This is a genomic window from Paraburkholderia sp. ZP32-5 (assembly GCF_021390495.1).
In the GTDB taxonomy this organism is placed as follows: domain Bacteria; phylum Pseudomonadota; class Gammaproteobacteria; order Burkholderiales; family Burkholderiaceae; genus Paraburkholderia.
Genome location: NZ_JAJEJP010000001.1, coordinates 1,095,761 through 1,211,103, shown reverse-complemented (window position 1 = coordinate 1,211,103; position 115,343 = coordinate 1,095,761). Strand labels below are relative to the sequence as shown.

General features: G+C 59.9%; 94 protein-coding genes and 1 pseudogene (2 of these 95 running past the window's edge). 54 read left to right on the top strand and 41 right to left on the bottom strand.

Annotated features, from left to right (window positions below; genetic code table 11):
* Together L0U82_RS05110 and L0U82_RS05105 are read right to left on the bottom strand one after the other, a co-directional pair.
* Window positions 1-153, bottom strand: partial view of an ABC transporter ATP-binding protein gene (locus L0U82_RS05110; RefSeq protein WP_233828933.1) — the beginning only. Its footprint begins 1,194 nt before the window's first position; the window shows 153 of its 1,347 coding nt (coding positions 1-153); it begins with the start codon at window positions 151-153; its stop codon lies off the left edge, out of view.
* Window positions 154-172: 19 nt separating this feature from the next.
* Window positions 173-1,924 carry an ABC transporter permease gene (locus L0U82_RS05105; protein WP_233828932.1) on the bottom strand — a complete coding sequence of 584 codons (1,752 nt, stop codon included), beginning with the start codon at window positions 1,922-1,924 and terminating at the stop codon, window positions 173-175.
* Between the two features lie 848 nt (window positions 1,925-2,772).
* Here L0U82_RS05105 and L0U82_RS05100 point away from each other — a divergent pair.
* A complete protein-coding gene (locus L0U82_RS05100) occupies window positions 2,773-4,467 on the top strand; it encodes a sensor domain-containing diguanylate cyclase (RefSeq protein ID WP_233828931.1) in 1,695 nt (564 codons plus the stop codon).
* Window positions 4,468-4,689: 222 nt separating this feature from the next.
* On the top strand, window positions 4,690-4,956 hold the full coding sequence (locus tag L0U82_RS05095; protein ID WP_233828930.1) for a hypothetical protein: 267 nt from the start codon (window positions 4,690-4,692) through the stop codon (window positions 4,954-4,956).
* Window positions 4,957-5,033: 77 nt separating this feature from the next.
* Here the strand turns inward: L0U82_RS05095 and L0U82_RS05090 are convergent, their stop codons facing one another.
* Entirely contained in the window at window positions 5,034-6,350 is a 1,317-nt protein-coding gene (locus L0U82_RS05090; protein ID WP_233828928.1) for an ATP-binding protein, read from the bottom strand.
* Window positions 6,334-7,059, bottom strand: coding sequence for a response regulator (locus L0U82_RS05085; RefSeq protein ID WP_233828926.1), 726 nt, complete (start codon window positions 7,057-7,059; stop codon window positions 6,334-6,336). Before L0U82_RS05085 ends, L0U82_RS05090 begins: the two co-directional genes overlap by 17 nt.
* A gap of 220 nt (window positions 7,060-7,279) precedes the next feature.
* On the opposite strand from L0U82_RS05085, the gene L0U82_RS05080 reads away from it, so the two are divergent.
* Window positions 7,280-7,813: a periplasmic heavy metal sensor gene (locus L0U82_RS05080; RefSeq protein WP_233828924.1), complete on the top strand. Its 534-nt coding sequence runs from the start codon at window positions 7,280-7,282 to the stop codon at window positions 7,811-7,813.
* Between the two features lie 139 nt (window positions 7,814-7,952).
* Here L0U82_RS05080 and L0U82_RS05075 read toward each other — a convergent pair whose 3' ends face one another.
* Entirely contained in the window at window positions 7,953-8,663 is a 711-nt protein-coding gene (locus tag L0U82_RS05075; RefSeq protein ID WP_233828922.1) for a pirin family protein, read from the bottom strand.
* A gap of 817 nt (window positions 8,664-9,480) precedes the next feature.
* Between L0U82_RS05075 and L0U82_RS05070 the strand changes: the two genes are divergently transcribed.
* From L0U82_RS05070 to L0U82_RS05055, 4 genes are all read left to right on the top strand, one after another.
* Entirely contained in the window at window positions 9,481-10,170 is a 690-nt protein-coding gene (locus tag L0U82_RS05070) for an ABC transporter permease (RefSeq protein ID WP_233828920.1), read from the top strand.
* Window positions 10,167-10,880: an ABC transporter permease gene (locus L0U82_RS05065; protein WP_233828918.1), complete on the top strand. Its 714-nt coding sequence runs from the start codon at window positions 10,167-10,169 to the stop codon at window positions 10,878-10,880. The genes L0U82_RS05070 and L0U82_RS05065 overlap by 4 nt, the downstream gene beginning before the upstream one ends.
* 44 nt (window positions 10,881-10,924) lie before the next feature.
* On the top strand, window positions 10,925-11,704 hold the full coding sequence (locus L0U82_RS05060) for an ABC transporter ATP-binding protein (RefSeq protein WP_233828916.1): 780 nt from the start codon (window positions 10,925-10,927) through the stop codon (window positions 11,702-11,704).
* Window positions 11,705-12,319: 615 nt separating this feature from the next.
* Window positions 12,320-13,477, top strand: coding sequence for a porin (locus L0U82_RS05055; protein ID WP_233828914.1), 1,158 nt, complete (start codon window positions 12,320-12,322; stop codon window positions 13,475-13,477).
* A 210-nt stretch (window positions 13,478-13,687) separates the two neighbouring features.
* Here L0U82_RS05055 and glnK read toward each other — a convergent pair whose 3' ends face one another.
* Together glnK and L0U82_RS05045 are read right to left on the bottom strand one after the other, a co-directional pair.
* The gene (gene glnK, locus L0U82_RS05050) at window positions 13,688-14,026 is read right to left on the bottom strand and encodes a P-II family nitrogen regulator (protein WP_006048444.1); all 339 of its coding nucleotides are present in this window, start codon (window positions 14,024-14,026) and stop codon (window positions 13,688-13,690) included.
* 181 nt (window positions 14,027-14,207) lie between these two features.
* The gene (locus L0U82_RS05045; RefSeq protein WP_233828911.1) at window positions 14,208-15,920 is read right to left on the bottom strand and encodes an NAD+ synthase; all 1,713 of its coding nucleotides are present in this window, start codon (window positions 15,918-15,920) and stop codon (window positions 14,208-14,210) included.
* Between the two features lie 138 nt (window positions 15,921-16,058).
* Between L0U82_RS05045 and L0U82_RS05040 the strand changes: the two genes are divergently transcribed.
* Both L0U82_RS05040 and L0U82_RS05035 read left to right on the top strand, forming a co-directional pair.
* Window positions 16,059-17,228 carry a GNAT family N-acetyltransferase gene (locus L0U82_RS05040; protein ID WP_233828909.1) on the top strand — a complete coding sequence of 390 codons (1,170 nt, stop codon included), beginning with the start codon at window positions 16,059-16,061 and terminating at the stop codon, window positions 17,226-17,228.
* Between the two features lie 23 nt (window positions 17,229-17,251).
* Window positions 17,252-17,578 carry a GIY-YIG nuclease family protein gene (locus tag L0U82_RS05035; RefSeq protein WP_233828907.1) on the top strand — a complete coding sequence of 109 codons (327 nt, stop codon included), beginning with the start codon at window positions 17,252-17,254 and terminating at the stop codon, window positions 17,576-17,578.
* 12 nt (window positions 17,579-17,590) lie between these two features.
* On the opposite strand, the gene L0U82_RS05030 is transcribed toward L0U82_RS05035, so the two are convergent.
* Window positions 17,591-19,699, bottom strand: a complete 2,109-nt coding sequence (locus tag L0U82_RS05030) for an FUSC family protein (RefSeq protein WP_233828906.1) — start codon at window positions 19,697-19,699, stop codon at window positions 17,591-17,593.
* A gap of 276 nt (window positions 19,700-19,975) precedes the next feature.
* Between L0U82_RS05030 and L0U82_RS05025 the strand changes: the two genes are divergently transcribed.
* The gene (locus L0U82_RS05025; RefSeq protein ID WP_233828905.1) at window positions 19,976-21,775 is read left to right on the top strand and encodes a methyl-accepting chemotaxis protein; all 1,800 of its coding nucleotides are present in this window, start codon (window positions 19,976-19,978) and stop codon (window positions 21,773-21,775) included.
* A 95-nt stretch (window positions 21,776-21,870) separates the two neighbouring features.
* Here L0U82_RS05025 and dapB read toward each other — a convergent pair whose 3' ends face one another.
* Window positions 21,871-22,665, bottom strand: a complete 795-nt coding sequence (gene dapB / locus L0U82_RS05020) for a 4-hydroxy-tetrahydrodipicolinate reductase (protein ID WP_233828904.1) — start codon at window positions 22,663-22,665, stop codon at window positions 21,871-21,873.
* 30 nt (window positions 22,666-22,695) lie between these two features.
* Window positions 22,696-23,889: a fumarylacetoacetate hydrolase family protein gene (locus tag L0U82_RS05015; RefSeq protein WP_233828903.1), complete on the bottom strand. Its 1,194-nt coding sequence runs from the start codon at window positions 23,887-23,889 to the stop codon at window positions 22,696-22,698.
* Between the two features lie 131 nt (window positions 23,890-24,020).
* Here L0U82_RS05015 and L0U82_RS05010 point away from each other — a divergent pair, with 131 nt between their 5' ends.
* Window positions 24,021-24,776: an IclR family transcriptional regulator gene (locus tag L0U82_RS05010; protein WP_233828902.1), complete on the top strand. Its 756-nt coding sequence runs from the start codon at window positions 24,021-24,023 to the stop codon at window positions 24,774-24,776.
* 86 nt (window positions 24,777-24,862) lie between these two features.
* Here L0U82_RS05010 and L0U82_RS05005 read toward each other — a convergent pair whose 3' ends face one another.
* Window positions 24,863-25,963, bottom strand: a complete 1,101-nt coding sequence (locus tag L0U82_RS05005; protein ID WP_233828901.1) for a LacI family DNA-binding transcriptional regulator — start codon at window positions 25,961-25,963, stop codon at window positions 24,863-24,865.
* Window positions 25,964-26,361: 398 nt separating this feature from the next.
* On the opposite strand from L0U82_RS05005, the gene L0U82_RS05000 reads away from it, so the two are divergent.
* The 3 genes from L0U82_RS05000 (at window position 26,362) to L0U82_RS04990 (ending at window position 30,174) form a co-directional block, all read left to right on the top strand.
* A complete protein-coding gene (locus tag L0U82_RS05000) occupies window positions 26,362-27,588 on the top strand; it encodes a CaiB/BaiF CoA transferase family protein (RefSeq protein ID WP_233828900.1) in 1,227 nt (408 codons plus the stop codon).
* A gap of 127 nt (window positions 27,589-27,715) precedes the next feature.
* Entirely contained in the window at window positions 27,716-29,107 is a 1,392-nt protein-coding gene (locus L0U82_RS04995) for an MFS transporter (protein ID WP_233828899.1), read from the top strand.
* A 77-nt stretch (window positions 29,108-29,184) separates the two neighbouring features.
* Window positions 29,185-30,174, top strand: coding sequence for a D-2-hydroxyacid dehydrogenase family protein (locus tag L0U82_RS04990; RefSeq protein ID WP_233828897.1), 990 nt, complete (start codon window positions 29,185-29,187; stop codon window positions 30,172-30,174).
* 129 nt (window positions 30,175-30,303) lie between these two features.
* Here the strand turns inward: L0U82_RS04990 and L0U82_RS04985 are convergent, their stop codons facing one another.
* The 3 genes from L0U82_RS04985 to L0U82_RS04975 are packed head-to-tail and all read right to left on the bottom strand — an operon-like array spanning window position 30,304 to window position 35,271.
* The gene (locus L0U82_RS04985; RefSeq protein WP_233828895.1) at window positions 30,304-31,455 is read right to left on the bottom strand and encodes a CaiB/BaiF CoA transferase family protein; all 1,152 of its coding nucleotides are present in this window, start codon (window positions 31,453-31,455) and stop codon (window positions 30,304-30,306) included.
* A gap of 31 nt (window positions 31,456-31,486) precedes the next feature.
* Window positions 31,487-33,235 carry a hydantoinase B/oxoprolinase family protein gene (locus L0U82_RS04980; RefSeq protein ID WP_442793597.1) on the bottom strand — a complete coding sequence of 583 codons (1,749 nt, stop codon included), beginning with the start codon at window positions 33,233-33,235 and terminating at the stop codon, window positions 31,487-31,489.
* Window positions 33,232-35,271 (bottom strand): hydantoinase/oxoprolinase family protein, encoded by a 2,040-nt coding sequence (locus L0U82_RS04975; protein WP_233828891.1) that lies wholly within the window; start codon window positions 35,269-35,271, stop codon window positions 33,232-33,234. Before L0U82_RS04975 ends, L0U82_RS04980 begins: the two co-directional genes overlap by 4 nt.
* A gap of 311 nt (window positions 35,272-35,582) precedes the next feature.
* Here L0U82_RS04975 and L0U82_RS04970 point away from each other — a divergent pair, with 311 nt between their 5' ends.
* Window positions 35,583-36,518, top strand: coding sequence for a LysR family transcriptional regulator (locus L0U82_RS04970; RefSeq protein WP_233828889.1), 936 nt, complete (start codon window positions 35,583-35,585; stop codon window positions 36,516-36,518).
* A 73-nt stretch (window positions 36,519-36,591) separates the two neighbouring features.
* Here the strand turns inward: L0U82_RS04970 and L0U82_RS04965 are convergent, their stop codons facing one another.
* The 5 genes from L0U82_RS04965 to ppa all read right to left on the bottom strand — a co-directional run bounded on the left by L0U82_RS04965 (window position 36,592) and on the right by ppa (window position 42,046).
* Complete coding sequence (locus L0U82_RS04965; RefSeq protein ID WP_233828887.1) at window positions 36,592-37,491, bottom strand: MBL fold metallo-hydrolase; 900 nt, start codon at window positions 37,489-37,491, stop codon at window positions 36,592-36,594.
* 46 nt (window positions 37,492-37,537) lie between these two features.
* A complete protein-coding gene (locus L0U82_RS04960; RefSeq protein WP_233828886.1) occupies window positions 37,538-38,485 on the bottom strand; it encodes a hydroxymethylglutaryl-CoA lyase in 948 nt (315 codons plus the stop codon).
* A gap of 43 nt (window positions 38,486-38,528) precedes the next feature.
* Complete coding sequence (locus L0U82_RS04955) at window positions 38,529-39,896, bottom strand: MFS transporter (protein WP_233828885.1); 1,368 nt, start codon at window positions 39,894-39,896, stop codon at window positions 38,529-38,531.
* Between the two features lie 74 nt (window positions 39,897-39,970).
* Complete coding sequence (locus L0U82_RS04950) at window positions 39,971-40,786, bottom strand: enoyl-CoA hydratase/isomerase family protein (RefSeq protein ID WP_267929308.1); 816 nt, start codon at window positions 40,784-40,786, stop codon at window positions 39,971-39,973.
* A gap of 732 nt (window positions 40,787-41,518) precedes the next feature.
* Window positions 41,519-42,046, bottom strand: a complete 528-nt coding sequence (ppa, locus tag L0U82_RS04945) for an inorganic diphosphatase (protein ID WP_233828884.1) — start codon at window positions 42,044-42,046, stop codon at window positions 41,519-41,521.
* 329 nt (window positions 42,047-42,375) lie between these two features.
* Between ppa and L0U82_RS04940 the strand changes: the two genes are divergently transcribed.
* From L0U82_RS04940 to L0U82_RS04925, 4 genes are all read left to right on the top strand, one after another.
* Window positions 42,376-43,815: an aldehyde dehydrogenase family protein gene (locus tag L0U82_RS04940; RefSeq protein WP_233828883.1), complete on the top strand. Its 1,440-nt coding sequence runs from the start codon at window positions 42,376-42,378 to the stop codon at window positions 43,813-43,815.
* An 83-nt stretch (window positions 43,816-43,898) separates the two neighbouring features.
* Entirely contained in the window at window positions 43,899-44,657 is a 759-nt protein-coding gene (locus L0U82_RS04935) for an SDR family oxidoreductase (protein ID WP_233828882.1), read from the top strand.
* Between the two features lie 165 nt (window positions 44,658-44,822).
* Window positions 44,823-46,142, top strand: a complete 1,320-nt coding sequence (locus L0U82_RS04930; protein ID WP_233828881.1) for an MFS transporter — start codon at window positions 44,823-44,825, stop codon at window positions 46,140-46,142.
* Window positions 46,143-46,428: 286 nt separating this feature from the next.
* Entirely contained in the window at window positions 46,429-47,589 is a 1,161-nt protein-coding gene (locus tag L0U82_RS04925) for an IS30 family transposase (protein WP_233828879.1), read from the top strand.
* 358 nt (window positions 47,590-47,947) lie between these two features.
* Here the strand turns inward: L0U82_RS04925 and L0U82_RS04920 are convergent, their stop codons facing one another.
* Window positions 47,948-49,717 (bottom strand): phospholipase D-like domain-containing protein, encoded by a 1,770-nt coding sequence (locus L0U82_RS04920; RefSeq protein WP_233828878.1) that lies wholly within the window; start codon window positions 49,715-49,717, stop codon window positions 47,948-47,950.
* The gene (locus tag L0U82_RS04915; RefSeq protein ID WP_233828877.1) at window positions 49,714-52,752 is read right to left on the bottom strand and encodes a DEAD/DEAH box helicase; all 3,039 of its coding nucleotides are present in this window, start codon (window positions 52,750-52,752) and stop codon (window positions 49,714-49,716) included. The genes L0U82_RS04920 and L0U82_RS04915 overlap by 4 nt, the downstream gene beginning before the upstream one ends.
* A gap of 878 nt (window positions 52,753-53,630) precedes the next feature.
* Here L0U82_RS04915 and L0U82_RS39965 point away from each other — a divergent pair.
* A complete protein-coding gene (locus L0U82_RS39965; RefSeq protein ID WP_442793596.1) occupies window positions 53,631-54,185 on the top strand; it encodes an SLATT domain-containing protein in 555 nt (184 codons plus the stop codon).
* 392 nt (window positions 54,186-54,577) lie between these two features.
* On the opposite strand, the gene L0U82_RS04910 is transcribed toward L0U82_RS39965, so the two are convergent.
* Genes L0U82_RS04910 through L0U82_RS04900 form a run of 3 tightly spaced genes read right to left on the bottom strand, consistent with a single transcriptional unit; the run spans window position 54,578 to window position 56,740 of the window.
* Window positions 54,578-55,249, bottom strand: a complete 672-nt coding sequence (locus L0U82_RS04910; RefSeq protein ID WP_233828876.1) for a hypothetical protein — start codon at window positions 55,247-55,249, stop codon at window positions 54,578-54,580.
* Between the two features lie 11 nt (window positions 55,250-55,260).
* Window positions 55,261-56,157: a glycine zipper family protein gene (locus tag L0U82_RS04905; protein WP_233828875.1), complete on the bottom strand. Its 897-nt coding sequence runs from the start codon at window positions 56,155-56,157 to the stop codon at window positions 55,261-55,263.
* A gap of 25 nt (window positions 56,158-56,182) precedes the next feature.
* Window positions 56,183-56,740 carry a PAAR domain-containing protein gene (locus L0U82_RS04900; RefSeq protein ID WP_233828874.1) on the bottom strand — a complete coding sequence of 186 codons (558 nt, stop codon included), beginning with the start codon at window positions 56,738-56,740 and terminating at the stop codon, window positions 56,183-56,185.
* A gap of 557 nt (window positions 56,741-57,297) precedes the next feature.
* Here L0U82_RS04900 and L0U82_RS04895 point away from each other — a divergent pair.
* Complete coding sequence (locus tag L0U82_RS04895; protein ID WP_233828873.1) at window positions 57,298-57,714, top strand: hypothetical protein; 417 nt, start codon at window positions 57,298-57,300, stop codon at window positions 57,712-57,714.
* Between the two features lie 147 nt (window positions 57,715-57,861).
* Here L0U82_RS04895 and L0U82_RS04890 read toward each other — a convergent pair whose 3' ends face one another.
* The 4 genes from L0U82_RS04890 to oxlT all read right to left on the bottom strand — a co-directional run bounded on the left by L0U82_RS04890 (window position 57,862) and on the right by oxlT (window position 62,811).
* Complete coding sequence (locus tag L0U82_RS04890) at window positions 57,862-58,293, bottom strand: PAS domain S-box protein (RefSeq protein WP_233828871.1); 432 nt, start codon at window positions 58,291-58,293, stop codon at window positions 57,862-57,864.
* A 103-nt stretch (window positions 58,294-58,396) separates the two neighbouring features.
* The gene (gene frc / locus L0U82_RS04885) at window positions 58,397-59,647 is read right to left on the bottom strand and encodes a formyl-CoA transferase (RefSeq protein WP_233828869.1); all 1,251 of its coding nucleotides are present in this window, start codon (window positions 59,645-59,647) and stop codon (window positions 58,397-58,399) included.
* A gap of 25 nt (window positions 59,648-59,672) precedes the next feature.
* Complete coding sequence (oxc, locus tag L0U82_RS04880; RefSeq protein ID WP_233828866.1) at window positions 59,673-61,415, bottom strand: oxalyl-CoA decarboxylase; 1,743 nt, start codon at window positions 61,413-61,415, stop codon at window positions 59,673-59,675.
* 64 nt (window positions 61,416-61,479) lie between these two features.
* A complete protein-coding gene (oxlT, locus tag L0U82_RS04875) occupies window positions 61,480-62,811 on the bottom strand; it encodes an oxalate/formate MFS antiporter (RefSeq protein ID WP_233828864.1) in 1,332 nt (443 codons plus the stop codon).
* A gap of 518 nt (window positions 62,812-63,329) precedes the next feature.
* On the opposite strand from oxlT, the gene L0U82_RS04870 reads away from it, so the two are divergent.
* The 3 genes and pseudogenes from L0U82_RS04870 to L0U82_RS04860 all read left to right on the top strand — a co-directional run bounded on the left by L0U82_RS04870 (window position 63,330) and on the right by L0U82_RS04860 (window position 66,218).
* Window positions 63,330-63,719: a hypothetical protein gene (locus tag L0U82_RS04870; RefSeq protein WP_233828863.1), complete on the top strand. Its 390-nt coding sequence runs from the start codon at window positions 63,330-63,332 to the stop codon at window positions 63,717-63,719.
* Window positions 63,720-64,067: 348 nt separating this feature from the next.
* A pseudogene (locus L0U82_RS04865) lies at window positions 64,068-65,168 on the top strand (glycosyltransferase); the annotation flags it as partial.
* Between the two features lie 108 nt (window positions 65,169-65,276).
* Window positions 65,277-66,218, top strand: a complete 942-nt coding sequence (locus tag L0U82_RS04860) for an ATP-grasp fold amidoligase family protein (RefSeq protein ID WP_233833127.1) — start codon at window positions 65,277-65,279, stop codon at window positions 66,216-66,218.
* A 21-nt stretch (window positions 66,219-66,239) separates the two neighbouring features.
* On the opposite strand, the gene L0U82_RS04855 is transcribed toward L0U82_RS04860, so the two are convergent.
* From L0U82_RS04855 to L0U82_RS04845, 3 genes are all read right to left on the bottom strand, one after another.
* Entirely contained in the window at window positions 66,240-67,343 is a 1,104-nt protein-coding gene (locus tag L0U82_RS04855) for a GNAT family N-acetyltransferase (protein ID WP_233828862.1), read from the bottom strand.
* An 18-nt stretch (window positions 67,344-67,361) separates the two neighbouring features.
* The gene (locus tag L0U82_RS04850) at window positions 67,362-68,360 is read right to left on the bottom strand and encodes a glycosyltransferase family A protein (RefSeq protein ID WP_233828861.1); all 999 of its coding nucleotides are present in this window, start codon (window positions 68,358-68,360) and stop codon (window positions 67,362-67,364) included.
* A gap of 915 nt (window positions 68,361-69,275) precedes the next feature.
* Window positions 69,276-69,863 (bottom strand): hypothetical protein, encoded by a 588-nt coding sequence (locus tag L0U82_RS04845; RefSeq protein ID WP_233828860.1) that lies wholly within the window; start codon window positions 69,861-69,863, stop codon window positions 69,276-69,278.
* A 387-nt stretch (window positions 69,864-70,250) separates the two neighbouring features.
* On the opposite strand from L0U82_RS04845, the gene L0U82_RS04840 reads away from it, so the two are divergent.
* From L0U82_RS04840 to L0U82_RS04800, 9 genes are all read left to right on the top strand, one after another.
* Complete coding sequence (locus L0U82_RS04840; protein ID WP_233828859.1) at window positions 70,251-70,862, top strand: hypothetical protein; 612 nt, start codon at window positions 70,251-70,253, stop codon at window positions 70,860-70,862.
* 2 nt (window positions 70,863-70,864) lie between these two features.
* A complete protein-coding gene (locus L0U82_RS04835; RefSeq protein ID WP_233828858.1) occupies window positions 70,865-71,662 on the top strand; it encodes a hypothetical protein in 798 nt (265 codons plus the stop codon).
* 547 nt (window positions 71,663-72,209) lie between these two features.
* Window positions 72,210-72,566, top strand: coding sequence for a DUF7079 family protein (locus L0U82_RS04830; RefSeq protein ID WP_233828856.1), 357 nt, complete (start codon window positions 72,210-72,212; stop codon window positions 72,564-72,566).
* A 444-nt stretch (window positions 72,567-73,010) separates the two neighbouring features.
* The gene (locus tag L0U82_RS04825; protein WP_233828854.1) at window positions 73,011-73,790 is read left to right on the top strand and encodes a YkgJ family cysteine cluster protein; all 780 of its coding nucleotides are present in this window, start codon (window positions 73,011-73,013) and stop codon (window positions 73,788-73,790) included.
* 270 nt (window positions 73,791-74,060) lie between these two features.
* On the top strand, window positions 74,061-76,514 hold the full coding sequence (locus L0U82_RS04820) for an alkaline phosphatase family protein (protein ID WP_233828852.1): 2,454 nt from the start codon (window positions 74,061-74,063) through the stop codon (window positions 76,512-76,514).
* A 131-nt stretch (window positions 76,515-76,645) separates the two neighbouring features.
* Window positions 76,646-77,971, top strand: coding sequence for a cytochrome-c peroxidase (locus L0U82_RS04815; protein ID WP_233828851.1), 1,326 nt, complete (start codon window positions 76,646-76,648; stop codon window positions 77,969-77,971).
* A 603-nt stretch (window positions 77,972-78,574) separates the two neighbouring features.
* A complete protein-coding gene (locus tag L0U82_RS04810; RefSeq protein ID WP_233828850.1) occupies window positions 78,575-79,732 on the top strand; it encodes a porin in 1,158 nt (385 codons plus the stop codon).
* A 255-nt stretch (window positions 79,733-79,987) separates the two neighbouring features.
* A complete protein-coding gene (locus L0U82_RS04805; RefSeq protein WP_233828849.1) occupies window positions 79,988-80,455 on the top strand; it encodes an MEKHLA domain-containing protein in 468 nt (155 codons plus the stop codon).
* A 121-nt stretch (window positions 80,456-80,576) separates the two neighbouring features.
* Window positions 80,577-82,193: an MFS transporter gene (locus L0U82_RS04800; RefSeq protein ID WP_233828848.1), complete on the top strand. Its 1,617-nt coding sequence runs from the start codon at window positions 80,577-80,579 to the stop codon at window positions 82,191-82,193.
* Window positions 82,194-82,224: 31 nt separating this feature from the next.
* Here the strand turns inward: L0U82_RS04800 and L0U82_RS04795 are convergent, their stop codons facing one another.
* Entirely contained in the window at window positions 82,225-82,641 is a 417-nt protein-coding gene (locus tag L0U82_RS04795) for a hypothetical protein (protein ID WP_233828847.1), read from the bottom strand.
* Window positions 82,642-82,767: 126 nt separating this feature from the next.
* Window positions 82,768-83,247 carry a YidH family protein gene (locus tag L0U82_RS04790; RefSeq protein ID WP_233833125.1) on the bottom strand — a complete coding sequence of 160 codons (480 nt, stop codon included), beginning with the start codon at window positions 83,245-83,247 and terminating at the stop codon, window positions 82,768-82,770.
* Window positions 83,248-83,838: 591 nt separating this feature from the next.
* Here L0U82_RS04790 and L0U82_RS04785 point away from each other — a divergent pair.
* The 5 genes from L0U82_RS04785 to L0U82_RS04765 all read left to right on the top strand — a co-directional run bounded on the left by L0U82_RS04785 (window position 83,839) and on the right by L0U82_RS04765 (window position 90,019).
* On the top strand, window positions 83,839-85,176 hold the full coding sequence (locus L0U82_RS04785) for an anaerobic sulfatase maturase (RefSeq protein ID WP_233833123.1): 1,338 nt from the start codon (window positions 83,839-83,841) through the stop codon (window positions 85,174-85,176).
* A gap of 169 nt (window positions 85,177-85,345) precedes the next feature.
* Window positions 85,346-86,836: an arylsulfatase gene (locus L0U82_RS04780; RefSeq protein ID WP_233828846.1), complete on the top strand. Its 1,491-nt coding sequence runs from the start codon at window positions 85,346-85,348 to the stop codon at window positions 86,834-86,836.
* A 125-nt stretch (window positions 86,837-86,961) separates the two neighbouring features.
* A complete protein-coding gene (locus L0U82_RS04775) occupies window positions 86,962-87,753 on the top strand; it encodes a hypothetical protein (RefSeq protein WP_233828844.1) in 792 nt (263 codons plus the stop codon).
* Window positions 87,754-87,821: 68 nt separating this feature from the next.
* The gene (locus L0U82_RS04770) at window positions 87,822-89,048 is read left to right on the top strand and encodes a DUF3300 domain-containing protein (protein WP_233833121.1); all 1,227 of its coding nucleotides are present in this window, start codon (window positions 87,822-87,824) and stop codon (window positions 89,046-89,048) included.
* Between the two features lie 29 nt (window positions 89,049-89,077).
* Entirely contained in the window at window positions 89,078-90,019 is a 942-nt protein-coding gene (locus tag L0U82_RS04765) for a DUF2950 domain-containing protein (RefSeq protein WP_233828843.1), read from the top strand.
* Between the two features lie 37 nt (window positions 90,020-90,056).
* On the opposite strand, the gene L0U82_RS04760 is transcribed toward L0U82_RS04765, so the two are convergent.
* Together L0U82_RS04760 and gstA are read right to left on the bottom strand one after the other, a co-directional pair.
* A complete protein-coding gene (locus tag L0U82_RS04760; RefSeq protein ID WP_233828842.1) occupies window positions 90,057-92,783 on the bottom strand; it encodes an MGH1-like glycoside hydrolase domain-containing protein in 2,727 nt (908 codons plus the stop codon).
* Window positions 92,784-93,097: 314 nt separating this feature from the next.
* The gene (gstA, locus tag L0U82_RS04755) at window positions 93,098-93,721 is read right to left on the bottom strand and encodes a glutathione transferase GstA (RefSeq protein ID WP_233828841.1); all 624 of its coding nucleotides are present in this window, start codon (window positions 93,719-93,721) and stop codon (window positions 93,098-93,100) included.
* Between the two features lie 155 nt (window positions 93,722-93,876).
* Here gstA and L0U82_RS04750 point away from each other — a divergent pair, with 155 nt between their 5' ends.
* From L0U82_RS04750 to L0U82_RS04725, 6 genes are all read left to right on the top strand, one after another.
* A complete protein-coding gene (locus tag L0U82_RS04750; protein ID WP_233828840.1) occupies window positions 93,877-94,230 on the top strand; it encodes a winged helix-turn-helix transcriptional regulator in 354 nt (117 codons plus the stop codon).
* A 104-nt stretch (window positions 94,231-94,334) separates the two neighbouring features.
* Window positions 94,335-94,658 (top strand): nuclear transport factor 2 family protein, encoded by a 324-nt coding sequence (locus L0U82_RS04745; RefSeq protein ID WP_233828839.1) that lies wholly within the window; start codon window positions 94,335-94,337, stop codon window positions 94,656-94,658.
* Between the two features lie 320 nt (window positions 94,659-94,978).
* Window positions 94,979-95,446 carry a FecR family protein gene (locus tag L0U82_RS04740; RefSeq protein WP_233833120.1) on the top strand — a complete coding sequence of 156 codons (468 nt, stop codon included), beginning with the start codon at window positions 94,979-94,981 and terminating at the stop codon, window positions 95,444-95,446.
* A gap of 95 nt (window positions 95,447-95,541) precedes the next feature.
* A complete protein-coding gene (locus tag L0U82_RS04735; RefSeq protein ID WP_233828838.1) occupies window positions 95,542-96,060 on the top strand; it encodes an OmpA family protein in 519 nt (172 codons plus the stop codon).
* A gap of 135 nt (window positions 96,061-96,195) precedes the next feature.
* Window positions 96,196-97,629, top strand: coding sequence for a CHASE2 domain-containing protein (locus L0U82_RS04730; RefSeq protein WP_233828837.1), 1,434 nt, complete (start codon window positions 96,196-96,198; stop codon window positions 97,627-97,629).
* Window positions 97,630-97,853: 224 nt separating this feature from the next.
* Window positions 97,854-98,525 (top strand): SagB/ThcOx family dehydrogenase, encoded by a 672-nt coding sequence (locus L0U82_RS04725; RefSeq protein ID WP_233828836.1) that lies wholly within the window; start codon window positions 97,854-97,856, stop codon window positions 98,523-98,525.
* A gap of 24 nt (window positions 98,526-98,549) precedes the next feature.
* On the opposite strand, the gene L0U82_RS04720 is transcribed toward L0U82_RS04725, so the two are convergent.
* The gene (locus L0U82_RS04720; RefSeq protein WP_233828834.1) at window positions 98,550-98,918 is read right to left on the bottom strand and encodes an NUDIX hydrolase; all 369 of its coding nucleotides are present in this window, start codon (window positions 98,916-98,918) and stop codon (window positions 98,550-98,552) included.
* A 344-nt stretch (window positions 98,919-99,262) separates the two neighbouring features.
* Here L0U82_RS04720 and L0U82_RS04715 point away from each other — a divergent pair, with 344 nt between their 5' ends.
* From L0U82_RS04715 to L0U82_RS04700, 4 genes are all read left to right on the top strand, one after another.
* Window positions 99,263-100,174: a CHAD domain-containing protein gene (locus L0U82_RS04715; protein WP_233833118.1), complete on the top strand. Its 912-nt coding sequence runs from the start codon at window positions 99,263-99,265 to the stop codon at window positions 100,172-100,174.
* Between the two features lie 204 nt (window positions 100,175-100,378).
* The gene (locus tag L0U82_RS04710; RefSeq protein ID WP_233828832.1) at window positions 100,379-100,690 is read left to right on the top strand and encodes an ArsR/SmtB family transcription factor; all 312 of its coding nucleotides are present in this window, start codon (window positions 100,379-100,381) and stop codon (window positions 100,688-100,690) included.
* Window positions 100,690-101,094, top strand: coding sequence for an SRPBCC family protein (locus L0U82_RS04705; RefSeq protein ID WP_233828831.1), 405 nt, complete (start codon window positions 100,690-100,692; stop codon window positions 101,092-101,094). The genes L0U82_RS04710 and L0U82_RS04705 overlap by 1 nt, the downstream gene beginning before the upstream one ends.
* 194 nt (window positions 101,095-101,288) lie before the next feature.
* Window positions 101,289-101,777, top strand: coding sequence for a cache domain-containing protein (locus L0U82_RS04700; RefSeq protein ID WP_233828830.1), 489 nt, complete (start codon window positions 101,289-101,291; stop codon window positions 101,775-101,777).
* 86 nt (window positions 101,778-101,863) lie between these two features.
* On the opposite strand, the gene L0U82_RS04695 is transcribed toward L0U82_RS04700, so the two are convergent.
* The gene (locus L0U82_RS04695; RefSeq protein ID WP_233828829.1) at window positions 101,864-102,682 is read right to left on the bottom strand and encodes a helix-turn-helix transcriptional regulator; all 819 of its coding nucleotides are present in this window, start codon (window positions 102,680-102,682) and stop codon (window positions 101,864-101,866) included.
* A 102-nt stretch (window positions 102,683-102,784) separates the two neighbouring features.
* Here L0U82_RS04695 and L0U82_RS04690 point away from each other — a divergent pair, with 102 nt between their 5' ends.
* Window positions 102,785-103,672, top strand: coding sequence for an SDR family oxidoreductase (locus L0U82_RS04690; RefSeq protein ID WP_233828828.1), 888 nt, complete (start codon window positions 102,785-102,787; stop codon window positions 103,670-103,672).
* Window positions 103,673-103,771: 99 nt separating this feature from the next.
* Here the strand turns inward: L0U82_RS04690 and lhpH are convergent, their stop codons facing one another.
* A complete protein-coding gene (gene lhpH / locus L0U82_RS04685; RefSeq protein WP_233828827.1) occupies window positions 103,772-104,779 on the bottom strand; it encodes a trans-3-hydroxy-L-proline dehydratase in 1,008 nt (335 codons plus the stop codon).
* 33 nt (window positions 104,780-104,812) lie between these two features.
* Entirely contained in the window at window positions 104,813-105,934 is a 1,122-nt protein-coding gene (locus tag L0U82_RS04680; protein ID WP_233828826.1) for a branched-chain amino acid ABC transporter substrate-binding protein, read from the bottom strand.
* 335 nt (window positions 105,935-106,269) lie between these two features.
* Between L0U82_RS04680 and L0U82_RS04675 the strand changes: the two genes are divergently transcribed.
* The 4 genes from L0U82_RS04675 (at window position 106,270) to L0U82_RS04660 (ending at window position 110,104) form a co-directional block, all read left to right on the top strand.
* Complete coding sequence (locus tag L0U82_RS04675; protein WP_233828825.1) at window positions 106,270-107,283, top strand: Gfo/Idh/MocA family protein; 1,014 nt, start codon at window positions 106,270-106,272, stop codon at window positions 107,281-107,283.
* A gap of 367 nt (window positions 107,284-107,650) precedes the next feature.
* A complete protein-coding gene (locus L0U82_RS04670; RefSeq protein WP_233828823.1) occupies window positions 107,651-108,484 on the top strand; it encodes a class II glutamine amidotransferase in 834 nt (277 codons plus the stop codon).
* Window positions 108,485-108,660: 176 nt separating this feature from the next.
* Entirely contained in the window at window positions 108,661-109,218 is a 558-nt protein-coding gene (locus L0U82_RS04665; protein ID WP_233828821.1) for a carboxymuconolactone decarboxylase family protein, read from the top strand.
* 37 nt (window positions 109,219-109,255) lie between these two features.
* On the top strand, window positions 109,256-110,104 hold the full coding sequence (locus L0U82_RS04660; protein ID WP_233828820.1) for a helix-turn-helix domain-containing protein: 849 nt from the start codon (window positions 109,256-109,258) through the stop codon (window positions 110,102-110,104).
* A 44-nt stretch (window positions 110,105-110,148) separates the two neighbouring features.
* Here L0U82_RS04660 and L0U82_RS04655 read toward each other — a convergent pair whose 3' ends face one another.
* Window positions 110,149-112,134 carry a sigma-54-dependent Fis family transcriptional regulator gene (locus tag L0U82_RS04655; RefSeq protein ID WP_233828819.1) on the bottom strand — a complete coding sequence of 662 codons (1,986 nt, stop codon included), beginning with the start codon at window positions 112,132-112,134 and terminating at the stop codon, window positions 110,149-110,151.
* A gap of 315 nt (window positions 112,135-112,449) precedes the next feature.
* Here L0U82_RS04655 and L0U82_RS04650 point away from each other — a divergent pair, with 315 nt between their 5' ends.
* On the top strand, window positions 112,450-113,976 hold the full coding sequence (locus tag L0U82_RS04650; protein ID WP_233828818.1) for an aldehyde dehydrogenase family protein: 1,527 nt from the start codon (window positions 112,450-112,452) through the stop codon (window positions 113,974-113,976).
* 245 nt (window positions 113,977-114,221) lie between these two features.
* On the opposite strand, the gene L0U82_RS04645 is transcribed toward L0U82_RS04650, so the two are convergent.
* Window positions 114,222-115,343: the 3' portion of an SdiA-regulated domain-containing protein gene (locus L0U82_RS04645; RefSeq protein ID WP_233828817.1), read on the bottom strand. It continues 1,143 nt past the right edge of the window; 1,122 of the gene's 2,265 nt are visible here — the last part of the coding sequence; the start codon falls outside the window, past its right edge — the gene reads right to left on this strand; its stop codon occupies window positions 114,222-114,224.

The window sequence follows — 115,343 nt, the reverse complement described above, 5'->3', positions numbered from 1 at the left end:
CAGATTCGCGTCGTCGAGCACGAGCAGTTCGCCCTGGGTCTTGTTGAAGCCGCGGCATACGTCCTTCACGCGCAGGATTTCCTCGCCGAGGCGCGGGGGCTTCGGCGGTGTCTGGATCGGCGCGGCAGTCATAGCAGCTTTCGGATTTTGCATCGCGTTATGCCTTCATTTCTCAATCTAGACGGAGCTTGCCTTCGGCGTAGGCGTACATCGGACGCCACAGCAGACGGTTGAACAGGGTCACGAACAGCGACATCACGGCGATGCCGACGATGATCTTCGGATAGTCGCCCGCCGCGGTGGTCTGCGCGATATAGGCGCCGAGGCCATGCGCGGCCACCTTGGTGTCGCCCCACTGGACGAACTCGGCAACGATGCTCGCGTTCCACGCGCCGCCCGACGCGGTGATCGCGCCGGTCACGTAATACGGGAAGATGCCTGGCAGCATCGCCTGACGCCACCATTGCCAGCCGCGGATATGGAAGTTCTTGGCCGCCTCGCGGTAATCGTTCGGGTACGAACTCGCGCCGGCGATCACGTTGAACAGGATATACCACTGGGTGCCGAGCACGATCAGCGGCGACAGCCAGATGTCCGGGTTCAGGTGGAAGCGCACGATCGCGATCACGAACACCGGGAACAGCAGGTTGGCCGGGAACGCGGCGAGGAACTGCGCAAGCGGCTGGACCTTCTCGGCGAGCGCCGGACGCAGCCCGATCAGCACGCCGATCGGCACCCAGATCAGCGACGCGATCGCGATCAGCACGACCACGCGCAGCAGCGTGATCAGACCGAGCACGAACACGTGACCAACCTCTTCGAGCGTGACGCCGGTGCGCACGTACAGGAACACGCGATACACGACGAATACCGTCGCGATCAGCACGAGCGCCGCCCACACGATGTCGCCGACCTTCGAGCTTTTCTCGCGCTGCGGAATATGGAAGCGCGGCGTCTGGAACGCCGGCAGCTGCATGCGCACCCGCGCGGCGCGCGCGAACATCCAGCCGAGCGGCACCAGCAGACGGTGAATCAGCCGGGTACGGCGGATCAGGTCGAGCAGCCACGAATTGGGCGCATCGCCGGAGCTCGTGAACTCCATGCGGAACTTGTCGGCCCACGCGACGAGCGGGCGGAACAGGAACTGGTCGTACGCGAGAATCACGACCGTCATCGCGAGGATCACCCAGCCGATCGCGTGCATGTTCTTCACGGCGATCGCCTGCGCGAGATACGCGCCGATGCCCGGCAGCGTGATCGTGCGGTTGCCGACCGTGATCGCTTCGGAGGCGACCACGAAAAACCAGCCGCCCGACATCGACATCATCATGTTCCAGATCAGACCCGGCATCGAGAACGGCACTTCGAGTTTCCAGAAGCGCTGCCACGAGGTCAGATGGAAGCCTCGCGACACTTCGTCGAGATCGCGCGGCACCGTGCGCAGCGACTGATAGAAGCTGAACGTCATGTTCCACGCCTGGCTCGTGAAGATCGCGAAGATCGCGGCGAGCTCGGCGCCGAGCACGCGGCCCGGGAACATCGTCAGAAAGAACGTGACCGTAAACGAAATGTAGCCGAGCACCGGCACCGACTGCAGGATGTCGAGAATCGGCACCAGCACGAGGCCGGCGCGGCGACTCTTGGCCGCGAGCGTGCCGTACACCAGCGTAAAGACCAGCGAGGCGACCATCGCCGCGAGCATGCGCAGCGTGGTGCGCATTGCGTACTCGGGCAGGTTCGACGGATCGAGCGAGATCGTCTGGGTCTGCAGCGTCGACATCGGCGCGAGCGTTTCGTGAAAGCCGATCGCCGCCATCGCGATGATGCAGATAATCAGCGGAAACGCGACGAAGTCCCAGCGGTTGGGCAGTACACGCCACGCCGATGCATTGGCGGTGCGCTTCAGGTTGAAACTGAAATCCATCAGATGCCCTCCCTGTTGAAGCAGCGCTCGAAGGAGGCCGTGGCTGACGCACGACGGTCTATGGACAGGTCCGGAAAGCGGAAATCAGGCATGGCAAAACGCGCGTGCGTGGTAAATCGTTAGCGTTGGAGACACGTGAGCCGGCGACGAACATGCTCATGGACGAACCGCCCACGACCACCACCATCACACCGGACTCCTGTCGCCGCGGACGCCGCCCGAAGGCCGGCGGGCTTTCCTCGTTTTGGACGGCACGACACTACACCATCCCGTGTTTCAGGCACAACCTCAAGCCACAAATAGCGACCTCGCCGCAAGCCCGTCCAGCAAGGCTCTCGTAAGGCCAGACAGCCGCCGCGGCAGCCATAATTCGCGCCACCGCGCCGCACTGTACCCTGCTGCCGCGAACTCCGGCAGGGGCCACGCGCGCCATGTATCCACTCGCGTGGCGCGCAAGCCACACACGCCGGGCGCCTCGCATCCGCTACCCTCGCGAACCGGCCGGAAAACCCGTACAGCTATCAAGAAGCCAGCACGCCTGCCGTTAATAACCTGATCGGCGCAACGTATGCAGCCCGCATTCCAGCAATAACGGTGGCGTCGTGCGTTGCGACGGTTAAAATCAGGAAACGACGTACCTGTTTATAAGCCGTCCGTTCCGGACTCCCGCGCAATTGCGGCATCGGCGTCGGCGGGAGCCCGGATGTGATGCGCGGCCGATATCAGGGGCGACTGGGAGGCCAATTTGGTGGCCGATACAATCGCCAATCCGGGGCGGCCATCGCAGCGTCAGTACGCTGCCACGAAAGAGCAAGTTGCATGTCACAGCCAGACGGATCAGAGGGTCGATGAACAGGACGACAACCTTGCGCCAGGTAGCCGGGCCGGTCAGCTTCGTGCTGATCGTACTGGCTTGCTGGTTCGTGGCAGGCATGGTCGCGGACCGGATGGTACAGCAAGAGCTGGATGCGGCGCTGCGCACGCAGCGGCAGATGTCCACATCGATCGTCGACAACATGGCGGAAGTGATCGCCAGCGACCTCGCGATGTCCCGCGCCATCCCCGCGACCATGGCCGAAATGGACGTGGTCCAGCGCGCCCTGGTGCAATCGCAGAATTATGCCGCGAACGGCGAGGCGGCGGAACCCGCGCTGCGCGCCGCGTTGCTCCACAATCCGCAGATGGCGGCGGTCAGCAAGTTCCTGCACGACGCGCAAGGCTTCTCCGGGCTCGACCAGATCTGGATCGTCAACGCGAACGGCATCTGCGTGGCGTCGAGCGCCACGGTCGGGAGTCCGGATGGCTCGCAGCAATCGTTCGTCGGCGTCGACATGCGCGCGCGCGGCTATCTGACCAACGCGCTGCTCGGCGCGTTTTCCGAAGCCTATGGCGTGGGCCGCGCGAGCGGCGAGCCGGGCATCTTCATCGCCGCGCCGGTTTACTCGGACGGGCTGCTGGTCGGCGCGGTGGTCGCGAAGGTCGGCATCGCGCGGCTGCGCCACTGGGTCGCGCACGCGGGCACCTTCGTGTCCGACGAAAACGGCGTCATCATCATGGCGCACAACAGCGCGCTCGAAGGCCATGCGCTGCCGAGCTCGCGCGTCACGCAGATGAGCCCCGCCGAGCGCCGCATCATCTACCGCCGCGACACCTTCCCCGACATGCTGATCCGCGAGGACACCCAGGTGCGCGAGCAGGCGCCGTGGGTGCCGATGGCGGTCGCCGGACAGCTGTTCGGCTCGATCGAACAGCCGATGCCGGCGCTCTATCAGAACCGCAGCGGCCTGAATTCGGGACTCTCCGCGCATCTGGTCGACCCGCTCGCCGCATGGCCCGAGCTGCTGCGCAATCACAAGCGCGACCACCTGCTGGTCTTTTTGACGCTGGCCGGCACCGTCGCGCTGGCGTGGGTCATTACGGTTTCGTACGTACGCGAGCGGCGCCATCATCGCGCGACACGCGACCTCGCCGAGCAGCTGCAGTCGGCTAATACGCTGTTGTCGGCGGAGGCGCGGCACGATGCGTTGACCGGCGCGCTGTCGCGGCGCTACTTCCTCGATCTGCTGCGCCGTGAGATCGACCGCGCGCGTGCAAGCAACGAGCCGCTGTGCATGGCGATCGCCGACCTCGACCACTTCAAGCAGATCAACGATCGCTTCGGCCATGCCGCCGGCGATCGCGCGCTCGAACATTTCGTCGATACCTGCCGCGCCGAACTGCGCGGCTCGGACGCGATCGGCCGGCTCGGCGGCGAGGAGTTCGGCCTGCTGCTGCCCGCCACCGATCTCGCGGGCGGGCGCGAAGTGGTCGAGCGTTTGCGTCTGCGCCTGAAAGACGTGCCATCGCCGAAGCTGCCGGCCTCGGTAAGTCTGAGCGTGAGCATCGGCATCACGGAACTGTCGCCCGACGAACTGCCGGAGCGCATCATGAGCCGCGCCGATACCGCGCTTTACGCGGCCAAGACCGGTGGCCGCGACCGCACCGAAGCGCTGCCGCCCGACGATACCGCGCCGCCCGCGCGCACGGCGGTGAACGCCTGGTGAGGCGAATGCGCGCACCGCAAGCGGATGCGCGGCAATCGTTGTTTCCCCCTGCTTTTCCCCAGCAACGCGCGTGACCGCCCACGCGCGCTGCCCGTCTGCGGCCTTGATGCACCTCAAACGACGGACCCCGCGCCTGCTCGCGACGCCAGGCTTCCCGCAATTAAGCAGGTATGATCAAACCTGACATCGGGATTATCGCTAGCGCTTTAACGGGAGATTCGCATGAAGGGAAATCTGGTGATCGTCTGTCGCGATCAGGACGCTGACGCATTCGACCATCTGCTCGCCGAATACGGTGCGTTTCAGACGCGGTTGTCGTCTACCGCGTGGTATCTGAAGCTGGAGGTCGCGCCGGAGGTGATTCAGGAGGAAATACTCGCGCGTCTCGGTAAATACACGACGCACTACATCTTCGAAGCGGATACGGTGACGTGGAACACCGTCGATAGCGAAACGGCCAATGCGTTGAATACGCTTTTTTCGGACTAAGCCGCCTGACCCTTCGCCGCGATGCCGGCGCTCGACGCCCGCATCGCGATTCTTTTTACGTGCTCGTCAGCACACTCTTACCACGCGTTTTCCGAAGCTGCCGCGACCTTGGGCAGTACCTCGAACGGAAAGCTCATCAACACCCTCAAGCCGCTGCCGCCATGGTTGCCGATTTCCCAATCGCCACCGGAGCGCCGCACCAGCCGCTCGACGATCGCAAGACCAAGCCCGCTATGACCATTGCCGCCACGCGCCGGGTCGAGCCGCACGAACGGCCGGCTCGCGTTGATCAGGTCCTGTGCGGCGATGCCGCTGCCGTTGTCGCGAACGGATAGCGTGAAGCCCTGCGCGGTGCGCGCAGTCGCGACGATCACCGGCGGCGCGCCATACGCGTGTGCGTTGTCGAGCAGGTTCGACAGAATCCGGTCGAGCGTGGCGGCGGGCAGCACGAACGCCGGCCCCGCGGTGAGCTCGGTCTGCACGGTCGACGCGTTCCCGGCCACCGCCCGGTAGCTGCGCACCACCCGCTCGCACTGCGCGTCCACTTCGACGGGCTCGCTGCGATCCGCGCTGTCGTGCGCGAACACGAGAAACTGCTCGACGATATGCGTCATCGAATCGACGTCGCGCACGACACCGTCGCGCGTCTTCACGTCGTCCATCATTTCGGCGCGCAGCCGCAGCCGCGCAAGCGGCGTTTTCAGGTCATGCGCGACACCCGCCAGCATCACCGCGCGATCGTTTTCGGTACGCGAAACTTCCTGCACCATCTGATTGAAACCGTGCGTGAGCTGACGCCATTCGCGCGGACCACGCTCAGGCACCGGCGGCACCGGCAGGCCACGACCGAAGCGCGTCACCGCCTGCGCGAGCGTGCGCAGTGGCTGTTGTAGCGCCCACGCGGCAAACAGCGCCGCCATCACCGCGAACGAGAAAATAACGACGAGCCACAGTACCGTGCGATCGAGCGAGCGCGGCACGCGCAGCGGCTGCACGGGGACCACGATCCAGTTGTGATCGGTTGCCGCGCGCACCCACAGCGTGGGCGGACCGCCCGGCGGCCCGACGCGCACCTGTGTGTCGGTGGGCATGCGATCGCGCACGTCCTCGACGAAGCGCTCGAGCGGCACCGGCACTTCCGCGTTTTCCGCCGGCACCTCCGGGCTCGCCGGGTCGACGAGCTTCACGCGCGACGGCAATGGTTGATCCGGTGTACGGGCAACGTGCTGACGCACCGCCTCGACGAGGAAGGTGGCTTCCTCGACCGCGTAGCGCGCCTGCAATTGCGTGCGCTCGACCCGGATCAGCGCGAACCACGCGAAATGCGAAAGAAGCAGCACCCCGACGACTAGCAGTGCGAGCCGTCCGAACAGTGTGTCAATGGGCCGACGCATGCTGCTCGCCGTCCGGCACGAACACATAACCGCGACCACGCACGGTCTGGATGAAGCGCGGCGTGGACGGATCGCTTTCGAGAATGCGGCGCAGACGCCACACCTGCACGTCGATGCCGCGGTCGGTGCCGTCGTACTCGGGACCGTGCAGCAGTTCCAGCAGACGCTCGCGCGTCAGCGTGCGCATCGGATGATTGACGAAGATCTTCAGAAGCGCGAACTCGCTGCCCGACAGCGTGAGCGGCTTGTCTTCGAGATGCAGCGTGCGCGACTGGAAATCGAGCGTGAAGCGGCCGAAGCTGAACGGCTCGCGCTGTTCGGGCGCGGCCGCCGACGGCAACGTGCGGCGGCGACGCAGCACGGCCTGGACGCGCGCGAGCAATTCGCGCGGATTGAATGGCTTGCCGAGGTAGTCGTCCGCGCCGAGTTCGAGCCCGACGATGCGGTCGACGTCGTCCGCGCGCGCGGTCAGCATGATGACGGGGATGTCGTCGCCCGATGCGCGCAGCTTGCGCAGCGCGGTGAGGCCGTCTACGCCCGGCATCATCAGGTCCAGCACGATCAGGTCCGGGCGTTCGCGCTCGAGCCGGCGCTCGAGTGAGCCCGCGTCGTGCAGCACTGAAACTTCGATGCCCTGACGGGCGAGATAGTCGCGCAGAAGATCGCGCAATTCGACGTCGTCGTCGACAACCAGAATTTGAGTAGCCATGGCTTTAAGTTTAACGCGCGGCTGAAAGGGATTTCGTTTTCCAAACCGCGTCAACAGTTACTGGGTGTTACGGTGAAAGGCGCGCGTAATGGGTGGTAATAGCGGTGCCGAAGCGCGTAACACAGCATTTCGCGCGCTTCTCTACGCTGTGCCTTACCGAGTGCAGGCAGTCCACATTGACCGGTTGCATCGTCGGCTATTCCATTACAAGGAGCCTCATATGTCCATCAAAAAGATGTCGCGCGTTCTCGCCGTTGCTGCCACTGCTCTCGCCATCGGCACCGGCGCCGCTTATGCCGCTCAACCCGCCGAGCATGCGCACGGCGGCCCCGGCGGCTGGCACGGCCACTTCATGAAGCAGCTAACCCAACTCCACGACCAGCTGAAGCTGAACGCGGACCAGGAAAAGCTGTGGCAAGGCGCGCTCGATACGATGAAGCAGAACCATGAAGCGATGCGCGCGAACCACAAGCAGGCTCACGATCAGTTCAAGGCCGCACAGCAGCAGCCTATCCTGGATCTGAACGCGATGGCCGCGACGCATCAGCAGATCGAGCAGAAGGACGCGCAATTGCGTCAGCAAACCACCGACGCGTGGCTCAAGTTCTATAACGGCCTGAACGACCAGCAGAAGACCACCGTCAGCACCGCGCTGAAGAAGCGCTTCGAGCGGATGGAACAGCGTCACGAGAAGATGCGCGAGCGCTGGGAGCATCACAAGGGCGCGGCATCGGCGCCGGCCGCCAAGCAGTAAGCGGCGCGATGCGCATGCAAGGCGAGCCTGCGCGGGCGCCTTGCCGATAAATAGCAACGCCACGGAAGAGGTTTTCCGTGGCGTTGCTATTTTGTATTGGCCACTGGGGTGTGGCCATTTCAGTGCCGCCTGTGCCCGATCAGCCGTTCAGTTGACCAAGATCGAACAGCAGCACTTCGGCGTCTTCGCCCTTTTCGAGCGTCACCGTGTCGATGTCGCTCAGCTTCGCGGCGTCGCCCGCCTTCAGCGCCGTGCCGTTCACCGTCACCGCGCCGCGCGCCACGTGCAGATAAGCAAGGCGCCCCGCCGGCAGTTCGAACATTGCGTTTTCCGCGCCATCGAACAGACCCGCGTAGATCGATGTGTCCGCGTGAATCGTCACCGAGCCGTCGCGGCCATCAGGAGATGCGATCACGCGCAGACGGCCGCGCTTGCTGTCGGCGTCGAAACGCTTCTCCTCGTAGCCAGGCTGGTCGCCCGCGCGCCGCGGAATCACCCAGATCTGCAGCAGATGCACGAGTTCGTCGGGCGATGCGTTGAACTCGCTGTGCTGCACGCCGGTGCCCGCGCTCATGCGCTGCACGTCGCCGGGGCGAATCGTCGAGCCGTTGCCCATGCTGTCGCGATGCGCGAGCGCGCCCTCGAGCACATACGTGACGATCTCCATATCGCGATGGCCGTGCGCGCCGAAGCCCTGGCCGCCCTCGATACGGTCTTCGTTGATGACGCGCAGCGGGCCGAAATGCACGTGTTGCGGATCGCGATAATCGGCAAACGAGAAGCTGTGATACGAGTCGAGCCAGCCGTGGTTGGCGTGGCCGCGTTCTTCGGAACGGCGAATCTCGATCATGGAAAGTCTCCCGGTAAGTAAACAGAACGATGCGGGGAATGTAGGGGCAACGCGGGCTCATAACAATCGGGCGCGAATGCACCGGACCGTTCCATCGATGTGGGCAATCGCGGAAGGCGAACACAAACCACCGGGCACTACCCGAAAGACCACCCCAAAACCACCCCGCGCCACCGAAACTTCCTCAGCGTCGCGCACGCACAACGCCGGCCGCGGCGACTCGCCGCGCGCCGCCGCGTTGGGCTGGCGCCCTGCGGCGCTTCGGGTAAAATACCGCGCTTTTCGAGCCGCACGAGCGTTCGACGAACCGCAAACCAGGCACCGGCGGGCCCGGCCGGGCGCCGCGCGAACGGTTCGCAACGGGCCTTCGGCTGCCGGCGAAACACGGCTGAAGCGGGTCCGCTGCGCGCGCGGCGCCGGCCGAGCCGTCGCACGAAACCAGGCGACATTCCCGCGGCGCGGTATTTTTGAGCGCCTAGAATAGCGACCGGCCTCTATCCTGGACGTTGACCGAATCTCGGGACTCGCCCGCATGGGCTTGACCGGCGCTTCGTACTAGAGTCGGCAAATGTCCACGGATGCCGGCGGCAGTGGCAGTAGCAGACGCAGTTGCAATACCGGGCAGTAGATTCAAAACCATTCGAGACGAAAGTCCCAAACGCGCGCTGCGGGAACGGCAACGTTCCGGTAGCGATGATTTGCACAGCGGCATGCTGTGCGCCGCGCACCACGGCGAGCCGAACGCTCGGCCCCCACGCGGCGCAACGCGGGCCGCGTCTTTCGCGGTGCGTCACGAGCGCATCGTCAAGGACTTCCTATGTTCCTTCAAGGCTACGGCCCGTTGCTTCTCAGCGGCACCTGGCAAACCGTCAAGCTGGCGGTGTTGTCACTGGCGCTCGCTTTCCTGCTGGGCCTACTCGGCGCGGCGGCGAAACTGTCGAAAAACCGCTTCTCCTACGGCCTCGGCACCGTGTACACGACCCTTGTGCGCGGCGTGCCCGACCTCGTACTGATGCTGCTGCTGTTCTATAGCATCCAGATCTGGCTGAACAACCTCACCGACGCGCTCGGCTGGGAACAGATCGACATCGATCCGTTCGTGGCCGGTGTCGCGGTGCTCGGCTTCATCTACGGCGCGTACTTCACCGAGACGTTCCGCGGCGCGTTTCTGGCGGTGCCGCGCGGCCAGCTCGAAGCCGGAGCCGCCTACGGCATGACGGGCTGGCAGGTGTTCTCGCGCGTGATGTTCCCGCAGATGATGCGTTTCGCGCTGCCGGGCATCGGCAACAACTGGCAAGTGATGGTCAAGGCAACCGCGCTCGTGTCGATCATCGGTCTCGCCGATGTCGTCAAGGCGTCGCAGGATGCCGGCAAGGGCACGCTGCGGTTCTTCTTCTTCACGCTGCTCGCCGGCGCGATCTATCTGGTGATCACCACCGTGTCGAATTTCGTGCTGATGTACCTCGAAAAGCGTTACTCGACCGGCGTGCGAAAGGCGGATCTATGATTGAGATCATTCAGCAATACTGGCGCAACTATCTGTTCAGCGACGGCTATCGCTTCACCGGCGTCGCGATCACGATGTGGCTGCTGGTGGTGTCGATCGGGCTGGGCTTTTGTTTGTCGGTGCCGCTCGCGGTCGCGCGCGTGTCGAAGAAGAAGTGGCTGTCGCGCCTCGTTTGGCTCTATACGTATATCTTCCGCGGCACGCCGCTGTATGTTCAGCTGCTGCTCTGCTACACCGGTCTCTATAGTCTCGAGATCATCCGCAACAACGAGCTGACCAACGCGTTCTTCCGCGACGGCATGCATTGCACGCTGCTCGCGTTCACGCTGAACACCTGCGCATACACGACCGAAATCTTCGCCGGCGCGATCAAGGCGACGCCATACGGCGAAATCGAAGCCGCGCGCGCGTATGGCATGTCGTCGTTCACGCTGTACCGGCGCGTGATTCTGCCGTCGGCGCTGCGCCGCGCACTGCCCTACTACAGCAACGAAGTGATCCTGATGCTGCACGCGACCACCGTGGCATTCACGGCGACCGTGCCGGACATCCTGAAGATCGCCCGCGACGTGAACTCCGCGACGTATCAATCGTTCAACGCGTTCGGCATCGCCGCGTTGCTGTATCTGTGCATTTCTTTTGCGCTCGTGTGGCTGTTCCGCCGCGCCGAGCGTCGCTGGCTCGCTTACCTGCGGCCCCAAGGCAAGTAACCCGGGCAGCGCGCCACGAAGCGCGCACGGCTCAAAGGATCCTGATGAACTCCAACAAGCAGAAGCTCTTCGTCGATGAGCTTCATAAAAAGTACGGCGACAACGAAGTCCTCAAGGGCGTGTCGCTAAAGGCCAATGCCGGCGACGTGATCAGCGTGATCGGTTCGTCCGGCTCCGGCAAGAGCACGATGCTCCGCTGCATCAACTTTCTCGAACAGCCGAACGCGGGCCGCATTTTCGTCGACGGCGAGGAAGTGCGTACGCAAGCCGCCAAAGACGGCGCATTGCGCGTGTCGGATCCGAAGCAGTTGCAGCGTGTGCGCACGAAGCTCGCGATGGTGTTCCAGCACTTCAATTTGTGGTCGCACATGAACGTGCTCGAGAACATCATCGAGGCGCCGGTTAATGTACTCGGCCTGAAGCGCAAGGAAGCAGAAGACCGCGCGCGCGAATATCTGGAGAAGGTGGGCCTCGCGCCGCGACTGGAAAAGCAGTATCCGTCGCATCTGTCGGGCGGCCAGCAACAGCGTGTCGCGATTGCGCGCGCGCTCGCGATGCATCCCGACGTGATGCTGTTCGACGAGCCGACCTCCGCGCTCGATCCCGAACTCGTCGGCGAAGTACTGAAGGTGATGCAGAAGCTCGCGGAAGAAGGCCGCACGATGATCGTCGTGACCCACGAAATGGGATTCGCACGCAACGTGTCGAACCACGTGATGTTCCTGCACCAGGGCCGCGTCGAAGAAGAAGGTCACCCGAACGAAGTATTCAGTAACACGAAGAGCGAGCGTCTGAAGCAGTTTCTGTCGGGCAGTCTCAAATAATAGGATCACGAATGACATTGCTTTGCGGCCCGCTATGCTGATCGCATCCAAAATGTAGTCGATGTAGTTTGACGAGGCGCCTCCGGGCGCCTTTTTTATTCGCCGCGCGCGATCTTTTCGCGTCCGTTTCGGCCGAAAAACTCCCTCTAAACGGCCTTCCAGGGGCTATTTTCGCCCTACTCCGCCTCCGCGAAAGCGTCAATAGTGGCAATCCTTGATACGCCCCGTATCAGCCCATGATTCCCTTGTCAGACAAGGTTTTGCGCGTGTTTCCGAGGTGTTGTAAAGGGCCTTGCCTCACATTCGTATTGCAATTTGGCGACACCACTTGTGGCAGGTATTAATTTCTTCTCCCCCTTAGGGGTATTTTTGATAAATTAGTAACCAAAGTAGCAAAACAAAGTTGATTAAAAGTAGTTTCACTTCAAAGCACAGAGGAGACACCGGTCGGCGAGGGATCGGCATGACGCGCGGAGAGTTCGATCCGCGCGTGACGGCAGGAGACCCTATCCACCCGCCAATCTCCCCTGGTACCGCTTCCTGTTCGGTGCACTTCGCGTCCGAACACCACTCGCAGTACTAGGTTTCATTTTTTGACAGGGTATGGAGGAGAAGATGAAGAAAGCATTGCTCGCCGCTGCGCTGATGTCGGCCGGCGTTGTTGCACACGCTCAAAGCAGCGTGACGCTGTACGGCCGCCTGGATGCCGGCCTCGAGTACATGTCGGGTGTTCCGACCGGTTCCGGCGCCAATGGCCAGGCCACCGGCAAAGACAATCGCTTCAAGGCCGAAAGCGGCGACTGGGGTACCAGCCTGTGGGGCTTGAAGGGTGTCGAGGACATCGGCGGCGGCAATAAGGTCCTGTTCCAGTTGGAAGGCTCGTTCAATACGATGACGGGCGCGGGTCCTGGCGGCGGCGGTCTCTTCAATCGCTGGGCAACGGTCGGTATGTCGAACGCGCAGTACGGTACGTTCACGATGGGCCGCATGCTCTTCATCTCGAACGGCGTGTGGGACTTCGACCCGTTCGGTCAGTCGAACTGGTCGTCGGCATCGCTGGTGCGTGGCCGCAACTGGCCGCAGTCGAGCAACAACTTCGCTTACCAGTCGCCGAAGATCGCCGGCTTTGACTTCTACGGTCAGTACGCGCTGTCGAACGCAACGAGCTGGAACGGTAACGGCACGACGCCGCAAGGCCGCGAAGCTGGCGCACAGGTCACCTACACGACCTCGCTGTTCCAGATCCGCGGTATGTACGATGAAATCCGCAACTCGACGAACGGCCAGCTGTGGGGCGGTCCGGTTGCCAACAACGGCATCAATACGAATAACACCGGTAACGGCGTGTTCGCGGCATCGCGCGAATATTCGGCGATGTTCAACGTCTTCCTCGGCCAGTTCAAGATCCAGGGTGCTTACCAGGCTGTTCGCTCCGCGGGTGCAACGGGCGTGTTGCCGGGTCAGCCGACGACTCTCGATCACGAATGGGGCGGTGTGACGTGGCAGGCAACGCCGGCTGCAGCGCTGATCGCGGCGGTCTATCACGTGAATGCGAACAATGGCGGCGGCAACGCGACGATCTACACGATCGGCGGTTCGTACAACCTGTCGAAGCGCACGCTGCTGGACATCCAGGCAGCAACGGTGCAGAACAGCCGCGCGGCTAACTTCGGTCTGAATGCAAACAACGCGGGCTTCGCTACCGCGACGGACAACCCGCTGCAAGGCCGCGCACAAAGCGGCGTGTACGCAGGTATCCAACACTCGTTCTAAGCGAACGGGACTCCCCGAAGGATCATCCTTCCTTCGGGGCGAAGTACAGGTTTCTTCAACAGAAGAGAATCTTTTTCACGCTGCTGCGAGAGGCGCGTATCGGTGCAATACCCGCAAGGGTATTGCACCTTTTTTTATGGGCGCGCGATTTTGTTATGTGCCTGAGATGTGCCGCGCGCACCGCAACGGTGCGTCGGCCAACTGGCTGAATTACACCGCAGCTTCGTTCTCTTCGCCGGTACGGATACGGATCACGCGTTCGACGTCCGCGACGAAGATCTTGCCGTCGCCGATCTTGCCGGTACGCGCGGCGCCGATGATCGCGTCGATCACCTGATCGCACTGGTTGTCCGCGACGACCACTTCGATCTTCACCTTCGGCAGAAAATCGACCACGTACTCTGCACCACGATAGAGCTCGGTATGCCCTTTCTGGCGGCCAAAGCCTTTGACTTCGGTAACGGTCAGGCCGGTGAGGCCGACTTCCGCGAGCGCCTCGCGCACTTCGTCGAGTTTGAACGGTTTGATGACTGCGGTGATGCGCTTCATGGCGGACCTCGTCTCGTGACTGGATAGGTGAAAGGAAAATGGATGATTTTTATTCTACGCCGCGCCGGATGCATTGCGGCATCCGGGCGGGTGCGTATCGGCACGACGCGAACGGTGCCGCGCAAAAGTACTTGCGCATTGGTGCACTGCTGAGCAAACCGCAGCAGCGCGCGGCGCCGCTTCACTCCACCGGCTCGGTATAGCGCGAGGTGATCGGATAGCGCCAGTCGCGGCCGAACGCGCGATGCGTGACGCGAATGCCGATCGGCGCCTGACGACGTTTGTACTCGTTGATCTTGATCAGACGCGTGACGCGCTTCACGTCATCGACCGCATAGCCCGCGGCGATGATCTCGGCGAGCGAGCGATCTTCCTCCATATACATGCGCATGATCGCGTCGAGCACATCGTATTCGGGCAGGCTGTCCTGGTCGGTCTGGTTCTCGCGCAATTCGGCGGACGGCGCGCGCGTCAGAATCCGCTCGGGGATCACGTCGCGCGTCGCGAACGTGGTGGCCGCGTTGCGATAGTGGCAGAGCCGGTACACGAGTGTCTTCGCGATGTCCTTGATCACCGCGAAGCCGCCGGCCATGTCGCCATACAACGTGCAGTAGCCGACTGCCATTTCGCTCTTGTTGCCGGTGGTCAGCACGATCGAGCCGAACTTGTTCGACAACGCCATCAGCAGCGTGCCGCGAATACGCGCCTGGATGTTCTCCTCGGTCGCGTCTTCCGCGCGGCCCGCGAACTCTTCGGCGAGTGAGCCGCGGAACGCGTCGAACATTGGCGCAATCGCGATCTCGTCATAGCGCACGCCGACGCGGCGCGCCATCTCGGCGGCGTCCGTCGTGGAGATATCGGCGGTATAGCGCGACGGCATCATCACCGCGCGCACCTTGTCGGCGCCGAGCGCATCGCAGGCCACGGCCAGCACGAGCGCCGAATCCACACCACCCGACAAGCCGATCAACGCGCCCGGAAAACCGTTCTTGCCGATGTAGTCGCGCACGCCCATCACCAGTGCCGCGTACACCTGAGCCTCGATCGATTGCTCCGGTGCAATCGCAGCCGGCACCGGCTTGCCGCCATCGAATTCGACGATCGCGGTGGCTTCCTCGAACTGCGCGAGCTTCGCGACCAGTTCGCCCTGCGCGTCGAGCACGAACGAACCGCCGTCGAACACGAGTTCGTCCTGGCCGCCGACCATGTTCACATAGACCATCGGCAAGCCGGTTTCGCGAATCCGCGCGCGCAGAATGTCGAAGCGCACCGCTTCCTTGTTCAGGTGATACGGCGAGCCGTTCGGAATCAGCAGCACCTGCGCGCCCGCCGCCTTCGCCATCTGCGCGGCCGACGCATGCCATGCGTCCTCGCAGATCACCACGCCATACTTGACGCCATCGAGTTCGAACACGAACGGCTGCGGGTCCGACGCGAAGTAGCGCTTCTCGTCGAACACCTCGGTATTGGGCAGATCCTGCTTGCGATAGGTGCCTTTCACTTCGCCGTCGACGATCAGCGACGCCGCATTGAACGTATCGACCGGCGGGACGCCGCGCTCGATCGGCGCGTTTGCATTACCATGGCCGTTCGCCGCGCTGTGGGCGACGTTATCCGACCCATCACGCAGCGGATGACCGACGATCACATGCAACCCGGCGAACGGCTTCAACTGCGCGGCGAGATCGGCCAATGCGGCAGCGCTTGCGGTATAGAACGCCGGACGCAGCAGCAGGTCTTCGGGCGGATAACCCGACAGCGCGAGTTCCGGCGCGATCAGCAGCTTCGCACCATCGTTGTGCGCGGCACGCGCGGCGGCGACGATTTTCGCGACGTTGCCGGCGAAGTCGCCGACGGTGACATTGATTTGAGCAAGAGCGATTCGAGTCTTCATGGCAGGATCGACAGGCAAGCCTTGGCGGCTCGCGGGTACCGCGGCTGGATGGCTCGACGGAATTGGACAACCGGATAAACGAACGACGCGACTCATGATCTTCGAAGCCGCGTCGCTCATTGCAAACAGTCACACAGATTGAACCAGCAACGTATCGATTATCGCACGGGCATTCTGGCATCGCCCTCCGAGGTGGACGCCGCCGAATGGAACGCCCTTCTCGCGCAGCAGTCGCAGCCGACGCCGTTTCTGCGGCACGAGTTCCTGAGCGCGCTCGCCGCCACGCAATGCGCGGTGCCCGACACTGGCTGGGCGACGCAGTTCGTCACGCTGACCGACGCGCGCACCGGCAAGCTGGCGGCGGCCGCGCCCGTCTACCTGAAGGGGCACTCGTACGGCGAGTACGTGTTCGATTGGGCATGGGCCGACGCGTACAAGCGCAACGGCCTGCCCTATTACCCGAAGCTGCTGTGCGCGGTGCCGTTCACGCCGGTGCAAGGCAACCGGCTGCTCTCCACCGATGCACACGCGCTGCGGCATCTCGCGGCCACGTTGATGGCGTTCGCCGAGCAGGCCGAGGTGTCGTCGCTGCATGTGCTGTTTCCGACGCAAAGCGAAGCGGCCGCGCTGACCGATATCGGCATGATGCAGCGCGAAGGCGTGCAGTTTCACTGGCTCAACGACGGCTATCGCGACTTCGACGATTTTCTGTCGACGCTCGAACAGAAGAAACGCAAGAACATCCGCGCCGAACGGCGCAAGGTACACGAAGCCGGCGTCACGATGCGGCGGATTCGCGGTGAGGACATCAAGGATGCGGACTGGCGCTTCTTCAGCAAGTGCTATCGGCAAACGTATCGCGAGCATTTTTCGAGTCCGTATCTGAACCTCGATTTCTTCCGGATGATCGGCGCGTCGATGCCGGAGAACCTGCTGCTGGTGATCGCCGAATACGAGGGCAAGCCGATTGCGAGTTCACTCGTCGTCTATCAACGCGACGACAAAACCGGCGGCACGCTGTACGGCCGCTACTGGGGCGCGCTCGAACACGTGCCGTGTCTGCACTTCGAAACCGCGTACTATCAGCCGCTCGAATTCTGCATCGAGGAAAAGCTCGGCGCATTCGAAGGCGGCGCGCAGGGCGAGCACAAGATGGCGCGCGGTTTTCTGCCGACCGTCACGCGTTCAACGCATTGGCTCGCGCATCCGGCCTTCGCCGATGCAGTCGGCCATTTCCTCGACAACGAAAAGAACAGCATCCACGCGTACGTGGACGAGCTGCGCGAACACAATCCCTTTAAGAGCTAACAGCGAAGGCTGGCAACGCGGTTATGGCGTGGTTTCTTTATCTGCTCGAATGCTCGGACGGCAGTGTCTATACCGGTATCGCGACCGATGTCGCCGCGCGTTTCGATAAACACGTGAGCGGCACGGGCGCGCGGTATACGCGTTCGCGTAAGCCGGTGCGCGTGTTGGCGTCGTTTGAACTGGCGGATCGGTCGAGCGCGTCGCGGGCGGAGTATTGGGTCAAGCGGCTGACACCGACGGATAAGTGGGCGTTGGCGGCGGGGACGTTTACGTTGGAGTCGGTGCTGCCGATAGTGGCTGCCGATGCCGCCACGGAAGGCGGCGATGGTTCCGAAAACTGCCCTGAATAACGCAGTTCCGCCCTACCCCCGCGCCTCGCGCATCCTCTCCGTCAACAACCGATGCACGCGCGCCAGCTCGCCGACCACATCCGCTTCCAGCGACGTCAACCGCTCGCGCGCCGGCAGCTCTAACCGCGTCGGCAACAGGGTGCGATTCAACGCGGCATCGATCGCTTCGCTCATCGACGCCACCCACTCGCCGAGTTCGCGATGCATGTCGCGCCGATTCGCACTCAGACGCAACTGCGTCGCGGTGCCCGCCATCCGGCGCAGTAGACTCAGCACCGTCAGCGTCACCGTATCGGCCATCGAGTCTTCGAGCTTTTCCAGCCGCACGCGACCGAGCGCTTCTTCAGCGTTGTTGCTGCACAGCCCCGCCGCGCGACGCAAACGCTCGATCTCCTTGCTGCTATAGCGCGGCGCATCGAGCGACGCGCGCAGATACGCGAGATTCGCGCGCACCGCATCGCCGAGATACACACGCAGATCGAGCTTTTCGCGCGTCGGCCATAGAACGAAGGTCGCGAGCAATGCAAGCAGACAACCGAGCACGTTATTGCCGAGCCGCGTCAGCGCGAACGTCAACTCGTTGGCGCCCGGCGTCGCGAAGTCGGCGACCAACACGAAGGCCGGCGTCAGAAACAGCACGAACAGGCTATAGCTGACGGGTCGCAGCGCCATCGTCGCGACCACCAGCGGAAACACCACGAGCGAGATGCCGAGCGGCGAATGAATCGCGTAGCCGATCACGGCCGCCAGCAAGCCGCCGACGATACTGCCCGCCGCGCGCTCGATACTGCGCGGCCACGTCGCGGCAATCGATGGTTGCAAGATCAGCAAAGTCGCCATCGTCGCCCAGTAACCGAACGGCAGCCCGAGCGCGCGGATCACGACAAAACCCGCCGTGGTCGTCACGCCGACACGCGCCGCGTGACGCAAACCGACCGACTGCCACGACAGATTCGCCTTCAGCGTCGACCATGCACGCGCGGCGTATCGCTCGACGCATGCACTCCACGGCTCCGCATGCACGTCGCGCGGCGCGAAATCAACCAGTTCGAAACCGGATGCCAGCTTCACCGGTTCGAGCAACGCGCTTTCGAGCCGATGCGCAAAGCGCCGCAGTCGTTGCTGCAGATCCGCGAGACGTTCCCAGCGTGCGTCGCCGGCTGCCGTGCCGATGTCGCTCAATACTTCGCCGATCGCATTCAGCAGCCGTGCCGCGCGTTGCGTGCGACGCGGATCCTCCGGCACTTTCTCGCTCGCGCCCGATACCGCGATCAGATACGCGAACAACGCTTCGCCGTCGGTCAGCAAGCCGAGCAGCGTGTCGTAAGTGGCCGCGCCGCCCGCGCGCGAAGGCGGCACGTCGGCAAGCGCATCGCGTGAACGTTCGAGCGCGGCGCGCGCATCGGCGCGAAACCGCGCGGCATGCGTCGCCCATTCGGCGCGCGTCGCGCGTTGTCTCGCGCGTTGTTCGACGAGGCGCGCGCTATCGAATGCGACATCGGCGAGACGCAGATACACCGCGCGCAACGACGCGCGGCTGGTGCCGAACGGATGAATGCGCCACACCGTCAGACTCAGCACCACCGCGAACAGACAGCCGACCAGATAGACGCCGAGAAACGCGAACCCGGCGCGCGCATCGTGCATCGGCCGATCGACCATCACGACGCACGCGGTTGCCGCGAGGATCGTCACCTGCGACGTAGCCGCGCCCCAGATACGGCCAAACGCGCCGAGTGCCGTGAACGCCAGCACCGCGAGCGCGGCAAACGCAGTGCCTTGCGCCGAGGCAAACGCGGTGATGCCGCCGCACAGCGTGGACAGCAGCGCGAAACCCATCATCGACATAAAGCGCGCGCGATTCGAACCGGCCGCATCGGCGAGGCAGGTCCAGAACGCGCCGATCGCCGCCCACGCGAACACCGGATCGTGCAGCAGGTTGCCGAGCACGAGCATCGCCGTCGATGCGCACGCGGCCCGCAGGCCCTCGGACAGACTCGCCTCGCTCGCCGCGAACGACACCATCCACACCGGCCGCTTGCGATAGATCGCGGTGACGACCGAATTCAGCCGGGTCGACCAGCGCGGCGATGTCGAGTGGGACTTGCTGCGGTTCATCATCGAGGCAATCGGCTCATGAATTCGTGGAGAGAAGCGCGAGGATGCGACGGCGGCTCGCACGCGAGAAGCTCATGCGGCGAATCATAAGGGTTTATACCTAAATATAAAAATGCCTTCGGTTCATCCGGGCGATGCATTCAGGTTATGCGACCGAATCACCGCTTCAACCATCTTGAGCGCCCCATCCCCCTCAAGTCTTGCGCCGCGCTGCCGTAAGCCCGGAAGAGACGTGTTGTACCAACAAAAATCCCGTGGACTCTAAAAAAAATATCAGCCATGTTCTCTTCCATACGCGCGCGCATAGTCGCCCTATGCGTCGCCATCGTTGTAGTCGCCCTCGCCATCAACGCAGTTCTGAATTACGTCGTCGCCAGCAGATATAGCGCCGACTCGATTGAGAGCAGTCTTGCCGCCGTCGAAGACGGTCATGTAGCCGGTATCAACCAATGGGTTGCCGTCAATAGTCAAATGATGGGCTCGCTGCAGGATGCCGTGCTGCAGCCCGACCCCGGCCCCGCCTTGCAACTGATCGCCGCGGCGGGAAGCTTCGCCAACGTCTATGTCGGTTACGCCGACAAGACTTCGAAGTTCTGGAAACCCACCCATGTCCCGCCTAATTTCGACCCCACAGTGCGCCCCTGGTACAAACAGGCGGTCGCGGCGGGCAAAACGATCGTTACACCGCCCTACGTAGACGTCGGCGGTAAAGGCGTGGTCGTGGCCTTCGCTTCGCCGGTGGTGCAGGACGGCGTGGTCAAGGCGGTGGTCGGCGGCGATCTGTCGATGGACCATGTGATCGCCAACGTCAGAGCCATTCATCCGACGCCATCGAGCTTCGGCATGCTGGTGACCAGCGGCGGCATGATCGTCGCGCACCCGGACGAGAAACTCACGTTAAAACCCATCACCGATCTCATACCGGAGTTGACTGCCGACAAGCTCGCCGCGCTGACCACGGCGAGTCATCCGCTGCAGGTCGACGTGGCGGGTAAGGTCAAACTGCTGCGCGCCCAGCCGATTGCCGGGACCGACTGGATTGCGATCATCGCGCTCGACAAGGCGGAAGCGACCGCTGCGATGCGCTCGCAGTTGATCTCGTCGATCATTGCGCTGATCGTGATTGCGCTCCTCGCTGCGGCGGTCGTCGCCGGCGTGACCGCGGTATCGTTCCAGCGTCTGTCGAAGGTGCGCGACGCGATGGATGCGATCGGCTCCGGCGAGGGCGATCTGACGCAACGGCTACCCGTTATCGGCACCGATGAAGTCGCGCAGATCGCGGGTTCGTTCAACACCTTCATCGACAAGCTGAGTCGCGTGATGCGGCAAATCCGCGACGCCAGCGACTCAGTACGAGTGGCCGCCGACGAGATTGCGGCCGGCAATGTCGAGCTGTCCGGCCGCACCGAGTCCGCTGCCGCGAGCCTGCAGCAGACCGCGGCGTCGATGGAAGAGATCACGACGACGGTGGGCCAGTCGGCGAGCGCCGCCAAACAGGCCGACGATACCGCCGTCGCCGCCTCGCAGGTCGCCTCCCGCGGTGGCGTGGTGATCTCCGAGGTCATCACGACAATGAGCGAAATCGAAAATGCTTCCGTGCAGATCGCCGACATCATTGGCGTGATCGACGGTATTGCATTCCAGACCAATATCCTCGCGCTCAATGCGGCAGTCGAGGCTGCCCGCGCAGGCGAACAGGGACGCGGTTTCGCGGTCGTGGCGAGCGAAGTGCGAAGCCTCGCGCAGCGCAGCGCGCAGGCGGCCAAGGAAATCAAGGCGCTGATCGAATCGACCGTAGCCAGCGTCGCCTCCGGCTCCACCCAGGTACGCCAGGCGGGCACGACGATGACGGAAATCGTCAGCAACGTATCGAACGTCACGACGATCATTTCCGAAATCACCGAGGGGGCCAATGAACAGACCCGCGGTATTCAGGAAGTGAACCGCGCTGTCAGCCAGCTCGACGAAATGGTGCAGCGAAACGCTGCGCTAGTGGAAGAATCCACTGCGGCGGCGGCCGCGCTGCAAGCGCAGGCAGCGAGTCTCGCCACGGCTGTCACCCAGTTTCGGCTCGACTGATCCGGACTAACAATCCGGACTTAAGAGAGCGCCCCCGCAGGGGCGCTTTTTCAGCTTATTTTTCAGCCAGTCGCACGAACGGCGTCTGCAAAGCGTCACCGCCGCAGCACGTCCTGCATATCGAACAGACCACTTTCCTGCTTCATCAGAAAGCGCGCGGCGCGCAACGCGCCACTGACATAGGGCAGTCTGTTAAGCGTCTTGTGGGTGATCTCGATTCGCTCCCCTTCGCCGATGAACAGGACCGTGTGTTCGCCAACGATGTCGCCGCCGCGAATCGAAGAAAAGCCAATCGTCGACGGATCGCGTGGACCGGTTACTCCGTCACGCGTGAACACAGCACAATCGGCCAGCTTGCGGCCAAGCGCATCCGCGATCGTCTCGCCAATCGTCAGCGCGGTTCCCGACGGCGCATCGACCTTGTGCCGATGGTGCGCTTCGACGACTTCGATGTCGTAGCCTTCGGAGAAGTGCTTTGCCGCCAATCTGACCAGCTCGAGCGTCACATTGAGGCTGACACTCGTACTGGATGCGAACACGATCGCGGTATGCGTGGCTGTCTCTTCTATCAACCGCAATTCCTCGGCGTTGAAGCCCGTTGTTCCGATCACCATTTTCACCCGATGCCGCTTCGCTGCCTCCAGATAAGCGAGCGTGCCCTGCGGCCGGGTGAAATCGAGCAGGACATCGGACGCCGACAGTACGGTATCGATATCGGCGGTGATCGCAACCCCCGTCTCTTTACCGATAAACGCGCCGGCGTCCTGACCCACGGCGGAGCCGCCAGCGCTGCTCAATGCGCCGGCGAGCGTCGCATCGTCCGCTGCCAGTATCGCCTCGATGAGCGCCCTTCCCATTCGGCCGGTTGCGCCTGCTACAGCAATTCTCATCTGTTTCTCCATGAAGCTTCACGAGGCAAGTCAGGCTGCCGGCGCGCTTCTCTTCAGCAGCCCCCGCGCCGCCAGATTACCGTACAGCGCACGCACGCCGAATGTCCATGGCGTGATTTCCTCGGAGCGTTGCACCGTGTTGACCAACGCGCCGAGCGATGGCGCCGAGATCGTCACGACGTCACCAAGATGATGCGTGAACCCCGCGCCTTTCGCATCGCGGTCCTTGATCGGCGAAAACATCGTGCCGAGGAAAAGCATGAAGCCATCGGGATATTGATGATGGGGACCATGAGTCTGGTTCACCAGGTCAACCGGGTCGCGACTAATCTCGCTCATGTGACTGACGCCTTCGAGGACGAAACCGTCGTCGATCCCCTCGATCTTCAGCGACACACTCTCCTTGCGGATGGAATCGAGCGTGAAATGATCGTCAAACAGACGCACGAACGGTCCGATCGCACATGAACCGTTATTGTCCTTCGCCTTGCCGAGCAACAACGCGCTACGGCCTTCGATGTCGCGCAGATTGACGTCGTTGCCCAGCGTTGCGCCGACGATGCGACCGGCGCTGTTCACGGCCAGCACGATCTCCGGTTCCGGGTTGTTCCAGACCGATGTCCTGTAGAGCCCGATATCGGCGCCAAGCCCCACGGACGACATGGGCTGGGACTTCGAGAACACTTCCGCGTCCGGGCCGATGCCGACCTCCATGTATTGCGACCAGGCGCCACGCCGCTCCATTTCGGCCTTCAGCTTCTGCGCGCTTTCCGAGCCTGGCTTGATCCTGGAGAGGTCCGCACCAATCAGCTTGCCGATCGTCCCGCGAATTTCCAGTGCCTTACTGGCATCGCCGCCTGCCTGCTCCTCGATCACGCGCTCGAGCAGGCTGACCGCAAAGGTCACACCGCAGGCCTTGATCGCCTGAACATCGCAAGGTGCGAGCAATCTCACCCCACTTACAGCGGGGTCGAGACTCGCCGCTATCAGCGCGTCGACGCTCCCGAGCGACTCACCCGGCGCGCCGCGGGCAATCTCCAGTGCGTCCGCGCGATCGAACAGATCCGCTGTCGTCGCGACGGTTTCAGTGATGTCGAAGACCTCGCCATGCCGGATTGCGATGACGGAAGGGCCGTTGTGCGGCGCCGGTCGCCATACTCGACCAACAAGTACCGCCCGGTCGGAATCCGCGGGAAGGTGGGACCGTACTGATGTGATAGTCATGGAGGTTCATTGCCCGTCAATGAAAAGGGAGCGCAAATCCTATTATTGGGGCCTCCGGCTGTCCACGGTATTGCTAATATGTCCAACTGGTTGGACATCTCATCTTCATATCGCAAACGAATCCGGTTGCCATGGAAAAGGTCTACGAGGTACCCGCACTAAGGCGGGCACAGGACATTCTCGATGTTCTGGCTCGCGCGAGAGAGCCCGTGCGCGTGTCGGCGCTGCGCGAAGCGACAGGTCTGTCGCGCAGCACGTTGTACCTGTTGCTCGATTCTCTGCAGCGGCAGCACTGGGTCGAAAAACACGGCGACGGCTACCTCATCGGTGTGAAACTGTTCGAGTTGGGGAATGCGTATGTACGCCACGACGGCTATCAGTCCGTATTTCGCGCATTAGCCGCTGCGTTTGTGTCAGTACACGACGAGGTCGTGCAACTGGCGGCGCTCGATGGTGCCGACATTGTCTACATCGCGCGGGAGGATTCGCGACGACCGGTGCGGCTCGTGTCGGACCTCGGCTCGCGGCTGCCGGCACATTGTTCGGCGCTAGGAAAAGCGTTGCTCGCAACGCTTTCCGACGCGCAGCTGGTCGAACTCCTGCCGGAACGGCTCGCTGCCGTCACGCCACGAACCATCACGCGACGCAGCGCGCTGCTGCGCGAGCTGAAAGCGGTCCGCGAAACCGGCCAGGCCAGCGAGTTCGAAGAATCCGCGGCAGGACTGGCCTGCTTCGCGTCCTATGTCGGGCAAACCGCTTATGGAAAGCGACTTGCTATCAGCACGAGCATTCCCGCCGGGCGTATCGACGCGAAGCGTGAGAAGAAAATTCGTCTCGCGATTGCGCGGATGGCAAGCCAGATTGGTGCTCGCTTTGCAAATGCTTGAGCTTGAGCTTCCGGAGATCCTGGCCGCTCTGTCATATCGGCAGCGACGATCTTCAACCCGATGCCGCCGAATACAGTTCCACCGCCTTACCGCTTCAGCGCTATGGTTTTACGGGGCACGGCGCAGGAACCTCGCATCACCAGTTCGGCATCCACCGTCAATCGCCGGCGCGGTATTTTCGGATTATCCAGACGCTCCATCAGGAATCTGCCGGCGGCCTTACCGAGCTGGTCATGGTTCCAGCGCACCACGGTGAATGCCGGCGTCGCGAGAAGCGCGACATCGCTATCAGCGCCAGCAATCACCGACAGGTCTTGCGGAATCGTCAGACCACGTTCCCGCGTCGCCTGCATGACGCCCGGAAGCAAGGATGTTCCGCCTGCAATGATGGCCGTCGGCGGCTTCGCCAGTTCCAGCAAATGGCGGGTCTCGGTGTAGCCGGTGTCACGGGCGAAAGTGGCGTGCCGGATCAGTTCTGGCTGCAGCGTCAAACCGCGCTCCGCGAAAGCCTCGCTGAACCCGTTCAAACGGCTTTGCGTCGGATGCACGCCCGGCTCGCCGGAAATGATGGCGATATGGCGATGGCCGAGGTCAGCCAGATGATTGACCGCCTGCCGAACACCCGCCGCATGATTGACCGTCACGGAATCAAGCTCCGCGGGCAACTCGCGATCCAGCAACACGATCGGGAACGGCGCGTCCTTCAACATCGTGAGAAGCGTCGGATCTTCCTCCGAGGACGTCGCGATGACGAGACCATCGATCCGTCGCTGCTGAAAACCAAGCAGCAACTCGACTTCCCGCTTCGGGTCGTGATAGCTCGACGCGACCATCAGAGAAAAACCGAATCCGTCGATCTCCTTCTGCATCGAGTCGACGAACAAACCGAGCACGGGAACGGTGAAGTCACGCATCACGCACGCAAACGTCATCGACCTGTTACTGCGCATGCTTTGGGCGACCATATTCGGTACATAGCCCAACTCGACTATGGCGGCCTTGACGCGCTTGCGGGTGTCCTCACGCACATTGGGATGGGCATTGATGACACGCGAGACGGTTCCCAAACTGACATCCGCCAGTTGCGCAACGTCGCGGATCGAGGGCTTGCGTTCGTTCTCGGGTGACGCGACATCGGCCGCGGCCGAAGTCCGGCGTGTGGAATTGCCCCTGGATTCGATACTCATTCTGTCGGCAAAGCCTTCACGGTGGAAACGTTCCCAATTTTCGCTGCTGCAACGGCTTTGTCAAGCGAAGCGAACTGGAACTCCCCGCCGTGGGCCGCTATCAACGGCCCGTGGGGCCTGGGCGCCCGTTTCATGAAGGCCGACGATCTCCCCGCCTGGGGAACTACTGCCTTGACAAACGCATCCGCGCATCTATGATTGGAAACGTTTCATTTCAAACATCACCAGACGGATCAAAGACCCTTATCGTCGTACGTTTAATTTTGGAAACGTTTCATTATCCGTAGTCAACGGAATGACCGTGACCTCTTCTGAAAAGGCTATCGAGCAAACATGTGCGCATACCACGCGTACCAGCGGACTGCGTTGGACAACCGATCCCGGCAAGGGGAATGACCATGGCTGAGGACATTGCACGCCCGCTTCCGCTGGACGGCATCTGCGTCGTCGAGATCGGGCACAGCCTCGCGGCGCCGTATGCCGGCATCATCTTCGCGCACCTCGGTGCCCGCGTCGTCAAGATCGAGAACGCCGCGAGCGGGGACTATGCACGCGGCTGGGGGCCCCCTTTCATCGATGGCGCCTCCGCGCTTTTTCATGCGATGAATCACGGTAAGGAAAGCATCAGCGCCGACTTTGGCGACCCCGCCTGTGCGGACGTCATCCGGGATTTCATTGCCGCCCATGCCGATGTGGTCATACAGAACCTGAAGCCGGGCAATCTCGACCGTTACGGCCTTGGGGCCCAAGACCTGACGGAACGATGTCCGTCGCTGATCTATTGCAACCTCGGCGCCTTCGGTGCCACGGGTCCATTGCGAAGCAAGCCGGGTTACGACCCGCTGGTCCAAGCGTACAGTGGGATGATGAGTATCGTTGGACACGCCGACGATGCGCCAAGCCGCGTGCCGGTCTCGATCAACGACATGGGAACCGGCATGTGGGCGGTGATCGGCGTGCTCGCCGCGCTGCGAGGCAAAGACCGCGGCGACGCCACGCGCGGCCAGGTAATCGACGTCTCGCTCTACGAGACCGCCCTCGCGTGGATGACGGTGCCCCTTTCCGATTGCCTCGCCGGCGGCCCCGAACCTGCCCGCATCGGTTCGGGTAGTCCGAACATCGTGCCTTATCAGGTCTTTGACTGTGAAGACGGCGCGATCCTCGTCGCCGCGGGCAACGACACGTTGTACCGCCGTCTGTGCAACGTGATGGACCTGCCTTCACTGGCCGATGACCCGCGTTTTGCGACCAATGGTGACCGCGTGCTGAACCGGAAAACATTGATTCCGCTGCTGGAAGCCCGCTTCAGGCGCAAAGCCGCGAGCGCCTGGCTGCGGGATCTCGAGGCCGAATCGATTCCCTGCGGTCCGTTGCAGACAGTCGACTGCGTGGTCAAGGACGAACAGACGATCTCGCTCGACATTCTTCGACAGACGCCCGATGGAAGGGTGACGACCGTCGCGCTGCCCGTCTCCTTCGACGGCAGACGGCCGCCGTTGCCCGGAAATACTCCGGGCCTTGGCGAACACAACCATTTACTGGCACAGCCCTCCGGTCCGCCTGCCGCGGATGAATACACCGAGGTTGAAAACAGCGACGACCTGTTGCGGCAAGTCAGCGATTGAAAGCCGGGCGGCATCGATCACAAGCCGGAATCAGATCCAGACCTCACAAACAGTTCTAACCGTTCTATTAGCGATTCCGGACGTTGGCCTCGAGCGCCAACCTATCGGGACAATCAGGAGACGACAATTGAGCCAGACCTATCTTGAACCCACTCCAGCATCATCGGACGAATCGGCGTCCGCTGCGGCGAGGAGCGCGGCGGAGCGAGCGCTTTACCTGCGTGTCGCGCTTCGCATCGTGCCACTGCTGTTCGTCTGCTATGTGGTCGCCTTTCTCGACCGCATCAACGTCGGCTTTGCGAAATTGCAGATGCAGGAAGCGCTGCGTTTCAGCGACGCGGTGTATGGCCTCGGGGCAGGCATCTTCTTTCTGTCGTACTGCCTGCTCGAAGTACCTAGCGCATTGCTTCTGAAGCGCATGGGTGCGAAGAAGACCATCGCCCGAATCATGATTTGCTGGGGCATCGTCGGGACTTTCACGGCGTTCGTGACGAACGTGACCGAGTTCTACGCGGTCCGCTTGCTGCTCGGCGTGTTCGAAGCAGGCTTCTTTCCCGGCGTGATTTACTACCTCAGCTCCTGGTTTCCCGAGAACCGGCGCGGAGTCATCATCTCGTGCTTCATGGTTGGCTTCCCGATTGCCGGTCTGGTCGGCGGCCCAATCTCGGGGTGGGCAATGACGGGTCTCGCGAACGTTGCCCACATGGCCGGATGGCAATGGCTCTATATCGTCGAAGCGCTGCCGGCGGTCGCACTCGGCATCCTGACGCTCTTTATCCTCGACGACAACATCGACAAAGCCAAATGGCTGACCGAAGCGGAAAAGAACATCCTGCGGGACGGCTTTCGAGCCGAAACCGAGCGCAAACGCCAGAACAATCAGCACGGCCCCGGATCGCTCGCGCAAGCCCTCGCGGACCCGAAGGTCTATATGCTGGCCTTCGTCGACTTTGCGTTCGTTTCCGGCACCTACTCCGTCACGTTCTGGTTGCCTACCGTGATGAAGAATTCGGGCATCTCCAACCTCGCGCAACTCGGCTGGCTGTCGGCGATTCCTTACGCGTTCGGCGCGATCGGCATGGTCGCGATCAGTCGCAATTCGGACCGCACGCTGGAGCGGCGCTGGCATGCAACCGCCGCCGGCGTCGTGGGTGGCATAGCCCTGCTGCTCGTGTCGCATCCGTCGGGTTCTCCGGCGCTGACGGTGGCGCTACTGACCGTCGCCGCAATCGGCATCTTCGCGACGAATGTGCTGATCTGGTCGATCGCGGCCGACTATCTGCACGGCTCGCCGGCCGCGGCGGGAAGCATCGCCTTCGTCAACTGCATCGGGCTGCTCAGTGGATTTTTCAGTCCTTTCGTCATCGGATGGCTGAAGACCGCGACCGGAACGCTCGTGAGCGGCCTCTACGTGATGACGGCGGTTCTTCTGCTCGGCATCATCGTGATGCTCGTGGGGCTCAAGCCTCAGGCATCCCGAACGGCACGACGATCAGCGAATGTTTCATCGGCACAGTAACCCGGACCCGCCATTTTCGATTCTGAACGACCCGCCGGATGTACTGCCGTACTCCGGCATCAACTGCAAAGAAACTCATGCACAAAATCGCCATCCTCGACGACTACCAGAACACCGCGCTGAAATTCGGCGACTGGGCCAGTCTTCGGAAAGACGCGGAGATCACCGTCATTCGCGACCACATCGCCGATGAGGACGCTCTGGTGGAACGCCTGCTGCCATTCGACATCCTCTGTGTGATGCGAGAGCGGACCTGGTTTCCCAGAAGCGTGCTGGCAAGGCTCACCAATCTGAAATTGCTGGCCAGCACCGGCCCGTGGAACGCCGCCATCGATATCGAAGCCGCGGATGAACTCGGCATCACCGTCTGCGGCACCGCGTCGTCGTTGACCGCGGCGTCGGAGCTCACGTGGGCGCTCATTCTCGCGGCACTTCGCGACATTCCGCGCGAGGTCGCATCGTTTCGCAACGGCGGATGGCAGGTATCGGTCGGGCGAGACCTCAACGGCAAGACGATAGGACTTCTCGGGCTTGGCTATTCGGGCAGCGCGACGGCACGCGTCGCGCAGGCGTTCGGCATGAAGACGATCGCATGGAGTCAAAACATGACGGCCGAATCCGCGGCCAAATATGGCGCTCAATACGTATCGAAAGACGAGTTGCTGGCGGCCAGCGACATCCTGTCGATCCATGTCCGACTCTCGGAGCGCACCCGGAATCTGATTGGCGCGCGTGAGCTCTCGCTGATGCAGCCTCACGCCCTGCTCGTCAATACGGCACGAGGTCCGATCGTCAACGAGCAGGCGTTGATCGATGCGCTGAACCGTAAGCAGATTGCCGGCGCCGCGATGGACGTATTCGACGTGGAGCCGCTGCCGTCGAACCATCCGTTCCGAACGATGGACAACGTCATCGCGACGTCGCATATCGGCTATGTCACGGATGGCTCTTACGAGTTCTACTATGGCGAATCCGTTGAAAATATCCGCGCGTGGATCAACGGCGAGCCCATTCGTACGCTGACCTCGGAAAGGCGCGAAATCAGCTATCAGACCATCGCTTCCTGAACGCGCCGCCGATCGTTGAAGTAATCCCCGTCCCGAAGGACGGGGACTTGCGGCGAGCATTCCGTTTCGCTTAGCTGAATGGCGCGATAGATGCCAGCGCACCGGCGGCGCACCCGCCGCCATCCGAACTTACGGCGCTTCTTGTAGTACGTCAGTGAGCAGATGATTGTGCTCGCCGAGCTTTGGGGTAGACCCGGTGTCGGCGGGACGCTGTCCGCCAAACGAGATGGGCAGTCCAACGAATGCCGCGGCGCCATCTTCGGTTTTCTGAAGGATCTCCAGGGCCTGGGTTTGTTCGTGCACGACGACCTGGTCGACCGTCTGAATCGGGCCGCACGGGATGCCGACTTCATCGAGACGTTCGAGCCAGTACGCAGCCGTCTTTTCGCTGAACTCGCGCTGCAGCAGCGCGATCAGTTCGACCCGGTTCGTGACCCGCGCTCCATTGGTGGCAAATCGACTGTCGTCCGCCAGAGGATCGACCTGCAGAACCTCGCACAGACGTCGGAACAGGCGGTCGTTACCGGCTGCCACCATGATCGTCGCATCGCTGCATTCGAACGCCTGGTGCGGCACGATGGCGGCCGTACCCGAGCCCCATCGTCCCGGCAGCGCGCCGCACGCGAGGTAGTCGGCAATCTGCATACCGCCCCACGACAGCGCGGTCTCGTAAAGCGATACGGAAACGACTTCGCCGACGCCCGTGGCTTGCCGCCGGAACAGCGCGGACAACACCCCGATTGCCGCCCACAAACCCGTACCCATGTCGTTGACGGAGATGGGAATCCGGCTCAAGGCCTCGTCGGGTTGTCCCATGAAGCTCATCAGCCCGCTGAATGCCTGGGCGAGCGGGTCGTAACCGGGCTTGTCCCGCAACGGCCCGACTGTGCCGAACGCGCCGAGATTGCAGTACACCAGCGACGGTTTCGCTTTCAACATCTGCTCGGCGCCGAGCCCATACTTGTCGGTGCCGCCGGCTTTCAGGTTCTGCAACACGACATCCGCGCGCCGTGCGATCAGGTCCCTCAACTGGTCTGCCTGCCGAGGGTCCGACAGCGACATCGCAATGCTCGACTTGCCATGATTGACCGCATGAAAAAGTGCCGCGGCGCCGTCGATGAACGGCGGCCCCCAGTCTCTTGCGTAATCCCCGCCTTCCGCGCTTTCGATCTTGATCACTTCCGCGCCGAGAGCCCGCAACACCATGCCGGCGTACGGCGCGGCGAGACTGTGCCCGATCTCGATGACGCAAACGCCATCGAGTGGAAGATGCTTCGTCATTTGCACACTCCGTCTGTTTCCAGTCACCGTCTTACGTCGCCTCCACGGTGACTTCAATTGGCTCCGGCTGATTCGGCTCGCGCTCGAGCTGATAGAAACTCACTGCCGCGTCCCGACTGATGTAGCCATCGGCGACATCGGCGAGAACCAAAGCGCGCTCGCGTTCCAGCGGATCGCCAAAACCACCGCTGCCCGCCGGCTGCACGACGACGCGGTCGTTCCGATACACGACGGTTTGACCGCCTTTGGCGGGCACCGCCACTTCCTGCCCATCGGCGCGCCGCACCTTGCAAACGAACGGGCTGCCGGCGAGTCCGCCAAAATGACCCTCGGGCGCCGTGTGTCCGCGCTCTCCGGAGATCGTGAAGGTGGCTTCGTCATACTCGACGCGATACACGCGGCGCGAAGTGAGGCCGCCACGCTGCCGGCCCGCGCCACCCGTATCGGGTACGAGCGACCACTCCTCGACCAGCAACGGCGAGGTCCGCTCGATCATTTCGATCGACTGACTGCCGGCATTGCCGACATAGACGCGGATACCGCTTACGCCGTCCTTCGCGGCCCGAGCGCCCATGCCACCGGCGTGGACGTCGTGCATCGTGACGAACGTCTGCCCGGTTTCGGCAACGCGAGCCTGGTTGGTATCGCGACCACTGAAAATGCCCGCGCACGCCGCGCAATTGCTTTGTCCGAGAATGCGATTCGGGACTGCCGGCGCCAGCGCTTTCAGCAGCAGATCGATAACTCGTGGCGATGTTTCGGTATTGCCGGACACGACCGATGCCGGATATTCACAGTTGAGAACGCTACCCGGCGGAGCAATGATGGTCACCGGGCGATAGCAACCCTGGTTGATCGGGATGCTCAGGTCGGTCAACGCTTTCACCGTAAACCAGGTGCTATTGCACGTGACCGAAAACGGACAGTTGATACCGCCGCGAACCTGCGCGCCCGTACCGGTGAAATCGAACGTGATGTGGTCGTTCTGAACGGTGACCTTCACTTTCAGCAGCGGACGCTCATGCTTCCAGCCTGGTGCCTCGATCGGGTCGAGATATTCCTCGGCTTCGTAGACACCATCGGGAATCTTCGCTATTTCCGCGCGGATCAGTTTTTCCGAGTGATCGAGGCTCTGACGCATCACGTCGCGCAATGCGGCAGCGCCATACTTCGCGACCAGGTCCACGATACGTCGATCACCGACGAAGGTTCCCGCGTACTGAGCCTGGATATCGAGCCGCAACTCATGAGCATTGCGGCTATTGCGCGTCAGAATCTCGAGCACATCGCGTACCGGCTCGTCGTTCCGATACAGCAGCACCGGCGGAATCCGGATGCCCTCGGCGAAGACATCCCACGTGGCAACGGAATAACTGCCGGGCGACTGTCCGCCGATGTCGGTCCAATGCCCGCGCGTCATCACAAAGGCGACGATTTCGCCGTCGACGAATACGGGGCGCGTGAACTGCACGTCGGGCTGATGATTGCCACCGCCCACGTAGGCGTCGTTGCTGACAATGACGTCGCCGGGACGCAGGTTTTCCCGTCCGATCGCTTCAACGGAAACGCGGGTGGAAATGACCGCTGAGCCCAGCATCGTCGGGATGTCGTTGCCTTGCGCGACGAGTTGCATCTCGGCATCGAAGATCGCCGCGGACGAATCGCCACTGGCGTGCATCAGCGGGCTTCCCGCTGTGCGCATCATGGCGATCTTCATTTCTCGCGCGACCGCAAAGAGACTGCTGCGGATGATTTCGTAGGTAACGATGTCCATATTCATGCCGCCAGTTCAATCACAAGGTTCAAGTCGTCGTCGACACGCGCTTTGTGCGACGCCTTCAATACCGCGCAACTGCTGTGCTCCTCGATCACCGCGGGGCCATCGATCCGCGCACCGACCGGCAACCGGCTGCGCGCAAACACCGGCAAGGCACGGACGTTGCCGTCGATATACACGTCGCGGGTGCGAATCGGCGCAACGGTGGATGCCTCGTCCGCGTGCGCCACGCCGCCTCGCCAGCCACTCGTGGCGATGACCTGCAAGCGCAGATTGGCGATCACGATCGGCTTGTCCTTGCTCACGAAGTTCCAGAGTCGCTGATGCGCGGCTTCGAACTCGCGAGCCAGCGTCGTGCATGAGGCATCGTCGGGCACCTCGACGGTGATGACGTCCGGCTGCCCCACATATCGGCAATCGGCCAGCCGTACGGCGCGAACCTTGTTCGCTTCGACGCCGTGACGCTCTGCTTCGCCGCGGCCGAGCGCGAGAAGTTCGTCGAACCCCGCGCGCAGTCTTTCGTCACCCAGTTTGGCGAGATCACATTCGACGGGCTGCTGATAGTCGTACTGCTGGTCCGCGACCATCATCCCGAACGCGCTGAAGAGGCCCGGCAACGGTGGAATAACCACACGGCGAATGCCCATTTCATCGGCAAGATCCACGGCGTGAACCGGCCCCGCGCCGCCGTAGCAGATGTATGAGAACTCGCGCGGATCGTAGCCGCGCTCGACGGTCATGATGCGAATCGCCTGCGCCATCAAGGCGTTCGCAACCGAGCGCACGGCCTGGGCCGCCTGCGGCACCGTCATGCCCAACGGCTTCGCGATGACCTCGTCGACGACTTGCCACGCCGCCTTCGCATCGAGCTGGAATTCGCCGCCGAGGAAATTGTCCGGGTCGATGTATCCGAGGACGAGATTGCAATCCGTCACCGTCGGGCGCTTGCCACCACGTCCGTAACAGGCCGGCCCAGGATCAGCGGCGGCACTCTCCGGACCGATGCGCACACCACCGCCCGCATCGATCCAGACGATCGAGCCGCCGCCCGCCCCCACCGAATCGATGTCGATACTGGGCGAGCGCACCGTATAGCTGTGCAGCAGGCTTTTGTTGCGGATCTCGGGCCGGAAATCGCGGATCAACGAGACGTCGAACGTGGTGCCACCCATGTCGCCGAGAATGGCGTTGCGCAAGTCCCCACGCTCGCAGTTGCGGATCGCGGCGCTGACACCGCCGGCCGGCCCCGACTCCAGCAGCACGATCGGACGATCCGCGACTCGCGCCGAGCTCGCAAGGCCACCGTTTGATTGCATGAAGAGGAACTTGCCGGCGAACCCCAATTGCGCGAGCGCATCCACGAGACGGCCGATGTACCGTCCGCAGACCGGTCCGAGCATCGCATTGATGACCGTCGAACTGGTGCGCTCATACTCCATCGCTTCGGGATTGACCTCATGCGACGCACACACGAAGCGGTCGGGCAACAGTTCGCGCAGCACCGCGACAGCGGCCTTCTCGTGTTCGGGATTGACGTGCGCGTGCAGCAGACATACCGCCACCGCCTCGACATCCGAGTTGCGAATACGCCCGGCTATCTCGACCAGTTCTTCATGCGACAGCGGCGTTTCGACGCTGCCATCGAAGCGCAGACGCTCCGTGACTTCGAGTCGCCAACGGCGCTCGACGAGTGCGCGAGGATTGTCGAACAGCAAATCGTAAAGATCCGCGCGGTCGTGGCGGGACGCACGACGCAGTTCGAGAATGTCACGGAAGCCGCGCGTGGTGACGAGCGCCGTCCTGGCACCCGTACCCTCGACCACCATGTTCGTGGCCATTGTCGTGCCGTGACCGAGAAACGAGACATCGGCACTCTTCGCACCCGAGATTTCAAGAATCCTGCGGAACCCCTCGACGGTGCCGATAACACGGTCTTTCGGCGTCGTCGGCACCTTGGTCGACCAGATCTTGCCGGTCGCGTCGTCCACCATCACAACGTCGGTGAATGTGCCGCCGACGTCAATTCCTATCCGTTTCACGCTTGTATGTCTCCGTTGCCAGGCATGCGCCTCTGGGAAGTGCCGGTCAGACGCCGCAACATCGCCCGACTTCAGCGGCGACACGCGCGGGCCGCAAGCAGCGAGGCGAGAATCGCGGTTACACTTCGCGGGAGTGATTCGTGCCCGTTATCACCCGGAGCAGAAGGCCTGATCACACGATCCTGCGCTGCGCATCGGGTGCATTTCGGTTCGAGTTACCCTCGCGTCCACCGGCAAATCCAGTGTACTGACGCACCATCGGAAGCAGATAATGAAAGGTTTCAATCAGGTGAACGTCTGGGGTTATATCCGTGATAACCAGTAACGATGCGATCATGCGGCGCCTGCGGGGGGCCCACATTGCGCTGCTGATCGCGCTCGATGACCATGGGTCGTTGCGCAAGGCAGCCCAGCAAATGTCTCTGTCGCAACCGGCCATCACCAAATCGCTGCAAGAGCTCGAGATCATCTTCGGCGTCGAACTGTTTTCCCGTTCGCCGCGCGGCATCGTCCCCAACGATCTGGGCCGCTGCGTGATACGTCACGCCAGAACCTTGCGGGCGGATGTCGGAACAATGCGCGACGAACTGGCGGCCATTCTGCGAGGCAGCGGCGGCACGCTCGCCATCGGCGCCGTGATGGGATCGTTACCCGTGTGGCTCACACCGGCCGTCAAGGCGCTACGCGAAGCACAGCCGGACACGATCATCGAAGTATGGGAAGACAACAGCGCACGGCTGCTGGCCATGCTCGACCAACGCCTGCTCGATCTCGTCATCGGAAGGCCGAGTGTCAGCGTCCATCCGGAAGCCTATGACTTCATTCCGCTGGAGGTCGAAGAGATCTGTCTGGTGGTGGACAGCGGCGACCCGCTTGGCAATGAACCCGACGTGCGGCTCGCGGACATCATCGGCAATTCATGGATCGTTCCGCAGGCAACCTTGCCGATGCGCTCGCTCTTCGAGCAGCTACTTGAAGACGAGGGCCTGAGCTTTCCGCGCTATGCGATGGAAACTTCGTCGACGTTTGCGACGCTCGCGCTGCTTCGTACCGGAAGCGGTACGGTCGGCCTGATACCACGCAAGGTCGCCGAATATTTCGCGGGCGGCGGCCTGCTCCGCATTCTCCCCATCTACATCGAGCGACGCGGCGCCCCGTACGGAATTGCGACCCGCCGCGGCGCGACCTTGACGCAGCCGGTGCAGAAGTTCATCGAACTTTGTCAGAGCCGCATTGCGCAACTCTGATCCCCGCTGTTTGACGACGTAACGCGCGCGCCATCGACATCGCGCGTCTACACCTGCGCTTGGATCGCGACCGCTATTCCTTGTCGAAGGCAAAGCGGAATGCGTCGCCATGACTGACGACCCGCCCCGCTGTCGGCGACGGAAAGTGCGCGGTCAGAATCTTCGTCGACGTGTCCGCATATCGGCTCATGACGCGAAAGCGCGCTTCATGGGCCAGCTTTGCGTCGAAATCCGCGGCATTCTTCAGCGACGGATCGACGAACTGGATCGGGTGGTGAATCACGTCTCCCGTCATCACGGCGTGCTCGCCATGCTCGTGCCCGATGTGCACCAGCACATGACCCGCCGTGTGGCCCACCGCCGGAGACAACCAGACGTCCTTGCCGAGTTCGTGCTCGAACGAATGATCCATTTCGACGAAGCTCGCCTGACCGTGTTCCACGATCGGTAGAACGCTGTCGACGAACGAGCCCCGATTGACCGGCATCTCGGGGTTCGATTGATGCAGCTTCAGCAGATGATCGTACTCGGTGCGCGAGAAGATGTATTTCGCGCGCGGGAACGTCGGCACCCAACGGCCATCTTCGAGACGGGTATTCCAGCCGACGTGGTCCGTATGCAGATGCGTACACATCACGTAGTCGATATCTTCCGGGCGGATGCCGATGGCCGCCAGATTCTCGAGATACGGTGTCTGCAGATTGCTCCACGATGGCATCGACGGCCGATGCTTGTGATTGCCATTGCAGGTATCTACGAGGATCGTGTGGTGACGGGTCTTGACGACGTAACTGTGGAAACTCAAATAGAGCTTCAGCTCCGTCGGCTCGATCAGATGAGGACCGAGCCAGCTGCGCTGTTCCTTCACAAAGTCGAGGTCAACGGTAGGAAAAAGCCAATTAGGCTCGAATTCAAGGCTATCGATTTCGCTGACTTTACGAATCTCGATCTCGCCGATTTTCTGAACGTGCACCGCTTGCTCCATCTTTCAATACAAAAATCGTTTCTCGGGATCCGTACTAGGCCGCCGCCGTCTCGTGCAGATCGAATGTCTTTGGCAGGCCCGCGCGCGCGATCGCACCGGTGAACGGTTCGCCCGGCAACCAGCCCGTGATCGTCTCCCGTATCGCGAGCAGCGCATCGATATCGATGCCGGTATCGAGACCTTCGGATTCAAGCAGGAACACCGTATCTTCGGTATTGATGTTGCCGGTGGCATTCGGTGCGAACGGACAGCCGCCCAGACCGCCAAGCGACGAGTCGAAGCTGCGCACGCCTGCATCCAGTGCGGCGACGACATTGGCAAGACCCAGGCCGCGGGTGTCATGGAAATGGCAGGCAACCGGTACGTCTTTCGTGATCGCGAGGACCTGACGCATCAGCGCTCTGACCTGGCCGGGATTGGCGTAACCGACGGTGTCGGCAATCGTGATTTCGTCGGCGCCAGCCTTCAGAAGCGTTTCGACGAGACCCAGTACCGTTTTTTCCTCGACCCGGCCGGCAATGGTGCAGCCGAACGCCGTCGCTACGCCGGCGCCGAGCGTCACGCCGCGCGTCGCGCTTGCGTCCGCGTCACGCGCCTCGACGATGCGCTGAAAATCTTCGGCGGACTCCGCTGTCGTACGACGCACGTTTTTAAGGTTGTGCTCGTTACTGGCCGACAGCACGTAGTGCACTTTGCGCAAGCCGACTTCCAGCGCCCGCTGTGCACCCTTCAGATTAGGTACGAGTGCGGCGGCGTGAAGCCTGGGTATTTGCAGCGCGCCACGCGCGACCTCGGCGGCATCGGCGAATTGCGGGACGATTTTCGGCGGCACGAACGAGGTCACCTCGATTTCCACGACCCCAGCCTCCACCATCCGCCGGCACCACTCGAGCTTCTGTTCGGTCGACAGAATCGTCTGGACCATTTGCAGACCGTCGCGCAGACCCACTTCGCGCACCAGCACCTTTTCACCCATCGTCATTCCTGAATCTCCTTCGTCACCGGTTGCCCCGTGCGGGCTTCCGTCAAAGCATTGCGTTCGCCGCGGGCGAGTCGTCCAGTTGTTTGGCAGCCATCTCGGCGATCGACCTGGTTCCCGCAGTTCGGGGTGCAAGCACAATCGCGGCAAGCGCGCCCAGGATCATCAGCAACGAGATCGCACCCAGACCGCCGACCATGCTGTGAGTCACGGTCTTGATCGAGCCGATGATCATCGGGCTAACGAAGCCGCCCAACAGGCCTATGCAGTTCACGAGAGCCACGCCGCCGGCGGCGCCGCTACCACGGATGTAATCCGTCGAAATCGCCCAGATCAGCGGATTGGGCGCAAGAATCCCGGCCGTTGCGACCGACAGAGCGACGATGGACCAGGCGAGGCTGCCATGAATCAGACCGGCCGCGAAGAGTCCAATCGCGCCGACGATCATCGTGATGCCGCAGTGCCAACGACGCTCCATGGTCCGGTCGGAATTCCAGTTCATCGCAATGAGCGCGATCCAGCTCACGAAGTACGGAATCGCCGAGTACAGACCAATTTCCAGCGGACTGGTGAGCCCCGTACTCTTGATCAGCGTGGGCAACCAGAAGCCAATTGCGAATACGCCCGCAATCTGTGCAAACCAGATGAAGCCCATCACATACACGCGAGGGTCGACGAGCGCGCGCGCAAAAGTGTGCTCCGCGTGCTTATCGCTAACGCCGGAGCTTTGCTTCAGATCGGCAAGCACCTGGGCCTTTTCCGCATCGTTCAACCATTTCGCCTGCTGCGGACCGTCGTCCAGGAAGAAGAACGCCGCGATACCGAGGAAGCTGGCCGGCAAGCCTTGCACGATGAACATCCACTGCCAGCCGTGCATCGCGCGGACCCCTTCCATGTGCGTCATCAGCCAACCCGACATCGGCCCACCGAGCAGCCCGGCGATGCCCGTCGCACACGTGAAGATCGCAATGGCCTTCGCGCGACGTTCCACCGGATACCAGCGCGTCAGGTAAAAGATGATGCCGGGGTACAGTCCGGCTTCGGCGAGCCCGAGCAGAAAGCGAACCGTGTAGAAATGCACCGGCAGTGTGACGAATGCGGTCGCCGCGGCGAGAATGCCCCACAGCACCATAATTCGCGAGAACGTGCGCTTCACACCGATTCGGGTCAGCAGCAGGTTGCTCGGCACTTCCATCAGCACGTAACCGAGAAAGAAAATGCCCGCTCCGACGCTGTAAGCGAGATCGCTGAAACCCACATCGTGCTTCATGTCGAGCTGCGCGATGCCGACATTCACGCGGTCGAGAAACGCGAACACGTAGCACAGAAAAAGAAACGGAATCAGGCGCCTCGTGATTTTTCGATACGTCTGCTCTGCCAGCGGGCTAGCCGTGGCATGGATAGGCGAATTCATGCATGTCTCCTCCGGCCGTCAGGACCGGCTAGCAGGCCGTCGGCGAAGACCGACGGCTTGACCTGGTGGTGCGGCTAGCGTCCCTTGAAGATGGGTTGCCGCTTCTCGTTATATGCACTGATACCTTCCAGACGGTCTTCCGTCGGGATAAGCCGGTTGTAGGCTTCGATTTCGATGAACAAACCCGTATTCAGATCGCTTTGCATGCCCAGGTCGATCGCCTTCTTCGCTTGCGAGACCGACAGCGGCGCGCTCGTGCAGATATCACGGGCAGCTTCGATCGCGCGAGGCAGCACCTGAGCCGGCTCATACAGCTGGTTCACCACGCCCCAGGCGAGCGCTTCTTCAGCGGAGAATTTCGCGCCGCGGAAAATGAGTTCTTTGGAGCGACGCGTGCCGATCGTGCGCGGCAGCTGTTGAGTACCGCCACCGCCCGGCATGATGCCGCGCTTCACTTCGGTAAAGCCGAACACCGCCGTTTTCGACGCATAGGCAAAGTCGCAAGCCAGCAGCAATTCGAGTCCGCCCGCGACCGCCGAGCCGTTCACCGCGCAGATCAGAGGAATTGGGCAGTGGGTAATGGCGCGCACCATTCTTTCGAACAGATAGTGCTGCGTGCTGAACTGCTCGTCGGTCATGCCGTCACGCTGCTTCAGATCGGCACCGCCACAGAACGCCCGCTCACCCGTGCCCGTGAGAATCGCGCAACGGTATTGCGCGGGATCGACCTCCAGTGCGCCGAAGACCTTGATCAGCTCCTGCCCCATGGGCGTGCTGATTGCATTCGACACTTCGGGACGGTTCAACCGGATCACGAGAATCTGGCCATCGATTTCTTCTAATGCCAACGTACTGATACTGGCCGGATCGAGGTGTTGAGCTATTTTCAATGTCACTCCTGACGCATGTCTATCAATGAATAACCACGCTGACCCGAATTCCGCTCGCAGCGGCTGCCTTCGCGTCCCGGTGCATCGAATGACCGGGCCGCCGACGCCGGTAAGCTCCGCTCGGGTGCAGTCGCTTATGTCAGTGTGAGAAGAGGTATGACCGAGTTCTCGATGCCGGATCACGCATAGTGCGATGACGAATGGCGCACGGTCGACGCACGGTTGACGCACGGTCGCATCGTGAGCGCGTCACCGGTCTCGCATCGGTTGCGCCGACTCAAATGATTCGTGTGGCTACCGATCCGCGGATGGCAACACGCATCGTCACACTGACCATTCGAGTGTACTGATGCGCTTTGTGCACGGGTAATGAAACCTTCCAATCACGTGAACGTGATAGGTTATATCGGTGATAACCAGTAAGCCCGGAGAGAGCCCGTTCGCTACTTGTGTGATGGTTAGAAGTGCATTCGCTGCAGCACAGCATAAGGATGTGCTGTTAAGCGCGGCGTGAGGCCGGGACCGTTGAAAACTGCCCGTTTCCCGATTTATCGTGAGCGGAGCAACTGCACAAATTCGCGTGCGGCTGTCGATGGGCGACCTTCTGGCGCATGGCTACGCAACGCGTGCGATGTTTGCTCGACGGCAGAAATGCGCAGCGTCCAGATATAAAAAAAGGCGCCCCATCGAGGCGCCCTTCTCAGGAAATTTTCGTTTTCTGATTACGCAGCTCTACTTCTTGTAGTTCGCCACGCCTTCGCTGATTTCCTTGTGCGCGGCATCGATGCCCGCCCAGCCGTCGACCTTCACCCACTTGCCCTTCTCGAGCGCCTTGTACTGCTCGAAGAAGTGCTTGATCTGATCTTTCAGGTAAGCCGGCACGTCGTCGATCGACTTCAGATCGGCCGTCATCGGGCAGATCTTGTCGTGCGGCACGGCGACCAGCTTCGCGTCGACGCCCGACTCATCGGTCATCTGCAGCATGCCGAGGGCGCGAGCGCGCACCACGGAGCCGGCCAGCAGCGGGAACGGCGTGATCACCAGCACGTCGACCGGGTCGCCGTCGCCCGACAGCGTTTGCGGGATGAAGCCATAGTTGGCCGGGTAGCGCATGCCGGTGCCGATGAAACGGTCGACGACGAGCAGACCCAGGTCCTTGTCGGCTTCGTACTTCACCGGATCGCTTTGTGCCGGGATTTCGATGATGACGTTGAAATCTTGCGGAAGATCTTTGCCTGCGGGAACGTGATTGAAGCTCATGAGCGCTCTCTGAACTGGATGGAAATCGGAAGACGGCGTACGGCGCGTAGGGCCACGAGCGGGATCCGCACTATGTGCGAACCGCGCGCATCCTGAACCCTCTGACCCCAACCAGCGGGCCGCGCACCGGACGATACGGAATGCGCCATTATAGCTAATCACCCGATGGCCCCCGGGCGGGAACGGCGCGATAATCGTCCGACAACTCTCGTTTGTGTTTGTGCTTTTGCTTGTCAATGCGGTCAACCGCGGCGCCGAACCAGGGCGAACCGCGGCTTCTGAACAGCGCGCAGCCACCCTGCCGCTGCGCGACAACTGAAGGAGCATGCATGGAAGAAGCCCGGCATTTCATCGGCGGCGAGTGGTGCGCCGCTTCCGGCGGCGAGACGATCGCCGTGCTCGATCCGTCGGACGGCCAGCCGTTCACGCAACTCGCGCGCGGCACCGCGGCCGATATCGACACCGCCGTCCGCGCCGCGCGGCTCGCCTTCGAAGGCGCATGGGGCGCCGCGAGCGCCGCTGAGCGCGGCCGCGTGCTGTACCGGCTGTCGCTGCTGGTGGCCGCGCGCCAGGAAGAACTCGCGCAGCTCGAAGCACGCGACACCGGCAAGCCGCTCAAGCAGGCGCGCGCCGACGCCGCCGCCCTAGTCCGCTATTTCGAGTTCTACGCCGGCGCGGCCGACAAGCTGCACGGCGAAACCCTGCCCTACCAGACCGGCTATACGGTACTGACGATCCGCGAGCCGCATGGCGTGACCGGCCATATCGTGCCGTGGAATTACCCGATGCAGATTTTCGGGCGCAGCGTCGGCGCGGCCCTCGCGACCGGCAATGCGTGTGTCGTCAAACCGGCCGAGGATGCGTGTCTGTCCGTGCTGCGTGTCGCCGAACTGGCCGCTGAAGCCGGCTTGCCGGCCGGCGCGCTGAATATCGTGACCGGCTACGGACACGAAGCGGGCGCCGCGCTCGCGCGTCATCCGGGCATCGATCACGTGTCGTTCACGGGTTCGCCCGAGACCGGCAAGCTCGTCACGCAGATGGCCGCCGAAAACCACGTGCCGGTCACGCTCGAACTCGGCGGCAAGTCACCGCAAATCGTCTTCGCCGACGCCGATATCAGTGCGGCGCTGCCGTTCCTCATTTCCGCGATCGTGCAGAACGCCGGGCAAACCTGCTCGGCGGGCAGCCGCGTGCTGATCGATCACGCGATCTACGAACCGCTGCTCGACCGGCTCGCGAGCGCGTTTCAGGCGCTGCGCGTCGGGCCATCCAAGGCCGATCTCGACTGCGGCCCGCTCATCAGCGCGAAACAGCAGCAGCGCGTGTGGGACTTCCTGTCCGATGCGCAACACGACGGCATCGCGATGGCCGCGCACGGCGAAGTGATTCCCGAGGCGCCCGAAAGCGGCTTCTACCAGGCGCCGACTTTGCTGCGCGACGTGCCCGCGAGCCATCGACTCGCGCGCGACGAAGTATTCGGCCCGGTGCTCGCCGCGATGTCGTTCCGCGATGAAGACGAAGCGCTCGCGCTCGCGAACGGCACGCAGTTCGGACTCGTCGCAGGCATCTGGACCCGCGATGGTGCGCGTCAGATGCGGCTCGCGCGACGCGTGCGCGCGGGCCAGGTGTTCATCAACAACTACGGCGCGGGTGGCGGCGTCGAATTGCCGTTCGGCGGCGTCAAGCATTCGGGCCACGGACGCGAAAAAGGCTTCGAGGCGCTGTACGGCTTTACCGTGCTGAAGACGATCGCGATCCGGCACGGGTAGTGATCGAGGTACACGCTGGATGCACGCGAGTGCACCCAGTGACGCAACGCATTGCTCTAACCATCACAAACAACGGAGACATCATGCGGTTGACAGGTAAAACGGCCATCGTCACGGGCGGCGGTTCGGGTTTCGGCGAAGGCATCGCGAAGACCTTTGCGCGCGAAGGCGCGAACGTCGTGGTCAACGACCTCAACGGGCCCGCGGCCGAACGCGTTGCGAGCGAGATCGCGCTGGCGGGCGGCAAGGCGATCGCGGTGACCGGCAACGTCGCGCAACGCGACGACTGGCGCAAGCTGCGCGAGGCCGCGCTCGAAGACTTCGGCAGCGTGCAGATCGTCGTCAACAACGCGGGCACCACGCATCGCAACAAGCCGGTGCTCGAAGTGACCGAGGCCGAGTTCGACCGCGTCTATGCGGTCAACGTGAAGAGCATCTACTGGAGCGTGCAGGAGTTCGTGCCGTATTTCCGCGAGCAAGGCGGCGGCAACTTCATCAATATCGCGTCGACGGCGGGCGTGCGGCCGAGGCCGGGGCTCGTTTGGTACAACGGCAGCAAGGGCGCGGTGATCATCGCGAGCAAGGCGCTGGCCGTTGAGCTTGGGCCGGAGCGGATTCGCGTGAACTGCGTGAATCCGGTGATTGGCGAGACCGCGCTGCTCTCCGAGTTTATGGGCGTCGAAGATACGCCGCAGAACCGGCAGAAGTTTCTCGCAGGCATTCCGCTCGGGCGCTTTTCGACGCCGCAGGATATTGCGAATGCGGCGCTTTATCTGGCTTCGGATGAAGCGGAGTTCATCACCGGCGTGTGCCTTGAGGTGGATGGCGGGCGCTGCGTGTAGGGGTTTTACTAGCTTTAGTGGTGCATGAAGATGGGCGTTGCCTTAGTCAGTTTGCAGTCAGTGTTGTCGGCCACTATCGATTGATTCGGCTTGGGTGCATGGCAGTGCGCTAGCCGGATCGATCGACGGCGGTACTTCTATTCCACAACAAACGAGGAGACACGTATGGCTAGTCCCGCAGATCCGCTCCACCATCCCGGCGCCGGCGCGCCGCCTTCCACGTTCGAAGAAGCGACCTACCGCAAGGTCACGTGGCGCCTCGCGCCGCTGTTGATGCTCTGCTACATCGTCGCGTATCTGGACCGCGTGAATGTCGGCTTCGCGAAGCTGCAGATGAGTACCGACCTCGGTTTAAGCGATGCCGTGTATGGCTTCGGCGCGGGGATTTTCTTTCTCGGCTATTTCATCTTCGAAGTACCGAGCAACGTGATCCTGCACAAGGTCGGCGCGCGCGTGTGGATCGCGCGGATCATGGTGTCGTGGGGCGTGATCTCGATGCTGACGATGTTCGTCACCACGCCGACGATGTTCTACGTGATGCGCTTTTTGCTCGGTCTCGCCGAAGCGGGGTTCTTTCCCGGGATTATTTTGTATCTCACTTACTGGTATCCGGCGCATCGACGTGGACGCATGACGACGTGGTTCATGACGGCGATTGCGCTTTCCGGTGTGATTGGCGGGCCTGTTTCCGGCTATATCCTCAAGAACTTTAACGGCGCGAATGGATGGCATGGATGGCAGTGGCTGTTTTTGCTGGAAGGAATTCCTTCGGTGATTGTCGGGATTCTGGTGTTTATTGTTCTCGACGATCGGATCTCGAAGGCTAAGTGGCTGACGAAGGAAGAGCAGCAGTTGCTGGAGAGTCAGGTGTCGGCAGAGGAAGCGACCAAGCACGATATGCCGATTCGTGAAGTACTCACCAACGGGCGTGTGTTGATGTTCAGTCTGACGTACTTCTCGTTTGTGATGGGGCTTTATGGGGTGAGCTTCTGGTTGCCTACGATTATTAAATCGACTGGGGTGACGGATTCGTTTGTGATTGGGGTTTTATCCGCGATTCCGTTTGCGGCGGCTGTGGTTGCGATGGTGTTTGTCGCCAAGAGCGCGGATCGGAACAGGGAGCGGCGGTGGCATATTGCATTGCCGGCGTTTGCGGGGGCTGTGGGGCTCGTGTTGTCCGTTGTCTGGACGCATAACACGTTGCTGGCTATGGCTGGGTTGACGCTTGCGACTATGGGCATCCTCACTACGTTGCCGTTGTTTTGGAGTTTGCCTACGGCGATTCTGGCGGGGACGGGTGCCGCTGCCGGGATTGCGATGATTAATTCGATTGGGAATCTGGCTGGTTTCCTTAGCCCTTATGCGGTGGGGTGGTTGAAGGAGGCTACCAAGGCTAATGATTCGGGGATGTATATGTTGGCGGCTTTTATGGTGTTGGGTGGGTTGTTGGCTATTAGTGTGCCGGCGAGGATGGTTAATAAGTAGGTGGGTTGGCCGTCTCGTGTAAAGACCCTGGCGGTGGTTTGCCGCTAGGGGCTGTGTTGATGGGGTAACGAATTACCAGTGTGAGTTCCCCAAAAACCGATTTTGCTAAGTTGCATTGGACGACGAACGCGGATTTGAAATACCACCTATATCCCAAGGCAGGAATCGTCCAAGAAGGGACTTTCGTTCGTTGCGGCGGCATGACGCTCGGGGAGCAGTTCCGCGTGACGGATTCAACCGGTCGATGCAACACCTAGAATCTGCGTGAGCAGCGGAGGAGTTGCAAATGAAACAGCGACCGAGAATTTATTACTCCGAGACCCAGAAAGCGCTGATGTGGGACCGATGGCGCAAGGGCGATACGATTCATCAGATTGCCAAACTGTTTGATCGGGGCCATTCTTCGATTCAGCGAATACTATCGGAGAACGGTGGCATCCAGCCGCCGCAAAGGCACCGTGCGCCACAGGCATTGACGCTCGCGGAGCGCGAGGAGATTTCCCGTTCACTGGTGTCCGGATTGTCGATCCGGTCAATAGCAGCCAGGCTGGGACGCGCCCCTTCCACTATAAGTCGTGAGTTGCAGCGCAACGGGGGCAGCCAGGGCTATCGGGCAAGCCAGGCGGATGCGATCGCGTGGCAGCGGGCACGACGGCCGAAGGTTTGCAAACTTATGCGAAACCAGACGCTGGCGCGAGTTGTCGCTGCAAAGCTGAAGTTGCAGTGGTCCCCTGAGCAGATTGCCGGTTGGCTCAGGCATGCTTATGCGGTCAACAAGGACTATCTGGTGTCGCACGAGACAATCTACCGGAGCCTCTATATTCAAGCTCGTGGTGCCCTGAAAAAAGAACTGCTTGAGCACTTGCGACGCTTTCGAACCATGCGCCGATCCCGTCATCACACACTGAAAACTGAGGGTCGCACGAACATTCGCGACGCCGTGTCGATCAGTGAACGCCCCGCGACGGCGGAGGATCGCGCAATACCTGGGCACTGGGAAGGTGACTTGCTGTATGGCAACGCGACGAGCCAGATTGCAACTCTCGTCGAACGTCAAAGTCGATTCGTGATGCTGGTAAAAGTGCCCAGCAAGGATTCTGCGGCTGTGGTCGACGCGCTGATACGACACGCCAGCAAACTCCCGAGAGAACTCTATAGATCGCTGACGTGGGACAGGGGATCGGAAATGGCGGAGCACCACCGCTTTAGCGTTGCAACCGACATTGAGGTCTATTTCTGCGACCCACATCATCCCTGGCAACGCGGTTCGAACGAAAATACGAATGGGCTTCTGAGGCAATACTTCCCCAAGGGTACTGATCTGTCTGCTTACTCACAGGCCGGACTGGATGCCGTCGCCAGGCGGCTCAACGAACGTCCCCGAAAAACACTAGACTTCGATACGCCGGCTGAGCGATTTAACCAAATCGTTGCATCGACCGGTTGAATCCGCCGTCGACTGCGGTCATTCGAACACCGAGAGTTTGCGTTAGGTTATTGGCCAAAACCGACTGTCGCCCATGAGAGCTAGATGGCTGCTGCTTGTAGCTTTGCCGATATTTGCAAACCGGCGTCCGCGAGTGTCAGGCTCCTCTATTAACGAATGAGTCGTTCCAACCGCAAGAGACAATGGCACCGCTACAAAACGCCGTTCACCGAATCGTGCCAGTCAGCGTGATGAAGCGAACATTCCTAACGTGACCTCAAGGAATTGCCGGAGTACGAATCCCCGTCGCCCACAGCATGGCCGTCACTCCGAAATCGATCCGCGAGACAGCTACCCTGAACGACTAATTTGACAACGTCTAGGAATTCGCTTGCACTTTTGCAACCCGGCTGGCCTCGAAGTTGTCAATTACATCGCGCGCTACGCCTTGCGCTCGGACGTAAACTCCGATTTCCTTTCGCAGCTTGGAATCTCCCGGATCGGCAGAAAGCCAATTCTGACTGGTTATCAGCACGCTATCATCGTCCCAAGCCAAAATCTTTGCGTGCAGTCTGGGTTCCTCAATGAGTTGTACGTTCAGGCCGTCGCGCGCGCCCGACTGAGTGAGGGCCGCATTCGTGGAAGCATCCGCTGCGCCAACACCGTAATACACCTTCACATCGATATTCTTTTCTTCAACCGCAGTGATCGCGGGCACAATCACGGCCGTGCGGATTGCCGCACCTAGTTTGTGACTCGTTACGAATATCCGACTCACTGCCTCGTCTCGCGCCAAACGACCGAATTGGGCGTGCTGGGGTCCGAGTACAATCGCGACTTTGGCCTTGCTGCCGGACGGTGGGCGCTGGCGCCGCGCCTCGGCCGCTAGCCGGGCCATCTCACTGGTAAGTTCGGTCCAGTGCCGGTCGTGACCTCTGCTCAGATCGGCCAACTGCTCAAGTATTGTCGCAACGACTTGGGGGTCGGCGAAACGTACAGATGCCTCATAGTTCTGGAAATTTGACGACAGCCAATTGCAGGAACCGACGATTGCGAACATGCGGTCGGCACGGCCGTCGTCACAAACGAGGAGTTTCGCGTGAGAACGTGTCGAAAACCTATGCACTCTCAATGCTGAACTCATACCTTCGCGATCAATCTCGTCACGGAGCTTCGTCACAATCATTGCACTCGTTACGGTATCAGCCTTGTCATCATCTTGACCCCAGAGTACGTCAATGATGGCACCGCGCGCGACCGCACCATTAAGCAACGAACGGATTGTCTCAAAGCCGCTCTGGGTGATGAAGGTGGAATGAATAATGATTCGATGTCTAGCCCGGTCCAACGCCTGATGCAGCGCTTCCTTGTGAGCCTGTCCACCAAGAACGAGATCACCGCTCCTGAAAATCGCGTCGAAAGGTATTTCAGCGGCCCTATTAGAAATCGACACTCCTTGTCCAGAAGGAATACGTGGGGATTGCGATCCTGCAGGCTTTATAGGTGCGGAGCGCGCAGCGTTCCGCACAAGTTCAAAAAGTTCATCAGGAGCACGTGCAGGCAAACCCTCAACTGCGTCGTTTCGAACCGACGCAATTGCAAAACGCTCAACCATTCTTTCGGACGACGGTTCCACGCTGACAAATTTTTCATCATCGTCGAACAAAGCGGCCAAGACGCCCGTTGTGTCATCGAAAGCCTCCACCTCCCGAGGCTCCAGCCAGACCAGCGGCTCACGCTCTGCGCGTTGCGTCACCAAATGCTTCTCGAGGAATGGTAGCTCTCGGCTTCGATAAATAGTTCCCGTGATTTTGTCGATGACAAAATTCATCCATCTGTTCGTGACCTTGGAAATCTGCGGCAACTCTTCATCCCCGACGACCTCCTTTCCGGCGGGTGTCGCACTGAAAACGACCCCCTTGGATTCTTGTTGCAGCACCACCCAGCCCGCTCGCATCAGCCGAATTAAGGCTTCAAGTACTAGGCGGCGGGGAAGATCCCCGGATATGGCAAGTTCATCGACTGTCCGAGGCTTTATGGCCAGAGCGGCCAACATTACATGTTCAACAAGGCTCCACGGACGCCCTTTTTCCAGGAAGAAGCGCCGCTTGCCCTTTAGAAGAGGTATGGCTACCCGGACGACGCTCATTTGCGTTCCTTCATCAGGTTATCAAAGGGCACGCGAGCAATAGTGCCTGCCTGTTCGCCACTGGCTAGGTTCTCGAGCATCCGACTCAGGAAGCGAATGCGCGAGACATCACCTGTACGCTCTGCTGCCGCAAGTATCTCCTTAAGGAATTCCATGCTCGCGATCAGAACCAGTTGCCACTTCGCCCGGCTTAGCAGGACATTCATGCGCCGCTCATCACTCAGAAAGCCCAGCGCCTGTTGAATCGTGGAGTGGTGGTTGTTTCTGACCAGAGAAACGACGACGATGTCGGCTTCGCTGCCCTGAAAGGAATCTACTGTGTGGCAAAACTGACCACTGTGTGAAGGCGCGCGAAAGCCGTTCAGATGTGACAGCCGGTCACCCGACTGTTCCCGGATAGCCTCATCTAAGTACCGCCTCTGCCGCCCATAAGGCGACAGGATCGCCAGCGTCGGAGCTTTAGGTAGAGCATCCGGTCTGATCAGACTCAGAACCTCGATCGCAGCATTGACCTCCAGGGGGTTGTGCCATGCAGGATATAAATCCCCCTGCTGCATCTTCATTGTGGCCTGAACGTAGGGCATGTCGACGACGACAATCGGGGCCATTGGTAACCGCTCAGAATCAACGGAGTGAAATGGTCGAGTCGATGAAGCAAAGCGCGCTGCACAGTCTGGGTCTGTATCGAGGTCACCGTAGAAGCAATACGAAACCAGTTCAGCAATGATCGGGTGCATGCGATGCTGTGCGGTTAGCTTCTTCGCAATCGGTTTTCCAGATTTCCTTTGAGACTGACGAAGAAATTCGCCCTCGATCGCGGACTCAAAGTAAGTCAACAGACGTAGAGCCTCGGCGCAGAGCGAAGGAAGGAGCGAATCTTCCTCCTCGTCATCTTCAACTTCATCAAGCAGATCTTCAATCGTTGCATCGCGCAGCGATCGGCCAATGAACTCCGATCCTAGTTTCATGGCTTTCTGTACGCGATCGGGCTGGGAAAGTAGCCGTTTGAGCTGGTCGGAACCAAAAGCCGGTAGCTGCTTGTGATCTCCAATCATTAGGCGCCGATGTGAAAGCAGCAGGGGAGATATAAGTTCGCTTCCCGTCGCTTTCCCTGCTTCCTCAACGATCGCCCAGTCGAACTGGCCCCGCTCATCGATAAGCCGTTCGAGTTCCGCAGAATTTGTGGTAGCAAAAACGACATTGGCAGCACGCGCAACTATCCCTTCCAGAACACGATGGGCCTGTTCCGCCGCTCGGCCAGAAATTGCCGCTCGGCGCCGGTTCCGGGAATCTGCCAGATTCCCACTGCGGGCGAGATCCGAAACTGAACGCTGCAATCTTGTTGGCAGTTCTTTAAGGAGGGAACTATCGGCCAACCGCTGCACCAACCTTTGGGTTTGTTCATGGATGTCAAACGGACTGCGTTTTTCTACAGCATCTTTTTTTGTGGAGCGGACCACGAGCGGTGCATCTATGGCTTCAGACTGAAGCACCTCCTGCAATTCGTCCATCAGATGATCAATCGCCGCATTGCTTTGCGCCGTTAACAACAAACGGGATGTAGGTTCATCAGAAAACCGCCGAGTTACCAGATCGCGTACCAGCCTTGTCTTGCCTACACCGGGCGGCCCTTGAACAAGAAATAGTGGCAACGTAGAAGTGATCTGTGCGAGCGCCTCTTTCTTGGGCCCGTCAAGCTGATCAAACGCCGCGTCCTCGACCAACAGGTCGTGGCTGTCCGTGACCTTGTTTCGAGGATCCACTATCATCCGCAGTAACTCCTGATGCTCTTTCAATGCCTTAAGTGCTTTCAGTCTGCGTCTGAACTGAACGTCCCGGCCAGTGGAGGCCACAAACAACACTGGATCGCGTAATTCGATTGATGGTTCTGGTCCCGAAAATAAAAAGGAGTCTGGCTCTCCCTTACGTTCAACAACTCTTTGGAATTGCCACTCAGTGTCTTCTGGACTCCGATCGCCTAAGAGGCGACCATCAGTTAGCACCCAACCCTCTGCTGCGACACCTTCACTGTCCAGCGCTTTCAGGAAGCGGACTGCAGGGGGCTGAAGCTCAAGCGCCTCCGACAGCGCATCACGTTCAATATCAATGCGCGGCCGGACGCACAGCCACGCCCCACTTTCATCAATGCTGCTTGCCACGTCAGACAATACCGGTCGAAGCTCGACGGCAAAACCGTCAGCCGCAGCGTAGAGTGCCTCGAGCAACTGAAGTAGCGTCAATGCACGATGAGTGGTTTGCTCCGGAGAAAGCGGCATGCTCTCTCGCTCGAACGCTAGACGATATTCCTCCCAAGAAGACAGTTTCCCACGTAGCCGTGGAAAGCGTTCACTGGCATCACGCAGGAGTAGCACTTCTAGAGACTCAGGCGAGAGCAGGCGCTGGCCGAGTAAATTCACCGGCGCTGGACCTCTGTCGTGTACCCGCTCGCAATATGCAAAGTCCCAAGTTGATGTGGTCGACCGCGGCATCTTGAATTCTTGCAGCCTATATAGCAGGTTACGGCCGCGGACTGCTAGCTGCACGTCGTTAGATTCGGGGTGGCGAATTGCTATTAGCGTAGGGGCTTCGCTCAAATCGTCCCTGACAAACTGTAATTGAGCTTCGATATCGCTCGCCTCTACCTCAAGGTCCGACTCTTGCCTGATGCGTTCAGTAAGCGGACTGCTAATACCCAGCCTGACCACAAGGTACAGTTTTGCCTGGCGACTCGCGACTTCTGCTGCGAGCCCATGCAGAATGTTGTCGATCTTCGCCGCAACGGTTTCGCCATTCATGGGAGTTAAGGGCAGCAGTTGCACGAGACCGCGTAACAGCCTTGCCTCTTCGATCGTTAGGTGCTCAGCAATCTCATAGGCTGGGACGGTAGCGTCAAGCAGCCTTTGATGCCCAATGCCAACAAGATCGGCGGCCAGAAGTCCAAACGCAAACCAATCCTGCAGAAAGGAATCAGAAGCCAGACCGGCTCTTGCCGTCGTGCTTCGCTTTCTCTCGCCTTCAGCACTGATGACACGCATCGACCATTCGAATCCCGTGAGTTGGAAATCTGGTTCCGTGGTCCCGGCTGATAGAACCGCCCAAGCGTCAAGGTTTCGATGCAGGAGGCCTTGCGAATGCAGCGTTTCAAGCCCTAGCGCAAGCAATCTCAGATTTTTCCAAACACGGATCCGATTGGCGGGAACGCGTGGTTGCTTGAGCCAATGAGCGGATCCTGCGCCGTCAAGTATTGACTGAAGAGGTTGCCTCTGCCCCGGAGCAAGAACTAGATAAAATCCCTTTGTATCGAAACCCGCGTCATGGAGGTGCGCGATACAGTCCGCCGCGCCGGGGTAGCCGGCTAGGCGATGGAGTTGACGAAGTTCATGCCGCCAAATATGTTCGAGATCTCCATCAGCCTTGCCCTTTCGCGCCCATTCCTTTACCAAGACAGGCGAGCCATCGGGGGCGTACCCGGCGAAAACACCCGGCCGACCACGATCTGCGTCTGGCTTTTGGAGAAAGGCCTGATCTAATTTGTAATCTGCTAGAAATCCATCCCTACGCCGTCGCCGTGTATTCACCGCACCCCCGGATTATTTTGCTGAGAGAATACTATCTTTCGAATCAGGTGACCATGCGGCCGTGTTGTTCCTTGTGGCAAAACAAAGTAATTTTCAGCTTACATACTCAGCCGAGGGAACAAGTTGGCGTATACCTTAGGTCGGATACATGCGACCGATTTCTTTTCTCGATCGACGCAAAATTCGTCAAAAATTCAATATTGACTCCAAGAAATCGCAACGGAAGAGCTATCTGCTAATATCTGGCGCCAGATCTCTTGCACGAACCTCTGGCAAGGAGATTTTTAGAACCAAACCGTCAACTGAAAAGAACCGAAATCTCAGAGACCAAAGTTATGCCCAACGACAACATCTGGTTCACATATAAGGCAAGAATACGTGCTCACGACCGGCTCGCGAAAAACGACTTCCATAGCCAGAGCCTTCTTGTCTGGTACGCGTTCAGTGCCACGGTGCTAGCAATACTGACGATCCGGTATTCGCAGATTCTAGGGCCGAACACTGACGTTGCCGCAGCAGTGCTGTCGACAGCATTGCTGATTGTGTCAATGATGGTCACCGGTCGCGATTTCCGCGGTCGATCGATAGAAATGCGGCGAAATTATCTCGCGCTCCAGGCTTTATATTGGAAAACGAAGCACGAGACGCCAACCATGACGATATCCGACGTCGATCGTGAATACGAGCGGCTATTGGACACGGCAGAAAATCATGCGCATATCGACGATATATGCGCACGAGTCTTTGGGACCGGCACTCTTAATACCCGTAAGCCTACCAGTCGTGAGATTATTCTGGCATACGGCTATATAACTCTGCGATTCTTAATTTTGACCGCTGTTTATCTACTCCCTGTACTAGTGACTGTGTGGGAGTTATCAAAAAAGTAAGCAGATACCCGCGTTGCTCCATTGCCGCGGGTCACGCTTCGCGCTTGGAAATTCGCTAGCGCGGCAAGCACCCGTTCGCTTTCAGGCAACGGCGACGTCCGAACGTCTGCAAAGCGGCATGTAGCTGCCAAACGCATACGACTACCGCGATGTCGGCTATGTCCGATGACCTGCCGACTAACATGACCACCCGAATGCTCGGAATGTCTTGAATGCGGTCTTTGAGTACACGTGGGCTCGAAGGAGCGTTTCGGGCCAATCAGCGCCAATCGCGTAGGACACAAGTCAGAGCAACGCATGATCTTCTAGCAACGGGGCATCTCATCACGATCGGCGTTCAGATTCCTGGTGTCTTGGCCAGTTCCTTTCCTCTTCTGCTGAGCCGTTCATTGTCAGTCGCGCGCCCTCAGATCCCGAAATCTAAGCCCGTCAACCCACTCCAGCCACTCACTCTCAGACATGTAAGCCATGGTCTCCCGCCGCTTCCTTTCGAGAAAGTCAGACTGCTCCTCCAGACTGAGTGCCCCCCAATATCGGTCCCATATGTGCTGATACCAATATTCGGCGTTGCCCTGCAAAGAACCCACGACCGGCCCAAGCTCATAGAATGCAATCCACGGACAAGGTGGGTTAAAACCAGCGTTCACGAGCCGCCCAATCAGCGCGACATCGTTAGTCAGGAGCCGCATATTGACCCCAGCAAACTCCTGGTCATGCCTGACTAGCGTATGCGAATCACCCTCCCTGTAGTGCTGCCAGTGCATTTCATCGCAGCCATCACGAATAGTCATGATGTAGCGTGGCAACTGATTCACTTCGATAGTCTGATATACGAGCAAGGCATTGACACCAATATCGCGCAGACTACGAATCTCTATATATGCGGGCAGATCGGCGGGCAACATCGGAATCCCGCCCGCTGCAAACGTCTCCTTGAGTTTGTCGATGTCGAGCCCAAAGACATGCTCAATCGCTTCCACCTGCCTCTTTCCAGCCTGCGAAGCAAAACGCCGCTCTTGTCGCTTGCGTCCGATGTCGTCGATCATTCTCTGCAATGAAAACACGTTGACTCCTGTCAATGCGCTGGGATTTGTGCGGCGGCAAAACTTCCACCGAGATAGCCGATCGCCCCAAAAACGATCCCGCCAATCAGGCCGGTGATTACTGCGCCTGGTCCAGTCTCGACACCAATCACCGCGCCTGCCGCTGCCCCTATTCTCGCTCCAGCTATAGCGCCACCCCAACCGCCCATCTGCCGCACGACTTCGTTTTCAATTGGACGAACCGACGCCGCCTTAAATGACTCATTGGTCGCAACCGAAAGATCGTAAGCCGTGAACGCAATACTAAGCACCTGAACTACCCGAGCATACTTCACCACACTAAATGCTTCGCCTAGCCCCTGCGGTGTGAATACGCCCGATGGTGGCACACTCGGATTCGGCTGAATGAGAATTTCCTTGTCTAGCGCCTCTGAATACCCGCGTATTGTTGCGATTCGCTTCTTGAGGTGGGGGTTCTGTCGAGCATATTCATCCAGCGCATCACGAATTTCCTGCCCGGTGACAAGTTTCGCGCCGGACCGTTTGGCCTTCGCAATGTCGATATATACGGTTTTTCCCTTAAAGCGGGTCGCGCCGTCTGGGAAATCTGAACTGGTTGATGCAAAGCCTGTGATTTTCTTCGCGCCCATCACATGCTCTGCGACAGTCGCGTCTGAGCCTGGCGCCTTTCCCCACAAGCCGTATTTCTCCGGGTACACCTCCCGTAAGTCTCCCAACTCACCAAGCTTCAGCTCTTGAAGATAGGGATTGTTTACGTCGGTGTAGCATTGACGAACGAGGAAACCGTCCCGTCCTGGTTCATCAACGACAACAAAGACGAATACTTTCGCGGGCATGAGATGCCCAAGAACATCATACTGAGAATCCGATTCCCGATTGGTTGCGGTTTGATAAACGTAATTCCCCATTATCGGTAGTGCTCCCGTACTTCGGTCACAGCGCGGTCTCCCAACGTTCAAGTGCACGAATCCCAATCGCGACATCAAGCCTCGCAGCGCTATCGGTATAGATGCGTGGACAGTAGCCAAGGGAATCCGTCAGCCCCTTATAGATCGCGCCGCTCGCTGTCCGTATGTGATAGGGTGCGCCGGAAATCGGGAGTCTGTTTGCATCGACAACACGCACACGTTCATCAAAATCTCCAGTCGGCTCTGCCAGCCGAGCTTGGCCGTGCGTGTCATATCTCATTGCCGGGAGTTCGTGCGCGTCGAAACTGTGCGATGAATGACTTTGTGATGCTCGGATCAGGGGCGGAGGAACGCACCTGCATAAACAGATATCTCCGTCTAGCGCCTGTTGTTTCCCATACATGACCGCGTGATGACGTGGCCCCTGCGGTCCGATATGACCAACAGACCCGCAACCGTTGCACCAGATCTCGGCCCCGATGTAGGTCATCGGCACACCATGATCCGTGCAGTTCTCAATTCCCTGCGTGACGATACCGCCATTGGTAGATTTATCGCCCTTCCTGAGTATGTGGCGTTTCACTCCTCCTCCCTTTGGTACCACAACGACCACGGAACGCTGCTTCCGTAGTCTCTTTCCATTTCCGTTAGTCGATCATTCAATCACGAATAGATGGGCAAATTAAAAAGAGACAGAGAGACCTTGACGAGAATTAACAAAGCGGTGGACTGGCGCAATCACATGACAACGTGATTCATGGCAACGATCGTGCCGTTCGGCGTGATTGGGAGCTGTCGTCAGCGTTCAGTCCTACGTCGCCTTATCCAATCGGCTAACCCTTGGAATTCAGCTCCAAAGCTTAAATACAAGATAGATTTCCCACCGTATAATCACTGCGTCGTTGGAAAACATCCAGCGACCGGGTTTGACAGCCCGTCGTTCCAACCGCACGCCCGCCTAGGCGGGTGTGCGTCTAACCCTGCACGTCTATATCTCAATGGGCGGGCTGTGGTGCAGGAGCCGCAAGGCTCGCCGGATTGTTGGAACGCCGGTCTGTCAACTGCATCATGTGCCCGCTCACCCGTCTTAAAAAAGCGAGTGTCCGGGCGATCTTGGAAGCAATAGGGAGAGATCGCATCATGACCAAATCCATCAAAAAACGAAGGGCTTCACGCCCCCCTGTCGACGCAATCCAGTACGAAAAACTTGCCCTTTCCGCATTCGACTTATGCGATCGTCAAGTGAATCAGCTGGACACCCTGATCACCCTCGTATCGTCGATGTGCGGCAATCCCACGGTAACTCGCGAAGAAAGACGCGACCGCCAAGTCCTTCTCGAATTACTCCTGGACACAATAGAGCAGAACCAACAGGAACTCGAATGCGACCGTGAGCTATTCCAGGTAATCGCTCTCGACGCAAAGGGCGTCCCACACAGCCGAATCACCGCAAGCCATGCGGCGAAGCTGCTCGCCGAAGCATCGAAAAGAGCGCAGCGCACGAAAACACCAGGTATCGGCGTGACTACTCCGCAACGGCCAGCTAAACCGCACTAGGCAATCAGGCAAGCCGAGGCGCAATTCATGTAATAGCCGGTCAAGCCGGTCATTACGTCGCGTCAATGCGTCTGCGGTAAGGCAACCCTATCTCAATCGCCCCCCTCGTCCGTCGCGAACAGTACACGCGGCGGACGAATACACCACTCACGCACCCGCCGCCGCCTCCAACTCCGCAAGCCTCTGACGCAACAAGCGATCCTCTTTAAAACGCACGGTTTCGTCACGAATCACCGCAACGATGCCGTTGAGTTCGTTCTGCGGCGAATGCAGCAACGCAACCGTAAAGGCGATTGACATCGACCGTCCGTCCTTATGCACGGCGGGGACCCGCAGCACGTCATTGCCGTAACGGGTTTCGCCCGTTGCCATGGTCTTGTGATAGCCGTCCCAGTGTCGACCGCGCAATCGCTCCGGAATGATCAGGTCCAGTGAATTGCCGAGCGCCTCGCTTTGCGTAAAGCCGAACATGCGTTCGGCCGCGGGATTCCAGAAGGTGATGCTGCCGGCGGCATCGGAGATGATGATTGCGTCGCCGATTACGTTGGCAAGTTGCTGAAAGTCGATGGCAGTTTGCACGGCGCTCCTCCAAGAAATGAATACACATCTAAATCGAATAAGGCGCCGTCAGAGGCGCCTTATGTGCGCATCAGAGTCAGATTCCCCGATGCGCGTGAAGCCGTCAAACCGCCCTGACTTCGCGCAGATTGAAGATCTCCTGCTTGCTGTAGCCAAGGCCCGCCAACACTTCGTCCGTATGCTCCCCGAGCAGCGGAGATGCAGTGACCTCCGGCTTCATGTCCGAGAATTTGATCGGGCTGCCGACAGTCAGATACGAGCCGCGTGTCTTGTGCGGTACCTCGACGATCGTCCCGCTCGCCCGCAATGAAGGATCGTTGGCCAGTTCCTTCATCGTCAGCACGGGCGCACAGGGAATATCGAACTTACGCAAGATGTCGACCGCTTCGAATTTGGTCTTGTCGGCGAGCCACGCCTCGATGGTTTTGAAGATCTCGAAGATATGCGGCTGACGCGCTTCAGCGGTTTTATAGGCCGGGTCATCGATCCATTCGGTCTTGCCGAGTGCTTTACAGATCGGCTCCCATGCATGGCCCTGGATCGTGAAATAGATGTAGGCATTCGAATCCGTTTCCCAGCCCTTGCATTTGAGCACCCATCCCGGCTGACCACCGCCGCCCGCGTTACCGCCGCGTGGCACCACATCGCCGAATTCGCCGTGCGGATACTGCGGATATTCTTCGAGATATCCCACGCGCTCCAGCCGCTGCTGATCACGAAGCTTCACGCGGCACAGGTTCAGCACGCTGTCCTGCATCGACACTGCGACCTTCTGGCCCTTGCCGGTTTTGTCGCGCCCGAGCAGCGCAGTCAGAATGCCGATCGCGAGATGCATGCCGGTGTTGCTATCGCCGAGCGCCGCGGCGCTGATGGTCGGCGGACCGTCCCAGAAGCCCGTGGTCGAAGCCGCACCGCCCGCGCATTGCGCGACGTTTTCGTAGACTTTTAGGTCGTCGTAGTGGTGACCGTCGCTGAAGCCCTTCACCGAGGCGACGATCATCTTGGGGTTGAGTTCGTTCAGACGTTCCCACGAAAAGCCCATCCGGTCCAACGCGCCCGGCCCAAAATTTTCGACCAGTACATCGGATTCGCGAATCAGCTTTTCGAGTACTTCCTTGCCTTCAGGCTTCTTCGTGTCGAGCGTCAGTGACTTCTTGTTGCTGTTGAGCATCGTGAAGTACAGCGCGTCCGCATCCGGGATGTCCCGCAACTGGTTGCGCGTGACGTCGCCCGACCCCGGCCTTTCGACCTTGATCACGTCGGCACCGAACCATGCGAGCAACTGGGTGCACGCGGGGCCGGCCTGAACATGAGTGAAGTCGATGATCTTGATGCCTTCGAGAGGTTTGGTCATGTTGGTATCTCCTTGGTTCGTCCGGTTACTTTTTCATTGCCGCGCTTTGCGGATTCAGATTGGTTAGGCGGCCGCTTTCGGTGCCGGCCGCTTCGTCGATAACGGCATTGATCAAGCTCGGTTTGCCGGACGCGATCGCCTCGACGAGTGCCTTCGTCAATTCTTCCGGCGTGCTCGCGTGGTAGCCGATGCCGCCGAATGCCTCGATCATCCTGTCGTAGCGCGCGCCCTTCACGAACACGGTAGGCGCAACGTCCTTGCCGCCGGTCGGGTTCACGTCGGTGCCGCGATATACGCCGTTGTTGTTGAATACGATCGTGCAAACCGGCAGATCGTAACGGCAGATCGTTTCGAGTTCCATGCCGCTGAATCCGAATGCGCTGTCGCCTTCGATCGCGACCACCGGCTTGCCTGTCGTCACCGCCGCGCCGATAGAGAACCCCATGCCGATACCCATGATTCCCCACGTGCCCGAATCGAAGCGCTTGCGCGGCTCGGCCATGTCGATAATGCTGCGCGCGTAGTCGAGCGTGTTGGCGCCTTCGTTGACGACGTTGATGTCCGGGCGCGTCTTCAGCACGTCGCGGATCGCACGCAAAGCACTATGGAAGTTCATCGGAGATGGGTTCTTGTCGAGCATCGCGGCCATCTTCGCGAGATTCTTGCTCTTGCGCTCGGCGATCGCACCGGTCCACGCGACGTCCGGCTTGACGAAGTTCGCATCGAGTCCGGCACGCAGCGCCGCCACGCACGAGCCGATATCGCCGATCACCGGGGCGGCAATCGCGACATTGCTGTCGATTTCGGTCGGCGAGATATCGACCTGCACGAACTTCTTCGGCGCCGCCCCCCACGTGTTGCCCTTGCCATGCGACAGCAGCCAGTTCAAACGCGCGCCGATCAGCACGACAACGTCGGCTTCCTGCAGCACGAACGAGCGCGCTGCCGATGCGGATTGCTCGTGCGTGTCGGGCAACAGGCCCTTGGCCATCGACATCGGCAGATACGGAATGCCGCTTTGTTCGACGAAGGCGCGGATTTCCGCGTCAGCCTGCGCATACGCCGCCCCCTTGCCGAGCAGGATCAGCGGACGTTTTGCGCTCTTCAGCACATCAATCGCACGCTTGACCGATTCCGGCGCCGGCAACTGACGCGGCGCGGCGTCCACCACTTTCACCAGCGACTGCTGCGCCTTGACGGCGTCCAGCGTCTGGGAGAGCAGCTTGGCCGGCAGGTCCAGATAGACGCCGCCCGGCCGGCCCGATACCGCGGCACGGATCGCACGCGCCACGCCGATACCGATATCCTCCGCGTGGAGCACGCGATACGCTGCCTTGGCGTAAGGCTTGGCCGCGTTCAACTGATCCATCTCTTCGTAATCGCCCTGCTGCAGATCGACGATTTCGCGTTCGCTCGACCCACTGATCAGGATCATCGGGAAACAGTTCGTGGTCGCGTTCGCGAGAGCGGTCAAGCCGTTGAGAAAGCCCGGCGCCGACACGGTCAGGCAGATCCCCGGCTTCTGCGTGATGTAGCCGGAAATCGCCGCCGCGTTGCCTGCGTGCTGTTCATGACGGAAGCCGATGAAACGCATCCCCTCCGCTTGTGCAAGCCGCGCGAGGTCGGTGATGGGAATACCGACCAATCCGAAGATGGTGTTGATGTCGTTCAGTTTCAGCGCGTCGATGACGAGATGAAATCCATCGGTCGTTGCGCTCGCCTGTTGTGGTGACGTGGTGTCTGTTGTGATCTGGTCGGCTTCTGCCATGACATCTCTCCTGGGTAGCGGGGCGTGATCAGTTGGATCGTGAGCGGCGGGCTCACGGAGTCATTCATTCAGACGAGCCGCCAGACGACGGTTGCAGCCGTACCTCGGCGACGGCCACGCCGGCGGGCGCGCCTGAGTTTTCGATCCAGCGCTTTCTCATCGGGGCGAGAATGAATTTCGCGGACACGGCAGCCGCGATCGAGATCACCGCCGCTGAGATAAACACGGTGCTCCAGCCACCGTTCGCGGACAGCACCGATGCAACCGGCACCAGCATCGAAGCAGTCCCTTTGGCGGTATAGAGCGTCCCCGCATTCGCCGCGGCGTATTTGCTGCCGAACGTGTCCGCACAGGTCGCCGGGAAGATCGAGAAGATTTCGCCCCAGCAAAGGAAGATGGCGGCGGCGAAGAACATGAACGCATACGGGTTATGGCCGAACTGCATCAGTCCGAGCAGCGCGACGCCTTCGCCGAGAAAGATCATGAACATGGTGTTTTCACGGCCAAGGCGGTCCGATAGAAAGCCGCACAAAGGGCGAGTGAAACCGTTGCACAGATTGTCGATGGACAGCGTCATCGTCAGAAGCGGCAGCGTGATACCCAGCAGGCTGACCGGCATTCTGGCGAAGCCGTATTCCTTCGCGATCGGTCCGAGCTGAGCGGTCGCAATGATGCCGCCGGCCGCGACGAATACGAACATCAGATAGAGCACCCAGAACAGCGGCGAACGGATCATCTCGCGGGACGTGTAGTCGACCTTGCTCGCGACAATACGTTTAGGCGCGACCGCGTACGCAGGTGGTTTGGGTCGTACCAGCAAGGTGGCGAGCAGCAGGATGCAAAGTCCCTGGAAAATGCCGAAGAACATGAACGTGTGCTCGTAGCCCGAGCGCTGGATCATGTTGGCGATCGGAATCACCGTGACCGCCGCGCCGGCGCCGAAGCCTGCCGCCGTCAAGCCGGCTGCGAGACCGCGCTTGTCCGGAAACCATTTGAGCGCCATCCCGACGCACGTGCCATACACACATCCCGCGCCGATACCGGAAATGACGGCCGCGATATAGAGTTCGGTGAGACTGCTTGCATGAGCGTTGATCATCCAGCCGATCGCCGCGCAGAGCGCGCCGCCGGTCACCACTGGGCGTGGTCCGAACTTGTCGACGAGCCAGCCTTCTACGGGAACGAGCCAGGTTTCAGTAACGATGAAGATGGTGAACGCGGTCTGGATTCCCGCCTGGCCCCAGTGGTGAGCGTTATCCATCGGGACGACAAATAGCGTCCACGCGTATTGCAGGTTCGCGACCAGTCCCATGCATAAGATGCCGATCGTGAGTTGAATCCACCGGTGATGCCAGAACGCTGGACGACCGCTCGCCGATTCGTTGGAATGTCCCATGTCTTTCGTCTCCTGTATTTTCCGTCGCGCTCGAGCGGCGCGTTGGACTTACGTGATCGAATCGCTTCGTCGCGGGTATGTCCACGAACAAGGAAGCGCCAATGGTCGGCCAGAGAAAAGCGCACTAACGAAAGCTGTTACCCGTTGAACGCACAACACAATGAGGTGAAAGCTATTGGACGTGCAGCGGGCGTGAGGGGATGCTGCGCGAGAATGACAATAAACGGAAGTTAAAACATTTTATGGTTTGCATTAGCAATTCGTAATGCAAGAGGCCAGCGCCTCCGACGACGGGCCTCCGCCCCCGTGTGTTCGAAGCCGTGAACGTCGTCGGATTCCATCTGATGTTCAGCTAGTGGGTAGAGCACCGCGAAAGCGAGTGCTTTCCGTATCGAATCTGCAAGGCAGAAAATTACATATATAAATAAAGAGCTATCATTTTTCGAAAGAACTTTAATTATTCTTTGTCTAGTCGCTCTTCTATTCTCGATCGTGCCATTTGCTGGAAGGAGACGACGATGAACACCTGTCAATTCCATACGCGCGACAGCGCGCATGATGCGGAAGTCGAGGCGCAACTTTGCGCCTATAACGCCGCTTTCGAAGAACTCGGCCTGCGCTTTCGTTGGGATGAGCGCACGCTGATGTCGCTGTCCGCGATTCACGACGAACAGGAGCAGATTGCCGCGTACATCGAGATGCATCATCCGCACTTGCTGAAGGCGTATAGCGCCGAGTTCCTGAGTCTGGCTATTCTCGACAAGAAAAAGGCCCGCAATCCGTCGCGCTTACAGATGCACGTCGATAGCGTACCGAATCCGGCCCACGTGATGTCTCAATCGCAGACAAGCCGCCGGTCCGAGCACACGTCGTATGAATGGGAGTTGCCAGCGCTGGTTGGCGTGTAGATTGCGCGTCGCTGCGACTTGCAACACTTCCGGCTGCTCGTGCAGCCTCCAGTGCGTTGCATTGGCCAGTTGAATCCGCACCAGTTGGCGGACAGTCGATCCCAAGCACAGCCGGTATCCCTTGGCTGAATCTGCCGCCAGTTGTCAGAGTTTTTCCGCCATCGACCGTCATTTCCAGGCAATTGCTCCTCCCCACAAACTAACCTCCCAGTTAGTCATTCGATCCTCGCTGGAATCATGCTACGCTGATTCATCACATCATCGGCGCGACATTGATTTCCGCATCGCGCCACAAAAGCTGCATCTCTGCTGCCCAGAAGATTTTCGTATCAGCTCCCAACGCGTCCAATGACGAGGAGGCGACTCATGCGGATACTCATCATTGCGCAACGCTTTCCCGTGCTTTCCGAGACGTTCATCGTCGAGCAAGCGAGGGCGCTGCGCGATGCCGGTGCCGATGTCACGATTCTGGGTCTCACGCGCGGAGACGACTCGCTTCCCCGGTCAATCGGGAGCGAGTCTCTGCCCGTCGTGACTCCGAGTTGCGGCGCGAGTCGAGCCGCGAAAATGTTTGCTGTTGCGCGGCTCGCTTTTCGCGGACTTTCCAATCGACGCGCATTCCGTGCAAGTCGAGTCGCGGCCCGAGCCGCATTTCGGCGGCAGTGGGCAGCGGCAGCCGATATTGCGCGCGTCTGGAGTATGAATGCGAGCCTGGAGTGCGACGCAGTCATCGCACACTACGGTATGGTCGGTGTTCGTGCGCAATATTTGCGTGAAGCAGGACTGGTTTCCGGAGCCCTTGCTACCGTCTTTCACGGCCATGACGTGACGAGCCGTAAGTTAGTTGAATCCTATCGCCAGGATTATCAATGGCTTTTTGTACATGGCCAACTCTTTTTGCCCGTGAGTCAGTTCTTTGCAAATCGCCTTCGCGATTGGGGGTGCGATCCCGCAAAGATCCATATCGGCCGGATGGGCATCGATATCGACAAATTCCCGTTCTCGTCGCGCCATCCGTCATCGACTACGTTGAGCATTCTGCTCGTCGGAAGAATGACAGAAAAGAAAGGTATCGAGTATGCGATTCGGGCTATCGCATCTGTCAGTTCATCGGTGAAGCTGACCATCGTCGGTTCAGGTCAACTCAAAGATTCACTGAGACGCCTGACGGTCGAACTGAAGGTCGAATCGCGCGTCCGCTTTCTGGGGGCACTGCCTCATCAGAAGGTGCAGGCGCTAATGAATGAAAGCGACGTCTTCGTGCTGCCCTCGGTGACTGCTGCGGATGGCGACATGGAGGGCGTGCCGGTAGCGCTGATGGAAGCGATGGCCTCCGGCGTAATAGCAGTTTCGTCACGTCATGGCGGCATTCCTGAGCTGATTGATCATGGGGTATCAGGCTTTCTCGTGAATGAGCGCGATTCGGTTGGCCTCACCAAAGTTATCGATGAAATCGCGTCAGGCGTATACAACCTGGCGGAAGTTGCAGCGAACGCACGCGTTAAGATCGAGGCGTGCTTCAACTCGCGCATTGAAGCACTCACGCTTCTCGATAGACTGACTGCCGTTTGCGATGACAATCACGCTCTTCCCAGCGAGCAGCCGCATCATCCCGAATCGCCGACCCTCACTCGCAGGTTCAAGGAAGCCGGCAAATCACTTTTGCCCGATTCCGTGTTTCTTCGCCTGCTTCACAAAAAATGCATCGGGCGTTTCCCGCGACTGCACAAGCCCGTGACGTTCAATGAGCAGATACTTCAGCGCAATCTGCGACCCGATCCGCGTTACGCGATCTTGAGCGACAAGCTGGCTACACGTGCGTACGTCGAGAGAAAACTGGGCAGTCAACATGTTGTTCCGCTGATCGCAGCGCCTGCCGATTTCAGCCGCGCAGTCTACGATCGACTGCCGGATCAGTTTGTCATGAAGGCAACCCATGGCAGTAGTTTCGTCAAAATCGTCAGAAGCAAATCCGAAACGTCATTTGACGAGTTGAAGCAGCTTGAGGAGAAGTGGCTTGCCACGAATTTCTACCAGGTTGATCGGGAGCGGCATTACCGGGAGATCAAGCCCCGCATCTTCTTCGAGACCCTGCTGCTCGATCGCGACGGACACATTCCGGCGGACTTCAAAATTCATTGTTTCTCGGGACACCTCGGAAAGCCGGTGATGTACATCCTCGTCATCAGCGACCGGTTTGGTAACAACACCCGTGGAGACGTGTACGACGCCAACTGGAAGCGCATGGAAATCGCCGTGGGGCCGTACAGGCGGAGCGATCATCTGTTGGCGCCGCCCGAGAACCTCGACGCGCTTCTGCAAGCAGCCGCTACTCTGGCGAGCGACTTCGAATACGTTCGCGTCGATCTTTACGCCTTTGACAATCGACTCTACTTCGGCGAATTCACGTTCACGCCGGGCGCCGGTGTATTGCCTTTCACGCCGGATCGCATCGACTACGAATGGGGAGAATTGCTGAGCGCCGCGCGCGGCGTCTGAGTTCGATTTCCTGCCCGATCGTCATCGTGGCGGTTCACTAGGGTCGCCGCGCGACCGCGCGAATCTGCTGAAATCGGTGATCGCCTTCACACCGTGAAGGGTCGTGCGTAGAGCCTCATAGAGAGGCATGGTCCGCTCAACTTCGAAGCGCCGGACGAGGCGGCCGCCAAAACCTTCGAGAAATTTAAGGATGCCGGCCGATGAAACACCATCAAAATCGAAGCTAAGGCCCCGTTCTCCCGCTATACACATGGCTGACCATATCAGCAGGCTGACAGCGCCGCCGTGCGCATCCTGACGCCGTGTAGAAAGGAAGTAATACATCCTGTGCGTTTCCAATAGCAAAGCAGTCGCGGCAACCAGCGCGCCGTTCGAATCGAAAGCGCCAAGCAGTGTGCAAACTCCGCGAGTCATCGCTTCATCAAGCAGACGCCGCATCGTTGCGTTCTCGTGCTTATTGTCAATCTTGCGCACGGCGAGATTGGCGTTATAGAAACTGAGGAACGCGTCCGTGCTATCGATCGGCCGGACCGTCAGGCATTCTCGCGCCCTGCGGATAGCAGTGCGCGCCGCGCCTCGCAACGCTGCAAATGCAGTCGCCTCGTCCGTCCAGCCGGTCGAGACAAGCGTGAACGAGATGCTTACGTTAAATCCTTCAAGGCGGAATGCCAGCGCCTCTGCGTCCGACACCCGTGGGTCCATGATCTGACGAAAATGGGCATATCGCGGGAGTTGTGTGATCAGGTCGCGTGCGATGCCAAGACGCTGACTCCAGTCCCGCTCACCAGCGCCGCTCTGGTGTGGTCTGATGACCGGTCCGAGCGTCCGGGTAAGCGGGGGCAGCGTCGAGATTTGCCACAGTGCCTTCTGGGAGAACGCATATGGCAGCTCGCCGACTACCGTATTCCCATGCTTGATCTCCACCACGCGCCATGCGCCATTCGTGGCCGCTTCGAGCCACCAGGGTTCGTGAAAGATCGAACGCTCGGACAACCCTGACGTGAGTTCGGGTTTCGTCGAGCTCACAAGCCTGCCCTTCCCTTCGTTTCTTGTGTCGGACTGCTGCTTGCGAGTAACGAGTGCGTGGCGAATTCCGTGTTCGGGCAGACTGAGATCGTCGCGCATTAACTCTCCATTCCACTTCTAACGGGTTCCGTGACGAGCCATCGGATTACTGATGTACCGAACTGCGAAGTCGGAGATAGGCGAATAGGGCACAAGACATAGACTGGACAGTGTGAGCGTTCCGACTTTCTTGGTAATGCTCCAGAACGGATTCGCCACGATCGAATGCAGATACGCGTGCGAATCCCTGAACATCCAACGCCATCTGTTCGTCAACGACGCGCGATAGACACTCGAGCAGAAGTACGCCTTTTCGTGTGCGAAATCGTGGAAGTCGGGCGGCAGTTGCAATCCCAACCGTTCCGACGCAATTTTGCGCAAGGTCCGCCAACGCAACGTGAAGGCTTTAGGCGCTTTGTTCGTATCATCGGAGTTGGCGAATGACGCACCTTCTCCATGTTGTACCCGATACCCGCCGAGTGACTTCGGGATGGTCGAGATGGGGCCGACAAGCGCTGCGCCATAAATCGCATAGAAATCCGCGCCGTATCGGTTCTCGGGTGTCTCCGGGACTGGAAAGATCTGTCTTAATGCACTGACGTTGTATGCGTTCCCCGACGCGGGAGGCGACGGGTACAACCACCCGCCCAGAAGATAACCACGACAGTCACCGTCGACGCCCGAATGAGGCACGTATACGCCGGTAAGCTTGCTCGCCTGGTCGATAACGTCCAGTCGGAACTGCACTTTCGCCAGATTTTCCTGTGTGAAGCGCTGCATCACTTCAGTCACGGCGCCCGGATAGAGCACATCGTCGGAATCGAGGAAGAGCACGTAATCGGTCTCGACCAATTGAAGTCCTAGGTTGTAGGCGGACACCTGTCCGCCGTTCTCCTTGAAAACGGAAGTGATACGCGCGCCGTAGCTTTCGACAATGGCGCGCGATCCATCCACCGAGCCATCGTCGATGAGTATAACTTTCGTATTTGCGTAATCCTGTGCGAGCGCTGAATCGATCGCCTCTGCCAGAAACCGCTCATAGTTGTAGTTGCAGATCACAACGGTCATTTCTTTCATGATGACTCACGCGGAAGAGTAGATCTGACTTACTGGAAATGCGAATAAATAACTCTCGACGGCGGATCAAGGTGTTCTCAGATATCCAGAAAAGGAGAAGCCCAATCCAGGAGGAGTATCCTCAATCACGTTTCGTATAGGACGCTCCTGCGCGTCGACCTGATCCGTGCGATCAGGAGATCGGAAACCGTGCCGCTTACATTCTCGCCGCTGTTGACCTCGGAAATCAATGCGACGAGTCGTTAGGCTTATCTTGCTGCGATTGGCGGAAATCGCCAGATACGCGATCGTTGCCAACGCGACCAATGCCGCGAGGCGGCTGTTTGATAATCCGCCTGCCGCACTAAAATCTCTCGGATTCGATAGGCCGATTGTAAGCGCCCTTAAAAGCGTAGGCCGGGACAGAATGCGCGGATCAGCTGCGGCATAAAGTCGGTCAGTTATGTCCGAAATCGTTGAATGACCGGCTCAATGTTGGAGGGAATATTGCAGGATTTATGTTTTTATTCAAAAGGTGACGAACACGGGTTTGGACCTGGCAGGAACAGGCCTGCGCGGGTATTTTGAAAAACTTTTCACGTTGCAGACCGGATGCGGTCAATAACTCTCGCTTAATTACGCCATCGCTCGGCCATAAGGGTGGTCGCTCGATAGGGATCAGCGGACGTTCCCGGTGCCAATCACGATGATCGGTAACCGGGTCGTGCGTTCGGTGTTCAGTGTCCGCTTTTATTTATACCCAAGGGTGAATCGCTCGTTGTGGCGTCGCTGCAAACCGGGTTGCAGCGTGACATAAGCGCGAGCTAGTCCCCAGTTTCTCTGCTGCACTATTTGTTGTCGCGGGCGCTGTCAATGCGTCGAACCATGTTGCAAAGCGCGGTCGAGGTGCTTGTCGACAGACTACTGGGCTTTCTGCTAACGCGACAGGAGAACAGTAGCGATGAAATAAAGGGCGATGCATCCAATCATCGCCACGCCGGTGTAGCGTGCCCAACGCTTAAGCGACCATCTCTGCCATGCATAAACGTTTATCGCTAGCGCCAAAGTAGCAGGGCCGAAAATACATGCGTACAGAATGAGCCAGTTGTACAAGGGAAACGGGCACTTTCCAAGTTCGTTACAGCCGTGCGTAATCTTGTGCGGAGCACGAAACCAGCCGAAATGGCTTAGTACGATCAGGCAGAGCCAAGTGATACCTAGCCCATATCCGAAGCCTGCAATGCCGGCCGCGAGTCTCTTCAATTTGTCTCCCAAAAGAGAATTTTGTTCGAATTGCGCAGATCGGAGAAACCAAACGAGTACCCAGCAAAAAGCGACTTCACGCCAATCATTCGACCAGTCGTCGCGATGGAACCTGGCGACCCTCTGATCGTCAGGCGCGTGCCCCTCCAAAGGGCCGATGTGACCATCGGTTGCACTCACCTCCTCTTCGCTGTCACGCATCCAAAGCATAGAAACTGAATGATCCCCGTACGAGCACGGCGAACTTATTTCTACGATCATATGCAATGTCTCGTTGGTCAATCATTCAGCCACGAATAGATAGAAAAATTGGAAAAAGACGGAGTTATCTTGACGAGAATTAACAAAGCGTGGACTGACACGAGCGCACGACAACCTAGTACATGAAAGCAATTACGTTAGCGATTCCGCTCATTACATGCATCGCTGATTTCTTTCCGCGCACACTCAACCAAACACGCGTGTCGAATGAGATGTTTCTTAAGTTTTGTGAACTACTTCCCAAATTCAACTATCTCAATTTGATTCTGTTGACCTCAATAGCTTTAAATGTTCTGCTAACGCATTCGCAAGCGAATCAGCAAACAGGCTCGTACGCTTCGGCACCGATCCAGAGAACGGTCGGTTCCTTCCATCGTGGAGTAAAGCATGCCAGGAATTTACTATGCTGCGGTCGAAGATGATCCGCTAACGAGCGGCGAAGGCAGTCGTGTATTTGCATACGAACAGGTTGGCACAATTCAAGGGGAAGACGGCAAGCGCCGTCGCATGGCCTTTACTGGAGACGATGCATATTGTCCCAAGTGCAACAGCACCGGCGTTATTACCTACGGCGTGGATCTCAGCGACGTGCGCCGCCTGTTTGATCGCGCCAATAATCGTCGTCAGGCAGTTGGTGGAGATATGGTTCTGTGCAAGTGCGTAGATCATCCACGCATCATCGCTACGTATGGACGTAAATGGATGATCCGCGATCAAGGCGTGCCAGGGACAAACAGCAAGTCTGTCGCACGAGCACCGGCTGTCAATCATTGGATCAGCTTTGCCCTGACGGATCTAGGAAGTCACGAAGGGTTGCAATGTATCGCGTACTTCGCCGACGGAAGTCAGCAGAGGGGGACGTTCGATGCAAATAGCGCCGTGCGATTCGAACGTGCCGATAACGGTAATCTTTGCACACACATTGAACTACTGTCCGACAACAATGGGAGCGACTCTAGCTCAGTCACGGAATCTCTTCTTTCAGCAATCAAGGGGTAATCATGTCGGAAGTTCAAACGAGTTCGTCGGTCATCATTCAGGGTCCGTTTCAGATGAAGCGGGAGCATTCGATCACAAATGACTTTCTTCAAGCGTCAATAAATAGCTACATGGCCGTGGGAAATCGCATTGCTTACGACATGATCAGCGACGAGTCGGTCAGAAGACAATATCAGTCGCATATCAAAATTATTTCCGAGGACATCAGAGCAACTGTTGCTAGTGGAGAAATGACTCCACTCGAAGGAGCAAAATTTTGCAATCAGATCCGGGACAAGTTATTTGTCGAGTATCGCAGGTATACATCGGCACAAGGTGTCGCCGCTGCCGAGGAAATTAAACTGAAGGCAAAGGAATTTGATTTCTACCTCAACAAATATGCCAAAGGAAGATACAACAGGCAATTCATAGATTTATCTGAAAGCGAGCGTGCTGCTGTTTACTATGACGTAATTTCAGCATCTGGTAGAGATAACGCCAAGGTAACAACAAAGTCAGTGCGATTGATGAAGCAAGCAAGGTCTATGGTCTTGATAACTGGCGCTGTCGCTGTTTGGGAAATCACTGATGCCAAAAATCACGTAAAGGAGGCTGCCCGCCAAGGCAACATCATTGCCGCTGGCATGATTGGCGGTGGAGTCGCTGGAGGTGCCGTGTCGTTTCTTTGTGGTCCAGCAGAACCCGTATGCGCGTATGCAACAGTTACAATTGGAGCCAACCTGGGCGGCATGGCAGGTTCGGTGATTACTGATCTGTGGGACGAGGGGCTGCAATTCTTTAAGAGCTTTGTGTGGAACTGAGGAAGCATGATGCGAGAAATTGGTGTTTGGGTCCTCTTGATTATTTTCATTCTCTCATTGTGCTGCGTGTTCATTTCTATCTCTAGCATTCGACTCTCTCAAATTGAATGGTGGCTTGGACACGACGACACCGAAGACCACCCTCGCGGGAAATTTTCATTCATTCGATCGGAATCGTTTTTTTATATTTCCATATGTACATTTGCATTGTCCGCAATAATTCTGCTAAGCATCTTTCGCGATTAAGTTCGAAAGCATGGTACGTGACCACTATCCATCGGCCACGTGAGGGCTGACGGAACGCCCAATCGGATTAGCGCAACAGCACCTCAGCCGAGACAGCCCACACAGCGCTCTACCGTGCCGTAAGAAAGCTACAGATCAACTTGAGGAGCCTTCAACTTCTTTATGCCTTCGTTCTTACGGCCTTGCTCAATCTCACCATTGACGCAGACGTATGGTGTAACGCCAACGGTATTCAAAGTCGATCATCCAACCCCGACTTACAAGAGCTAAATACAAGACCTTCGGAAGGAAGAGAGATTTGATGGGCGACCAAGATCGAGAATTCATCTGGACCGTCTTGGCCGACACGTTCGCAAGTATCCCATTGAACAAAGAGGCAATAGATAGGTTACGCAAACTTCCTATCGGCGAAATTAGGCGAATCTTCTTCCGCGAGGTATCCGTTGCATGTTCATTTAACTTGACGGTCACCACACCGGAGATTGACGGCTTCGATCCGCAGTGGATCAAAGCCGAAATCTCTCGCATCTTGGAGGACAGAAATTCCTCATTTCTTAGAGGCGTTGAATTTGAAGCTAAAGCACTGTTTTCCGGCTGCGTTTCATTTGGACTATGGCGCAGTTTGAAGAAATTGCTCGAGAGCCAGGAATCAGACTGACGATGTGCTATTCCGCCGCTTCGGCGGGAGCAACATCATTGTCGCTGACGTGATTGAGTGGAGGTGCTGGAGGCGCCGTGTCGTTTCATATTTGCCCCCCTTCATCAGCAACATGAAGGAAAACAGAAAGGAAAATCGAATCTAGCTCCACGTCCGCCTTATCCCCCACACCTCCAGCAACCACCCAAATATCACCATCCCGAAAGCAAACATTCGCTTAACCACGTATGCTTTGCCCTACCGGGAGAAAAGCACTTTTCAACCCGTAATAAATCGAGCACGCGAAAAGAAGCCCCCCACCTGTCATATCCGCAACTTTCAAACGACTCAAGCGAACCGCCTGCGCCTCGCGATCACCATAACGAGAGAGCACTTGCTCCCTTACATGACCGCAAGGCAAGAACCTGAACCATCTCCCCTCGCTTGCCGAAAGGACCGTTTGGAATGACCGCCGACTTCGATTTCCAATGCACGATCTGTGCAAAGTGCTGCCACGACCTGCGCCTACCGCTTACAGTTAGCGAAGCGCTAGCCTGGCTCGAACGGGGTAACGACGTCCAGATCCTCTGCGACGCATCCCCCTGGCTAGAAGAACCACCCGCGGACAACCTGCAGGCCGCCTACCGCCGCCGCCGCACGTTTGCGACAACCAGCGGCACATTACCCACCCGCATCGCAGTCATCCTGACCGCCACATTCGCAGGCCCCTGCCCGAACCTCCAGCCGGACAACCGCTGCGGCATCTACGATCAAAGACCGCTCACCTGCCGCATCTATCCAGCGGAAGTTAATCCTTTCATCGAACTGACACCCGAGCACAAAGCCTGTCCGCCTGAAGCGTGGACACCCGGACTACCGCCACTCTTGCGCGCCGGCAAACTCGTCGACGAAAGCGTTCACGCAACGATCCAGCAATCACGCGCGCTCGCCGAAAGCGAGGTCCAGGCCAAGCAACAGCTATGCGGCCTACTAGGCATCGACCACGCAGCCATCTGGAACGAAGGCTTCGTCGCCTATTCACCGGCCTGTGCCGATCTGCTCACAGCGCTGCGTCAACTCAGTAACGGAATCCCGACGCCGCCACCTTCCCCGGCCTGGCATTTCGTGTCCAACCGTCGAACCACGGTCGAAGCCCTCTCGACAGTCGGCGCATCCAGCTCGGCCGCCCAAGCCAACGACACCACGCACTTCGAATACCTCGGATTCTTCCCCGCATCCGAATAGCCCCGCGCTCCAACGCGTCGCAACGAAAACGAAAACGCGAACGCAAACTCGGGCGCAACAGCAAACCCCTCCCCAATTAGAGCCCCCCATCGGTCAAACCACAGCGGCGCATCACGCCGCTGTCATATGGCATTGGGAAGATCGCCAACGCCATCGCGCCCCGCAGCGTCGAGCAGCCTCTGCGGCACAAAAAACACGACGATCGACAACCCACACAAGCCAGCTACGACCATGAAAAGACGCGCCTCGACACTCGCCACTCTGGGAGTCATGCTTTCGCTCGCCGCCTGCGGCTCCGATGTGGATTCGTCGAGCAGCACCGCGAGCACCAGCGCCAATGTCACCGCAACGGGCGTCGCCGCGGCCGGTGCGCCGATCGTCGGCGTCACCGTCACGGTCACCGACAGTGACGGCAAAACCACGCAATCGAGCGTCACCGACACGACCGGCAAGTTCACCGTGTCGATGACCGGCAAGCCGCCGTTCATCCTGACCGCGCCGTTCAACGACGTAGACGGCACGCCGGCCACGTTGTCCGCGGTGATCGACCCCGCGCCGACGTCGTCGGGTACCGCCACGACCGTGATCGCCAACCTGAATCCGCTCACGTCGCTGCTCACGCAGCGCGTGCTCGGCATCGTGGCCAACGGCGCGCCGACCAGCGCGCAAATCACGTCGGCGAAAATTTCCACGAGCAGCATCACCCAGGCCAACACCGCGATCGCTGGCGCACTGCAGCCGCTGTTCACCGCGTTCAACGTGCCGGCCAATGTCGTCGAGAACCCGGTCGGCACCGCCTATCAGGCGAACGCCAGCAACCCGCTCGACAACCTGTTCGATATCGCGCACTTCACGGTGCACACCGGCACGGTCGTCGCCGGCACCGACGCGAATCGCGCGCAAGTGCTGATCCCGCCGACCGGCGCGGTCTCCGGCGCGATACCGGCCGCCGCCGTGACCTCGGCGCTCGCGTTGAGCAACGGCCCGACCACCACGCCGATCCAGCACGTGATCGTCGTGGTGGGCGAGAACCAGACTTTCGACGGCCTGTTCGGCGGCTATGTCGCGCCGTCTGGCCAGACGGTCAGGAATCTGCTGTCGGAAGGCATCATCAACGCGGACGGCTCGCCCGGTCCGAACTTCGCGCAAGCCGCGCAGAACCAGGGCGCGACGCAAACCGCCTACTCGATCAATCCGACGCGCGCCGCCGCCTACTCGACGCTGCCGCAGCCGGAACAGATCGGCATCGAAAACCTGCAGACCTTCACGACCGGCGGCGGCACGCCCGACACGCGCTTCCCGGCCACGCTGCCGAACGGTCCGTTCCAGATCACCAAGTACGTGCCGTACGCGCAGCAGGTCACCGCGGTCGCGCCGTTGCTGACGCTCTACTCGATGACCGGCGATCCAGTGCACCGTTTCTTCCAGATGTGGCAGCAAACCGGCGGCGATAACAGCAAGCACGACATGTTCACGTGGGTCGCCACCACGGTCGGCCAGGGCGGCGACACGACCGGCATCACGCCGCAGAATCCGTCGCAGGGCGGCGAGCTGATGGGCTTCATGAACATGTCGGCCGGCGACGCGCCGTACTTCCAGTCGCTCGCGCAAACCTACGCGGTCAGCGACAACTATCACCAGTCGATCATGGGCGGCACCGGCGCGAACTTTTTCTCGATCGCGACCGCCGACGAGCCGTACTTCAATACCGCCGGTGCCGTCGCCACGCCGCCGTCGAACCAGATCGAAAATCCGAACCCGATGGCGCAGACGCCGAACTTCTACGAGCAGGACGGCTACGAAGGCGGCTCCTACGTGAACTGTTCGGATGCGAGCCAGCCGGGTGTCGCGCCGATTCTGAACTTCCTCGCCACGAAAAAGGTGGCGAGCAATTGCGACGCGGGCAAGTACTACCTGGTCAACAACTACAACCCCGGCTTCGATCTGAACGGCAACGTGCAGCCGATCGGTCCGAACAACTTCAACTATCCGCCGCAGACGGTGCCGACCATCGCCGAGGCGCTGGCGGCGAAGGGTGTGTCGTGGAAGTGGTACACGGGTGGGCGCACCACCAACGATCTGGCCGCTGAAACCCAACTGATCGAACTCGCGGACAGCTTGCCGGCCGCGCAGGCCTCGGCGCTCGCACAGGCGGCGCAATACAACGTGATCGGCGATCCGCTGGTCGCGTCGAGCAACGTGATGAACACGCCAGCGCTGAAGTCGAATCTGACCGACCTGACGACGTTCACCAACGACGTCAAGAACAACACGCTGCCGGCGGTGTCGTTCGTCGTTCCGAAGAACCTCGACAGCGGCCACCCGGGCTATTCGGCGCCGGCCACCTATGAGGCGTTCCTGAAGACGCTGATTGGCAATGTCCAGGCCAATCCGACGCTGTGGGCGCATACGGCGATCCTGATCACCACCGACGAAGGCGGCGGTCACTTCGATACCGGCGCGATCCAGAACCTCGACTTCTTCGGCGATGGTCCGCGTATTCCGATGCTGGTGGTGTCGCCGTACTCGCGCAAGGGAATGGTCGATCACACGTACTACGATCACGCGTCGGTGCTGAAATTCATCGAACGCAACTGGCGTCTGCAGCCGCTGTCGACACGTAGCCGCGACCGTCTGCCGAATCCGGTCACGTCGACGCAAAGCCCGTATCTGCCGATCAATACGACGTCGATCGGCGATCTGATGGCGATGTTCAATTTCTGACCGGTACGAATGATGTCGAGAAACGGTGGAGCGCTGTTGCTCCACCGTTTTTTCATTTAAACGACGCACGCATGCAGATGATTCGAGATTGCTTTAAAGCGGTGGCCAGGTTGAACGTTGCCGCGGTTGTCATGTTCATCGTTTTCGCACTCGGCGTGAGCTTCGCGACCACGGCCGCGGAAGTACTGGCGGCGAATACAGCGGCGACACCGGCTGCGAATAAGAACGGCTCTGCTGCAACAGCGAAAACAGCGCCTAAAACAGCCGCCAAAGTATCGGTACAAAGATGGGTCCGCTATCCCGCGGCCCCCGCCGAATTGAGCCCGCAGGCCCAACTCGGCAAGCAGATATTCTTCGATGCATCGCTATCGGCATCGGGCAAGATGTCGTGCGCGAGTTGTCATAGCCCCGCCAATGCCTATGGGCCACCCAATGGACTCGCCGTACAACTCGGCGGCGCCGATATGCATCACCCAGGCACGCGTTCGGTGCCCTCGCTACGCTATCTGAGCTTCACACCGCTATTCAGCCGGCACTTCTATACGCCCGCCTCCGAAGACACCGAAGACGAAGGACCGACCGGCGGCTTCATGCGCGACGGTGCCGCCGCTTCGTTGCACGATCAGGCATCGATGCCGATGCTGAATCCCAACGAGATGGCCAACCGCAGCGCGGCCGATGTCGTCGCGAAGTTGCAGCACAGCCCCTATGCCGACACGTTCAAGAAAGTATTCGGTGCACAGGTCTTCTCGCAAACCGACAAGGCCTTCGCGCACATCGGCGAAGCACTCGAAGCGTTTCAAACCGAAGACGTGAGCTTCCATCCGTACACGAGCAAGTTCGACGCGGCGATGTCGGGCAATGCAGACTTCACGGCACAGGAATTGCGCGGCTATGCACTGTTCAACAACCCGGATAAAGGCAATTGCGCGAAGTGTCATCTGGACATGCCAGGGCCCGGTGGACGGCCAGCGCAATTCGCTGACTTTTCTTTCATTGCACTCGGCGTGCCGCGCAACTCGGAGATTCCGGCCAACCGCGATCCGAAATATTTCGACCTTGGATTGTGCGGTCCCTATCGTCAGGATCTCTCGACGGAAATCGGCTTCTGCGGCATGTTCAAGTCGCCGACACTGCGCAATGTTGCGACACGCTCGGTGTTCTTTCATAACGGCCGCTTTCATAACCTGGAGGATGTGTTGCGCTTTTATGTCGAGCGCGATACCGATCCGGCCAAGTGGTATCCGAAGCGGGCCGATGGCAAGGTCGACAAATTCAACGATCTGCCGGCGCGGTATCGCGAGAACGTCGATCTGGCCGATGCGCCGATGGATCGAAAGCTCGGTGGAAAGCCCGCGTTGAACGAGGCCGAGATTCGCGACGTGATCGCGTTTTTGAAGACGCTGAATGACGGGTATTCGGTTACGGCGGGCGGCGTGAAGGCCAAGGTGCAGTAGCGCTCGTTTGGCTGGCGTGGTTTGGTTCCAACCTTCGTCGCGACGGCGTTCGTCGACGCGCGCTCACGCGATTTGTGATTCGCATATAGCACAGGGGCGAACTAATTCAACCGCGTGTTCGAGTGTGTTGGTGCGGAGCAACGCCTGCATCGTCCTCCAGTCATTCGAGGATCGCCGGATGACGATCACCGGAAGCTAACGGCACGATGAACGCAAAGTGACCTCAACACTGCAACGTGCCAACACGCGAGGCGCAGCGACCACCGCTTGCCTCCATCGCCATCCGCGGAATTCCCACTCGACGCCGATTCTTGTCAAAAGACAAAAAATATCTTTTCGCTAATCGGCGTAATCCGTTTTTTTTCGCTCCTGATAATACGTTTGCTGCCTCACATGCAGCATTTATTTATTGCTCAGAAAGCTGATTGAAGCTTTCTACCCGCTTTAACTGCCAGACATCTAACCTGACCATCCGCAAGGATGTAAGGCGGCGTCTTTAGTCGGCGCATGGCGTCTTACGAACGAATCGTAGGTATTGCTATTTCTCGGCGTCAAACGACTATTGGCGTTCAATATTGAAAGCAAAAAAGGATCGAGGTAAACATGAAGAAAAGTACTCTGTCCGTTGCCGCCCTTCTCGCAATGACGGCGGCGACTGCCCACGCGCAAAGCAGCGTCACGCTGTATGGATTGATCGACGCGGGGATTACCTATACCAACAATCAGGGCGGCCACAGCAACTGGGCGCAGACGAGCGGCAACCTCAATGGAAGCCGCTTTGGTGTGCGTGGAAACGAAGATCTCGGTGGTGGTCTGTCTGCAATCTTCACGTTGGAAAACGGCTTTAGTATCAATAGCGGCGCGCTTGGGCAAAATGGCCGCATGTTCGGCCGGCAGGCGTTCGTTGGTCTGTCTTCGAAGCAATATGGTGCCGTGACCTTGGGTCGCCAATACGACAGCGTGGTGGACTACCTCGGGCCGTTCTCGCTGACGGGTACGGGTTGGGGCGGCACTTATTTCGCCCATCCGTTCGACAATGACAACCTCGACAACTCGATTCGTATCAACAACGCGGTCAAGTACACGAGCACCAACTATGGCGGCCTCAAATTTGGCGCTTTGTATGGGTTCTCCAACTCGACGAATTTCTCCAACAATCGCGCGTACAGCTTCGGTGCGTCGTACTCGTATGGCGGTTTGAATGTCGGCGCAGGTTATCTGCAATTCAACAACGACATGAACAACCAGGCGCTGAACTCGGCTTCGGACGCTGGCGCGCAAACCGGCACCTTTGCCTTCGCCGCGGCACGTCAGCAGACATTTGGCGCGGGCATCAACTACACGTTCGGACCCGCAACGGCCGGATTCGTGTATACGCAGACGAACCTCGGTGGCACGGACAACGGCTTCGTGTCGCCAGGCCAGTCGGGTACGTCCGCCGGTCTGCAGTTCAACGCGAACAGCGCGCGCTTCCAGAACTTCGAAGGCAATATCCGCTATTCGTTGACACCGGCAATCACGATTGCCGGCGCCTATACCTACACGCGTTCGAACTTCGGCGGCGGGGTCAACCCGAACTTCAACCAGGTCAGCCTGTATACCGACTACGCGCTCAGCAAACGCACCGACCTGTTCCTTGTGTCCGAATACCAGCACGTGAGCAGCAATCCGGAAGTGACGGCGTTCATCAACGCGATTGGCAGCGCATCTTCGACGCAAAGCCAGGTCGGCGTAACGGCGGGCATTCGTCACAAGTTCTAAGTGCCGCGTTACGCTATAGCGCTGGTATCGACTCGTTGTCTGGTCGAATGCCGGCCAGCGTGTGGTACGGCGCTGTAGCTTAGGTACCGCAAGACTCAACGGTAAGTCTTTAACGCGGCTCTCGGGCCGCGTTTTTTTATATGCAATGGTCGCCACGTCGTGTCGATACACGAAATGGATTAGGTTGGCTCGGGCAAGTAAAGCGTCGATGCTGTATCGTGAGCGTTCGCTCCGTTACCTTCGATCTTCAGAAAGATGCCTTCAGAAACGCCACTCTATCTCGACACAAGCTTCTATCAGCTCCTCGCCGACAGCCACGCCCGGCTGCTGAACCGCCCGCTGGTGCCGCAACCCATGTCCGCGCAGGAAGCGACTCAATGGCTGTACGAAAGCGCGCCATTCGCCGTGCTCGCACACAACACCGCCCCCGATCCAGTCTTTATCTACGGCAATAAAGCCGCACAACACCGCTTCGAATACAGCTGGGATGAAATCACGCAATTGCCATCCAGGCTTTCCGCCGAAGCACCGAATCGCGAAGAGCGACAACAGTTTCTCGCGCGCGTGCAGCAACTCGGTTACGAGGCAGGCTATAAAGGTGTGCGCGTCACTAAATCCGGTCGCCGCTTCATGATCGAAGAAGCAACGCTGTGGCAACTTTTCGACGCGGACGGCAAACTGCATGGCCAGGCCGTTGTGATTCCGCGCACAAGCGATCTCTGATCGCATCAATCCAGACGCGAGTCGTTCGAGCAAGTTCAAGCGAAATCGCCAATAACGCCCCCCAAGCACGCTCCCACTGCTATTGCTATGCTAGTCACCATCGACCAGCACGGGAGCGCGCTTGTCCACCCCTCACCTTTCCGATAGCGAGCCGAAAACCGCCCACGTGATCGCCGCCCAGGCGAGCCCGTGCGACGAACTCATCATTCTCAGCCAGCACGCGACCGTCGACAGCACGTGCCGGCGCAAGCGTCTCGCGCTCGCCGCGACGATCCTCGGCTCCAGCATGGCGTTTATCGACGGCTCCGTCGTCAACGTCGCACTGCCCGCCATTCAGAGCGAGATCAGCGCGAGCGTCGCGGCGATGCAATGGATCGTCAACGCGTACCTGCTGTTTCTCGGCTCCCTCGTGCTGGTCGGCGGGTCGATGGGCGACAAGCTCGGGCGCCGCACGGTGTTTATCGCGGGCGTCGGCATCTTCACGCTGGCGTCGGCTGCTTGCGGATTCGCGCCGAATGCGGGGGCGCTGATCGCCGGACGCGCGGTGCAAGGTATCGGCGCCGCGCTGTTCGTCCCCAGCAGCCTCGCGATCATCGGTGCCACCTTCGAAGGCGAGGAGCGCGGACGGGCGATCGGCACGTGGGCCGGCGTCGGCGCGATCACGTCGGCGGTCGGACCGGTCGCGGGCGGCTGGCTCGTCGACGCGTGGTCGTGGCGCGCGATCTTCTTCATCAATCTGCCGCTCGCCGCCGCGACGATTGCGCTCGCGATGCTGTCGGTGCCGAACAGTCACGACGCCGACGCGACTGATCGGTTGGACTGGACCGGCGCGCTGAGCGCGGCAGCGGGACTCGCCGCGCTCACCTATGGCTTGACCGAGGCGTCCGCGCATGGCTTCGCGCATCCGCTCGTGCTGTGCGCGATCGCGGCCGGCGTACTCGTGCTGGCCGCGTTCGTGATGATCGAAGCGAACAGCCATCATCCGATGATGCCGCTCGACGTATTCCACTCGCGCGATTTCACCGGTGCCAATCTCGTCACGCTGCTGCTCTACTTCGGCCTCGGCGGCGTGCTGTTCTTCCTGCCGTTCACGCTGATCCGCGCGCATGGCTATACCGCAACCGAAGCGGGCGCGGCGCTGTTGCCGATGCCGGTCATCATCGGTCTGTTGTCGCGCTTCACCGGCGGCCTGACGGACCGCTTCGGCTCGCGTGCGCTATTGACCGTGGGCCCGGGTGTCGCGGGTCTCGGCTTCCTGATGCTCGCGCTGCCGTTCATACGCGGCAGCTATTGGGCCGGTGTGTTCCCCGCGCTGACGGTGCTCGGCCTCGGCATGACGATCACCGTCGCGCCGCTGACGACAACCGTAATGAGCGCGGTGTCGGTCGAGCGCGCGGGCGTCGCTTCGGGCATCAACAATGCAGTGGCGCGCGTGGCGAGCCTGCTGGCGATCGCGGTGCTCGGCATCGTGTTCGTGTGGTCGCACGACGCATCGTTGTCCGCGCGGCTCGACGCGCTGCATATTCCTCAGGACGCTCGCACGAGTGGGCAACTGCTGCAGCCTGACGCGCAAACCGGAGCGGCTGCGGGCGACGCCCATCAGCAGCAGCCGGCACCCGTGGCGATAGCAGAAGCCGCCGCCATCGCCGACGCGCTGCGCGCCGTTGCGCTGGTGTCCGCTGCGTGTGCGTTCGCGGGAGCCGCGCTCGCGATGGTGACTATTCAGCGCCGCAAATGAAGGGCTTACGCGTCGCGATTCCGAAACGCCATCAAGGTAGCGTTGATCCGCGCTTGTGGATGAAGTATCTGGCGATACGGGTCACGATACCGCGCAGGATCAGATAAGGAAGAATCGCGAGAACGAAGGCGACAAAGACTACGCCGAGGGGGTACACCGTATGCACGACGATGATCTGAAATACGATGTCGAGAATCATCGCGAGAATGAATACCTTGCCGACGCTTCGCCATCCTTCTCTCGCCATGCGAAGCCGCCGGCTGCCATCGCTCATCATCGTCCAGAAGTATGGCGAACGACCCGCTCTGGCATCCATCAATCCGGATCGGATTGCAAGGATCGTTGCCACCGTGGGTTGCAGGAAAAGCCGGAACCGGAACGGGCCGGTCACCCGGTCCGTCATGACCTCGAAAACTCGCACCCAGTAGTCGTGCCAAAGCACTAGCATCTTTTCCTCTCACTCGTCACGGGTCAACGGCGATAAGCTTGGCCCCATACATCGAGCCGATCTGGCGACATGCACACCGTCGCATCGTATTGCGCATCAACAGCCGCGCTCACCCATCGCCAATCCCTAAAGCAACCGGATGACGATGCTCACAAAAGTAAACGTTCCTGTTACCGCCATCACCAGCGCGACAAAAAAACTAGGCCGCCACACGCTATAACGTTGGAACTGACTCAGATCGACAATCGTTCGCCAGTACTCGATCGTGCCCATTACCATCGCAACCGTGCCCATGCCGGTCAGAAACAGGCCCACGCGTCGCGCGCTATGCGGATGCGACATATGCGCGCCCATCTCCTCATAGCTCTGGAGAATCTTGTATATCGTGAAACCGAAACTGATCATCGACAGCGAAGTTCGAATCCATGCCATCAGTGAGCGGTCGGCGGCCATCAGCGTGCGCTTCGTCGCGAGGTCCGTCCGATCCACTGCCAGTTCATTTGTCGAGCGTACCGGCGCGCTTTCCACGTCAGCTCCCTGCATGTTGCGCCTCAACAGAAGTGCGAGAAAAAGAACTGCTGGAATAGCGAAGTGGCCGTTGAACATCGGCACGCGCGCAAAGAATCCGCGTGCTCGCGACGCCGTTTCAGTCTAGTGCAACACAGATGCTCGTGCGAGAGCTTTGCGACATGGAGAAGCCGCGCGATCGAAAGTACAGGGTACTTGTAAAGCGAGATCTGACTTATTGAATAAGCCAGTTAATACAATCTTTCGAATTAGCCAATCTGGTAACAGTACTTTTGCGAATCAGACTATCTAATAAACAGCAGGCATAAAACTTCGCGCGACGAGTACCCAATTTCCCACGCAATCAATCCATCTGCGCGAATTCGCTACTCAACGAAATTCGTTTTCATTGCCGCCGTATGCTATAACAATCACGAGAGTAACCATCACCAGAGTCCACGCGTAAAACGTGCCACGCGCGACTCTGTTACGTTCCCGTCACCTTTATTCGAAACGCACCGCTTAGCGTTTCGACGCCAGATTCCGTGCGTACGGGACAATCCGGAATACGCTAACAAGCAAACGGAGATCACCGTGACGGATTTGAACTCGCCGTTTCGTGCTGTCACAGCCAGGAGCGGTGATCGTTCAAGCGGTGAAACACCGTCAAATGCTCCACCGTGTTTTCATCTGCTGGCAAAGCCTAGTGGGTCCACTTGCAATATCGATTGCCAGTATTGCTTCTTCCTGTCCAAAGACGCGCTGTATCCGGATGGCAAGCACCGGATGTCGGACACTACGCTCGAAACCTATATCCGTCAGTTGCTGGAATCGCATCGCACACCGCATATGACAGTCGCGTGGCAAGGCGGCGAGCCCACGCTGATGAAGGTCGAGTTCTTTCGCAAAGCCGTCGAACTCGTCGATAAATTTCGCAAGCCTGGGCAGGTCATCAAGCATACCTTTCAGACCAACGGCATCCTGATCGATGATGAATGGGCCAGCTTCTTTCGGACACACGACTTCCTCGTTGGCTTGAGTGTCGATGGGCCACGATCGCTGCACGACACCTATCGCGTCGATCGCCATGGGCATGGGACATTCGATCTCGTGATGCGTGGCCATCAGCAGCTGAAGCGCCACAACGTCGAGTTCAATATTCTGTGCACGGTCAACGCCGCCAATCAGCATCATGGCCGCAGCGTCTATCGGTTCTTCCGCGACGAACTGGACGCGAAGTGGATGCAGTTCATCCCGATCGTGGAACGCGCTACCGAACAGACCATCGATCTTGCCAACCTCGGCTGGCGGCAACAGCCGGGGCGCGAACGCGTGCTGTATACGCAAACCGGCGATCGCGTCACCAATCGTTCCGTGGGCGCGCGGCAGTACGGGCAATTTCTCGTCGACATCTTCGAAGAATGGATCCGCCACGATGTAGGCCGCGTCTACGTGCAACTCTTCGACGTCACACTGGAGTCGTATTTCGGGCGTCATCTGCTCTGTATTCACGCGCCTACTTGCGGGTTAGGCCCGGCGCTCGAATATAACGGCGATCTGTATTCCTGTGATCATTTCGTCGAGCCGGGCTATCGGCTCGGCAATATCCATGACACGCATATGCGCGACCTGATGGCGTCGCCCGAACAGCTCGAATTCGGTTTGAACAAACGCGAATCGCTGACTGCGCAATGCCGCAACTGCGAAGTACGCGCATTGTGCAATGGCGGCTGCCCGAAGGACCGCTTCGCGCTTTCACGCGATGGCGAGCCAGGCCACAACTATCTGTGTGCCGGCCTGGAACTGTTCTTCGCGCACTCGCGCGCCGCGATGCAGACCATGGCGAGACTGATTCATCAAGGCCGTCCCCCGTCCGACGTGATGGCGCGCACGATCGCCGAGGACAAACGTCGCGGACCCTACACGCCCTGCGCGTGTGGAAGCGGCCAGAAATTCCGCTTTTGCCACGGCAGCCGAGCCCCCGACACGCTGCTCGACGCCGGGTTTGCGCAAAGTCGTACGTCTTGATGGGCAGGTCGCACCTGTGCAAGTTGACTGCGGTTGCACCACCTGTTCGGCGGGTGGCATGTAAATAGACGGATCATGAATCGTTGATGATTTCTCCGCAGTCGATGCTGTCTTCTGGCCAGGGCTGTGCATAGGTGACCTGGCTCCTACCTGAAAGGAAAAGAAGATCATGGCAAGCAAGCAACCCAATATCCTGATCCTGTGGGGCGATGACGTCGGCTGGTGGAACATCAGTTTCAATAGCCGCGGACAGATGGGCTATCGAACGCCGAACATCGATCGCATCGCCAACGAAGGCGTGGCTTTCACCGACTACTACGCGCAGCAAAGCTGCACGGCCGGGCGAGCCGCTTTCATTACCGGCCAGAATCCGATCCGCACCGGCTTGACCAAGGTCGGTATGCCCGGCGCCGATATCGGTCTGATGGACGAAGACCCGACGATCGCGGAATTGCTGAAGCCGCTGGGCTACACGACGGGCCAATTCGGCAAGAACCACCTGGGCGACAAGGACAAGTTTCTTCCGACCGTGCATGGCTTCGATGAGTTCTTCGGCAATCTCTATCACCTGAATGCGGAAGAAGAGCCCGAGGACCCCGATTATCCGAAGATGCCGGAATTCAAGAAGCGCTTCGGGCCGAGAGGCGTACTGCACTGCCATGCCGACGGAAAAGGCGGCCAGACGATCGAGGACACCGGCCCGCTGACTAGAAAGCGCATGGAAACGATCGATGAAGAAACGACCGATCGTGCGCTCGCATTCATCGACAAGGCGCATCAGTCAGGCACGCCGTTTTTCATGTGGTACAACACAACGGCGATGCACTTCAGGACGCATTGCGCGGAAAAGCACAAAGGCAAGAGCGGTCAGGGCGACTATAACGACGTGATGGTCGCTCACGATGAGAACATCGGCAGAATGCTTGCCAAGCTCGATGAACTCGGTATTGCCGAAGACACCATCGTGATGTACTCGACGGATAACGGGCCGCACTACAACAGTTGGCCTGACGCCGGCATCACGCCGTTCCGCTCGGAGAAGAACACCAATTGGGAAGGTGGCTGGCGCGTGCCGGCCTTTGTCCGATGGCCGGGAAAATTCCCCGCGGGGACGGTACTCAATGGCATCGTCGCACATCAGGACTGGATGGTCACACTGCTTGCGGCCGCGGGAGTACCGGACATCAAGGAGAAACTTCTGACCGGACATAAGGCGGGAAGCAAGACCTTCAAGGCTCACCTCGATGGCTTCAATATGCTGCCCTACCTGTGTGGCGAAGTCAGCGAGAGCCCTCGCCAGTCCTTCTTCTACATCAGCGATGACGGCGACATTCTGGCCATCCGCATGAAGGACTGGAAAGTGGTGTTGCAGGAGCAACGCGCAACACGGCTGCAGTGCTGGGCGGAGCCATTCGTTCGCTTGCGCATTCCCAAGATGTTCAATCTTCGGCGCGACCCGTTCGAAAGAGCGGACGAAAGTTCGAACACGTACTGGGATTGGGTGATATCGCACGCTTATCTGGTGTATGCGATGCAGGCAATCGTTGCGGGAGAGATCGACGAATTCAAAGCATTTCCCCCACGTCAAAAGCCGGCATCGTTCAACCTGGATGCGGTACTGCGACATCTGGAAGATGCGAGCGGAAGCGGCGCCCACTGATCGGCGAGTTGAGACGCAAAAGAAACGCGGCTACTGTTCTCACGAACCATTCGAGCCCTATCGGAGGCTCGAATGATTCGGCGTGACGCATGCTGCGCAGCGTACCGACACTTTGCGAGGCGGTCATGCGAACGCAAGCGTGGCATCTGCAATCTTCTCCGGTAATGGGCACATTGCTGTTCGCGCTGTGCGCATCGGCGAATGCGCAGGAACAGCCGGCCGCAACGCCGGCAGCCAGCACGTGGCAGTTCACCGTGACGCCTTATTTCTGGTTCGCGGGACAGAGCGGCACCATGCGCGTCGGCAACGTGATTCCGGCACAGAACGTCAATGCGCCTTTTTCTGATATCTGGCGCAACCTCAATTTCGGCGTAATGGGTACGTTCGAAGCGCGAAAGGATCGCTGGAGCATCATCGTCGATGGCTTTTACGTCAGCGTGGGCAAGACTTCGGATCCGATTCTCGGCGGCCAGTTGGGCACGGCGAGAGCGAAGCTGGATAACGGCGTGCTGCAGGTCGCGGGCGCCTATCGCGTGCTGGAAAGCAATACCACGCCCGTGGATGTACTGGCCGGCTTGCGCTACACGAATCTCAACGCCACCTTGTCTTTTTCATCCAGTCCGCTATTGCCGGCGGGCGCCGAACGCAGCAGAAGTGTGAGCTGGGTCGACGGCATCGTCGGCGTGCGCGGCACTTACCAGTTCTCTGAAAGATGGTCGGTCATGGGCTATGCGGATGTCGGCGGAGGCGGCAGTAATCTCACCTGGCAGCTCGTCGCGGCCGCCTTCTGGGACATCAACAAGACAGTCAGTTTGTCCGGTGGGTACAGGATACTCAGCCAGGACTACAACACATCGTCGTTCTACTACAACATCAGGACAGCGGGCCCGTTTGCCGGTGTACGAATCCGTTTCTGAAGCGGGGAGAACTGATCGTGAAGTCATTATCGGAACATCTGACAAACATCGGATCGAAGCTGCGCGCGATGCTCGTCGTCACACTCGCCACGCTCATCACAGTCGCCGTGTCGGGCGCGGCGTGCGCCCAGGGCGCCCCCAAGCTGTCGAACCAGCAGCTCGATTCACTCACTGCCCCGATTGCGCTTTACCCCGATGCACTGCTTGCTCAGGTGCTGATGGCGGCGACGTTTCCGCAGGAAGTCCAGTCCGCCGCGCAATGGTCGAAGGCGAATCCCCAGCGCAACGGCGACGACGCAGTCAAAGCCGTATCGTCCGAGCCCTGGGACCCGAGCGTGCAGTCGCTGGTGGCCTTTCCGCAGGTGCTGGCGACCATGGCGTCGAAGCCGGATTGGGTCGATCAGATCGGCAAGGCATTTCTCGCGCAGCCGAACGACTTGATGGATTCGGTGCAGCGCTTGCGCAAGCAGGCACAGCAGGCGGGCAATCTGAAGTCCAGCGAGCAGCAGAAAGTCGTCATCGAACAGAACACGATCCAGATACAGCCCACTAATCCGCAGGTCGTGTACGTGCCGACTTATAACCCGACGGTCGTCTATGGGCCGTGGCTTTATCCGGCTTATCCGCCCGTCTATATTCCGCCGCCACCCGGATATGCGATCGCGGCCGGCTTTGCGACCGGACTCGCGTTCGGTGCGGGAATCGCCGTGACCAACTCGCTGTGGGGCGGTGTCGATTGGCATGGCGGCAATGTCAACGTGAACGTGAACCGCTACAACAACATCAACGTCAACAATCGAATCAACGCAAACGGCGGCACGACGAACTGGAATCGCAATAGCAGCAATTTCAATAGCAATAATTTCAATAACGCGCAGCACAACGCTTATCGCGGCTACGACAGTTCACGCGCGCAAGCGATGCAAACGCTTCAGAACCGCACAGGCGAGAACCTCGGCGGCTCAGCGAACCAACGCCTGCAAGACATTCAGCACGGAGGCGGCGCGAACACCAACGATCTGCGTAATAGCGCGCAAAGCATGAATCGCGATAACGCACTGCGCGGCGCGGGCGATGGCAACGCCGCGCGCCAGGACATGCAGCGCGGCGAAGCGAGTCGCAGTCAGTTCGCGAGCGACAACTTCGGCGGCAACCGATCCGGTGGCGAGCGGTACGGTGGTGGAGACCGCGGGGGCGGCGGCTTTGGCGGTGGTGGTGGAGACCGATACGGTGGCGGTGGCTTTGGCGGTGGTGGTGGCCGCTTCGGCGGCGGCGGTGGCCGCTTCCGCCGATAAACGAACGATCTGTCAGGAGAACAAGCGTGATGATCTACTTCTGTAAAGGTCGCCCGCTGCGGCACCGGGTATCGCACCGCTCTCGCCTCGCGGCTATTGTCGCGCCGCTCGTCGCGTCGCTGATCGTGCTCGCGACCGTACCACGCGCCGACGCACAGGCAGTCTATGCGACGCCGGACGAAGCGGCGACGGCTTTAGTGGATGCATTGTCGAGCAGCGATCCAGTAGCGCTCAAGCATGTACTCGGCAACGACTTCAAGCGCTTCATTCCCCAGCAGAACATCGGCCACGACGATATCTACGACTTCCTCGGCGCGTGGTCTCAAGGTCACGAGATCGTCAACGATCCGCCCGCCGGCGCGCGCCATACGGCTCATCTGCGAGTCGGCGAAAGCGGTTGGACGCTGCCCATTCCGCTGTTACAGGGACCGCACGGCTGGCGTTTCGATCCGCCGGCGGCAAGAGACGAAATGCTGACGCTCAAGATCGGACGCAACGAGCGCGCGGCGATGCTGTCGTCACTCGCGTATCTCGATGCCCAAAGCGACTATCGCAATCTGACGGGGCACTACGCGCAGCGTCTGATCAGTACGCCCGGCCAGCGCGACGGCCTCTACTGGCCCGCCGCGCCAGGCGAAACACAAAGTCCGCTGGGGCCGCTCGTGATCGCGATGCGGCAGAATTCGCCGATTTCGGCCGAGGGCTACCACGGGTATCACTTCCGGATTCTGAGCCGGCAAGGCAGTCATGCGAGCGGCGGCGCCGAGAACTATGTGCAGAACGGCGAGATGACCAAAGGCTATGCACTGATCGCGTGGCCTGCCCACTACGGCAAAACCGGGATCATGAGTTTTATCGTGAATCAGGACGGACAGCTCTACCAGAAAGACCTCGGTCCCAATACGGCACGCACCGCGGCTGCACTCGGCGCATTCGATCCCGATTCTTCCTGGCAGCAGGTTCGACCTTGATCGCTGTTGATGCAGACTCTTTGTCCGTCACGTTCCATTATCGATCTGCATCGACCTGTTGTGGAGAGATACCGGCGCTGACGCGCCAGCGTTCGCTTTCGAGAACGGACCGAGCATCGACACGCCCGAACATGTCCAGCAGCGGCGCGACAAGGCCCGTCCAGCCCGTCTGATGGCTGGCGCCGAGTCCCGCACCGTTGTCGCCGTGGAAGTACTCGTAGAACAGGATCAGATCGCGCCAGTGCGGATCGTTCTGAAACTTGTCCGTGCCGCCATAGACAGGGCGCCGTCCCTCCGCATCGCGCAAAAACGTACCCGATAGCCGTCGCGCAATCTCCTGCGCGACTTCGAACAGCGTCATCTGATGCCCCGAGCCGGTCGGGCACTCAACCTTGAAGTCGTCGCCGAAAAAGCTGTAGAGATTCATCAGTGCCCGAATGATCAACATGTTCACCGGCATCCATACCGGACCTCGCCAATTGGAGTTTCCGCCGAACATGCCCGTATTCGATTCGGCCGGCAGGTATTGCACTTTGTATTCCGTGCCGCCGATATTCAGCGCGTACGGATTCTCGAGGTGATAGCGGGACAGCGAGCGAATGCCGTGCGGCCCGAGGAATTCGTTCTCGTCGAGCAGATAGCCGAGCACGCGTTCGAGCTTACGTTTGTTCAGAATCGACAGCAGCCTGCGCTCCCGATGACCGATAAAACCGGCATCCGTCGGTGCCACGTGAGCGACCAGCTCCGGATAGCGTTTGCGGAATTGCGCGATCAGCTCCATCAGTTTCGGATAGCGCTTGACCGAATCGGCCTCGAATACCGTCGACGCACACAGCGGCAATAGCCCCACCATCGACCTGATCTTCAGGCGCATGCTCTGCCCGTCAGGAAGCCGCAGCAGATCGTAGAAAAAGCCGTCCTGCTCGTCCCACATCTCGTCCGGATGTTCGCCGCGCCGGTCCATCGCGTAGGCGATCCACATGAAGTGCTGGACGAACCTGAAGGCGATCTCCTCGTACATCGAGTCGTATTCCGTCAGGATGACGGCCATCTCCAGCATGCACTGGCAATAAAACGCCATCCATGCGGTTCCATCCGCCTGCTCCAGCGATCCCCCTGTCGGCAATTGCGCGCTGCGATCGAATACGCCGATGTTGTCCAGCCCCAGAAAGCCGCCAGAGAACACGTTGCGGCCCGACGGGTCCTTGCGATTGACCCACCAGTTGAAATTGAGCATCAAGCCCTGGAACGAACGTTCGAGAAAACGCGGATCGGCGCGACCCAGTGCCTTCCCATATCGATAGAGCCACAGCGTGGCGGCCGCATGCACCGGCGGATTGACATCACTGAAGTTCCACTCGTAGGCGGGAATCTGTCCGCTTGGATGGACATACAGCGTGCGCAACATCAGCAGCAATTGGTCCTGTGCGAAATCGAAATCGACCAGCGCCAGCGAAATCGTATGGAACGCCAGATCCCAGGCTGCGTACCACGGATACTCCCACTTGTCCGGCATCGAAATCACATCCGCGTTCAACATATGAAACCACGCGGTATTACGCACATCGGGCCGCTCGCTTTCGAGCAACGGATGACTCCCATGCTCGCGCAACCATAGTTCGAGATCGAAGTAGTAGTACTGCTTGCTCCACAACATGCCCGCTAACGCCTGACGATGTACCCGCTGCTGATCTTCACTCAGCGATTCCGGCGTGATGCGCGCATAGAATGCGTCCGCATCGGCAATGCGCCCGTTGAACGTATCGTCGAAACCAGCGAACGCGTTGTCGCGGCTCGCCGCCGTCAGACGCAGCCGGATCGTCGCGCTGCCACCGCCGGGTACATTGCACACGTAATGAGCCGCCGCTTTGGTCCCGATCCTGGCGGGATTCACCGCGCTGCTCTGCCCGCCGACGACATAAGCATGGAAAGCGTCTTTCACAAAAGGCGACGCGTTGGGTTGATTCCATAGACGCTGCGCATTACTTTCGTTTTCCGTGAAGAGCAGTTCCGTCGCCCCTTCGCAATAGAGCCAGTAGTCGCCCAGTTCATGATGAGTCGCGCGGATCACGCCCGGAGCCGCTTCGCACAGCGACGGCTTGCGATCGTCATAACCCCAGCTCCACGTATTGCGAAACCACAGCGTCGGCAGAATGCGAAGCGGTGCTTCTTGCTGCCCGCGGTTATGCACGGAAATGCGCACGCAGATATCTTCGGGCGCCGCCTTTGCGTATTCGACGAACACGTCGAAATAGCGGTCGTCATCGAATACGCCGGTATCGATCAGCTCGTACTCGAGTTCGTCGCGCGATCGCCTGCCGTTGGTCTCGATCAGATCCCCGTATGGATATTCGCGCTGCGGATACTTGTACAGATACTTCATGTACGAGTGCGTGGGCATGTTGTCGATATAGAAGTAATACTCCTTCACGTCCTCGCCATGATTACCCTCGCTATTAGTCAGGCCAAACAGCCGTTCTTTCAGAATCGCGTCGTGCCCGTTCCATAGCGCGAGCGCAAAACACAGGCGTTGCTGGTCGTCGCACAGTCCGCCGAGACCATCTTCTCCCCATCGGTAGGCACGCGAGCGAGCGTGATCGTGGCTGAAATAGTTCCACGCGTTGCCGTCCGCGCTGTAGTCTTCGCGGACCGTTCCCCATTGACGCTCGCTGAGATACGGCCCCCACTTCTTCCACGGCACCTGCGCCGTGCGCGCGTCGTTCAGGCGCTTCTGTTCCGCGACATCGACAGTTGCAGAATCCATTTGTTGCCTCCGTTACGGCTGCATCGAGCCGATTGGGATATGCGCGAAGACGCACTGTTGTGCGAGATCGATATTGGCGTGGTTGATGGCGAACGGGCTGCTTTGCCCGAGCGTTGGCTGATACGAACTGATTGATGTCGGTGAATCGAGAGGTCATGACCGTAGGCTGGGTTCGGCCACGGACACGATTGTCTCCCTGACAATCAACTGTAGTCGTTCGGCTGGGAATGCGTACGAGAATGTCGAAAGAATCCTGAGATGGGCGAGCGGTAACCGGGCGAGAAGTCAGCCGCTCGTGACGATCGAAAGGACCGTCAATCATCCCGTCGGGCATAGAGCAATCCTTCGGCCTGCAGCGCCTCCTGAACTGCAGCCCTGCCCGCGACTCGCTGCTGAAACGCTGCGATAGCGGTTAATCCGGATATGTCCAATTTGACGTGTGACGCCCAGTTTGTCACTGTGAAAAGATAAGCATCGGCCGCGGAGAAGCGATCCCCCAGCAACCATGGTTGCGTACCGAGGCGGCTCTCCAGCATGACGTAGTGGTTGAGCAATACCGCCTTCCGATCCAACCGTACCGATTCAGGGGTCGCGGGGTTGAAGAGTGGCGAGTATGTCTTATGGAGATCGGAATTGATAAAGCCTAGCCACTCCTGCAGACGATACCGTGCCATCGAGCCATTGAGCGGGGCAAGTCCGCTTTCGGGCTTAAGGTCGGCGAGATACTGCGCTATCGCAGGCACCTCCGTCAGCCGTTCGCCGTCGTTCAGCTCAAGCACAGGCACATTGCCCTTCGCATTGACCTGCAGGAAATCGGCGCCTCGTTCGGTACGCTTCGTCGCGATGTCCACCCGTTCGAAATCAAGTGCAATGCGTGCCTCGCGTGCAACGATATGCGGCGCAAGCGAGCAAGCGCCGGGCGAGTAATAAAGCTTCATCTGATTTCCTCGGAAAGTTGGGAATGCCGCGCGACGTTGTGTAGGGGTAGCCTGCCGCGCGGATCAGATACTAGCGACCTGCCAGGCGTTTTGGAGACCTGGGTCAATATAATGTGGTAACCCCACAGTTACTAACCGGAAGGGAATCGACAACCATGGGTTTGCCAGTACGCAAAAGCAAGGCCTCATCGCCGCCCGCATGCCAGATAACCGATGCACTTGGATTTCTACGGGGTGCCTGGGCTTTGAACGTTATCTGGCAGCTACGCGGTCAGGCAAGACGTTTTGGCGAGCTCCGCCATGACATTCCGCGCATCTCCGCGCGCGTACTTAGCGCTCGTCTTCATGAACTCGAATCCCGAGGGCTTGTGGCAAGACGGGCCCTGGATAGCTCACCGCCTTCAGCAGAATATGAACTGACGGAACTCGGGCGCGAACTGCTTCCCGCGATCGACGTATTTGCCGAGGTGGGAAAGAAAATGTTGGTGGCGTGGGGGCGCGTAGCCTGAAGAGCGGGTACCGACGAAGCCGCGCATCAAAAGCCGCACACGCAGCCATACTTTCTTGCATCTATAGTGCAAGATACGCGATCGAACCCATCGGGAGACATACCATGGAGGAAACGCAAATACGTGACGCCCTGGATGCCCATTGGCGCGCATCGGCTGCTGGCGATCTCGATGCAGAACACGACATCTATGATGACAACGTGATCTGCGACTACCCGCAATCAGGCGAGCGAATTGTCGGGCGAGTCAATTTGCAGGCGCTGCGAGGTCATCATCCCGACAAGCCATCGGGCTTTAACGTAAGAAGAATTCAGGGGAAAGGCGCGCTTTGGGTGACGGAATACATCATCGCCTACAAGGGGCAAGCCGCGCACACCGTCAGCATCATGGAGTTCCGCAATACCAAGGTCGTTCACGAGACCCAGTAGTTCTGCGAGCCCTTTGATGCGCCGGCGTGGCGGAGCCAATGGGTCCAGCCGATCACGTAAAGATGCGGTGCGCTGGAAAAAACCGCGCCAGCTCTGCCCGAAATACGTGCGCTAGCGCACCGTCAATCAGTCAGACCAACACTATGCTGGCCCCAGCCCCTCGGGCCGGTGTTGCTGCCGACACACCGGCTTTCGACACGTCGTTCGACCACGCCTCACCCCTGTTACTGTAGAAAACGCTCTCCGCCGACGCACGCGTCAAAGGCAAGCGGCGCGATAAAGCGAAGCAAACGTGTAACTCGCCACTACGGGTGCCGCTCATGCATAGTCAAGCCATCAAATGTGTCTTGCTTCTCGCATGCGGGTGCCCGCCCGTCGCGAACACTTACGCCGCCGATTCGGTCGGCACGGTCAAGACCGTCAAAGGGGCGGTTCATATCGAGCGCGCCGGCCAGAACGTGGATGCCTCGATCGGCAGCAACGTGTTCGGCAGCGACCGCATCGTGACGGGCCCCGCCTCCTCCGTCGGTATCACGCTGCGCGACGACACGCTGTTATCCGAAGGCGCCAACTCGATTCTCGAACTCAACAAGTTCGCTTTCGATACGACCACCTACGAGGGAACGCTCGACGCCACCATCAAGCGCGGCTCGCTCGCCGTCGTGGATGGCAAGCTCGCGAAGGCAAACCCCGAATCGGTGCGCTACAGCACCCCGACCACGACGCTGGGCGTGCGCGGCACAGAGTTCATCATCGAAGTGGGTGGCGACAGCGGGAGCGAACGTTGAAACCCTCCGCGCGTAATGACCGGTTCGGAGTAACAGCGGCGTTCGTCATCGCAAGCTGCCTTTGCGCATGCAGCTCGACACCGGACAGGATTACATTGCTGCCGGATCCGCAAGGCAGCGTCGGCGCCGTCGTCGTCAAAAGCGCCAGTAAAACGCAAGTGATCAATACCGCCTATGCGCAGGCGGACGTCGCGCAGAACGGCACGATCGAAGTGACCACGGCGAGTTCGTCCAATGTGCAGGAACACTACGGCGATCTGCTTGCCGCGCGTCCGCCGCGCCCCGTGACGTTCACGATCAACTTCCTGTTCGACTCCGCAACCGAACTCGCGCCGGATTCGGCAGCGACGGTCGCGAAGCTGAAGACCGTACTGGCGACATGGCCGGCACCGCACCTGACCGTCGTGGGGCACACCGACCTCGCAGGTTCTAACGAATTCAACGACAAGCTGTCGATGCGCCGCGCGCAGACCGTCGCGGCATTTCTCGTCAAGGCCGGTATCCCCGCGCAGCAAATCGAGACCGCCGCACGCGGCAAGCGCGAGCCTGTCGTACATACGGCGGACGGCGTGCCGAACCAGATGAACCGCCGCGTCGTGATCATCATCCAGTGATCCGGGCGATCGCGCGCCGCTTCGCGCGATCGTCGCTTCTTAACCGCCGCCGACATGAAGCGCTTTCGCGACAGATGGCTGCCTATCTTCAAACGCGCGATCAGAGCGTATAAAGGACGGCCCTCGGCGATCATCGTGCTGTTTGCTCTCGTCGTACTCGACCTGTGCGGCGAATGGCCGACCACGATGCCGCGCCCCGCCGTTCTCGACTCGCTCAGCACCGTGCTGCCGGACACCTTCGGTTCGGCGCGGCAACTGCTGTTCGATCACTATCAGCGCCGTTTTCCGCGCGTGCCCACGACGCAGCCGGTAACCATCGTCGCTATCGACGACAAGACGCTGGAAGCCGTCGGTCAATGGCCGTGGCCGCGCAACCGGCTGGCGAACCTCGTCGATGCGATCGCCGCGCAAAAGCCGCTCGCCATCGGCCTCGATATCTACATGCCGGAGCTCGATCAAACCTCGCCAGGCCAGGTGGCCGACAATCTGCCGCCGTCGGCGGCGGACATCGCCACGCAGTTGCGGGCATTGCCGAGTCACGAGCGCATTCTCGAGATTGCGTTGCGCGCGGCGCCGTCGATCCTCGGCGCGGCGGCCTTCGATCACGCGACCTCGACGACCAGCACCGATCTGCTGACCACGCCGATACGCGTGCATGGCCCGGACCCGATGGGCAGCATCCAGCGCTTCCAGTACGTTCTGGCGAGCCTGCCGGAACTGCAGGGCGCGGCGCACGGCCAGGCGATGCTGAACGTGGCGCAGGAACAGGGCACCGTGCGGCGAATTCCGCTGATCATGGGGCTCGGCGACAAGATGGTCCCCGGCTTGCCGATCGAGATGCTGCGCGTTGCGATCGGCGCGCCCGTGGTGGACGTGTACGCAAACGGCTCGGGTGTGCAGGCGGTGGGTGTCGGCGATGTGCGCGTGCCGACGCAACCCAACGGCGACATCTGGCTGTATTTCGCGTCGATTCGGGCGACTGAGCAACGTTACGTGTCGGCGCGCGATGTGCTGCAAGGCAAGGTCGACGCGAAGCGCTTTCACAACAAGCTGGTGCTGGTGGGCCTGACGGGCACCGGCCTGACCGACATACGCACCACCGCGCTGGGTGAACTGGTGCCCGGCATCGAAATTCAGGCGCAGGGTATCGAAACGATTTTCGAAGGCCGACTGCTGCGCCGACCACGGTGGCTCCAATGGGCGGAAATCGGCTTTATCGTCGTGTTCGGCCTGCTGCTTGTCTGGTACGTGCCGCGCACCGACTCACGGATCGCGCTATTCGTTAATACAGTGCCGAAAGCGCCGGCGATTTTGGGTCTGGTGCTGAATCTGTTGATGTTCTCCGTCAGCATCGCGTTGTTCAAATACTTCGGCTTGCTGGCCGACGCGGCTTCGGCCTTCATCATTCTTTCCGCGGTAATGGGCAGCTTTTTCACTACCTTCGTATTGCCTCAGGAGACGCAAACCCGACCCGACGATCATCACGCGCGCGCATCGCAGAGCAACAACAACAAAGCCAGCCAAACCGAAGCCGTCAACAACGACAAAACCGCTTCGCATCCCGATTGATCTCGACTCGAACGCACGAGCATCCGCGCCCTATATGCACGCTAGCTTGTCTCCGTTCGATGGCACGGACCTCTTCTCATTGCTGGCCAAATTGCGCTGCCTTGCGAGTAAGCTGCGCGAATACGGTTTTGCGGAAAACGCGTAGTACTGAGGTGAAGTACTGGGATTCGCGCAGGCCGCGAGTTTCGCCGGCTGGTCTGCGCCTTGACTCATGGAGGTGCTCGATGAAACGCCGTGAACTGTTGGCTATGCTGGCCGCCGGCGCGATGGCGGAGGTTTCTCCCAGCCACGCGCAGGCAGCCGACGCGCACTACACCAATGAAATCGAATTACCCAAACCTAAACTCAGCGGTTCGATGTCGCTGGAGGAAGCCATCGAGCGCCGTCGATCCGTACGCTCGTTCAAACCAGACACACTGCCCGTCGATTCGATCGGCCAGTTGCTGTGGGCCGGGCAAGGCATCACCCGCGCGAACGACAGGCGCGCGGCGCCATCGGCCGGTGCTTTGTACGCGCTTGAACTGTATGCGGTGACCGCCACCGAGGTGATGCACTATCTGCCGCTGGGCCATCGGGCGGAAACACGGACATCGCCAGATCTGCGTCCCAAGCTGAAAGCCCAGGCGCTCGGACAGGCATCGATCGGGGCAGCACCGCTCGTGATCGCGGTGGCGGTCGAACCCAGTCGGCTCTCTGGAAGGTATGGCGGCCGAGCCAATCTGTATGCCGACCTGGAGGCTGGGCACGCGACCCAGAACATACTGCTGCAGGCCGTCGCTCTCGGACTCGGCTCCGTGCCCGTCGGCGCCGTCGATGGCGCGCCGGCGGCACGCACGCTCGCGTTGCCGCACGGCCAGACCGTCATCTATCTGCTTCCGGTGGGCATCCCGGCCTGAACTGCAACGAGCGGTGGTAGCGCGCTATTTCTTGCGCCGCTGACCCATCATATTCACGATGTCGAGGGTCGGCGTGCTGGTGGTCAGGCGGGAAATATCGTCGACGTGAACCCATCGACATCTGGCTATCTCGTTGCTCGGGCGAGCTTTGGCGCGACTCGAGATTTCGCAGGCGAACACATGGTGGTGTTTCTGTTTTCCGCGAACGTTGAAGAGGTACTTGGCCGACTTGCCGGAAAGCCGCGTTTCTTCCTTGAGTTCCCGAAGTGCCGCATCCGGGAGATGCTCCCCACGCTTGAGAATTCCGCCCGGCAAGGACCACTTCGACTGACTACGTGTGACCAGGAGAATTCGCTTTCCTCTGCAACAGATTACGGTAGCGCGTTTCTTCAAACCGAACTCCCCTTTCGTTCTCGGGTATTTCCTTGGCACGCTCAATGCGTTGCTACTTCGAGCAGTACACGCACTTAACGTAGGTGATGATCTTAATGGAACAGCACGAACCCGACAACGTCGGGACTTCAGCAAGTTGCGCGCGCCACAGAAAAAATGCAATTCATCAAAATGTCACAGAACATGCGAATTTGACGGCGGTCCCGCGCGCGACGCTGCCAACAACGCACATCGCGCCAGCAAAAAACGCGCTCCGACAGCGCTTCTGCGCGTCTATCAGGCAATTCGTGAAAGCCGGTGTGCTAAGGTCTCGGCAAAGCATATTTTTACCCTTTGAGGCTGACATGGATATGGATGGTGACTGGCGCTTGCCGCGGCCGACCGCTCTCTTCAAGATCGACCACCGGCAAGCCGGTTTACCACTGTCAAAGACGAGTTCGATTGCCAGTACTTTCGCTTCTCTGGTAACACCGGTTGTTGCCGAGATAGTGCGCAGAGCGCGAGAACTTTCCGCGGACGGCGATGCGGAACAATTTCACCAGCTGCGCGTTGCGTTCAGAAAACTTCGTGCGCTGTATTGGGCGTATTCACCCTACCTTGACAAAGAAGCTACCGCGCAAGCCATCGAGGGCTTCAAGCATTTCGCGGACGTGGCCGGCGGAACGCGCGACTGGGATATCGCCGGCGACCTGCTGACGAAAGCGCAGGACTCGGACGCATCGGTCGAGATGCTTGTGGCGGCCGCGCGCGACAAGCGCGCCCAGGCCGTCATGCATAGCCAGGCGATGATCCGGAGCGACGAGGTCGAGGCGTTCCTGAACGATGCGCTGCTGCGCGCGCAAACCACGTTGCGCTCACGTTGCAACGACCTGCCTGTCCGGCAGTTCGCCAAACAGCGCGTTCTCCTTGCGCAGCGCGCGCTGCGAAAACGCAGCAGGCGTGCCACACGCAGCGAAGCCACGCACGAAGAACATCTGCATGACGTTCGAAAAGCGGGCAAGAAGCTTCGATACCTGCTCGAGTTTTTTCAACCCGTGATCAAAAGCGGACGCAAACGCACGATCAAGGAATTGACGTCGGTGCAAAACAAACTGGGGCAGTTCAACGACATTGCCGCAAGCGAGACCCTTATTCGTAGCGCGTCATTCGATACGGTTCCGCCCGAGGTCGTGCAGAAATCGCTTCAATGGCTGGAAGAACAGAAGTGCCGGCAAATGCGCGCGGCGTCACGTCGAGTCCGGGCCATCGCCAGTTGAGTTTCATTGCTCCATCGCAATGCGCCGGGCCGGCGGAATCACCCGCGTCGGCACGGCGAAGCATCCATTCGATCGCATAGGCACAACCGAACGCCGCTGCATGCCGGCGTAAAGCCCTTCGCTCCCATACCGGACCAAGCCCCAGAACACGCTCACGATTAGCGCCGATTGACGCGTCGGAAATTTCCGACATATACTGCGCGCATGGCGACTACCGATACCTTTGGCGCGCTTGCCAACCCGATCCGCAGGCACATCCTCGAGATGCTGCTTGGCGGCCCGCGTGCGGCCGGCGAGATCGCGTCCGCGTTCGCGGTGAATCGGCCCGCCATTTCCGAGCATCTGCAGGTGCTTCGTCTTGCTGGCCTCATCACCGAAGAGGCGCGCGGACGGCAGCGCGTCTATCACCTGAACACCCAGCCATTGAGCGAGTTATCGCAGTGGCTGCACCCGTTCGAGTCGTACTGGGGGCAGCGGCTGGATGCACTCACTGAAGTACTCGATAAGGAAAAGTGATGACCGAACCCGGCATTATCCAGCTCACCCGCTTTATCCCTCATCCGCCGGCGAAGGTCTGGACGGCCCTCACGGACCCCGCCATTCACGCGCGATGGTGGGCCGCCGGCGACGTGCGCGCGGTCGTCGGGCATCGCTTTAGCCTGGACATGGGGCCATGGGGCTTGCAGCCGTGCGAAGTTATCGCCGTCGAACCCGAACGGCTGCTGTCGTACTCTTTCGCGCCCGGCACACTGGATACGACGATCACCTGGCGGCTCGCCGCCGAAGGCGACGGTACGCGTCTGTCGCTCGAGCATCGGGGCTTCGATCTCGACTCCCCGCTGGGCAAGACCGCATTTCACGGCATGGGCAGCGGGTGGCCTGGCGTCATCAGCCGGCTTGAGGAAGTGGTGGCTTCGTAACACTCGTTCATCAAGTGGTCGATATCGCGACGCCATGCGGGAAAACGATCTTGGCCAGGCCGTGCTTCGTGATCTAGTCTTTTTGCAAGCAGGTCGGTGCTTTTCTTGCGCGGCCTGCTCTTCGGCGTACATCGAGCCGGAAAGAATCATCGAGGTCAGCAACGGCGTTGAACTCAGTGGCGGGAGATTGCGCTATGAACGGCAAAGCCCTCTTTACCGGCATTCTGTTACTGGCCGGATCATTCTGCGCGGTGTCGCCCGCGTTTTCCCAATCATCGCCGCCCACCTCCGAAACAGCCAGACAAACCGAAGCACTGGTCGACAAGGCCGCGGCGTTGATCGACAGCAAGGGCAAGGCGGCGTTTCCCGAGTTCAAAATCAAGGATAGCGAGTGGCGCCACGGCGACACCTATCTGTTCGTTTACGACATGAAGGAAAACGTATTGTTGAACCCGGCTTTCCCAGCCCGGGAAGGGACCAATGTTCGCGGTCAAACGGACCCGACAGGCAAGCGGTTTCATGACGCGATGGTCCAGGCCGCCGAAACGAAGGGATCGGGTTGGGTCGACTACATGTTCCTCAGACCGGGGCAGACGCAGCTATCGCATAAGTGGACCTACGTGAAGGCAGTCACGATCGATGGCGTTCCAGGCCTGGTGGGTTCGGGGTTCTATTCGGAGTAGGTTCTGTGCAGCAGAGCTGGCGATATAGTCACGCGACACTTATCGAGAACATTCAGCTGCGCCGCTAACGCCACCACGAATCGACACTACGCCGCAACGGCACTACGAATACGCTCCGCAATCCGCACATCGAGCGGCATATAAACGATCATGCCGAGGTCCGGCCGACCATCCACGGCGAACAGCGAATACTCCATCTCGATCGTCCCTAGCGTGGGATGCAACAGGCGCTTGATGTGCTCGCCTTCGCCATGACTGAATACCTGGTTGTCGCGCCACATGCGCTCGAAGTCGGGGCTGGTGCGGCACAAATCGTCCACCAGTTCCCCCACTTCCGACGCGAGCCCCGCGCGTGCCACGTCCGCGCGAAACGTGCCGACGACAAAGCGCGCGACACTCTCCCAGTCGTGCTGTTTTGCACGCGCCGCGGGGTCGCCGAACAGGAAGCGCAGGATGTTGCGCTGACCCGGCGGCAACGCGCCGTAGTCGGTCAGCACGACGACCGCCGCGCGATTCCACGCGACGACATCCCATGTCGCGGTCTTGATGATCGATGGACTGGCGTCGAGCGAATCGAGCACGCGCTGCAAGCGGGGATTCACGCCGTCGATCGATCTGTAGCGCACTTCCGGCGGCCGCCCGAGACCCAGCATGAACAGATGTTCACGCTCGGTATCCGTCAACATCAGCGCCGCGCAGATGCGCTCCAGCACCTCCGCGGACGGCGCGCCGCCGCGCCCCTGTTCGAGCCACGTGTACCACGTCGAACTGATGTTCGCGCGCTGCGCCACTTCCTCGCGGCGCAGTCCAGGCGTGCGGCGGCGCCCCGCAAAACCGAAGCTCGCCGGATCGAGCCGCGTGCGGCGGCTGCGCAGAAAGTCCCCGAGGGTTTGGGCGGTGCTCACGATCGAATAGCCTGTTAGTCGTTTTACCGGGATAAACTCACTACTTCAATAGAATAGCGAATGATCGCATAGTGCATGGGCAGCTTTATTGGAGACTGAACCATGCGAATTTTTCTGACGGGCGCGACCGGGTTTATCGGCGCGGCTCTGGTGCCTGAACTTATCGAAGCCGGACATCGGGTGATCGGCATGACGCGCTCCGATGCCGGCGCGCAAGCGTTGGTTGCCGCGGGCGCCGAGGTTCATCGCGGCACGCTCGAAGACACCGACAGCCTGCGCAGCGGCGCCGCCAAAGCGGATGCGGTCATACACCTTGCGTTCGATCACGATTTCTCGCGTTTCGTGGACAACTGCGAAAAGGACAAGCGCGCGATCGAGGCACTCGGCTCGGCATTGGCAGGCTCGGATCGCCCGCTTCTGATCACATCCGGCACCGGCATCGGCAGCCGCGATGACGGACAACCGGCCACCGAGGACGTGTTCAACACCGCGCACCCGAACCCGCGTATCGGCTCGGAACTGGCGGGTAACGCGCTGCTGGAGGCGGGCGTCAATGTATCGGTGATGCGCTTGCCGCAAGTCCATAACCCGTTCCGGCAAGGCCTCATCACGCCGCTGATCCAGATTGCGCGCGACAAAGGCGTGTGCGCGTACGTGGGTGATGGTTTGAATCGCTGGCCAGCGGGACATCTGTCGGACGTCGTGAGCTTGTATCGGCTCGCGATCGAGAAAGCTGAACGCGGTGCGCGCTACCACGCGGTCGGCGAAGAAGGCGTCAGCGCGCGTGAGATCGCCGAGGCGCTGGGGCGCGGATTGAAAATGCCGACCGTGTCGATCACGCGCGACGAAGCGCAGGCGCACTTCGGATGGATGGCGCTGTTTACCGCGCTCGATATGCCGGCGTCGAGTGAGCAGACGCGGGCACGTTTGGGGTGGCAACCTAATGGCCCCACGCTCATCGCCGACCTGAACGAAGCGCGCTATGTTTAGGTTTGCAGCTTTCCGCTAACGTCTGCGAAGCCCGTAAAAAAACGCGTGACGCCGATTACCCGGCGTCACGCGTCAGAGGGCATCACTACAGCAACCGGTCTATCGCACCAGAAAACCGTACGCTAGCGGATCGCGCTCATCGATGATCCAGTTGGCGAAACCACATACGAACGCGTTGCCCTCCACTTCCGGAATGACCGCCTTGAAGTCGCCGACGGTCGCCTCGCTCAGCACACGTCCCTTGAATACCGTACCGATGATGGACTCGTTCACCAACGTCTCGCCTGCGCGTAACTGCCCGCGCAGATAGAGCTGGGCCACACGTCCACCGGTGCCCGACCCCGTCGGCGAACGGTCCACCTCGCGATCGGCAAACACACAGCAATTGGCCTGCGTCGAGCCTTCATGCCGTGGCGCGTTGGCAATGATGGTGCCGTAGATATGGTTGATCTCCGGAATATGCGGATGCTCGACCGGAAACGCCTGATTCGCGGCGGCCTTCACTTCCGCGCCAAAACGGATCAGTTCTTCGACCGACGACTCGCGAATCGCAAGCCCATGAGGTTCGCCATCGGTATAGAAGTAGAACGCGCCACCAAACGCGATGTCGCCGGTCACCTTGCCGAACGACGGCGTTTCGACGGTCACGTCCTGCTTCCAGATAAAAGACGGCACGTTGACGAAGCGCACGTTACCCGCATGCTCGCCATCCCATTGCACGAACGCTTCGATGAAACCGCATGGCGCGTCGATGCCGATACGCGTCTCCGGCATCTGACGTTGCACCCACCCCAACTCGACCGCCGCTGTCGAAAGCGCGATCACGCCGTGTCCGCAATGATCGCTATAGCCCTCGTTGTGCAGAAAGATGATGCCGAAGTCCGCGTTCGGACTGACCGGTTCGGTCAGATAGCCGCCGTACATGTCGGCGTGGCCACGCGGTTCGAACATCAGCGCACGACGGATATCGTCGGCGTTCTCTTTCAGCCACGCGCGGCGCTTGACGATCGTATCGCCCGGCAAGCGCGGCAGACCGCTGGTGACGATACGAAATGCTTCACCACCGGTGTGAACTTCGACGGTCGAGATGGTGCGGGAAATTTTCATAAGTGCTTCGGGATGTCGGTAAGTCGCGTCAGATTACTGGCCGTACGGAACCGGCAAGCCGTTCTTGATCACATAGACGGTGGTCGGCGCGCCCTTCAGATCGCCGTACTCGTCGAATGAATAGGTGCCGGCAACGCCTTTGTAGTTTTCCTTGGCCAGGGTGGCAATCAGTTTCGCCTTGTCAGTGGTCGTGCCGGCCTTCACCATCGCGTCGGCCAGCATCTTAACGCCATCGTAGTAGCTGACGGCGTAGACCTGCGTATCGATGTTGTACGCGGCCTTGTATTTTTGCAGAAACTCGCGGCCGGCAGCGGTCTTATCGAGCGCAATACCGCCTTGCGCGCAATACACGATCGACGCGGCGTCTCCCGCGACCTTACCCATATCGGCCGAGCAGATGCCGTCGCCGCCGAGCAGCTTCGCGCGCAAGCCGCGTTGACGCATCTGCTTGGCCATCGGTGCGCCCTGCGCCGCGTAACCGCCGAAGAAGATCACGTCCGGGTTTTTCGCCTTGATCGTGGTGAGAATGCCGAGAAAGTCAGTGGCCGACGAATTGGTGAACTCCTGATCGACGATCTGGATGCCATTCGCCTTCGCCTGCTTGATGAACTGCTCGGCGACGCCCTGGCCGTACGCGGTGCGATCGTCGATCACTGCCGCAGTTTTGGCTTTCAGCGTTTTCGCCGCGAACTGCCCCATCGTGCCGCCGAGTTGTTCGTCGCTCGCGCCGATACGGAAGATGTTCTTGAAGCCCTGCTTCGTCAGCGCCGGGTTCGATGCGACCGGCAGCATCGGCACGCCGCCGGTATTGTAGACACGCGACGCCGGAATCGCGACGCCCGAGTTGTACGGTCCGACGACCGCCACCACGCCGCTATCCACCAGCTTTTGCGCGACCTGGACGCCGATCTTCGGGTCCGCCTGGTCGTCCTCCGAATCGAGCTTGAACGTGACTTTCTGGCCGGCGACGGTCACGCCCGACTTGTTCAGTTCATCGATGGCGAGCCGCGCGCCGTTTTCGTTGTCTTTGCCGTTGGGAGCCTGCGGGCCGGTCAACGGCGCCGAGTGACCGATCGTGACGACGACCTGGGCATGGGCGGACAGCGTGAAGCCTGCAGCCACCAGGGCCGCTGCAATTGTTGTTGAATAGCGCATACGATCTCCAATTAGCCTGAAAGAAGACCTGACCGTTCGGGTCTGGCGGGACGCGGGCCAGGTCGGAGCGTGAGGTTTTGGCTTGCGCAGAAAATCTAAATCACGAATATTCGAAAAACAAGCTAGGTTCAGCCCTCTGGTGGCGTCGGGGATTTGGTTATAGCGCGGCCGGGAAACATGGCCTGGAAGCGTGGCCAGAAAGCGCGCTCGGGAAGCGCCGCCGCCGCGTGTAAACTGGCGCGATCGGGCGCTTCATGCCGTTCGCAAACCTGCCGCGTCACATGCAGGTTCAGCCGGCCGGACGCGCGGGACATTCAATCGAAAAAGGGACTGTGATGGCAACGGATCAAATTGTGTGGGGAATTCTGGGCGCGGCAAAGATCAACGACAAGGTCGTCGTGCCCATGCACAACGCGCCGAAGTGTCGAGTGAAGGGCATCGCGTCGCGCTCTCCGGACAAGGCGCGGGAAGCCGCTACCAAATATGGTCTGGCTGTCGCCTACGACAGTTACGAAGCGCTCCTCGCGGATCCGGAAATCGACGCCGTCTATATTCCGCTGCCCAATCATCTGCACGTGGAATGGACGATCCGTTCCGTCGAAGCGGGCAAGCACGTGCTGTGTGAAAAACCGATTGGCCTCGACGAGCAACAGGTCGAACGACTGATCGCCGCGCGCGACAAAACAGGACGGTATATCCAGGAAGCCTTCATGGTCCGCACGCATCCGCAATGGTTGCAAGTGAGAACATTGATCGGCGAAGGTGCGATTGGCGAATTGCGCGCGGTCACCGGCGGCTTCACCTATCACAACACGAACGCACAGAATATTCGCAACAAGAAAGAGCTGGGTGGTGGTGGCCTGCTCGATATCGGCTGCTACCCGATCACGACCTCGCGCTTCACTATCGGGCGTGAACCATCGCGAGTGGTCGCGATGATCGAGGAAGACCCGACGTTCAAAGTGGATCGGCTCGGCTCCGTGCTGATGGACTTCGACGGTGTTCAGGCAAGCTTCTTTTATTCGACCCAGACCTATCCGTATCAACGGATGCAATTTCACGGCACCAAGGGCAGACTCGAAGTCGAGATTCCATTCAATGCACCAACCGATCGACCGGCGCGCCTGCTATTGAGTGAACACACAGCCGATGGTATCGCGACCGATCGCTGGCTCGAATTGCCGGTGTGCGATCAATATGGCGTTGCGGCTGCTACGTTTGCAGAAGCGATACTGAGTGGCAGCACGCAGGCTATTTCATTAGAAGATGCGCGCGCAAATATGCGAGTGATCGATGCGGTATTCCGCTCGGCGCAATCGGGTGCGTGGGAGAAGATCCAGCGAAATTAAATAAGTGGTCAAAGCACGTGGCCACATATCTGCCCGTCAGCTACGTAACGAAGCTTGGCGGCGACACCCAGCATGACGTGGGCGGAATCGGCGGCGTGCGCATCCGGTGGTAGGCGCACCTGGCGATAGCCGCGGCGGGCGCAATCCGCTGCCATTTCGTCTCATCTAATTAGCGCCACGCCGGACGGTTTCCATGCTTCGGCTGGCGCGCGTCCCCCTTCCTTTGCATTCCCCGCCTCTCTGCCTATCATTGGGAACTGATGTCGCCCGTTGGAGCGCATCCCGGGCTCGCGGCATGCCAGCCGATACCCGATCGCAATGCAGCAACCCGTCGCCCAACAGCTGCGTATTCGACAGGAGATATCCCATGTGCCGCTGGCTCGCTTATTCCGGCAACCCGCTTCAACTCGAAACGGTGCTGTTCAACGCGAAGCATTCGCTGATCGACCAGAGCCTGCACTCGCGGCTCGGCCACACGACCACCAACGGCGACGGCTTCGGAATCGGCTGGTACGGACACCGGACCGACATCCCGTTTCGCTACCGCTGCATTCAACCGGCGTGGAGCGATCGCAATCTGCGTGAAGCGGCGCGTGCGATCCACGCACCGCTGTTCGTCGCGCACATTCGCGCGGCGACCGATACCCCATCGCAGGAAACCAACTGTCATCCGTTTCGCCACGGTAGATGGCTGTTTGCGCACAACGGTCTCGTGCGCAACTATCCGGTGGTGCGTCGCGATCTGATGGTCGCGATTGCTCCCGAACTGTTCCCGTCGATCGAGGGATCGACGGATTCTGAAGTGCTGTTCTTTCTCGCGCTGACGTTCGGTCTCGAACTGGCGCCCGTCACCGCGCTGAAACGAATGGTCGCGTTCGTCGAAGAGACCGGCCGCCGCCACGGCGTGGAGGAACCGCTGAACATGACCGTGTGCGCGACCGACGGCGAACAGATCGTCGCGGCGCGCTATTCGAGCGAACGGCAGTCACGTTCGCTGTTTCACAACACGTCGTTCCGTCATCTTCACGAGTTGTATCCGGACGACCCGCGTATCGCGATGGCCGGGCCGGATGCGTTTCTGGTGCTGTCGGAGCCGCTCGCCGATTTGCCGGGATGGTGGCAGGAGATCCCGGAAAGTACGGTGGTGGTCGCTCGCGATGGCGACATCGAGCAGTTTCCGTTTGAGCCTGAGGCGGCGTGAGGGGGGTTGGGAAATATATATCGGGCTGTATTCCGACGACTCTGAATAGACCACGCACCATCGCCTATCTGTCCCAGCCGCGATTACATCCCATGTAATTGGCGCCCCGCCCTCCGGCTTCTACTCTTCGTCTGTTGCGCCACCATTCCGGTGGCGCTCACCGTCGGAGAGATACCATGTCCAGCTACCCCGTTCACACGCTCGAATCCGCTCCCGAGCAATCGCGCCCGGTGCTCCAGCAACTGCAGCAGACATTCGGCATGATCCCGAACATCGCCGCGAAGATGGCCGCATCGCCGGTGCTGATCAACGGCTTCATCGGGTTGTTCGAGCGCGTGCATGCGAGCAGTCTGAGCGAGCCGCAGATTCAGACGCTCCTGCTAACGAACGCAGTCACGAACGCCAGCGAATGGCCCGCCGCGTTTCACACCGCGCTTGCGTTGCAGGCAGGCATCGCAGCGGCCGATGTCGATGCGATCCGGCAGGGCAAATTGCCCAGCGACCACAAACTGGCCGCACTATCCGTGTTGGCTCGCACGCTGATAGAAAAACGCGGCCGCATCCACGAATCGGATCACAATCGCTTCCTGGAAGCCGGGTTCAACAATGAGCAGATACTCGAGGTCATTGCGGTGGTCGCCGCATCGGCGATTACGAACTACACGAGCAGTGTCACCAAGCCGCCGCTCGAAGCGCAATTCGAAGAGTTTGCCTGGCACGCACCCGCACGCTAAACCACCTGCAGTCATTCACCCACGTTAGGGAAATCCGATGAACGCCGTCAGTCCCAATCCGAAAGCACCACCACCGAGCGATCTCGGCGACTTGCTGCGCTATTGGCGTGATGTGCGTGGCGTGAGTCAGCTCGATCTGTCGCTCGAGGCCGGCATCTCGCAGCGGCAGATCAGCTTCATCGAAAGCGGGCGCAGCGTGCCGGGCCGGGACACGCTGCTGATACTCGCGCAAACGCTCGACGTGCCGCTGCGCGAACGCAACGCGCTGCTGCTCGCGGCAGGCTATGCGCCGGTGTATGCAGAACCAGCGTGGAACGCGCACGAAATGCAGAGTGTGATCCGCGCGCTCGAACGGGTCGTTCGTCAGCACGAGCCGTTTCCCGCAATCGTGATGGACCGCCACTGGAACGTTCTGATGACCAACGATGCGGCGCCACGCTTCTTCGATTGCTTCTTCGACATGGCCTCGCGCGAAGGTCCGCGCAACATGCTGCATCTGATCTTCGATCCGCAAGGAATGCGACCATTCGTGGCTGATTGGGACAGCGTGTCGCGAAGTCTGTTGCAACGCGTGTATCGCGAATCGGTGGGTCATATCGTCGATGCCGGCACGCGGCGTTTGCTCGACGAACTGCTTGCGTATCCCGATGTGCCGCTCGACTGGAAGACACATCATGGCCCTTCCGCTGCAACGACGATGCCGGTCATTCCATTAAGTTTCGTTAGCAACGGAGTCGTGCTGCGCTATTTCTCGATGGTCACGACCGTCGCCGCGCCGCAGAACGTCGCGGCCCAGGAACTGCGGCTCGAATGCATGTTCCCCGTCGATGACGAGACGGAGGCACGGCATCGGGAATTGCTGGCGGCGCACGCGAAAGACCGGTGAAGCTCACAGACCGCCTCAAACGATCAGCTGATACACACAGCCGATCACTTGCCCTGCTGCGCCGCCATCCTGCGATAGATCGTATTGCGCGACACCCCCAACGCGCGCGCCGCCGCCGACACATTGCCGCCATAGCGAGCCAGCGTCATCGCGACCATTGAAGCGGCGACATCCTGCAACCGTGCGCCATCGGGCACCGATGCGTCGCCCGCGGTACGTGAGTCCGCAACCAGAACGCGCGACGCAACACCACCCTCACTCCAAACCGCGCCCACGTCCTCCAGAAAATCATCCGCCAGATGCTCGCGCCGGATCTGCCCATCGTCATCCACCATCGCCGCCGCGGTCCGCAGCAAATTCGCCAACTGCCGGAAATTACCAGGCCACGCATACCGCTCGAACATCGCCATCACATCCGGCGCGACGCTAAGCGCCTGCCGCGCGGCACTCTGTTGCGATTCGCGCTGCAACATCTTCTCGACCACGACCGCAAGATCGCTACGCTCGCGCAATGCCGGCAAACGGATCGCGAGCCCATTGATCCGGTAGTACAGATCCTCGCGAAACTCGTTCTGCGCGATCATCTCGCGCAGATTACGGTGCGTCGCGCAGATGATCGCGACATCGACGGCAACCGCTCGTATCGATCCGAGCGGCGTCACGAGCCGCTCCTGCAGCACACGCAGCAGCCGCATTTGCAGCGGATACGGCATGTCGCCGATTTCGTCGAGAAACAGCGTGCCGCCGTTCGCCTGCATCAGCTTGCCAATCGAGCCCTTGCGCCGCGCGCCGGTGAACGCGCCCTCTTCATAGCCGAACAGTTCGCATTCGATCAGCGTCTCCGGAATCGACGCGCAGTTGACCGCGACGAACGGCCCATCGCGGCGCGGCGAGTCGTTGTGAATCGCTCGCGCGAGTAATTCCTTGCCGGTGCCAGTCTCGCCGGTAATCAGAATCGGAATGTCCTTGCCGAGTACCTTGCGGACTTTCGCGATCAGCGCGGCCACGCGCGCATCGCCGGTATCGAGATCGCTGAGCCGCGACGCTTGCGCGACCGGTTGAGACGCATTCGCGCGCATCGGCTGCGCGGCGGCTCCCTGTGCGTCGAGCGGCCCGCTTCCTTGCGCGAACGTAGCGCGTCTCAACTGCCCGCGCGCGCAAACGACCGCGCCGTTGTGCAGATTCAGCATCAGATAAGGCGCCGCGCCATGCGTCAGACGCTCGATCAGTTGCGCGTAGGTGATCTGAAACAGCGACGCGAGCGTATGCGTGCGCAGCGTCGCGAGCGACATGCCGAACTGAAATTGCGCGCTTCGATTCGCGGACAGAAAACGGCCATCGTCGGTGAACGCAATGATCCCTTCCATCAACGTGCCGATGAACTCGGGGCGCCCGTGAAAAGACACTTGCAGCACGTCGCGAAACGCGGTCGAGAACAGATGATTCTCGATCATCTGCACCGACATCTTCGCGAGCGCCATCGTGTGCTGGTGATAGCCGCGATAGTCGCCCGTCACGTCGAGCGCGCCGATCAGATCGCCATAGGGGTCGAGAATCGGCACGCTCGAACAGGTCAGGAAACGGTTCGCCGCCAGATAGTGCTGATCGCCATGTACGACCATCGCGCAGCCTTCGGCGAGCGACGTGCCGATAGCATTGGTGCCCTGACGATCCTCGGCCCAGTTCGCGCCTGGCCGCAGCGCCACTTTTTCCGCGCGATGCAGGAAGTCGTCGTCGCCGATCGAATGCAGGATCAGGCCTTCGGCATCGGTCAGCACGATCATGCTTTGCGTGTTGACGATCTGCTCGTGCAATGTCTCCATGACCGGCATCGCATGCGCGCACAGCACCTGGTTCTGTTCGCGCTTCAGCGCGAGACCCGCCGAGGAGAGGATGTCGTACTCCGGCTGGATCGTTGCGCTCAGCCCGAATGTCTCGGAGCGTTCGTGTGATTTCTGAATGGCCGACGCGGCCAGCACAGTGGCCTGGTTAGCCGCCGTGAGGCTGACCGGATGAACGTCATCGCGCATTGTCTCCTCCGGGATGGGTCCGGATCGTGCCGGACGCTTCGATGCGTGACAACAGGATACTCCGTTTGATCGACGCCGCTTCCGGCGCGCGGCTGTCCCAGCCGGGCGCGGCGGCTCTGCTGCGAGCGAAGATCGATCTGCTCTGCCACGTTTCGGTACACCCGCATCCACGCGACTGTTTCGAAACGGAACACCGCGGCATGCGCGGTTTTCGGCAGGCCCGCGAAATCTCGTGCTTCGCCGCATTGGTACGGTTCGTGCCTTATGTCGTCCCGGCGCAGCCACCCCGTAACGATCACAACCCGGAGACACGTAATGAATCCATTCGACCTGAAAGCCCTTGGCCTCGACATCGAATATCCGTATCGGCAGAGTTACGACAACTACATCGGCGGCAAATGGGTGCCGCCGGTTGGCGGCGACTATTTCGACAACGTGTCGCCGATTAACGGGCAGCCGTTTTGCCGCGTGCCCCGCTCGAATGCCGCCGATATCGATCTCGCTGTCGACGCGGCGCACGCGGCACGCCGCAAATGGAGCAAGACGCCAGTGGCCGAGCGCGCGAACCTGCTGCTCGCGGTGGCCGAGCGGATGGAAAAGAATCTGAAGCTGCTGGCAGTTGCGGAGACGATCGATAACGGCAAGCCGCTGCGCGAAACGATGGCTGCGGATTTGCCGCTCGCCGTCGACCATTTCCGCTATTTCGCCGGTTGCATCCGGGCCCAGGAAGGCGCGATCTCCGAGATCGACGATGACACGGTCGCCTACCATTTTCACGAGCCGCTTGGCGTGGTCGGCCAGATCATCCCGTGGAATTTCCCGCTGCTGATGGCCGCGTGGAAACTCGCGCCCGCGCTCGCGGCCGGCTGCTGCGTCGTGATGAAGCCCGCGGAACAGACGCCGGCTTCGGTGCTCGTGCTGATGGAACTGATCGGCGATCTGTTTCCCGCGGGGGTCATCAATATCGTCAGTGGCTTCGGCAAGGAAGCGGGCGAAGCGCTCGCGACCAACAAGCGGATCGCGAAGATCGCGTTCACGGGTTCGACGCCGGTCGGCAAGCGCATCCTGCACGCGGCGGCGGACAACCTGATTCCGTCGACGGTCGAACTCGGCGGCAAGAGCCCGAATATCTTCTTCGCCGACGTGATCGATCGCGACGATGCGTTCCTCGACAAAGCCCTCGAAGGTCTCGCGATGTTCGCGCTGAATCAGGGCGAGGTCTGCACGTGTCCGTCGCGGGTGCTGGTGCAGGAGTCCATTTATGAGCGCTTCATCGAGAAGGCGATTGCGCGCGTGGAGCGCATCAAGGCTGGCCATCCGCTGAATCTGGAAACGATGATCGGTGCGCAGGCGTCGCAACAGCAACTGGACAAGATCCTGTCGTATATCGACATCGGTCGCGATGAGGGAGCGCAGTGTCTGACCGGTGGCGGGCGCGCAACGCCGGCGGCCGATCTCGGCACGGGCTTCTACGTGAAGCCGACGATGCTATTCGGCAAGAACGATATGCGCGTGTTCCAGGAGGAAATCTTCGGACCGGTTGCGTCGGTGATGACATTCAAGGACGAGCAGCAGGCTATCGAACTCGCGAACGATACGTTCTATGGTCTCGGCGCCGGTGTGTGGACGCGCGACGGGACTCGCGCCTACAAGATGGGACGCGAAATCGAGGCGGGACGCGTATGGACCAATTGCTATCACCTGTATCCGGCGCACGCGGCGTTTGGTGGGTATAAGCAGTCGGGTATCGGGCGCGAAACGCACAAGATGGCGTTGTCGAATTATCAGCAGACGAAGTGTCTGCTGGTGAGTTATCAGGCGCAGGCGTTGGGGTTCTTTTAACTAGATGGTGGCGCGTCGCTGTGTGCCGGCGACGCGCGGTTTTGAGCCGGGCGTGGGTGAATTGCTTGCGTGCGGCGAGCGCTTCACGATCGAGCCTTCCAAACAGTAGCCCGTGTGAACCGCGACCACGCATTTCCTCCACCGCGCACGCACATCACGAAGCAATGAGCAAATAAAAAACCGCCCGACATAGCCGGGCGGTTCTTCTCGATACTCCTGCGTCCTACACCGCAAAGCGGCGGACATTAATCCCCAGGCGAACCCACCGACTTGGAGCTGGTCGGTTCGGCAATGCCATTGAGCGCGCCAACCACTGCCTCGATATAGTTCGGCGCCGTGGTCGGAGAAACGGTATCCCACACCGCGGAAGCCTTCGCATTGCCGCCGACGAAGACGGCACCCGCGTGGTTTCCAGCAGCGACGAGGCTTGCATCCGTACCCAAAGCCGTCGGAATCGCAACCGTCGTGCCGTCGCCCTGCGTTGCAGCGATCGGCGTGCCGTAGTTCATTGCAGCCGCAACGTTACCGTTCGCGTCATAGACGATCACCGCATCGCCCTTACCCAGACCGATCGGATTCGAGGCATCGTTATTGATGTCCAGCATCGCCATGACCGGAACCGAGCCAGGGAGACCCCACGTCGTGCGGAACGTATTTTCATCCGTTCCCGGCACACCCGGCACAATGACCAGATGCTCACCCGCCGCAAGCTTCGTACCGGCCGGGAATGCCGCGGCATTGTTGGCGTCGTTGACGTCAGCGTGGCTGTCGCCCCACCGCCAGCCCGTCAGATCGATTGCCGCGCTGCCGTAGTTATAGATCTCGAAGAAGTCCTGGCCGCCGTCCGCGTTCGAGTTCACTTCCGAGATCAACACGGTCGGCGCGGGCGCACCTGCCGCCGCGGTCGTGAAACTCTGCGTCGTGCCCGCATACGGATTGCCATACAGGTCGGTGATAACGCCGCCGGCCATTTGCATCGTGTAGTGCGAGCTATTCTGCAACGGCGTCGCGAACGTGATGGTCACTCGACCGCCGTTGAATTTCACCTGGCTCGTGTCGCTCACCGAGATATTGCGCGTATCGGAGCCGTCGCTGACCACGATGTTGCCCGAGCCCGGTTGCACGATCTTGCTGAACGACAGCGTCATGTGATTGCCGATGATACCCGTCGCGCCATCGACCGGCGCCGTGCTCGACAAGGTCGGCGTGGTGTGATCGACGGTACCGATCGTCGTGAACGAGAAGGTGGAATTGTCGGACACGGCAACGGTATTGTTGCCCGCTATCGTCTTGATCGCGCCCGCCGGATACGTGATGTGGTAAGTCGTGTTAGCGGTCAGGTAGAACTTCGGATGAATCTTCATCAC

Bases quoted from the DNA above. Each gene is read 5' to 3' on its own strand.
- L0U82_RS04905 (WP_233828875.1), bottom strand. From the start codon at position 56,157: ATGGGGAATTACGTTTATCAAACCGCAACCAATCGGGAATCGGATTCT.
- L0U82_RS04855 (WP_233828862.1), bottom strand. From the start codon at position 67,343: ATGCGCGACGATCTCAGTCTGCCCGAACACGGAATTCGCCACGCACTC.
- L0U82_RS04925 (WP_233828879.1), top strand. From the start codon at position 46,429: ATGAAACAGCGACCGAGAATTTATTACTCCGAGACCCAGAAAGCGCTG.
- L0U82_RS04930 (WP_233828881.1), top strand. From the start codon at position 44,823: ATGGCTAGTCCCGCAGATCCGCTCCACCATCCCGGCGCCGGCGCGCCG.
- L0U82_RS04775 (WP_233828844.1), top strand. From the start codon at position 86,962: ATGCGAACGCAAGCGTGGCATCTGCAATCTTCTCCGGTAATGGGCACA.
- L0U82_RS05100 (WP_233828931.1), top strand. From the start codon at position 2,773: ATGAACAGGACGACAACCTTGCGCCAGGTAGCCGGGCCGGTCAGCTTC.
- L0U82_RS05085 (WP_233828926.1), bottom strand. From the start codon at position 7,059: ATGGCTACTCAAATTCTGGTTGTCGACGACGACGTCGAATTGCGCGAT.
- L0U82_RS04840 (WP_233828859.1), top strand. From the start codon at position 70,251: ATGCCAGGAATTTACTATGCTGCGGTCGAAGATGATCCGCTAACGAGC.
- L0U82_RS04765 (WP_233828843.1), top strand. From the start codon at position 89,078: ATGATCTACTTCTGTAAAGGTCGCCCGCTGCGGCACCGGGTATCGCAC.
- L0U82_RS04835 (WP_233828858.1), top strand. From the start codon at position 70,865: ATGTCGGAAGTTCAAACGAGTTCGTCGGTCATCATTCAGGGTCCGTTT.
- L0U82_RS05065 (WP_233828918.1), top strand. From the start codon at position 10,167: ATGATTGAGATCATTCAGCAATACTGGCGCAACTATCTGTTCAGCGAC.
- L0U82_RS04815 (WP_233828851.1), top strand. From the start codon at position 76,646: ATGTTCATCGTTTTCGCACTCGGCGTGAGCTTCGCGACCACGGCCGCG.
- L0U82_RS04795 (WP_233828847.1), bottom strand. From the start codon at position 82,641: ATGCTAGTGCTTTGGCACGACTACTGGGTGCGAGTTTTCGAGGTCATG.
- L0U82_RS05000 (WP_233828900.1), top strand. From the start codon at position 26,362: ATGGCTGAGGACATTGCACGCCCGCTTCCGCTGGACGGCATCTGCGTC.
- L0U82_RS04715 (WP_233833118.1), top strand. From the start codon at position 99,263: ATGGATATGGATGGTGACTGGCGCTTGCCGCGGCCGACCGCTCTCTTC.
- ppa (WP_233828884.1), bottom strand. From the start codon at position 42,046: ATGAGCTTCAATCACGTTCCCGCAGGCAAAGATCTTCCGCAAGATTTC.
- L0U82_RS05075 (WP_233828922.1), bottom strand. From the start codon at position 8,663: ATGATCGAGATTCGCCGTTCCGAAGAACGCGGCCACGCCAACCACGGC.
- gstA (WP_233828841.1), bottom strand. From the start codon at position 93,721: ATGAAGCTTTATTACTCGCCCGGCGCTTGCTCGCTTGCGCCGCATATC.
- L0U82_RS04740 (WP_233833120.1), top strand. From the start codon at position 94,979: ATGCATAGTCAAGCCATCAAATGTGTCTTGCTTCTCGCATGCGGGTGC.
- L0U82_RS05005 (WP_233828901.1), bottom strand. From the start codon at position 25,963: ATGAGTATCGAATCCAGGGGCAATTCCACACGCCGGACTTCGGCCGCG.
- L0U82_RS05105 (WP_233828932.1), bottom strand. From the start codon at position 1,924: ATGGATTTCAGTTTCAACCTGAAGCGCACCGCCAATGCATCGGCGTGG.
- L0U82_RS04780 (WP_233828846.1), top strand. From the start codon at position 85,346: ATGGCAAGCAAGCAACCCAATATCCTGATCCTGTGGGGCGATGACGTC.
- L0U82_RS05055 (WP_233828914.1), top strand. From the start codon at position 12,320: ATGAAGAAAGCATTGCTCGCCGCTGCGCTGATGTCGGCCGGCGTTGTT.
- lhpH (WP_233828827.1), bottom strand. From the start codon at position 104,779: ATGAAAATTTCCCGCACCATCTCGACCGTCGAAGTTCACACCGGTGGT.
- L0U82_RS04810 (WP_233828850.1), top strand. From the start codon at position 78,575: ATGAAGAAAAGTACTCTGTCCGTTGCCGCCCTTCTCGCAATGACGGCG.
- L0U82_RS04670 (WP_233828823.1), top strand. From the start codon at position 107,651: ATGTGCCGCTGGCTCGCTTATTCCGGCAACCCGCTTCAACTCGAAACG.
- L0U82_RS04990 (WP_233828897.1), top strand. From the start codon at position 29,185: ATGCACAAAATCGCCATCCTCGACGACTACCAGAACACCGCGCTGAAA.
- L0U82_RS05010 (WP_233828902.1), top strand. From the start codon at position 24,021: ATGGAAAAGGTCTACGAGGTACCCGCACTAAGGCGGGCACAGGACATT.
- L0U82_RS05035 (WP_233828907.1), top strand. From the start codon at position 17,252: ATGGCGTGGTTTCTTTATCTGCTCGAATGCTCGGACGGCAGTGTCTAT.
- L0U82_RS05015 (WP_233828903.1), bottom strand. From the start codon at position 23,889: ATGACTATCACATCAGTACGGTCCCACCTTCCCGCGGATTCCGACCGG.
- frc (WP_233828869.1), bottom strand. From the start codon at position 59,647: ATGACCAAACCTCTCGAAGGCATCAAGATCATCGACTTCACTCATGTT.
- L0U82_RS04665 (WP_233828821.1), top strand. From the start codon at position 108,661: ATGTCCAGCTACCCCGTTCACACGCTCGAATCCGCTCCCGAGCAATCG.
- L0U82_RS04680 (WP_233828826.1), bottom strand. From the start codon at position 105,934: ATGCGCTATTCAACAACAATTGCAGCGGCCCTGGTGGCTGCAGGCTTC.
- oxlT (WP_233828864.1), bottom strand. From the start codon at position 62,811: ATGGGACATTCCAACGAATCGGCGAGCGGTCGTCCAGCGTTCTGGCAT.
- L0U82_RS04805 (WP_233828849.1), top strand. From the start codon at position 79,988: ATGCCTTCAGAAACGCCACTCTATCTCGACACAAGCTTCTATCAGCTC.
- dapB (WP_233828904.1), bottom strand. From the start codon at position 22,665: ATGAGAATTGCTGTAGCAGGCGCAACCGGCCGAATGGGAAGGGCGCTC.
- L0U82_RS05090 (WP_233828928.1), bottom strand. From the start codon at position 6,350: ATGCGTCGGCCCATTGACACACTGTTCGGACGGCTCGCACTGCTAGTC.
- L0U82_RS04650 (WP_233828818.1), top strand. From the start codon at position 112,450: ATGAATCCATTCGACCTGAAAGCCCTTGGCCTCGACATCGAATATCCG.
- glnK (WP_006048444.1), bottom strand. From the start codon at position 14,026: ATGAAGCGCATCACCGCAGTCATCAAACCGTTCAAACTCGACGAAGTG.
- L0U82_RS04985 (WP_233828895.1), bottom strand. From the start codon at position 31,455: ATGACGAAGCATCTTCCACTCGATGGCGTTTGCGTCATCGAGATCGGG.
- L0U82_RS04705 (WP_233828831.1), top strand. From the start codon at position 100,690: ATGACCGAACCCGGCATTATCCAGCTCACCCGCTTTATCCCTCATCCG.
- L0U82_RS04825 (WP_233828854.1), top strand. From the start codon at position 73,011: ATGACCGCCGACTTCGATTTCCAATGCACGATCTGTGCAAAGTGCTGC.
- L0U82_RS05025 (WP_233828905.1), top strand. From the start codon at position 19,976: ATGTTCTCTTCCATACGCGCGCGCATAGTCGCCCTATGCGTCGCCATC.
- L0U82_RS04710 (WP_233828832.1), top strand. From the start codon at position 100,379: ATGGCGACTACCGATACCTTTGGCGCGCTTGCCAACCCGATCCGCAGG.
- L0U82_RS04750 (WP_233828840.1), top strand. From the start codon at position 93,877: ATGGGTTTGCCAGTACGCAAAAGCAAGGCCTCATCGCCGCCCGCATGC.
- L0U82_RS04895 (WP_233828873.1), top strand. From the start codon at position 57,298: ATGACCAAATCCATCAAAAAACGAAGGGCTTCACGCCCCCCTGTCGAC.
- oxc (WP_233828866.1), bottom strand. From the start codon at position 61,415: ATGGCAGAAGCCGACCAGATCACAACAGACACCACGTCACCACAACAG.
- L0U82_RS05080 (WP_233828924.1), top strand. From the start codon at position 7,280: ATGTCCATCAAAAAGATGTCGCGCGTTCTCGCCGTTGCTGCCACTGCT.
- L0U82_RS04660 (WP_233828820.1), top strand. From the start codon at position 109,256: ATGAACGCCGTCAGTCCCAATCCGAAAGCACCACCACCGAGCGATCTC.
- L0U82_RS04960 (WP_233828886.1), bottom strand. From the start codon at position 38,485: ATGACGATGGGTGAAAAGGTGCTGGTGCGCGAAGTGGGTCTGCGCGAC.
- L0U82_RS04745 (WP_233828839.1), top strand. From the start codon at position 94,335: ATGGAGGAAACGCAAATACGTGACGCCCTGGATGCCCATTGGCGCGCA.
- L0U82_RS04850 (WP_233828861.1), bottom strand. From the start codon at position 68,360: ATGAAAGAAATGACCGTTGTGATCTGCAACTACAACTATGAGCGGTTT.
- L0U82_RS04725 (WP_233828836.1), top strand. From the start codon at position 97,854: ATGAAACGCCGTGAACTGTTGGCTATGCTGGCCGCCGGCGCGATGGCG.
- L0U82_RS04820 (WP_233828852.1), top strand. From the start codon at position 74,061: ATGCTTTCGCTCGCCGCCTGCGGCTCCGATGTGGATTCGTCGAGCAGC.
- L0U82_RS04980 (WP_442793597.1), bottom strand. From the start codon at position 33,235: ATGAATATGGACATCGTTACCTACGAAATCATCCGCAGCAGTCTCTTT.
- L0U82_RS04830 (WP_233828856.1), top strand. From the start codon at position 72,210: ATGGGCGACCAAGATCGAGAATTCATCTGGACCGTCTTGGCCGACACG.
- L0U82_RS04675 (WP_233828825.1), top strand. From the start codon at position 106,270: ATGGCAACGGATCAAATTGTGTGGGGAATTCTGGGCGCGGCAAAGATC.
- L0U82_RS04870 (WP_233828863.1), top strand. From the start codon at position 63,330: ATGAACACCTGTCAATTCCATACGCGCGACAGCGCGCATGATGCGGAA.
- L0U82_RS04655 (WP_233828819.1), bottom strand. From the start codon at position 112,134: ATGCGCGATGACGTTCATCCGGTCAGCCTCACGGCGGCTAACCAGGCC.
- L0U82_RS04955 (WP_233828885.1), bottom strand. From the start codon at position 39,896: ATGAATTCGCCTATCCATGCCACGGCTAGCCCGCTGGCAGAGCAGACG.
- L0U82_RS39965 (WP_442793596.1), top strand. From the start codon at position 53,631: ATGCCCAACGACAACATCTGGTTCACATATAAGGCAAGAATACGTGCT.
- L0U82_RS04770 (WP_233833121.1), top strand. From the start codon at position 87,822: ATGCTCGTCGTCACACTCGCCACGCTCATCACAGTCGCCGTGTCGGGC.
- L0U82_RS04690 (WP_233828828.1), top strand. From the start codon at position 102,785: ATGCGAATTTTTCTGACGGGCGCGACCGGGTTTATCGGCGCGGCTCTG.
- L0U82_RS04920 (WP_233828878.1), bottom strand. From the start codon at position 49,717: ATGAGCGTCGTCCGGGTAGCCATACCTCTTCTAAAGGGCAAGCGGCGC.
- L0U82_RS04940 (WP_233828883.1), top strand. From the start codon at position 42,376: ATGGAAGAAGCCCGGCATTTCATCGGCGGCGAGTGGTGCGCCGCTTCC.
- L0U82_RS04790 (WP_233833125.1), bottom strand. From the start codon at position 83,247: ATGTTCAACGGCCACTTCGCTATTCCAGCAGTTCTTTTTCTCGCACTT.
- L0U82_RS05095 (WP_233828930.1), top strand. From the start codon at position 4,690: ATGAAGGGAAATCTGGTGATCGTCTGTCGCGATCAGGACGCTGACGCA.
- L0U82_RS04845 (WP_233828860.1), bottom strand. From the start codon at position 69,863: ATGATCGTAGAAATAAGTTCGCCGTGCTCGTACGGGGATCATTCAGTT.
- L0U82_RS04915 (WP_233828877.1), bottom strand. From the start codon at position 52,752: ATGCGTGTCATCAGTGCTGAAGGCGAGAGAAAGCGAAGCACGACGGCA.
- L0U82_RS05070 (WP_233828920.1), top strand. From the start codon at position 9,481: ATGTTCCTTCAAGGCTACGGCCCGTTGCTTCTCAGCGGCACCTGGCAA.
- L0U82_RS04935 (WP_233828882.1), top strand. From the start codon at position 43,899: ATGCGGTTGACAGGTAAAACGGCCATCGTCACGGGCGGCGGTTCGGGT.
- L0U82_RS04760 (WP_233828842.1), bottom strand. From the start codon at position 92,783: ATGGATTCTGCAACTGTCGATGTCGCGGAACAGAAGCGCCTGAACGAC.
- L0U82_RS04700 (WP_233828830.1), top strand. From the start codon at position 101,289: ATGAACGGCAAAGCCCTCTTTACCGGCATTCTGTTACTGGCCGGATCA.
- L0U82_RS05045 (WP_233828911.1), bottom strand. From the start codon at position 15,920: ATGAAGACTCGAATCGCTCTTGCTCAAATCAATGTCACCGTCGGCGAC.
- L0U82_RS05030 (WP_233828906.1), bottom strand. From the start codon at position 19,699: ATGATGAACCGCAGCAAGTCCCACTCGACATCGCCGCGCTGGTCGACC.
- L0U82_RS05060 (WP_233828916.1), top strand. From the start codon at position 10,925: ATGAACTCCAACAAGCAGAAGCTCTTCGTCGATGAGCTTCATAAAAAG.